This window comes from Anabaena sp. UHCC 0253 (genome assembly GCF_009712085.1).
GTDB lineage: Bacteria > Cyanobacteriota > Cyanobacteriia > Cyanobacteriales > Nostocaceae > Dolichospermum.
On the sequence record NZ_VILD01000004.1, the window covers coordinates 266250 to 347502 of the forward strand.

At 36.3% G+C, this 81253-nt stretch carries 38 protein-coding genes and 1 pseudogene; 11 read left to right on the forward strand and 28 right to left on the reverse strand.

The genetic code is table 11. The features are described 5' to 3' along the window. Nucleotides 1-2070 (forward strand): annotated as a pseudogene (locus FJR38_RS13105) (S-layer family protein); the annotation flags it as partial. Between the two features lie 49 nt (nt 2071-2119). Here the strand turns inward: FJR38_RS13105 and FJR38_RS13110 are convergent. Next, the gene (locus tag FJR38_RS13110; protein ID WP_168537479.1) at nt 2120-3007 is read right to left on the reverse strand and encodes a hypothetical protein; all 888 of its coding nucleotides are present in this window, start codon (nt 3005-3007) and stop codon (nt 2120-2122) included. 37 nt (nt 3008-3044) lie between these two features. Between FJR38_RS13110 and FJR38_RS13115 the strand changes: the two genes are divergently transcribed. Next, a complete protein-coding gene (locus tag FJR38_RS13115) occupies nt 3045-5582 on the forward strand; it encodes a CHAT domain-containing protein (RefSeq protein WP_168537481.1) in 2538 nt (845 codons plus the stop codon). 272 nt (nt 5583-5854) lie between these two features. On the opposite strand, the gene FJR38_RS13120 is transcribed toward FJR38_RS13115, so the two are convergent. After that, on the reverse strand, nt 5855-7411 hold the full coding sequence (locus FJR38_RS13120) for a DEAD/DEAH box helicase (RefSeq protein WP_168498509.1): 1557 nt from the start codon (nt 7409-7411) through the stop codon (nt 5855-5857). A gap of 65 nt (nt 7412-7476) precedes the next feature. Continuing rightward, entirely contained in the window at nt 7477-8832 is a 1356-nt protein-coding gene (rimO, locus tag FJR38_RS13125; protein WP_168537483.1) for a 30S ribosomal protein S12 methylthiotransferase RimO, read from the reverse strand. A 1066-nt stretch (nt 8833-9898) separates the two neighbouring features. Between rimO and btpA the strand changes: the two genes are divergently transcribed. The 8 genes from btpA to FJR38_RS29025 all read left to right on the forward strand — a co-directional run bounded on the left by btpA (nt 9899) and on the right by FJR38_RS29025 (nt 20339). Further along, nucleotides 9899-10771, forward strand: a complete 873-nt coding sequence (btpA, locus tag FJR38_RS13130) for a photosystem I biogenesis protein BtpA (RefSeq protein WP_168498505.1) — start codon at nt 9899-9901, stop codon at nt 10769-10771. A gap of 91 nt (nt 10772-10862) precedes the next feature. After that, complete coding sequence (locus FJR38_RS13135; RefSeq protein WP_168537485.1) at nt 10863-11852, forward strand: vitamin K epoxide reductase family protein; 990 nt, start codon at nt 10863-10865, stop codon at nt 11850-11852. Between the two features lie 354 nt (nt 11853-12206). Then, complete coding sequence (locus FJR38_RS13140) at nt 12207-13175, forward strand: RNA polymerase sigma factor (protein WP_168537487.1); 969 nt, start codon at nt 12207-12209, stop codon at nt 13173-13175. A gap of 336 nt (nt 13176-13511) precedes the next feature. Next, nucleotides 13512-14051: a hypothetical protein gene (locus tag FJR38_RS13145; protein ID WP_168537488.1), complete on the forward strand. Its 540-nt coding sequence runs from the start codon at nt 13512-13514 to the stop codon at nt 14049-14051. Between the two features lie 155 nt (nt 14052-14206). Further along, nucleotides 14207-15034, forward strand: coding sequence for a hypothetical protein (locus FJR38_RS13150; RefSeq protein ID WP_168537489.1), 828 nt, complete (start codon nt 14207-14209; stop codon nt 15032-15034). 82 nt (nt 15035-15116) lie between these two features. Next, nucleotides 15117-17828, forward strand: coding sequence for a carboxypeptidase-like regulatory domain-containing protein (locus FJR38_RS13155; protein ID WP_168537490.1), 2712 nt, complete (start codon nt 15117-15119; stop codon nt 17826-17828). Between the two features lie 235 nt (nt 17829-18063). Then, nucleotides 18064-20145 (forward strand): mechanosensitive ion channel family protein, encoded by a 2082-nt coding sequence (locus FJR38_RS13160; protein ID WP_174764004.1) that lies wholly within the window; start codon nt 18064-18066, stop codon nt 20143-20145. Nucleotides 20146-20207: 62 nt separating this feature from the next. Continuing rightward, nucleotides 20208-20339 (forward strand): hypothetical protein, encoded by a 132-nt coding sequence (locus FJR38_RS29025; RefSeq protein ID WP_256366921.1) that lies wholly within the window; start codon nt 20208-20210, stop codon nt 20337-20339. A gap of 169 nt (nt 20340-20508) precedes the next feature. Here the strand turns inward: FJR38_RS29025 and nadB are convergent, their stop codons facing one another. The 11 genes from nadB to FJR38_RS13215 all read right to left on the reverse strand — a co-directional run bounded on the left by nadB (nt 20509) and on the right by FJR38_RS13215 (nt 35554). Further along, complete coding sequence (nadB, locus tag FJR38_RS13165) at nt 20509-22179, reverse strand: L-aspartate oxidase (RefSeq protein ID WP_168537493.1); 1671 nt, start codon at nt 22177-22179, stop codon at nt 20509-20511. Nucleotides 22180-22341: 162 nt separating this feature from the next. Beyond that, the gene (gene psbU / locus FJR38_RS13170; RefSeq protein WP_168537495.1) at nt 22342-22770 is read right to left on the reverse strand and encodes a photosystem II complex extrinsic protein PsbU; all 429 of its coding nucleotides are present in this window, start codon (nt 22768-22770) and stop codon (nt 22342-22344) included. Nucleotides 22771-23086: 316 nt separating this feature from the next. Beyond that, on the reverse strand, nt 23087-23818 hold the full coding sequence (locus FJR38_RS13175) for a DUF3120 domain-containing protein (protein WP_168498247.1): 732 nt from the start codon (nt 23816-23818) through the stop codon (nt 23087-23089). 134 nt (nt 23819-23952) lie between these two features. Next, a complete protein-coding gene (locus tag FJR38_RS13180; protein ID WP_168537497.1) occupies nt 23953-26814 on the reverse strand; it encodes a zinc-dependent metalloprotease in 2862 nt (953 codons plus the stop codon). A gap of 469 nt (nt 26815-27283) precedes the next feature. After that, a complete protein-coding gene (locus FJR38_RS13185) occupies nt 27284-29050 on the reverse strand; it encodes a bifunctional diguanylate cyclase/phosphodiesterase (RefSeq protein ID WP_168498242.1) in 1767 nt (588 codons plus the stop codon). 10 nt (nt 29051-29060) lie between these two features. Next, nucleotides 29061-29495 (reverse strand): response regulator, encoded by a 435-nt coding sequence (locus FJR38_RS13190; protein WP_168498240.1) that lies wholly within the window; start codon nt 29493-29495, stop codon nt 29061-29063. A 46-nt stretch (nt 29496-29541) separates the two neighbouring features. Further along, nucleotides 29542-32007, reverse strand: a complete 2466-nt coding sequence (locus FJR38_RS13195; RefSeq protein ID WP_168537499.1) for a PAS domain-containing protein — start codon at nt 32005-32007, stop codon at nt 29542-29544. A 214-nt stretch (nt 32008-32221) separates the two neighbouring features. After that, the gene (locus FJR38_RS13200) at nt 32222-34282 is read right to left on the reverse strand and encodes a ribonuclease R family protein (protein WP_168498237.1); all 2061 of its coding nucleotides are present in this window, start codon (nt 34280-34282) and stop codon (nt 32222-32224) included. Between the two features lie 258 nt (nt 34283-34540). Beyond that, entirely contained in the window at nt 34541-34756 is a 216-nt protein-coding gene (rpsR, locus tag FJR38_RS13205; RefSeq protein WP_168498235.1) for a 30S ribosomal protein S18, read from the reverse strand. Nucleotides 34757-34758: 2 nt separating this feature from the next. After that, nucleotides 34759-34953: a 50S ribosomal protein L33 gene (gene rpmG / locus FJR38_RS13210; RefSeq protein ID WP_010998585.1), complete on the reverse strand. Its 195-nt coding sequence runs from the start codon at nt 34951-34953 to the stop codon at nt 34759-34761. A gap of 46 nt (nt 34954-34999) precedes the next feature. Further along, nucleotides 35000-35554, reverse strand: a complete 555-nt coding sequence (locus tag FJR38_RS13215) for an RDD family protein (protein ID WP_168537501.1) — start codon at nt 35552-35554, stop codon at nt 35000-35002. A gap of 282 nt (nt 35555-35836) precedes the next feature. Here FJR38_RS13215 and FJR38_RS13220 point away from each other — a divergent pair, with 282 nt between their 5' ends. Beyond that, a complete protein-coding gene (locus tag FJR38_RS13220; RefSeq protein ID WP_168537726.1) occupies nt 35837-37957 on the forward strand; it encodes an acylase in 2121 nt (706 codons plus the stop codon). Nucleotides 37958-38320: 363 nt separating this feature from the next. Here FJR38_RS13220 and FJR38_RS13225 read toward each other — a convergent pair whose 3' ends face one another. The 14 genes from FJR38_RS13225 to FJR38_RS13285 all read right to left on the reverse strand — a co-directional run bounded on the left by FJR38_RS13225 (nt 38321) and on the right by FJR38_RS13285 (nt 80262). After that, entirely contained in the window at nt 38321-38545 is a 225-nt protein-coding gene (locus FJR38_RS13225) for an MbtH family protein (RefSeq protein WP_168498231.1), read from the reverse strand. An 18-nt stretch (nt 38546-38563) separates the two neighbouring features. Next, a complete protein-coding gene (locus tag FJR38_RS13230) occupies nt 38564-39325 on the reverse strand; it encodes a class I SAM-dependent methyltransferase (RefSeq protein ID WP_168498229.1) in 762 nt (253 codons plus the stop codon). 50 nt (nt 39326-39375) lie between these two features. Beyond that, nucleotides 39376-39888 (reverse strand): hypothetical protein, encoded by a 513-nt coding sequence (locus tag FJR38_RS28510; RefSeq protein WP_254449452.1) that lies wholly within the window; start codon nt 39886-39888, stop codon nt 39376-39378. Continuing rightward, nucleotides 39863-40801: an aminotransferase class III-fold pyridoxal phosphate-dependent enzyme gene (locus tag FJR38_RS13235; RefSeq protein ID WP_254449453.1), complete on the reverse strand. Its 939-nt coding sequence runs from the start codon at nt 40799-40801 to the stop codon at nt 39863-39865. The genes FJR38_RS28510 and FJR38_RS13235 overlap by 26 nt, the downstream gene beginning before the upstream one ends. Nucleotides 40802-40850: 49 nt before the next feature. After that, the gene (locus tag FJR38_RS13240; RefSeq protein ID WP_168537503.1) at nt 40851-45356 is read right to left on the reverse strand and encodes a non-ribosomal peptide synthetase; all 4506 of its coding nucleotides are present in this window, start codon (nt 45354-45356) and stop codon (nt 40851-40853) included. Nucleotides 45357-45363: 7 nt separating this feature from the next. Beyond that, the gene (locus FJR38_RS13245; RefSeq protein WP_168498223.1) at nt 45364-48597 is read right to left on the reverse strand and encodes a non-ribosomal peptide synthetase; all 3234 of its coding nucleotides are present in this window, start codon (nt 48595-48597) and stop codon (nt 45364-45366) included. A 13-nt stretch (nt 48598-48610) separates the two neighbouring features. Further along, nucleotides 48611-49639, reverse strand: coding sequence for a TauD/TfdA family dioxygenase (locus FJR38_RS13250; RefSeq protein WP_168498221.1), 1029 nt, complete (start codon nt 49637-49639; stop codon nt 48611-48613). 16 nt (nt 49640-49655) lie between these two features. Beyond that, nucleotides 49656-51167: a condensation domain-containing protein gene (locus FJR38_RS13255; protein WP_168537505.1), complete on the reverse strand. Its 1512-nt coding sequence runs from the start codon at nt 51165-51167 to the stop codon at nt 49656-49658. Beyond that, a complete protein-coding gene (locus FJR38_RS13260; protein ID WP_168537507.1) occupies nt 51164-55804 on the reverse strand; it encodes a type I polyketide synthase in 4641 nt (1546 codons plus the stop codon). Before FJR38_RS13260 ends, FJR38_RS13255 begins: the two co-directional genes overlap by 4 nt. Nucleotides 55805-55824: 20 nt before the next feature. Continuing rightward, nucleotides 55825-60372: a non-ribosomal peptide synthetase gene (locus FJR38_RS13265; protein ID WP_168537509.1), complete on the reverse strand. Its 4548-nt coding sequence runs from the start codon at nt 60370-60372 to the stop codon at nt 55825-55827. Between the two features lie 18 nt (nt 60373-60390). Continuing rightward, a complete protein-coding gene (locus FJR38_RS13270) occupies nt 60391-66792 on the reverse strand; it encodes a non-ribosomal peptide synthetase (protein WP_168537511.1) in 6402 nt (2133 codons plus the stop codon). Nucleotides 66793-66807: 15 nt separating this feature from the next. Continuing rightward, on the reverse strand, nt 66808-75537 hold the full coding sequence (locus FJR38_RS13275; RefSeq protein ID WP_168537513.1) for a non-ribosomal peptide synthetase: 8730 nt from the start codon (nt 75535-75537) through the stop codon (nt 66808-66810). 165 nt (nt 75538-75702) lie between these two features. After that, entirely contained in the window at nt 75703-76743 is a 1041-nt protein-coding gene (locus FJR38_RS13280; RefSeq protein ID WP_168537515.1) for a TauD/TfdA family dioxygenase, read from the reverse strand. Between the two features lie 69 nt (nt 76744-76812). Further along, nucleotides 76813-80262, reverse strand: coding sequence for a condensation domain-containing protein (locus FJR38_RS13285; protein ID WP_168537517.1), 3450 nt, complete (start codon nt 80260-80262; stop codon nt 76813-76815). Nucleotides 80263-81253: the final 991 nt, after the last annotated feature.

An 81253-nucleotide genomic window follows, 5' to 3' on the forward strand; every position in this document is an offset into this window, starting at 1 on the left:
GTTAGTAGTCAAGTCGCACTAAAAGCAGTAGGAAACGCAGGAGGTGTAGAAATTTCAACCAAATCGCTAGAACTGCTAAATGGTTCTTACTTTTCTGCTAGTACCTTTGGTAAGGGAAATGCAGGTAGTGTGAAGATTACCGCTACTGATACTATCAAGTTTGAGGGAATAAGTGCTGCTGAGAGTCTTGTAGAAGAAAGAGCAGTAGGAAACGCAGGAGGTGTAGAAATCTCTACCAAATCTCTAGAACTGCTGGGTGATTCTAGACTTAATGCCAATACCTTTGGTCAAGGGAATGCAGGTAATGTGAAGATTACTGCTACTGATACCGTTAAATTTGATGGTAAAAGTGGTGTTAGTAGTCAAGTCGCACTAAAAGCAGTAGGAAACGCAGGAGGTGTAGAAATTTCAACCAAATCGCTAGAACTGCTAAATGGTTCTTACTTTTCTGCTAGTACCTTTGGTAAGGGAAATGCAGGTAGTGTGAAGATTACCGCTACTGATACTGTCAAGTTTGAGGGGAACAGTGCTGCTGAGAGTGGCGTAGTAGAAGGAGCAGTAGGAAACGCAGGGGGTTTGGAAATATCCACCAAATCCTTAGAACTACTGGGCGAATCTAGACTTAATGCTAATACCTTTGGTAAAGGTGATGCAGGTATAATTAAAATCACAACTAAAAATTTAAACATCCAAGGACGAGGAGCAGGAATTACCGCTTCTACCACAGATAAAGGTAACGGTGGTAGCATTATTATTAATGCTGATGAAGTCAATATTACTAATGTTAATAGATTCAATATTAGTAACGCTGATGGAATCAATATTGATAATCTTGCAGGAATTGCTGCTTTGACTACCAGTCAAGGGAACAGTGGTAATATTATTATTAATGCTTCAAAAGAGATTAATATTAATGGTAATAGTTTATTGACAGTAGAAACAACAAGTACAGGTAATGCAGGTAATATTGAAATTACTACACCACAATTAAAGATTCAAAATGCTGCTAATGTTTCTGCTGCTACATCTGGTTCTGGTAAAGGTGGAAATATTCAAATTAATGCTAATGACTTCAAAACTGAATCTGGTGGAAAATTAATCACAACAACCTCTGCTGTTGGACAAGCAGGTACGATTATTTTAAAAATTAAAGATAATCTATATTTAACTGGAGAAGATACAGGAATATTTGCGAATACAAAAAAAGGTTCAACTGGAGCAGGTGGTAGTATTGATATTGACCCTATTACTATGCTGATTGAAAATGGAGCAAGTATTAAAGTGGATAGTCAAGGGACAGGAATAGCAGGTAATATAAAAATTGAAGCTGGTAATTTAACTTTAAATAATCGAGGCACAATTAGTGCAGAAACTTTTGGAGGTGAAGGAGGTAATATTACCTTAAATGTTGCTAAAGATATTAGATTAAGAAACAATAGTCTGATTTCTGCGGAAGCAGGAAATGCAGGAAATGGTGGTAATATCAATATCAATGCAGGTGGATTTGTTTTAGCATTTCTTAATGAAAATAGTGATATTGTTGCTAATGCTTTTGCTGGAACAGGGGGTACAGTTACAGGGAAAGCTGTAGGTATATTTGGTTTTCGTCAATTTATCAAAGAACGTACTCCAGAAAGTGATTTTATTGCTAGTTCCAAGTTAGGCATAGATGGTATTGTTAGCATCGAAACAAATCAACAAAACTTACCTCAAGTATCTCCTGACTTTATCAATATAGAAAGTCTCAATAAAAATGTTTGTGCTATCAAAGATGATAAAATTGCTGGTGGTAATTCTTTCACTATTACTGGTAAAGGTGGTTTACCTTTAGATAGTTATGAATTAATTAGCAATTCTCCTGCTTTTGTAGAATGGGAAAATAATTCAGAAGTAGTTACACAAGTTTCTAATTCTCCAGTCAAAGTTACTCAAAAAAATACAAATCATCCTCAAAAAATTCAACAAGCCCAAGGTTGGATAATTGGTGAAAATGGTAAAGTAATTCTCACGGCTGATAGTCAAAAAATAACTTTACAAACTGATAAAAATAATCTACCTGATTGTAAATAATAAATGAAAGGTTGGGATTTATTTTATTCAACCCAACCTACGGCTAAAATTAATTGTTAAATCTCGCTAACAATTCCTCACGGCTTAATTGTAAACACAAACGAGTATATTCTTCCGGTGGTAAATCTACCAGATTATTGATAATCGTAGATAATTCATCATCCAAATTATCAAATCTTATCCTTAATAAACTTTCCAAAACTTGACGACGTTCTTCCTGTAAACCTTCTTGTACAGCCTCAGTCCTAGCTTCTTGATACGCTGCTGTCAACTTCATAATTAACTCCTGGTCATCTTCTGTTAATATGTCTTGAGTTTGTACACTTACACGCCAACTAAAAACCAGTTCTAAAATATTATGACGTAATGGGTTTTCCTGTGGTAGTGCCAGTAATTCTTTTACTGCTTCCTCTTGAACTTTATCCCGTCCTAACAACCTACACAACAGTGTTTCACCAGTGGCAGGTAACTGGTTAATTGCTACTATTGCCGTTTTGAAAGCGTCCGGGAGAAAAAATACTCCTGGTAGCCAATTATCTAAATCTAGTTTACCTCCAAAACTCTCTATTAAACCAGGAGAAGCAGAGGGAGCTAAAACCCACAAACGTGGTAAATTAGTTTCTGCTAAAGAAGTATTTTCTCGTTTAGCTTTCCGTTGAAAATCGCCATAAACAGAAAACAATTTTATGATACAGTTACGTATCTCCGTTTTACTCGGTTGGTTACGAAAAGGTTCTAATAAAGCGGTACTTTGTGCTATTCTACCTAGTAATCCTAAAGATTGAGGATCAACTTTGGGTGATGGAATAGGAGAAAAGAAAATATCCACCTGACGAACTTCATCAGTCACTTCCCGACTGACTTCTACTGTTCCCAACGGTGACAACAGTTCCTCTAAATATTGTTTTGCAAATTGGTCGTGTTGTTGTCGAGTCATGAACCTATTTTAACATTATCATGAGTAAGATATCATTATGTTAAATCGCAATGTATTGGTTTTCAGTTTATTATCATTAAGCTGTGTTTTCACTGCTCCCGTTTTTGCTAATGTTAGTAATATTCAGGTTGATTCTGAAAATTCCTTATCTTTAGAAAATCAAGCTCAGAGATTATATGAAAATGGAGAATTTCAACCAGCTATTACTATTTTAAAAGATGATATTAATAATTATCAAAAACAAGATAATTTTATTGGACAAATCATAACTTGGCGTAATTTAGCTTTAGTCCATCAAAAAATGGGAAACCCTCAAGAAGCTAAACAAGCCGTATCAGAAAGTATCAAATATTTACCCAAGATAGCAGACAATAAAAAACGTCAAGAATTATTTGCCAAAACTCTAGAAGTTCAAGGACAAATCCAGTTATCTATTGGGGAAATTCAAAAATCTCTAGATACTTGGAAACAGGTAATTGATATTTATGAAAAATCAGGAGATAGTAACGCATTAATTAGAACTAAAATTAATGAAGCTCAATCTTTACAAGGTTTAGGTTTATATAATCAAGCTGTTAAAAGTCTGACGACAACGCAATTAATTTTAGATAAACAACCGGATACTTTACTCAAAGCTAAAGCACTCTTAACTTTAGGTGATGTTTTACGAGGAGTAAGAAAATTAGACGATTCTCTAAATGTCTTGAATCAAAGTTTAACTATTGCTGAAAAACTATCATCTAATTCTACTATTGCTGAAGTTCTAATTAGTCTAGGTAAAACCCATAGATTAAAATTAAATTCTGAGCAAGCTATTAATTATTATCAACAAGCTATTGAAAAATCACCAACTTCAGATTTACTTATTCAAGGCTATTTGAATCAAATAGAGTTGTTGCTATCAGATCAAAAAATCGCCGAAATTCAAGTATTAATTCCTAAAATACAAGATACGTTAACTAAATTACCTGCTAGTCGTAGTGGAGTTTATGCTCGGATTACTTTCGCTAAAACTATTCTGAACAATGAAAAAATAGCAAAAATTTATCAAAATTTGATTGTTAATGAATTAGCAATAGCATTAAAATTAGCAAAATCATTAGCAGATAATCGCGCTGAAAGTTATACTTTAGGGGTTTTAGGAAATGTCTATGAAAAAAATCAACGTTATGCAGAAGCACAAAAATTAACAGAAAAAGCTGTTTTAATTGCTCAAAGAATCAAAGCACCAGATATTAATTATCAATGGCAATGGCAATTAGGGAGAATATTAGCAGCCCAAGGAAATAAAAAAGATGCTATATCTGCTTATAAACAAACTGTAGAAACTTTAAAAAATATCAGAACTGATTTAGTGGCTATTAGTTCAGATTTACAATTTTCTTTTCGAGAAGATGTTGAACCAGTTTATCGAGAATTAGCAGGATTATTATTAAAAGAAAAACCCAGTCAAGAGGAGCTAAAAGACGCGAGAAAAGTTATTGAAGATCTACAATTAGCAGAATTAGATAATTACTTCCGCAATGCTTGTTTAAATAGTAAATCCGTAGAAATAGATGAACTTAATGATCCGACAACTGCTGTTTTTTATACTCTGATTTTAAAAGATAGATTAGAATTAATTGTAGCTTTACCTAACAAACCTCTACAACACTATTCACAATCTATATCTGAAGAGAATGTAGAAAAAAGTGTTAAGAGTTTAAAACGCGAATTAACTAATAGTCACACAGGTTCACGCAAAGAAAGATTAAGATTATCCCAGCAAATTTACAGTTGGTTAATTAACAAAGAATTAGCTACTAAACTAGAAACTAGTAAGATTAACAATTTAGTCTTTATTGCTGACGGAGTATTAAGAAATATTCCCTTAGCTGCTCTTTATGATGGTAAACAATATTTAATTGAAAAATATAGTGTTGCTCTTGCTCCTAGTTTACAGCTTGTTGATATCAAACCTTTGCCACGAGAGCAGGTTCAATTATTAGCAGGAGGAGTAAGTGAAACTCGTAGTAATTTTGTGGCATTACCTAATGTATTAGTAGAATTAGAACAGATTAAAGCTAAATTTCCTACGGGAATTTTCTTAAAAAATGAATCTTTTACTAATTTTAATGTAGAAAATAAAATTAAACAATATCCTGCTCAAATTGTCCATTTAGCTACTCATGGTCAATTTAGCTCTAATGTGGAGGAAACATTTATTTTAACTTGGGATAATGTCTTAAATATTGATCAGTTAAAGAATTTACTAAGTTCTGACACTAAACAAATTCGTCCTATTGAATTATTAGTTTTAAGTGCTTGTCAAACTGCAAATGGAGATGAAAAAGCGGCTTTAGGTTTAGCTGGAATAGCGGTTAAAGCTGGAGCGAGGAGTACCATTGCTAGTCTTTGGTCTGTGGATGATGAAGCAACATCTTTACTGATGAATCAATTATATCAGGAATTAGCTAATAGTAAACTTACTAAAGCGGAAGCTTTACGTCGCGCTCAATTAGCGGTTTTAAATAATAATAAGTTTCAACATCCTTATTATTGGTCAGCTTTTGTATTGATAGGTAATTGGTTGTAATGCTGTATGGCAAGGAAATGATGCCTTTATCAAGCGATCGCATTTAAGACAACTTGATCCATTTTATCCTTGCTCATATAAAACAGTGAAGAAGGTGATAGGTAATAGTGTTCGTTCGTACACAGAAGAAGAATTTTCCATTTCCTCTGTCACCTGTCACCTGTCACCTGTCACCTGTCACCTGTCACCTGTCACCTGTCACCTGTCACCTGTCACCTGTCACCTGTCACCTGTCACCTGTCACCTGTCACCTGTCACCTGTCACCTGCTAACTATTCTCTACCCGTAGGTGAACCTAACTTTTGATTGCTAGGACTAGGAGAAGATTCACGGTGGCTTGTTCTTAACTTAGGTTTAGCACTACCACGTCTTTCATCGTTGCCTTTACCTTCTTTTGACCAAGAAGAACGGCCGCGACCACCGCCACCTGAACCACGTTCCCGTTCTCCACCATCACCGGAATCACGGCGTTTGTTAATTCTGGGTTTGGGTGTTGGGCTTTCGTCAACAGGAAGATCCACTCCTGATAATAACCAAGCGGGGCGAGTTTGATCGTAGGCGATTTGTAAAGCAGCAGCAGCGATCGCATGAGCATCGTATTGCTCAATCATTTCGCTGATAATGGGCAAGAAGGAAGCTAACCGTTCACCAGTTAAAGCCTCGGCTACTTGTCCTTTCAACTTCTGGATATGTTGGGCTTCAATCTGTGCCTTGGTAGGAATAGATAGAATTTGCCAGGTTTGGCGGTTATGGCGTTCAAACGCCTGTTGTTTACGGCGCTCAAATGCTTGAACTAAAGAAATTGCCGTTCCTTCTTTTCCAGCCCGACCAGTTCTCCCAATCCGGTGAACATAGGTTTCTACGCTATCGGGTAAATCAAAGTTGATGACATGAGAAAGTTGATCAACGTCTAAACCTCTCGCTGCAATATCGGTTGCTACTACCCAGCGGACTTGACGGTTACGGAAACGAATTAATAAGCGTTCCCGTGCTTGTTGGGACAAGTCACCATGATATTCATCCACACTATGACCAGCAGATTGTAATTGACTAGTTAATTCTGCGGCTGTACGACGGGTACGAACAAAGATTAAAGCTGTTTCTGGATCTTCCATTTCCAAGATTGGCTGTAAAGCTTTAGCTTTTGTCCAATGACGAGGAATCATGTAAGCCACTTGATTGATTTTATTCGGTGCGGCTTTAGGTTGTTCAACAGTAACTGTGACTGGTGAGTTCAAAAATTTATTTACCAACATCCGAATTGATGGTGGCATTGTCGCTGAAAATAATGCTGTTTGGCGTTCGTTAGGCGCTTGGGAAAGAATTCTTTCCACATCATCAATGAAGCCCATGCTCAACATTTCATCAGCTTCATCTAAAACAAACCATTTCACTTGATCCAACTTCAAGTTACCACGATCTAGTAAGTCTATTACCCGTCCTGGTGTACCAACGACGATTTGCGCCCCACGTCTGAGTTGCATAATTTGGCGGTCAATTGATTGACCACCATAAATAGCCGCAGCTTTTAAGTAACTGTTACCAATAAATTGGGAAACAGCCGCATGAACTTGAATTGCTAACTCACGGGTTGGGGTTAAAACTATTGCTTGTACAGCTTTTAAGTTTTCATCTAACCGTTCTAAAATCGGTAGAGAAAAAGCTGCGGTTTTACCTGTTCCTGTTTGTGATTGACCGACTACATCCCGACCATTTAATAGTTGAGGGATTGCCTGGGTTTGGATATTAGTAGGTGCTGTAAAACCCATGTTTTCTAACAGTTCAGCACGTTCTTGGGAAATGCCTAATTCTTGAAATGATAAATTCATTAACGCTCCTAGATTTTATTGTGAATTTTGGACTTGTAAACCGATACTTATTTGTAAATTAAGTCTTATACAACAGTAGATAGTAGTTGGGAAGATAATCTATCACTATTGACAACTTGACCATAAAGGTCATAGGCATCGGCGTTTTGAATCGCTACTTTGACGATGGTTCCTAGCCTAGCCTCTCCTTTAACATAGACTTGACCATCAACTTCGGGAGAAAATCTGCCAGAACGACCGATTAATTCTCCACTTTCAGGATTTTCTTGTTCAATCAGGACATCAACAATTTTGCCGATTTCCTGTTGATTTTTGGCGAGGGAAATTGGCTGTTGTAATTCCATCAGTTGATCACGGCGTGCGGCCATTACTTCTGCGGAAATTTGATTGGGGAGACTGTAAGCAGGAGTTTCTTCTTCTGGTGAGAAGGTAAAGACACCAACATGATCAAATTTATGTCGTTGAGTAAACTCTAATAAATGCTGAAAATGCTCCTGTGTCTCTCCTGGAAAACCAACTATAAATGTGGTTCTTAGCACTGCTGATGGTAGTGCAGTTTTCAGCCGTTCCATAATCCCATCATTTATCTGTCCTTGCCAAGGACGATTCATGGCGCGGAGAATTTCTGGATGGGAATGTTGTAGAGGTAAATCCAAATATGGCAAACAGTTAGGAGTTTCTTGGATGGCCGCAATCACATCCGCTGTCAATCCGGTGGGATAGGCGTAGTGCATCCTAATCCAAGGGATATCTACTTTACCTAATGCCCGCAGCAATTCGGCTAGTTTTGGTTTCCCATAAATATCTAAGCCGTAATTGGTGGTGATTTGGGAAATAAGAATTATTTCTTTGACACCTTGATTTGCCAGTTGTTGGGCTTCGGCAACTATTGATTCAATGGTACGCGATCGCTGGTTTCCTCGCAAATGGGGAATAATACAAAATGCACACCGATAATCACAGCCTTCTGCTACTCGCAGGTAAGCTACTCCTTCGGTTGTTGTTCGATAACGTGGTGTGGTTTCATCAGCAATATATGTGGGTTCAGCAGTAATTTCTTTAACTCTTTCTCCCTGCTCTACTCGCTCGATCACATCAACAATTTTGTGATAATCTCCTGTTCCCACTACCGCTACTGCTTCTGGCAATTCTTCCAATAGTTGCTCTTGAAAGTGTTGCGCCATGCAACCAGTAATCACGATTTTTTTATTGGCTTCTGCCAGTTCTACTAGGGTTTTTACTGATTCTTGTCTAGCTGCTTCGATAAAACTACAGGTATTAACAATTACGTAATCTGCTAATTCTTCGTTACTATCTACACCATAGCCTGCGTTTACTAGCAGCCCTAGCATATGTTCTGTATCAATTCGATTTTTCTCGCAGCCCAGGTGAGAAATGGCAATCGTTGGCTTTTCACCCATATTTTCAATAAATCTTCTGTTTTTTCTTGTCCATTAACTTTCAATTATTGGGTCGAAAATCAACAAATATTAGGAGATTGCAGATCAATGAAGTATAAAACTTCAACAAAAAAATCAAGTATCAAATGAGTTTTACTCTGTTACTCCTGACTTCTGCTGTAATTCCCACCCAACTACCCGCTACTAATTACCAGATTTAATCTATATAACTAATAACTTGAATTAGTAAACACATAACCATAGACCTCATCATTATATTGATGGAGTCTATACTATGATTTTTCTACTAATTTGTTTCCCAGGGTAATTGTAAGTGTCTTTGGGTAAGTCTGACACTCGTAATATTTTTTAACAATTCGCTTATTGGTATTTTATATTACCGCAGCGTGGGCGTTGTTAATTTACCCATCGGGAAGCCGACCAAGAGGTCTGTTGTGAGAAGCCGCTACCCTCAGGGAAATCGCGCTCGCGACTACGCCTATCAAGCAGTAATGCTACTCCGGCATTTAGAATTAAATGACGGGAAGCTGCCTTGCATCTTGTGAGTGGCAAACTCCTCTTCTGATCAGATTTTATCTTAACATATCTTATGGAAGGTTTAAAGTTAATTTCCATCTTGAGGAGGAGGCAGCAAACAGAGGCTCAAAAACTTATCTTATGGATAGATAAGAAGGTGGATATGAGATAAACAAAATGTGTGAAGAAAAGTAAATAGGAATGAAACCCTTTTTTCCCTGCTCCCTGCCCCAACGACTATTTTTAACGCCAACCTACATAAGAGGCTTCTACTTTTTCAGCTAAAACCCAAAATTGTGGGACTTGTTCTCTACTATATCTAGTTTAGACTAGGAATACGTAATTAGCAAAATTACAATTTCTTCTCTGTTAAGAGTTCCCTAAAGCAACTTAATATTAGTACAAGAAGACAGAATACTGTAATACCTGGTAGAGAATCTACATTTTTTGTTTGGTTCTCACTGTCTAATTATTGATGCCATTTGAAGCCCCCTTGTCTGGAGAGTGGGGATAGGCAAGCATTCCAGACTGTGCCAAGTAAATTAAAGACGTGGACTTACATCAGTTATTTAACACCCAAACACCAATTATTGGCGTAGTACATCTGCTACCCCTTCCTACCTCACCCCGTTGGGGCGGTAGCCTAAAAGCAGTGATCGACCGCGCTGAACAAGAAGCCACAGCCCTCGCCAGTGGAGGGGTAGATGGGATTATTGTAGAGAATTTTTTCGATGCCCCATTTACCAAAAATCAAGTTGATCCCGCAGTTGTGAGTGCCATGACTGTGGTTGTCCAACGCATACAAAATTTAGTCACTGTGCCTGTAGGATTAAATGTGTTACGGAATGATGGCAGAAGTGCGATCGCTATTGCTAGTTGCGTAAAGGCACAATTCGTTCGTATCAATGTTCTCATAGGTGTGATGGCAACTGACCAAGGACTAATTGAGGGGGAAGCCCATCAGTTACTGCGGTATCGGCGAGAATTAGGATCTGATGTGAAAATTTTTGCTGATGTTTTGGTAAAACACGCCCGTCCGTTAAGTTCTCCTAATCTAACTGTTGCTGTTAAAGATACTATTGAAAGAGGTTTGGCCGATGCGGTAATTTTATCTGGCTGGGCTACGGGTAGTCCACCAGACCAAGAAGATTTAGAATTAGCTAGTGCGGCGGCGGCTGGCACTCCTGTTTTGATTGGCAGTGGCGCAAGTTGGGAAAATATTGGCACTCTACTACAAGCTGCTAACGGTGTGATTGTATCCAGTTCTCTCAAACGTCATGGTCAAATTCAGCAACCAATAGACCCCATTCGCGTCAGTCAGTTTGTAGAAGCAGCCCATCGCAATTGGAATGTTAAAGGTGATCATCTAGGCGGAGTCAGGAGTTCAGGAGTTCAGGAGTTCAGGAGTTCAGGAGTTAATTAAGGAGTCAAGGGTTAAAGAGAAGGAAGAAGAAAGAGAAAAAGTCACCTGTTAATTACCAATCACCAATCACCAATTACCAATTACCAATATTATGATTCGTCGTCGTTCTACTCCTTGGATTCATAAATGGTCGCGTCCATTGATTGGAGCGATCGCTGGATTTGGTATCCTGAATACAGGTTATCTGACCTATGAAAAGCTCACAGGTAAAATTACAGTTTGCACTACACCAGAAAATGTAAAAAGTTGTGTAGATGTTCTTTCCAGTCCTTGGGCTACGGTTTTGGGTCAACCATTACCTATATTTGGTTTATTAGCATACATAGGTATGTTCATATTTGCATTAGCTCCCTTAGCATTGAACTCAGGAACAAATCCCAAAAATCAGAAACAAATAGAAAATCTGACTTGGTGGTTGCTGTTTATGGGAGCGATCGCTATGACAGTGTTTAGTGCATATTTAATGTATGTCCTGGCGTTTGAACTCCAAGCCGTATGTGTTTACTGTATCGCCTCTGCCTCCTTTGCATTAACTATGTTAGTGCTAACCATTATTGGCAGAGATTGGGAAGATATTGGACAACTTCTATTTACTGCTCTAATTGTGGCGATGGTGACACTAATTGGTACTTTAGGGGTTTATGCTGGTGTCAACCAATCCGCTGAAATTCCTGAATCAACAGATGGTAAACCTACAGCAATTACCTTTACACCTAAAGTAGAACCGAACCCTGCGTTTGGCTGGGAAATTACTACTACTTCTGGAGAGGCAGAAATCGCCCTAGCTCAACATCTTGCCAAAGTTGGTGCTAAAGAATATGTAGCCTATTGGTGTCCGCACTGCCACGAACAAAAGCTACTTTTTGGTAAAGAAGCTTATGCAATTTTGAATGAAAGTTCTGCTGTAGAGTGTGCTGCTGATAGTCCCAAAGGTAAACCAGAATTATGTAAAGCCGCAAAAATTGAAGGTTTCCCAAGTTGGATTATTAATGGTAAAACCTATAGCGGAGTACAGAACCTAGATGAACTAGCGAATATTACTGGTTATACAGGTCCAAAAAACTTTAAATATTTCCGTTAGAGATCAGACTACATCCAGCAAACCAGTAATCAAGCATCGAGAGTAGGAGTTTAGCAATGCTCATAGGTGTCAACTTAGATTCAAACCGCTGATATAACGTCATTACAAGGATTTCACGTTAAGTTGACACCAAAGAGCTTTTACTTTACCCCTACTGGATATTTATATAAAAAATCCACAAAATCTCCTTTTTGTCAACCCGTATTTCAATATATGAAATTTAGATAAAGATTATACATTTAAGTAAATATACGGTTTCTTCATAAGCTAATGATTAATTACTCTGTTATTATCTAGCTAACAGAGCTAAAAATTAGTTTAATATGTACTCGTGTAATTCTTACTTACTATTATATGTATGCTGATCATCAGGATATGGACTCAACCTTTTGGCCATTATGGCAACAACATCAGGACTATTTGTATCTTTGCTGTGTAAAATGGACGGATAATGTCGCTGATGCTGAAGATGCACTCAGTCAGGCAATGTTGAAAGCCTGGGATAAAATCAGTAATTCTCCGGTTGATATTAAAAACTTTAAAGCGTGGTTAAGTCAATTAACTTATAATCTTTGCGTAGATATACATAGAGAACGTCATCGGGGTGGAAGACAAGTTGAGAGTTTGGATGCAATAGGTTTTGAAGAACAAGAAATAGCTAGTCAGGAAGAAACACCAGTTCTTGTTGCTACGCAACAAGAACTAAAAATTTTTTTTTGTCTTGCTATTGATGAGTTACCAATTAGACTGCGAGAAACTTTTATTCTGCACTTTAAAGAGGAAATTTCATATCAAGAAATTGCGGAAAAACTGAATATTTCTTGTGATAATGTCCGCAAGCGGATTTCCCAAGCACGAGTAATTTTAAAAAAAAGATATCATCAAGATTATATTGGTGAACATATTAATCAAAATCCAGTTTATTCTCAGTCGAGAAAAAGTAATATATCTAACAACACTCAACAGCTAGAAATAGCTATTTCTAAGACTGAGGTTTTATACGATGAGTTGGAAATAGTAGAAATTGTAGTTGAAAATGAACAGGAAGAAGAGGTTATTGTTTTGCAGCTTGTCGTGGTAGATAGCCAATCTGATGGAGAATTTGAAGAGGTTATCAAAGAGTCTGATGTAAATGATGATTATCTACCTGTAGTGGATGTTTTGGAGTTTTGGAGAATAGGAAAAAATAGACTATCCAGAACCTTGAAATGGTGCAATTTTCAGGGCAGACAAGATGTTTACCCCACGATAATTAATGCCATATTGTCTTATTTATTTTATTACCAAGTCTTTTGGCAAATGTGGACTGATAGTGGGGGATAAGATCCCCGATTTCTTTTTTTATCATTTCCATCAATAGATCAATAATGTTCAGAAGTCGGGGATCTGGATTATTTTTTGCTGTATTTTAACTTAATACAAATTATTGCTACCCACAAACATCATCAAAAAATTGTGGGGTTGATTTTGCTTTGTCAAGTTACACAGATTCACTCACAATATATATAAAGTAGGCGGTTTGACAAGAAGTTATCATTTACTAATTTGATGATTAGAATTGAAAAAATATATAAATTGATTTAGTTAAATAATTCACAATTGGACTGCTATAAACGTCTAACTAATAGAAAGAGAAAAATAACGTTTGGAGTTATATAAATGAAAATGCGTCGTCTTGCTTTAGTTGCTGGTGTTGCTACTCTCAGTGCTGTTGCTTTTAGCCCCAAAGCCCAAGCCCTAGATGAGAACGTTGATTTCTCAGGTAATATCCCAACGATTTGCAACTTTAATTCCACTCAAAATGGCTTGTTAGAGCCTGACGGGAACTCTGAACGGATGGAAGGTAGTAATGGCAGTGTACCAGGTTTCAATATAGGTATTGCAGGTGAAACGAGTCTTAATTGTAATGGTGCTGCTTTAGTAAGCGTATCAACTCCCGCTCGGTTGTCAGCACCTGCTGGGTTCAATGATCCGAATAGGCAAGCTTTGCTTTACGATACAGGAACCTCTTCCGTAGTCACAAGTGCTAGCGTTGGCACTGACTTATGGACATCAAATCCTACTAGTCCTTTCTCTATTGCTGCTAACACAAATTATACTTTTAGGATACCTATGAATGCTGGGAATGCAGGTAGTTCTGGTAATGTTGTGCCTGGAATCTATCAGTATAGAGTTACTGTTACTGCTGCCCCTAACTAGAACAGAGTCCATAAAAAGCCTAATTCCTGAATAAAAGTAGGCTTTTATGAACTCGCTTTAGTTATCTTGTTGTTTGCAAGGATTGGATGCCTGGGTTTAAGCTCCAATCCTTGTTTTATGATATTTCACATTTTTATCAAAGAGAAAAATTAAGTATGAAAATTCCTTCTAAGCAACTAATTCTATACTCCTTGAGTAGTATGTTCTTATCTACCTTTTTATTATGGGGAAATGCTGCTAAAGCTGATATTGCTATTTCTCCACTGGTAATTGAAGCCAACGAAAAGCGGGGACAAGCACAGGGAACAATTACAGTTACAAATAGAGACGCAAAAGAGTTTCGCGCTCGCGTTTATAGTCTACCTTTTACTTATGATGTAGAAACAGGATTTCAACTTGTTGATTCCAGTCCTTTAGATTTAACTCCCTATTTACAATTTTCACCACGAGAACTGCAAGTTCCTGGTACAGATAATCGTCGGATTCGTTTTATTGCCCGTTTTCCTCCCAGTTTACCCGATGGTGAGTATCGGGCGATGTTGTTCACAGAAAATTTAGAAGCGACAATTCAGGAAGAACAAGGTGCAAATAGTAGTGTCATTTTTAAAACAGCAATTGTTCCCAGAGTCGGAGTAGCTGTTTATGTTCGCAAAGGCAATGTTTCCCATAATTTGAGTGTGGTTAATGCTAGATATAATCCTAAATCACAACAACTTCAACTCTTAGTTAAGAATACTGGCAAAGCTAGTGCAATTCTTCAAGGAGAATGGAATATTAAAAAGGGAGATAAACAAATTTATAGTGGTAGAGGTATGGATACGACGGTAATTACTCAAGGAGAACGTTATCTCGCTGTTGATTATTCTAGTGCTGCTAAAAAAATTCAATTAGAACCGGGAGAATATCAACTTTCTGGTAGTTTAGGATGGGGTGTAAATAGAACTAATAAAATTCCTTTTAGTGTCAAATTTATTGTCCCCTAAAATTTTATTAATAAAGGCGATTTTTAGTTGTGAATATGCAAGCAAAAAACCGTCTTTCTCCTTGATTTGGCATAGTTAAATAGTGCATTCAAACATTAATAATTGTCTAAAAATACTTTGCTTTTTTAATTTATTTAGTTGTAGTTTTTCTGACAAAAATACTTTAATTTTAGCAGCAGAGTTACCTAATAAAATTGCTTTAAATGAGGAAAATAGCCAAAAGCAAATATTCATAGAAACTCCGATTGAAAATATTTCACAACCGGAATATTTTGGAGATGAAAAATTGCCAATTTTTTTAACTCAAACAAATTCAACACCGCCAAAAAATGATAATTTTCCAACTTTTATTATTGGGTTAAATGTCGGGAACCGCAGTGTTAATGATGGGGTGTTAGTGCGGGGTAAGGTTACGGATAAAGACGCGATTAATTTTGAAAATTGGTTAATTCCTTATGATGATGTTTTGGAAGCATTGAAGTTTACTTCTAAAAGAATATCAGAGAATGAAGTTGAGTTACGCTCTTATTTTAAAGTTATTCGTTTTGATACTAATAAACTACATAATGATCCAGAATTAGGATTAGTGCTTTCTCCCAAAGAAATTCAAGATATCTTCGGAATTGCATCTAAATTTGATTGGCGGGAATATGCTATTGTTTTTGATGTTCCTGAAGTAAAATCTACTAATAGTAATAATATAGAAAAAAAGCCTGTACTATTAACAGGATTACCGAAAATCTCTGCTCCCGATGTCACATTGAGTATGGTGGAACAGAGGGTTAATTTGAGTGGTACAACTACCTCAGATTTAAAGAATCAAGGTAATTTATCAGCAGTGGGGACAATCTTTGATAGTAGTTGGTTTGTGCGTGTTAATCAAAGTGATATCACAGATAGTAAAACTTGGCAATTATCAGAACTACAAATCCTCAAACAAACAGATAATAGTGATTATTATTTAGGTTCACAACCCACTTTTTGGCGCAGTCAAAGTGCGGGAGATTTTTGGGGATTTACTACTATTCAACGTCAAGGTTTTTCTCCGTTTCCTAGCTATGGAAGTGGTAGTGTAAATCCTAGTCAAAGATTACAACCAGAGCGTATTTTTGGAACAGTGACAGGCCGTGCTGAACCAGGAACTTTAGCACGTCTTGTTAAAAATTTTTATGGCTCGGATGTGATAGCTGAACAGTTAGTTGACGGCTCAGGAAATTACCGATTTGATAATATTCCTGTGGGTAGACAAATAGGTAGAAATTATCAAATTTTACTATATCCTGGAGGTGTTTTAACTGCTCAACCACGAATTGAAGATGCTCGTTTTAATTTATTACCTGAGAAACTGTCAGTAGGAACATCAGCTTTAATTATTTCTGGAGGATGGAAACGACGTTTAAATAATAATGATTTTCTGGGAGAGTTTACCCAATTCAGTGGAGGAATAAGTCAAAGATGGGGATTAACAAAGGATTTAACTGTAAGTTTAGGTGGTATATATGATTCATCTTTTCAAGGTTTGACAGAGCTTTTTTATCAGCCGCAAAAGTCTCCTTTCAGAATGACTGTTTCTGGTTTAATAGGAGATGATATCAAGATTAATACCAATCTAATTTGGGATGGTTATCCTAATCTTTATGCCACATTAAGTAATGATTTAAAATCTACTCGCTATACTCTTGATTTGAAGATGTCAAATCAATTTAGATTTTATAGTAGTGGAGATTTAGACAAAGAGAAAAATTTTGGTTTGGGCTATTCTTCTAGTAGTGGTAATTCTTCTACTTTTGCTTTAGTGAATGTTGATACAAATGCTCGATTAAGTTGGATTTTAAATCAAAATTTGGGAAAATTGTTCTTTAATCATCGTGGTAATCATACTAGCACTTCTTCCCAACTATTATATTTATTTAATCCTTATCAGTCTTTAATTTTTAACTATGAAACTCTTAGTTCTTCTCAAAATGCTAATTTGCTAACTGCATATTGGCGTTATACTTCTCCAAGTTATACTAGATATAGTGAGAATCTTTGGCAAGGTGAATTAGGTTATAGAATCGGTTCTTTAGGAACAGGAATTTATGGAACGCTGGGAACAACTATTTTACCAGGTATTTTGTTACAGGCACGTTATGAAGGAGTTTCTCTAAATTCTAATCAAAATAGTTTCAGTATTCAACTGGTTTCTAGTTTGGGTTTTCAACAGGGGATAACTCCAGGAGATAGACAAATCCAACGTTTCCGCACTGAAGGAGGTTTATTAGTTATCCCATTTTTAGATCGTAATAGTAATGGAAAACGAGATAATAATGAAGAAATATATAATGATAATTCAGAGTTTTTAATTGTTAATAATGAAGTTGTGAAACCTTCGCAATTTGAGATTAAAAAGGATAGATTTATGATGCGTCTTGCTCCTGGAACTTATCGTGTAGACTTAGAACCTGCTGGTTTTCCTCCTGATTTCCAACCTGCAATTAGTACCTTTGCTGTGAAAGTAGTGGAGGGAAGTTATACACCTATTCTTATTCCCCTGCAACCTTCTTACACTCTCGCTGGAATCGCTACAAATGCAGAAGGAAACCCTATTGCTGGTGCTAAAGTTGAAGCTATTGATCCTAATACTAAATCATCAGTTATATCTATTACAAATAGTGCGGGTGTTTTCTATTTAGAACAGTTACGACAAGGAATTTATCAACTAAAAGTGAATGGTAAACCTGCTGAACCTAATACAATTACGATAAAAGCAGATGATCCAACTTTAAAAGAATTAAATTTGAAGTTACCCTAGAAGCCCTGGCGACTGGAAGTCGCGGCTACACAGACAAAACCCATCTTCATGGGTTTCAAACTCTTAATTTTTCGTCCTTAACGGGTGACAAGGTAGCTAAACAGCTCTATTTTTTTACCCCCTTATTTTCTCAAATTATTGCCACATCTCATCTTCAACCGCCTTGTCACCAATGTCTCGTGTGGTTATATACTGCTATAAGTAAGTTTTTTTGTTAAAAAAGGGTAAAATATTGATGCGCTATCGAGTTCGTGCTATTTTTTTGGCAGGTGTAGTATTTGCATTTGCACTATGGACTACACCAGGAAGAACAGAAGAAAAAGCCACAGAAGAAGCAAAAGTCGAAAAAGTTCAACCTGCTGCTGGAGATCCCAAATTTGCAGTTACAACTCAAGATCCTACTGTTCCTATTGACGAACTGCAACTATTAGTTAAGCCATTAACATTAGAAGAACTGCAAAACGAATCAGCGGCTTGGTTGGTTTTACTAAAAGATAAAGTTCAAAAAATTAGTAATGCAGAAATAGCTATTAAACGGCAAAATCTCAGCATCAACAAACAGAAAGAAGCATCTGAGTCCTTAGATAAGTCACAGGAAGCTCTTAAAGCAGCAGAAGCACAACTCAAGACTGCAACGCCTGGTTCTCCAGAATATGCAGAGGCTACAAAAAAATTAGAAGAAGCCAAACAAAAGCTGAAAGAAGGACAGGAATCTATTAAGGAAGCTAAAGACGCTAAAAAGGATATTCAAAAAGATGATACTTTAAAAGAGGCCATAGACAAGGCTAAAGAAACAGAAGAATTAGATAAAGCTAAAGAAGCATTAGATCAAGCCAAGAAACAGCGAGAAGAATTAACTGCTGGTTCGTTAGCCTACACTGATGCTACAAAGAAGATTGATAAATTAGAGGCAGCAATCAAGGCTTTTGAAGAAGCCCAAACCAAGGAAAAAGAAGCTGTTCCCGATTCACCTGAATTTAAAGAAGCAACTAAAAAGCTAGATACAGCCCAAAAATCTCTCAAGCAAGTGAGAGAAGAAATAGAAGGGATTAAAACCCCAGATGCTACTAAAAAATCTTCCCAAGATTTAAATAAAGCTGCAACGGCTTTAGACAATACTACAATTGAAGGTGATGGGAGTACCAAAGTTGCAGGATCAGTTGAGACTGTTAACGATAAAGACAATCTCAAAACCAAGGGAGATAAACTAGAAAAAGCTGCCGAACAATTAGATAAAAATGCGGATGCAGAAGCAAAATTTAAAAATCAACTCGTAGCTAACGTTACAGAATTACAATCAGAAAGAACAGCCGTAATTGATAGATTCAAGGTTGTGCTTGCAGAGTTAGAAAGCAAAGGCGGAGATCCTAAAGCTTATCAACAATATATCGAAGCCATCAGCATAGTTGCAGTTGACTTACAAGACACGGAAGGTGCGGGAGTGCGCTTGGTAAGTTGGGTGAAATCAGGAGAAGGTGGCTTACGCTGGGCAGCAAACATCGGTAAATTCGTCGGTATTGTTATTGCCTCTACCCTTGTTTCTCAGATTCTAGGAATTATCCTCAATCGCTCCTTAAAACGGATTGGGGGTGCATCTGAATTATTGCGCCAGTTTACAGTCATGGTCATCAAGCGTGGTGGTGTTGTCGTCGGTGTCATGTTGGCACTAACAGCACTAGAAGTCAGCCTTGGTCCAATTTTAGCCTTACTTGGGGGTGCGAGTTTCGTGTTAGCTTTTGCCCTACAAAGCAATTTGGGTAACTTTGCCAGTGGTTTGATGATTATGTTTAACAAACCCTTTGATATTGGTGATGAAGTCAAAGTTGGTGGTATTTGGGGTTATGTAGATTCTATCTCTCTAGCCAGCACTAAAATTAAAGGTTTCGCAGGTCAGATGTACGTGATCCCCAATAATAATGTTTGGGGGGGAATGATAGAAAATCTGACTTATGCAGAAATCCGTAAAGTATCTATTTGGTTGCGAATTGATCTGAATGAAGATTTAGCAAAAGTGCAAAAATTGTTGGTGGAAATCATTAAATCACATCCAAAAATTCTTGCAGATCCCAAACCAGGAAAATTTCTCTGGTCAGTGGAAGAATATTATTTTTCTATTGGTGTCAGTGGTTGGACTACAACCGATGATTTTTGGGGAGTTCATGAAGATGTCATCCAAATGATTCAGGAACGGTTTAAACAAGAAAATATCCAGATGTCAGCAATTCCTGGACATAATCTTTATTTACCACAAACTACGAATCAAATCCCTAAGCCTGTTGCGGAAATGCTGACAGAATCTCTCCCAGAATATTCGTAACCGGATTTCTCAGGCAACACTATTGCCAATTTTCCCAAATAGGTCTGAAACCCAATAAAATCGTGACGATATCAATAGGGTTTCAGGGTTTTGGCAATAGTATTGCTCAGGTGGGAAATATTCCCTCTTTGGCAACTATTATTCGGCAAAAATCTGCTATCAATTCTTTTGGTTCGTCATGGATGACTGAATAACCCTTTTCCCGATATATTGAGGGGATACTTTTATTTAAACTTACTTCTGGCTTTTGTCGTCTTAATTTAGATCCTGCTGGATATCCTCTTGCTAATACGTTGCAAGAATTAAATTTAAAATTACTCTAGCGGGACTTTTTGACTAAAAGGTGTTTAATCGCAGATAATATCACCTATTACCTATCCACCATTCCTGATTTTGCACAAGAGTATGAATTTGCCAATTAGGATCAGTTTCGGGGTAATCTAAACGATAGTGTCCACCCCGGCTTTCGGTTCTAAAAGCAGCACTTTTAAGAATTAATTCCGCAATATCTAATAAATTACGGGTTTCTGCCCAAAGCCTCAATTCCTTTTCAATTTGTGGTTGATGAAAATTAACTGATTGCGTAGATTGCAAAGTTAATAATAATTGACTTAAAGGTAAAGCCGCAAACTCTTGTTGCCAAAATACAACTTGAGAAATGGCATTTTCTAAACTTGATTTTTCTCGACAAATACCCGCACTTTGCCAAACTAGACGGGGTAAATTTTCACGGATTGCTTCCAGTTGTCTTTGTTCATTTTCCCAATCAATTGCAGATGAGCTAAAATCAATAGTCTCAATATTTGGGGGAGAGTCTATTTGTGCAATTTTCAATTTTTCATCATCAACATTAGCCATTTGCGCCCCAAATACAATACATTCCAACAGAGAATTACTAGCCAAACGATTAGCACCATGGACTCCCGTATTAGCAGTTTCCCCAATGGCGTATAAACCGGGAATATTCGTGCGATTCATCACATCTGTACTCACTCCACCCATCCAATAATGAGCAGCCGGAGAAACGGGAATAGGTTGAGTAAAGACATCAATCCCCCAATGTTGACAAACATTGATGATATTCGGAAACCGGTGACGAATTTTGTCAGCCGGAATCGGGCGCATATCTAACCAGACATTCGCTGTAGCCGGGTCAGCAGCCGTTTTTTGTAAATGACTAAAAATAGCTCGACTGACCACATCTCGCGGTGCTAGTTCCCCTGCTGGGTGGTAATCAAAGGCAAAACGTCGCCCAGTGTCATCCACCAAATGCGCTCCTTCACCACGGACAGCTTCACTAATCAGAAAACGTCCTGGTTTACTCAAGGCTGTAGGATGAAACTGGACAAATTCTAAATCCCGGAGAATCGCCCCAGCCCGCCAAGCGATCGCCACACCATCACCTGTACTCACTCCTGGGTTAGTCGTTTGGGCAAATACTTGACCACCACCACCAGTAGCTAAAATCACTGCACTGGCTTTAATCCAGGTAATTTTTCCTTGATAAAATAGGCTAATTCCCAAACAATGACCTGTTTGCTGGTTCTTCCATAAACTCAAAGCCAAAGCTTGCTGAATTACTTGGATATTCTCACGACGCAGAACTTGATCTGTCAGGGTTGTGGTTACTTCCCGCCCTGTGGTATCGGCTGCATGAAGAACGCGAGGACGAGAATGGGCTGCTTCTAAGGTTAAAGCTAAGTGATTATCATGGCGATCAAAAGCTACCCCTAAATTAACGAGGGATTGAATGCAGCTAGGGGCTTGTTCCGCTAGGAATTCTACAGCAGCAAGATCACACAAACCCGCACCCGCTTTAAGTGTGTCTTCAATATGCAGTTTTGGCGAATCTTCTGGATCTACAGCCGCAGCTATGCCACCTTGCGCCCAATCACTGGCAGATAGAGAAACTGTTTCTTTAGTAATTAAGCCGATTTTTAAGGATTCTGGTAGACATAGGGCTGTGTATAGTCCTGCTGCACCAGCACCGACTACTAAAACATCAAATTGGTTAGGAATATCTATATCAGGCAAGATGGGGTAATGGGTAATGGGTAATGGGTAATGGGTAATGGGTAATGGGTAATGGGTAATGGGTGATGGGTAATGGGTAATGGGTAATAGGGATATTTATTAGACATCTTGCCTTTTGCTTCTACCAATCACCAATCACCAATCACCAATTACCAACTAGAGTTATCTGTAGATACCGTTGTTTATGCGGTCATCGCCTTCGTTAAAGTTAGGCTCGTATTCTGTAACTGTGAACTTTTCTAAGTTAGTTTGCAAACGTTGTTTTTGCTTATCACTCAATCCTGGCAGATTTAATACATCTTCTACTTTTTCGTAGGGAGCATTAGCGATAATTTTCTTAGCCAGAGTGGGATACAGTCCTGGATACTGTTGGAAAGCGGCAATATTAGTATTATTCAAATCAATTTTCTTCCCAAACTCTGTTCCCAGCTTCAAATCTGCTTTGTTTTGGCGGGCAATTGCCAAAACTGGGACTTGATTCCCTACAAAGCTATTGAAACTAGCCGCTTGGGCTGTCTGAGTAGTTCCCAGCATTCCCCAGCAACTTAGTAACAATGTGAATACTGTGAATAAACGCACCAATCCTTTCACGATTTTTTACCTCTTTCTATCAAACAGCAATTAAATTGTTGAATATTTGCAGCCAAAAGCTATGAACTGTAAGGCTTTAACCAGAAGTTTGGGGCTGTTAGAACAATTTATTTTCTAACTTATCCTTGTTTTTTCATGGTTTAGCCTCATCGTTTCAGCTTGAGAGCTAACACAACAGTCATCAAAAACTAATATACAGCGTATTAATATCCACAATATTTCCTACTATTTAGTTTGACTTGACTTTTGCCAAAAATCATACTCAATAGCACTTTTGCGCCCATTTTTTGAGGTTTTACCTCAATTTATGGAAATTTTACGCAAGAGCCGCTGCTAATAAGAATAGACTGTCTACTAAGATTGTACTCAAAACTGCGCCCCCAAAGGCATACCAATGATATTGCTTATTTAGTAAAGAGGCTATTCCTACTGTTGTGAGCATCAGGGCAAGAATGATTGCCCAGCCTTCTCCCCAAGGGGTTTGGACTTGTATTAAGGCATTTTGTAAGATTTGTGAAGCTCCTTCGGGATCTGTTCTCATAATTTGTCGCCAATAGGGCATCAAATCTACTAAATAAAAATAAATATCGGTTAAAACCGTACCGAATAAAGAACCTAAGTAAAACCAATTGCCAACTTTACCCCAGTTTTTGGCTAAACACCATAGGGCAATGGGTAATCCTAATGCTTCTACGGGTAAATGCCAGATCGGTTCCCAGCGTAGCCAACCCCAGTAAATTGCTCCTGTTAACCAAGTCCAGCTAAAACCAAAGAGGATATCACCCCAAAGATAGGTTTGGGGACGTGACATTAAGGTGATACTCAAGGCTATCCAAAAGCCTGTCATGACTACACTGAGAGTTGGTAGCGATCGCACTAACGGCGCTTCTATAAACACTGGTACTGTTACTAAAAAAACTGCTGCTACAAATACCAACCAACTTGTTCGGAAAGATATAACACTTGCTAAGGAGGTGTTTTTAATGCTGTCATTAATATCTAATGTCGGGTTGGTTGCTGTATAGGAAGGGAATGTATGATTAATCAAAGTTTTTAATATTTGTTACTAAACTTTACTTATCTACAATATCATAATTGAAAATCCCCCTGGGGGGCATCATAATTGTACATAAAATTTGTTCAGTATGCTATGGAAGCAACAAAGGGGACGATGATCAGAAATTAATTCCCTAGCAATGGTGCATTCAAAGTTTTCTCAATGCGATCGCGCGTTTCTAATAAAAAAGCTTTAGTATATTCATCGTCTGACCTCACCCTGCTTAATCGAGTATTTAATTGTTTGAGTTTATACCAAGCTAAAGTGCGAGCATCTTCAGGAACATATTCTTTTCGCAATACCATCGCTATTAATATTTCTAGGTATTGGCGTTGTAAACCCCGTCGCAGACTAGAAATTTTTAATTTCCCTTTGGGTTGAAAAACTTCCGACCAAATCCCAGTTTGCAAAGTATCAAATAGTTCTGGCAAAGTGAGTGCATTTCCTGATGTGCTTTTTAGTTCTAGATCCTTGAGACGAGTCAAGCGATCGCTGGCTAATAAATCACTCAACACCGCACTCTGAACCAACAACACTAAATCATGAATAGGATAATCTAAGCGTCCTACTTGAATATCACTCCCCCAATGCAGCCAACGAGAAGGTGCTAATTTATTCAATAATTCTGGGGGAAATTTCAAAGCATCTTCCGCAAATACATACTTTTGTATGGTGATTAATGCTTGTCGCTGTTGTTCTACTGGTACTGGTACAAATGGTAATTGTTCCTTACTCTCACTAGGTTTAACTCGATAAAAAGACTGACCACCAATATATTTACTGGTATAATATAAATTCTGGAAATAATTTCCTAAGATAGTATTGAAACGCTCTTCTACATCACTGTAACTTTCCCCAGCAATGGGATAACCCTGATTAAGTCGTTCCCACATCCGGCGGGAATTTGCTAATTGTGACTCAGCGTAAACTAATACATTACTACTATGATCCCAAGCGTCCACAGTCGGATCACTATTAGATACATCCTCATCAGGAGAATAACTCAATTCTCGTTGAGACGATTTTTCAGTAATTGCTGCTAAAAACGACTTTTCCCCGATAGTGGTTGTCGCTTGACTAGGAGTGTAACCATACTGAATTGCCCACTCATCATAAGGACCTACCATCTTCGGAAAATAATCTCCCTGTTTAATACCATCAGGGGCAATATTTGGAGGAATATAATCCATAACAGATGCTGTCAAACCTTTAGTCCGGGTAATTTCGGGATTATTCATCTCTGCTGGTGAGATAAAAGCACTACCACGGAAATTATGCCGTAAACCTAAAGTATGACCCACTTCATGGGCAATAATTAAACGTAAATATTGGTGGATATAATCCTTTAATTGTTCTTGACTTGGTGGACTATTTCCTAACATTGATATTGCTAAAGAACCAAAAGCAAATTGATTAGATGCTTCAATTCCATAGCATAAATCATACTCGGTTGCTAATTTCGATAAATTGCCAAATGACTGTGGGGATTTTTGATTACCTTTCCCGCACAGACGGCCATTTTTGATTAATGCCGATAAAGAAGTTCGAGGTTGTGTTTGCTGAGGTTGAACTATTTGGCGATAATCGTTTTTTAATAACCGGACAAAACTAGCATCAACTAGAATGTCTGCGTCCAAAATTTCTCCTGTTAATGGATTAACACGGGATGGTCCCATTGCAAAAAATCCATCTACAGTATTAATCCACCGAATGGTATTATAGCGAATATCTGCTGGGTCCCAAGTGGCATTATCAGGCATTTGTTGGACTTGAATTGCATCCTTAAATCCAGCTTTCAAAAAGGCTTGATTCCACATTAAAATACCCTCTTTAATAGCTTCTCGGTATTCTAAAGGAACAGCATTATCAATCCAGAAAACAATGGGCTTTTTGGGTGGAGAAATTGCGGCTGTAGGATCTTGTTTTTCTAAATTCCAACGATTAATATAACGAACAAAAGGATCTTTCCGGTCATTTTTAGATAAATCTTGATAAGCTGTAATAAAATAACCTACCCTTTCATCAGCTAACCGGGGTTGATATTTATGTTCTGGTAATTCGGACAGACTATAGTGAACTCTAATAGTGAAGCCACGACTATCAGGTAATACACCAAAATTCTGTCTTGCATTACTATCACTATTAGTAATATTAAAAATAGACTCTATTTCTAAATTTTTGGGAAAAACTTTAGCATTACCAACATAAGCTTGTTCTGGATTAATAGTTACTTCTAAGTTGGTAGATAATCCTGCTAAATCTGTTAGTAATAAATCACCTAAATCAACCAGAATAGTTTTTCTTTGTGCATGGGTACTTTTAATAGGGAGGGTGTAGAGAACAGAATCACTAAATGATCTTGCTACTGATCTTGCTTGGGGATCTCCTGTGCGTGTCCGAAAATTAACATTACGCACAACAAACTGTAATTGATTATCTACTTTTTGGAAATAAAACAAAAAATCTTGTAATGGCATTCCACTATAAATCCCCTTTTCACCAATTCCTGATTCTAAAGTTGAGGTAGCCAGAAAGTTTTTTTGCAGTTGTTCTTGTTTAATTTCTAAATAGATTTTCTTGTTATTTTTGTGGCGATAAATGGTAAATATTCCCTCTGATTTTTGAGTATCTTTAGTAATTTCACCAAAATCACTTAATCCATCTTCTTGAGGTAGAGTAGGAGTAGGAGCAGATTCAGGGGTCTTTTGGGGAGGATCTGGTTTTTTAGTAATTTGTAAAAATGGTTGTTTGCCAACTTGTTGGGGATCTTTAAATACCCACACAAAATTTTGTTTTTCTACGTGATTATTCTGGTCAATTACTGCTATTTTTGAAGATGGTAATTTTAATTGCTGAGAAATTTGATCCACTTCGGTGATTTTTGTTTCTGAATAGCTGTGATTATTTATTAATAATTGAGCGTTGGCAGTTTCTATAGAAACAAATAGACTATTAAATAAAATGATAGATAAAGTAAATTTATTCATTCTCTAAATTCCTGATCATTATGGCTTGAGAAACACAGTAATATTTAAAACTAACGTCAATATAATTATTACTTAAGTATTTAGACGTAATATCAGCATATCACATTCTTTTAATTTAAGTAGAGTGGGTGAGATGCTCATTGCAATATAACTTGTTACTTTTTGTCAAGCACTTAATATCTCTGCTGAGTGTGATTGTACAAGATTTCATATTTTAGCCTAACTACTACACAACGGCATAAATCAATCAACCATTAAGAATTTTGGCGTTGCTGATTAAGGGTATGAATTTTAGTCTCACGCAAAGGCGAGGCAGCGCGGTCTTGGGGGTTTCCCCCATGAGCGACTGCCGTAGCAAAGACGCAAAGGTAAGAGTTTTAAAGGTTCAATTTAGGAATTTTATACCTCAATATGGCTATCAGCAACACCAGAATTTTCAATCAGCTTGTGTTATCTGCTTTTTTAATTGTTAATTTTTAATTCCACCCTGCGGTACTGGGTTATTGATCGAGTATATTTTTTCTAAATATGATACCAGCCAATCTTGCACTAAATCAGCGGTAATAGCTGGAGAAAATAGATAACCTTGTCCATAATCACAACCTAAAGATTGTAAATAATCCATTTGAGTTAATGTTTCCACACCTTCGGCAACAATATCTAAACCTAGTGTATGAGCTAAGGTAATAATCGCTTGAATAATACCCAATCCTTGGGGATTATCTGCTATTTTGCAAACAAAGGAACGATCAATTTTTAAAGTATCAATTGGTAAATTTTGTAAATAAGAAAGAGAAGAATAGCCAGTGCCAAAATCATCAATACTAATTTTGATACCTGCATTTCTAAGTTCTCGTAAACTAGCGATAATTGAATGTGTGTTATTCATTAGTCTAGTTTCTGTAATTTCTAGTTTCAAGTTGACTTTCTGCTGATTTAAAAATTGATGAAGATAAATTATTAATGGCACTAATTCTGGTTCATTTAATTGCACACCAGAAACATTAACTGAAAGACTCAGTGGTAAATGAGCGATTAACTGAGTTTCCCATACTTTCATCTGTTTACAGGCTGTTTCTAAAATCCATTCTCCCAGAGGAATAATTAATCCTGTTTGTTCTGCTATGGGAATAAAATCTGCGGGTGAAATCCAACCTTTTTGGGGATGTTGCCAGCGAATTAAGGCTTCAAAGCCAACTAATTTATGAGACTTGAGGCAAACTATAGGTTGATAAAATAGCCGTAATTCTTGATTAGAGATGGCTTGCCGCAGTTGATTTTCTACATTTAAACGTTCGAGAATTTGAGTTTGCATATTTTTACTGTAGATTACAGTTGAATATGAATTTAAGGCTTTTTGCTTGGCATTATAATTAGCTATTTCTGCTGCTCGTAAAAATTCATTTGCATCGGCAAAATCCATCCTCGATTCTACGATGCCAATGGTAATTGATGCGTAGGTTAAAAAGCCTTCCATTTGAAAAGGAGGATCGAGTAAAAGATGAATTTTATTAGCTTTTATTTCTAGATTATCGGCATTAATAATATTACCAAATAGTAAGACGAATTCATCTTTACCAACTTTTGCCAAGTAGTCATCAGGAGATAAAATACTTTTTAGCCGTTTGGCAATTTCAATTAATAGTTGTTCACTTTTAATATGTCCAAAGCCATATTTTATATTTCGATATTGATCAACATCTAAAAACAAAACTGCGAATTTGTGAGCATCATGATGAGAATTATGAATGTGCATTTGCAAAACTTTTAATAAAGCATTGCGATTAGGTAAACCTGTTAGTTCATCTACAAAGGCTAAAGTTCTAATTTGTTTTAAAGCTTGTTGGCGTTCTGAACGCATTTTTGCTTCTCGTAATTCTCTTTTGACTGCTGGAATTAGCCTTGTTAAATTTTGTTTGAGTAAATAATCATGAGCGCCAAACCTCATTAATTCAACTGCTGTTTCTTCACCAATTGAACCTGATACGACGATAAAAGGAGTATCAAGTTCTAGTTCTTGGACTAAATTTAATGCAGCGATCGCACTAAAATGAGGCATAGAATAGTCGGTTAAAATTATATCCCATACTTCATTTTTTAAAGCATTAGACATAGTTGCAACGCTATCAACTATTTGATAAATTACATGATAATTTGCAGACTCCAACTCTAATACTAATAATTCAGCATCATCTATATTATCTTCCGCAATTAAAACTCTAATTTGATTATTCATAAAAGTTTGGTTAGGTGCTAAAAGGAGGAGGACTATTAAGAACCAACCAGTATATTCCTAGCTGTTTCATAACGTTCACAAATTCGCTATATTCGACAGGTTTACGAATATAACTATTACAACCTAAACCATAGCCTTGTAGCCGATCACTCTCTTCATGAGAGGTCGTCAGAATCACAATAGGTAACAACTTTGTCCGAGGATTAGCTCGAATTTCCCGAATAACTTCTAAACCATTTAGTCGGGGCATTTGTAAGTCTAACAGAATTAAGTCAGGTAGTGGTGCTAATGCCTGATTTGGGGATAAAAAATAGTTAATTGCTTCAACACCGTCTCTGGCAATGATAATATTAGCTTTTAGTTCTGTTTGCTCAAATGCGAGTAGGGTCAATTCTAAATCATCTTGGTTATCCTCAATAATCAGTAGTGTAGGTGATTGAGCCATACTGTGGTCAAAGATATAAATGATTTTGATCTTAATTTAGTCATCTTTATATGCTAAAGTAGAAGGTTGCCCCTTTGCCCACAGATCCTTTTGCCCATATATGTCCACCGTGACGACTAATAATTCTTTGCACAGTCGCTAAACCGATTCCTGTACCGGGAAATTCTTCAGTAGTGTGAAGACGTTGAAAAGGTTGAAATAGTTTTTTAGCATAGGTTTCATCAAAGCCAACACCGTTGTCTCGGACAAAGTAGGTTAAAGAAGAACCATTGTCTTGCTCTACGAACATACTATTTAACTCAATTTGTGGATGTAGTTGAGTAGATGTAAACTTCCAAGCGTTATTAAGTAGGTTTTCCATCATTATTTCTAATAATTGGCGATCGCCACTTACAATCAAATCAGGGGCAATTAACCACTGGATCTGTCTTTCTGGTTGGCTTTCACTCAGTTCTTGGATGATTCCTTGGGCAATTTCACTTAAATTAACTTGAGTGCATCGTATTTCGCTACGAGTCACTTTTGAAAGTTGTAACATATCCTCAATCAGTTTTGCCATCCGTACAGTAGCAGCACGAATGCGAGTTAAATAATGTTTACCTTTATCATCTAGTTGTTCTTGGTAACGATCTAAAAGTATTTGGCTAAATCCATCAATTGCGCGTAGTGGTGAACGGAGATCATGGGAGACAGAGTAAGAAAATGATTCTAATTCTTTGTTGACAATAGTAAGTTCGGTAGTGCGTTGCTGTACACGCTGTTCTAATTCCTCATTGAGTTGGTAAATTTCCAATTCAGCTTGTTTCCGCTTAGTGATATCTTCAGAAATTCCCACATGGCGTAATATTTCTCCAGATTGACTATAAACAGGGTAAACACGCGCAAATATCCAACGAATTTCGCCATGAGGGCGCAAAATCCGATATTCTTCTTGTAAGGATTGACCTTTAGTTAAATTGTTACACGCTGTCATCATCCGCTCATAATCATCAGGATGTGTAGACTCACTCCACGAATGAGGATCTTGATACAGGCTTTCACAACTCCTACCCCATACTTCTTGATAAGCAGGGCTAATATACAATACCTGACTCATGTCAGCAGTGTTAATATGAAATACTTCGTGAATATTTTCGGCTAATTCCCGAAATTTAGTTTCACTCTGACGTAGTGCTGCTTCCGCTTCTTTGAGTGATGTAATATCAATGATAAATCCTTCAATTGGTGGTGTTTGGGAATTAAAAGAAGCTGGAATACCTTTTTCCCACAACCATTTTTCCTGACCATTTTTAGCAAAAATTCGATATTCTATTTCATAAGGTAGCTTTTGGTCAATAGCTTGTTGAATAACTATGTTAATTTTGCTGATGTCTTCTGGAACAATCAAATCTTCAAAAGTAGGATAATTCTCATTGCTGAGGACAGTTTGACTATAACCAGTTACAGGTAAACAGCCATCACTAATGTGATCAATACACCAATTCATATCTTGAGTACGAGAAAAGACAATTCCGGGGAGAGTATTGATTAAATTAGATAATTTACTACGGCTTTTTTCTAACTCATCATTAACAGTGTTTAGTTGGAGAGTACGTTGCTGGACCCGTATTTCTAGATGTTCGTAAGATTGCTGGAGTTGCTGTTGACTTTCTTGATGTTTTTTGGCAATATTATTTAAATATTTGGCATTCCACCATGCTACTCCACCTAAGACCAAGATATTTACCATAGCTCTGATCATAAATCCCACTTCGACTGGTAGGGTATTATTGCGATGAACGGATAAAAAAAATCCTGTACTCAGAATAGGAACACCGATAATGACTGGGAAGAGACGACGAGCAGTAATACCACCAAGGTAAGGACTCATGATGACTTGCATCCAGCCTTGTTTGTGATCAGCTAATAATATCCCTAAACTCAATAATATGAACGCTACACTGGTATGGAGCGCCATGCTAGTGAAAGATGCAAGTTGATATAAAGTATGAATTCCGAAACTATAGCCAACTAACCCAAATAAAGCAATAAAAAAACTAATCAAGGCTAAACCTTGAATAACGTTAAATATTTGTTGCGATCGCCCAACTAAGGCTAAACCGAGCAAAAAAAAGCACAGTGCTGTATTCAGTGCCATTCTACCTGGAGATGAAGTAGCTATAGCATTTTCAGGTTCGGGAATGATGATTTGATCAATACCTAAATTAATATTAAAGCCATACTGAATAATCGTTAGTAGTCCCAACAGCAAAACGATTGCCGCTAAAACTAGGGATATTTGCTTGTACTTGATGGACTTTTTCTCTAAATACAAAGAAGTTCCACCCAGTAAAAAACCTACCGCAGTGTTTACCTTCATTGTTACCAATCCTGGTAAAACACTTTTGAGGATTTCTAGATCAAATATCCATCCTAATAAGACAACTAACCCAATTAAGGCAGTTATTCTTCCTAATATGCTGGATATCATCGGAGCTAAAGAATGAACCCGTCCAGGTAATCTAGCTAACATCCTTCAATATTTTAATGAATCTACTATTCTAAAATACAGCAGATTGCATATTAGTTGTCAGTTGTCAGTTGTCAGTTGTCAGTTGTCAGTTGTCAGTTGTCAGTTGTTAAGAAGTTTTCCCTACTCCTCTGCTCCTCTGCTCCTCTGCTCCCCTGCCCCCCTGCTCCCCTGCCCCCCTGCTCCCCTGCTCCCCTGCCCCCCTGCTCCCCTGCCTCTAATTTGTCACAGATTGGGCTTCCTGATACATAATCTCCTGGAAGTGGATCATGTCTTTTTGAGGATCAGCAAGGCTAACTTTCACTAATAAATGTTCTCCCAGACTGACAGAACGCCGGAAGGACATAGGTAACTGTAAACCTAAATCTTCTAATAAAATCAGTGCTAAATTGCTATCTTCTCGTAACCACATTAATACTGTCACCTGCCAAACTTGTTCAGGATGACGACGTAAATATTCTAAAGCGTAATATCTATTAGTTTGTCGTTCCACCATTGTCACTTCTTGGGTGGTACTCATGACTGTCATCATCACTTCTTTGAGTTGTTCAGCGGAGAATGGTAAACCTTCACCACGTAAATGTGCTTTTAATTGGAAGTGGGTGAGTAAGTCGCTATAACGACGAATGGGGGAAGTAGCTTGAGTGTAAGTATCTAAACCTAACCCAGCATGGCGCACAGGTGTAATGCTCATTTCACTTTTAGGCATACAGCGGCGCATGGCACAGGAACGGACGAAACCGGCTGGTAATAGCAGTAATTCTTCGTCTGGGGGTAATTCTGGTTGAGGTTGACCGCGAAAAGGGAGAGGGATATTATGGGTTTGACCATAACGTGCGGCTACTTCCCCGGCGAGAATCATCATTTCTGCAACTAATTGCCGGGATGAAGAATCATCTAAAATATCAATATTGATGTCATCGTCTTTGACTTTGATCATCGCTTCTGGCATATTGATACTGATAGCTCCTTGAGCATAGCGCCAAGTTTTGCGTGTTTTTGCCCAAGTAGCGATCGCGGCAATTTCTGGTTCTGCCTGTACTCCTAATTCCAACATCTCATCAACATCTTCGTATGTTAGGCGATAGGTAGGCTTAATTAAACCAGTATGTATACAGTAATCTTCAACAGCACCAGTTTGATCTAAAATCACGCCAAAACTGAGGGCGCAACAGACTTTTCCCTGTACCAAACTCATTGGACCTGTAGCCAATACCTCTGGAAACATGGGAATCATCCCTGTGGGTAAATAAACCGTACTTCCCCGTTTTCTAGCTTCTAAATCTAATTCATCTTCTGGTATTAATAATCTGGTGGGATCGGCTATATGTACCCATAACCGTTCTTTGCCATCTGGTAGTATTTCCCAACTCAAACCATCGTCTATTTCTGTCGTGCTTTCATCATCAATGGTATATACCTTGAGATGTGTCAGATCGAGACGGTTTGTATCTAAATCTGTGGGGGGAAAATCCAAACGTTCTTGCGCCACTTCTAATACCTTATGAGGAAATTGAACGGAAATTGATGAACGGCGCAGGAACAGGTTTTCATGGATACTCCACAAACCCAAATCTATCAAGAGTTGAAAGGCTGATTGGGGAGTAGCAGAACGTCCCAGCATATTCATAGTTTCTAATACTGGGGCTGGAGGCGGACAAGCACGAGCTAAAGAGTCATAATTCACTTTTAGCATCACAACATCTGCAAGCAGAGTCGCATATTTTTCTAGTGCGTCTAAACGTTGGCGATCCAGTCGTTGCCATTCTACTACTTCACCCTGAAGCGCCTGTTCTACACGGGCTAAAAATTCCTGCTGTCCCTTTGCTTTTTGTGATTCTACTTCAATCTGGTGTTTGCGTTCTGCTACTTGTGCCGCGCTGCGGGGTTCGTAAGCTTCTGCTTTTTGTTTGAAATAGAGTTTGTCTTCTGATAACAAACAATGGGCTGCATAACACTGGGGAGGTGCTGATTCTGAAAACAGTATGTTCGCCATTTGGCTGGGAGTGACAGTTTCCCCATCTTCAATTAGTAGTTCCCAAGCTACTTCCAAACTCGATGGATCTAGATAAGGCTGGACTTGACTTAGAAACTCAGCAATTTCGCCTGGTTTATAAGTTTGTCCGTTGACTGTGTAGGTAATTTGGCGAGGTGCGAGGCTGTGGGATTGACCACGTTCATCTACCACAAACCAACGAGTTTTACCATCTGGACGATCTACCACTCCCAAACGGCGATCGCTTTGAACCCTAAATTCAACTAACGTCCCCTTATCCACAACTGTCGCGCTTTAGTATTTTTAGATTTTTTTAGACTTGAAACTTGGGATTAAATAACTGGCATTTAATCTTCACTGAGATGACAATTTCATACTCAAATTTAGCAGCATCGTACCATTTTTGAGAATGAATTGATTGCATATTTTTGACAACTTTTTACTGTTATTTTAGATTTTGGACTTCAAGTCAAAGGGCAGTATCTATGCGATCGCTACTTTGATTGGATAATCATCCAAAATCCAAAATCCAAAATCTTCTTAACCTTCTGCGTTAATGAAGGGCAGCAAAGCCACAATCCGCGAGCGTTTAATGGCTAAAGTCAAGACACGTTGTTGCTGACAAGTCAACCCGGTAATTCTCCGAGGTAAAATTTTACCACGTTCAGTCAAAAATTTACGCAACAAATCTACATCTTTGTAATCAATGGGTTCTCCTGGCTTAATAGGAGAAAGACGACGACGATAGTAACTCATTCTTACTTAATTTCCTTGTGAACTGTGTGTTTGTTGCAGTGGGTACAGAACTTTTTCAGTTCTAAGCGGTTGGTTGTGTTCCGACGGTTTTTTGTACTCGTATAGCGAGATACACCAGGGGAACGTTTATCTGGATTTGTCCGACACTCGGTGCATTCTAGTGTCACTATTATGCGCGCACCTTTACTCTTAGCCATAATCTTACAAACTGTAAAGCCTGGAGATGATTAACACAAATGGTCATTATCTCACATTTCGTTGAAATTTTTCAACTAGCCGCTTAATTTTTATATCTAATGAATAGCCACGTCGGGACGAAACTATAATAGTCCTAAAAAAACGGTCATGGAAAGCCTGACGCATCTGAGTATCTGATAAAGCAGCACCCCCGTCAATGATCAGGGGAAGCAATAGCACAATAGCAGCGGGATTAAGGAGAATATTCCCCAAAAAAATGGATAATAACAAGCTAGACAAACAAATAACCCCTTCTCGTAGCAATAGTGTCTGGAATTGGGGAATTCTGTTCACTATTTGCCCATTTATGACTTCTAGGATCTTTAAATCAAATGCCCAACGTCCTAAACTTTGTCCCTGATTGTTGTAAACTACGACTACGCGGAAAATTAGCCAAGCAAAAATAAAAACAAAGATTTGGACAAATTGAATCCCGATTTGACTACTTCCCGCTATGGAACTCAGTAACCATGCACCGCAGAAATCAACAGCTAAGGCCATGACTCGACGGGTAATATCTCCTTTTGGGTAGTGTTGTTGAGTTGCTTTAACAAGAGTCATACCCTTTCCCTCGCTGGTGGTAGGTGAGTGGATTAATTCCCGTATTGATTCAAAAAAGTAGCCAGACTTTAAATTATTCTAATATTTTTTTAAGCCACTCAGATTTCTAACTCACACAGGACTTACGCAAAATCATGAAGAAACAAACCGCAGAGGACGCAGAGGACAGGTCGAAATAAGAGTTTCAGAGAGTTATTGCGTAAGTCCTATCACAGTCAGGGTAAAAGTTAATTAACAGAATTAACTGGAATAATTTTCAGAACTTGATTATAAATGAATACAATGTTTATCGGTGCAAAAACTAAATTTGATTATTCTCTAGACTGGCGACAAAAATCACGAAGATTTTTACCTTTTTTACTTGGCATCATCTTTACTTTGGTGGTGAGTAGTCAAAGTTTTAGTGTAGTTCCTCAATCCACAGAAATTCTTTGGGATACTTACGGCATTCCGCATATTTACAGCAATAGCCATCAGAGTGCTTTTAAAGCATTTGGTTGGGCGCAGATGCAAAGTCACGGTAACTTACTTTTGCGACTCTATGGACAAGCACGAGGAAGGGCGGCTGAATATTGGGGAGAGAAGTATTTAGAATCAGACAAGTGGGTACTGACAATGGGTGTACCCAAACGCGCTAATTCCTGGTATCAAGCACAAAGTTCTCAGTTTCGTAGTAATATAGATGCCTTTGCAGATGGAATAAATACTTATGCTAAAGAACATCCTGATTTAATTGACGAGCAAGTCAAAGTGGTGCTACCTGTTAGACCGCAAGATGTACTCAGTCACCTGCAAAGGGTACTTCTGTATACATTTGTCGTTGATCCGGGAAGAGTGGCAGATATTAATGATACAAAGTCCGCGCCTGGTTCTAATGGTTGGGCGATCGCACCAAAACGTTCTGCTGACGGTAAAGCGATGTTATTAGCGAATCCCCATACCCCTTGGGGCAATGTATTTTTATGGTACGAAGCCCAAATTACTGCACCAGGTATTGATGCTTATGGGGCAACACTCGTAGGTATTCCCGTTTTAGCGATCGCCTTCAATGATAATTTAGGTTGGACTCACACCGTTAACACCCACGATGGCTGGGATGCTTACGAACTGAAATTACAAAAAGATGGCTATATTTTCGATGACAAAGTTCTCCCCTTTGAAACAACAACCTCTTTACTAAAAGTCAAACAAAAAAATGGCTCTTTTAAAGAGCAAATATTGACAGTAAAAAACTCTATTCACGGTCCAGTAATTAGTGAAAAAGATGGAAAAGCCGTGGCTTTACGGGTGGTTGGTCAAGATAGTAGCGGCATATTAAAACAGTGGTGGGATATGGCAACCGCCAAAAATCTTAACGCATTTCAAACAGCAGTACAACGGTTGCAACTTCCCATGTTTACCATCATTTATGCTGACCGAAAAGGACATATTATGCACCTATTTAACGGTTTAGTTCCCGTGCGAAAAGAGGGAGATTTTAAATATTGGCAAGGCATGATTCCTGGGGACACATCCAAAACATTGTGGACTAAATTTCACCCTGATCAAGATTTACCAAAAGTTATTGATCCGCCCAGTGGTTGGTTACAAAATGCTAATGATGCACCTTGGACAACTACTTTTCCCACGGCTATCAAAGCAGATAATTATCCAGCTTATATAGCACCACGGGGTCCAATGGATTTCCGCGCCCAGCGTTCTGCCAGAATGTTAGCTGAAGATGAAAGTATTTCCTTTGAGGAAATGATTAGCTACAAGCATTCTACGCGCATGGAATTAGCCGACCGAATTCTTGATGATTTAATTCCCGCAGCCCGAAAATATGGTAACGAATTAGCAAAACGAGCCGCCGATGTCTTAGCCAAATGGGATAGACAAGCGAATGCAGATAGTAGGGGTGCGGTTTTATTTACCGCTTGGGCAGATAAATTAGATTTTGATACAGCCTTCAGTCAACCTTGGAGTGAAAGCCAACCACGCACTACACCTGATGGTTTAGCTAACCCTAAAGCTGCGGTTGAATTATTAGAAACAGTAGCAACTGAAGTAGAAAAAAACTATGGCAGCTTAGATGTTAATTGGGGAAAAATTTTTCGTCTGCGTGCTGGAAAAATAGATTTACCAGCTAACGGTGCTGAGGGATATTTGGGAACATTTCAGGTTGTTAATTTTGCCCCAGCAGAGGGACGTTTTCAAGCTGTGGGTGGTGATTCCTTTGTCGCAGCAGTTGAGTTTTCTCAGCCAGTCCGCGCAATGGCACTTACCAGCTACGGAAATGCAACTCAAGCAGATTCATCTCATATTAGTGACCAGTTACAACTTTTTGCTGAGAAAAAATTGCGTCCCGTGTGGCGTACACGCAAGGAAATAAAAGCTCATTTGGAAGCAACAAAAGTCTTTTGATGAGTTGAAAATCCTAATAATTCAATCTTGTGGAATGGGCTTATAGCCCGTCCAAGTCTAACAAAGGGAAGCAATATATCTATCCTACAAAAATTAATTGAATATTTTTTATAATTAGGACTTACGCAAGATTGAACTCAAAACCTGATTCTTGCGTAGGGGTAATTCATGAATTACCCCTACTTCCGTTCTGTTTTGCGTAAGTCCTGATAATTACAAACTACCCCAATCAGATGAGCTACATCATAGTCCCCTCCTCGCAAGTGGGGAGGGGGTTGGGGGTGGTTATACGTTACTTAACCGAGAACCGCTATAAATAACCTCTCTATCAATAAATAGGTAGGTGGGAAAACTTATAACTATCTAACTTTTACCAGCAACTTCCTCCATTTGCTTTCTTAAACTCAGTGGTCGCATATCAGTCCACACTTCCTTAATATATTCTAGACATTCTGACTTCAAACCAGTTTTACCTGCATCTTTCCAACCAAGGGCATTATCTCTATCAGCAGGCCAGATAGAATATTGTTCTTCATGGTTAACTACAACTTTGTAAATTGTGGTGTCTTCTGTATTTTCTCTACTCATTGTTAACTCCCGTGTTGACTATTTATTAACAAACTTAAATCCAGCAAAAATAGCAAAGCGATTACATTCTTCACCAGCTAAATTTCCCTGCTGATCATAAACGCTGATATTTGTAAAACCGATATTTTCAAGTATGGAAATAATTTCCAATGGAGCATAAGGTTTTACCAAATTATTAATATCTAAACGCTGCCAAACATTTTCCACTAACTCAAAGATAGTGATTTTAAATTGTGCAATTTTCTCCTCTGCATTATAGCTATCACAACAAGCCCAAGCATAATTATCTTGTACATCTCCATCTGTTAAAGAACCATTCCAAGATTTATAACCTTCCTCCAAATTTAAACCAAACAGAAAAACACCATTATCCAACAGTGCATCATACACCCTCATAAAAACTTCTTTGAGTTCTTCAAGACTCATGAAATGGTTAAGGCTACCACTAGGAGAAATCACCGTATCAAAACTAGATGGCAAATTAAAAAACCTGGCATCATCAAGAATAAAATTAGCATTAGGGGCATTTTTACGAGCATATTGCAACATGGATTCAGAAATATCAAGACCTGTAACTTGATAGCCTTGATTGATTAAATGTTGTGCCATGTGTCCAGTCCCGCAACATAAATCAAGAAGTTTTGCATTGGGTAGAATATTATATTGCTTTAATAGCTTTTCAAAAGGAGGTAAATTGTGTTGGCAATATTCTAAACCCCAATATTGATTGTAAATTTTTGCCCAAGAATCATATTTTGAATCAATTTCTACTTTTACCATGAAAGCATCTCCTAGTTATTATCAACTTAATTATTTGCAGAATAATCAATTTATGGTAAAAACCCACCTCCTCGTAATTCTTTCACACTTTCTTTAATTGCTTGAATGACAAAATCTAAATCTTCATCAGTATGTGCTGTGGATAATAACCCACCACCAGAACGAATGAACACACCTTTATGAATAAGATGATAATAAATCAAATCCTTATTTTCTGATATTACTGATTTAGTAGCATTAGCAGAATTTTCAAAAGGAACAGCATTAAAAATCGAGCCACAATTGGCCATTTTAATGGGTACACCATCCTCTTGAAAATAGGAATTAATTTCTTGAATAAAGTCGAAAGATCGTTGATTTAATTTGTCTTGAAGAGCCGAACCTTGTATTTTCAAATATTGCAAAACTGCCCTAGCTGCTACCATAGATAAAGGATGTTTACAATAAGTCCCAGCAAAAAAAGTTGTAGCTACTTGTGGTGAAGAATTATCTCCAAAATTCCACATTCCCCCATCAATTCTATCCATATATTTAGCTTTACCAGCAATTACACCAATAGGCATTCCCCCCACCTATAATTTTTCCATAGGTAGCAATATCAGCTTGCACACCAAACCATGCTTGCGCTCCACCTGGATGTAAACGAAAACCAGTCAGCATTTCATCAAAAATTAATGCTATTCCTGCATCTTCAGTTAATTTTCTCAACTGATGTAAAAACTCTTTTGGTTGGATATCTGGACGACTATTTTGTACAGGTTCAATAATGACAGCAGCTAATTCTTGTTGATGCTGTTTGATGATTTCTAAAGATTGAGGATCACCATATTTTAAAACTAACACATCTGCCAAAATACTGGGTGAGACTCCAGGAAACATTGGCACTATTTCTGTAATCTCATCTTGAATTTTAGCTTGTACTAAAGTTGCATCAGAATGACCATGATAAGAGCCAGAAAACATAGCTATTTTATAACGCCCTGTTGTCGCTCGCGCTAGTCTTAAAGCTGTTATTACTGCTTCTGTTCCGGTATTACTGAATGTTACTCGCTCCATTCCTGTAACTTCAGAAAATAATTCTGCAACTTCACCAGCTAAATCTGATTGTGGTCCAATATGAATACCTTGCTCTAATCTTTCGCTAATAGCTTCTTTGATAAATTCAGGATTATAGCCAAATAAATTGACACCAAAACCCATCATTAAATCTATATATTCATTACCATCAATATCCGTCATCCGCGCACCAGAGGCATATTTGCCCACGATAGGATAAACAATTTCTTTAATAGGAGAACGAAAACCGGCTGAACCGCGAACATCAGCTAAAACATGACGATAACTTTGAGATTGTTGTTTAGACTTGGGTGTTTTCTGGTTATAGCGAGTAATAAAATCATTGAGATATTGTTGTTGATGATTATTGAGACTAAGTTGATCGGACTGTTGTTGTTTTTTAAATTCTTGTGTTTGCATGATTTTAATTTTTTGGTGTAGTTGTTGTTAGTAAACTTTGTAATTATGTTCAGTGAATAAATCCCTGTTTAGCTAAATAGGAAATGTAAGTATTTAGTAGTTGATCATCAATATCTGGACAGATAATAGAAGAATCAGCAAGTCCAGTAATTACATTTTGAGAATCAAACTGTAAAGTATCTGATTTCTCCGATTTACCTTGAGAAGTTTTAGCTGAGAACAATGGGATGAGTGGATATAAAGGATGTTCTGGCAAATCTCCAACAACATTAATTAATTGCGATCGCCAATCTTGATATGGAACTTGTTTCACTTGATAGCCATAGGAGTGAATTACCCTCAATAAATTATCTGTATGCACAACTTGATTGTTGAATAAATGAAAGGCTTTATCCAAAGATTTCTCCTGTGTTGATAGATAAACTATGGCTTTACTGACATAATCAACAGGCATAATATCTTCTTGAATATCCCGATTGGGGACAGTACCAAGTTGAATACAGCCAATGATTAATTTGTATAGTAAGTCATTAATATTAAAAACTCCTGTTTCGCTATGTCCAGAAACACGACCTATTCTATAAATACTAATAGGAATACCTTTATTTCTAGCAGTTACTAATAGTTTTTCATTTACCCATTTAGTTTGTACATAGCCATTAGTTTTGACTGGATAAGTATCACTGTTATCTGCTTCAGTGATTACCTGAATTCCAGAAATGCTTGATTGAGAAAAAATACTCGTAGTCGAAACAAAATGAACTGGTTTTGTTTTGCCTAAACAAGCTAATTTTAATATTTCTTGTGTACCTAAAACATTAGCAGGTTTGAGAACAGAATAAGGATAAATATGATTTACCCAAGCACCATTATGATAAATGACATCAACTTGATTAGCTAAATCTTGAAACTCATTTTTATTAAGTCCTAAATAGGGTTGAGATAAATCTCCAATTACCGGAATAATTCTCTGGTAAAAACTCTCATTTCCAATTAAATAAGAATCTAGGGTTTTTTGTATTTTCTTTTTAGCTGATACTATATCTCTAGCTCTAACCAAGCAATAAATATCAGCTTGAGTTTGTTGTAAAAGTTCCCACAGTAAAAAAGCACCTAAAAACCCGGTAGCACCTGTTAATAATATAGCTTGAGGTGGTTTTGCAGATTTTTGATAAGTATTTAATGGGTAAATTTGCGAGTCCAAAATAGTTTCTTGATCCCAATCTATCAAATTTTCTGGAATCAATGTATCAATAGATTCGGATTTGATAATTTTATCTAAATAAACTGCTAAACTCGCAATAGTGGGTGATTCAAATAGAAGCCGCAAAGGAAAATCTATTTGCAAAGTTGACTGAATTTTGAGCATTAATTTAGTTGTTAATAAAGAATTTCCTCCTAGTTCAAAAAAGTTATCATTAATACCCACTTTTTCCACTTTCAGAATTTCAGCCCAAATTTGCGCTAATGTTAATTCTGTCTGAGTTTGAGGTGCAACGAAAGCTGTTTGTAGTTCTTGATATTCAGGCTTAGGTAAAGCACGACGATCAATTTTACCGTTAGGTGTCAGGGGAAAAAATTCCAGAATCATAAAAGCAGAAGGTATCATGTAGTTGGGTAACTGCTGTTTTAAAAATTCCTGGAATGTGGTGGAATTGATATGATTAAAATCAGCCAATGCTGACACAATATAAGCAACTAATTGTTGCTGTTTATGGTGATCTTCTCTAACAATAACAACAGCTTCTTTTACTATTGGGTGTTTACTAAGTATGGCTTCAATTTCACCCAATTCAATCCGGAAACCTCTTAATTTAACTTGGTTATCAATTCGACCAATCAATTCAATATTTACATCTTGAAGCCAGCGTCCTAAATCACCTGTTTTATATAAAAAACTTCCTGTTTCTTCACAAAAACGATTCGGTATAAATTTACTGGCTGTTAATTCTGGTTTATGTAAATAACCCCTTGCTAAACCAGCACCACCAATATAGATTTCACCGGAAATACCTACAGGTAAAGGTTGTAAATATTGGTCTAAAATATAAATTTGGGTATTAGTGAAAGGTTTTCCTATAGGTACTAATTTATCTTTAGCTACTGGAGATAAATTAGTTGTTTCTGTTTCAAAATAGGTACTATCAATAGTTGCTTCTGTTAAGCCAAAGGAATTAATTAATCTAGTTTTATCACCGCAATATTGACAGAATTTATCATATTCTTGAATATACCAACTATCAGAACCACAAATTAGTAATTTTAGAAAATCAAGACGTTGTTGAGTTTGTTCTAGATATTGGATTAAGTTTCTTAATACTCCCGGAACAAATTCTGCACATTCTACTTTTTCTTGCAGCATTAATTGATAAAGTTTCTCAGGTTCAAGTAGCAGTTGACGGGGAGAAATTACTAATTTAGCACCGGAACAAAGAGCGCGAACTAAGTCACCTGAGAAAACATCAAAGGAAAAACTAGCCATTTGTAAATGTGCGGTAATGGCTGTTAATTTATAAGCTTCTTCCCAAGCAAAATAAGCATTTACTAAACTGCGATGTTCAATCATGACTCCTTTGGATTTACCTGTAGAACCAGAGGTGTAAATAACATAAGCAAGATGATTTATATTTACCTGACTTAAAGGATTTTCTAGAGATTCGTTAGTAATTTTTTGCCAATCAGAATCAATACAAATAGTTTGTATATTTTCATCTGGTAAAACTGCTAATAGTTGTTTTTGGGTGAGAATAATTGATACTTGAGCATCTGTTAACATATATGTTAACCGCTCTTGGGGATATGCTGGATCAATTGGTAGATATGCTCCACCTGCTTTGAGAATTCCCAGCACTGCTACAACTAATTCTAAAGAACGTTCCAAACAAATTCCTACTAAAACTTCTGGTTTAACTCCTTGTTTTCGTAAGTAATTTGCTAGTTGGTTAGCACGTTGGTTAAGTTCTCGATAAGTTAGTATTTTTTCCTCAAAAACTACTGCTATTGCATCAGGATTTTTAGTTACTTGTGCTTCAAATAGTTGATGAATGCACTGTTGAGGAATAGAAATTTGATGATGATTTCTAGCCAGAAGAATTTGCTGCCGTTCTGATGTTGTTAATAGGGATAATTCAGAAATATTCTGTTGATGATAAAGCACAATCTCCGCTAATAATGTTTGAAAATGTGCCAACATTTGGGTAATTCTATCATCATCAAATAAATCAGTATTATATTCTAATGAACCTCTTAGTCCTGTTTCTGTTTCTAGCATTGAGAGAGTTAAATCAAAGTTTGCTGTTTTCTTTTCTACTTGCAAAGGTTTGAGAGTTAAATCTGGTAAATGTAAAACTTCTGTGGGTGCATTTTGCAGAATAAACATGACCTGAAATAAAGAACTATGACTTAAATCTCTTTCCGGTTGTAGTTCTTCTACTAATTGTTCAAAGGGTAAATCTTGATGATTATAAGCTGCTAAGGTTGTTTTTTTAATTTGGGTTAAGAGTTGTTGAAAAGTAGGATTTCCTTCTAAGTCACTTCTAATAACTAGAGTATTAATAAAAAAACCAATTAATCCTTCTATTTCCGAACGGTTGCGGTTAGCAATAGGAGTACCTACTAAAATATCTTCCTGTTGAGTATAACGATACAATAAAACTTTAAATGCTGCCAGCAAGATCATAAATAAAGTAACTTCTTCCTGCTGGGAAAGATTTTTTAATGCTGCTGTTAAGGATGGAAAAAGGGTAAAAGATTGGCTTGTACCTCTGTCAGTTTGAATTGCTGGACGTGGACGGTCTGTAGGTAATTCTAATATGGGTAAATTACCACTTAACTGTTGTTTCCAGTAGTTTAATTGAGTTTGTAAAATGTCTCCTTGTAAATATTGACGTTGCCAAACTGCAAAATCTATATATTGAATAGGTAATTCAGGTAAATTGCATTTTTGGTTACTATCAAACGCTTTATAAAAAGTTGTCAATTCCCGGATGAGTATTCCTGTTGACCAACCATCAGAAATGATGTGGTGCATGGTGAATAAAATTACATGATCTGTCTCACTCAGGCGTAATAGATTAACCCGCAGAAGTAAATCTTTTTCTAGGTTAAAGGGTTTTTCTGCTTCGAGTTTGGCTAAACGGATAGCTTCTGTTTCTCTTGTATTTTCAGGAATATTTTGTAAGTCAATTATTGGTGTTTGTAGGTTCGTTTCTGCACGAATCATCTGGACTGGTTCACCGTTTATAACTTGAAAGTTAGTGCGTAAAATGTGATGACGATGCACTATTTGATTAATGCTATTTTCTAGTGCTAATACATTGAGGTTTCCTGTTAATTGGATAGCAGCAGGAATATTATAGGCACTGCTTTCTGGTTCTAATTGGCTAAAGAACCATAACCTTTGTTGGGCAAAAGATAAAGGAAATGTCTGAGTATCTCGACTTTGGGGTTGAATTTTAGCAGGTGCAGCTTTTCCTTTTTGTTGATTAAGTTTTTGTAACAGTAGTTGACGTTTTTCGGGAGAAAGTTCTGCAATTTTTTGTAGTAGGTTACTCATCTAATTTTTAACCTTGGTTAATTAATTGGATATCTGCGTTAGATAATTCTTCTAGTTCCGCAAGCGATCGCGCTAAAATGTCTTCATCTATATCTTGGGCTAATTTTTGGGTGACAATCACGGCTAAATCAGCTACAGTGGGATAATTAAAAACATCCTGTATCACTAATTCCACACCAATATCATCACGCATTCGAGATATCAACTGTGTCACTAATAGGGAATGCCCACCTAAGCTAAAAAAGTTATTGTAAATACCAACTTTATCTATTCTCAGCACTTCTGCCCAAATATTTGCTAACTGTTCTTCAAGAGAATTACGAGGAGCAATAAAAGATTCTTTTACTTCCGAATTTAGCTGTTCTGGTGCAGGAAGTATCTTTTTATTTACTTTTCCATTACTTGTTAAAGGTAACTTTTCTAAAGGTATAAAAGCCGTAGGTATCATGTATTCTGGCAGTCTTTCTTGCAAGAAACTCCGCAAATTAGAAATAGATAAAGAATAGTCTGGTTTAACAACCAAATAAGCAATTAAACGTTGATCTCCAGCTACATCTTCTCTTACCATTACCACTGCATCTTGAACAGTGGGATGCAAGGAAAGTAAAGATTCAATTTCTCCTAATTCGATGCGGAAACCCCGCAATTTAACTTGATCATCCAAGCGTCCCAAAAATTCTAAATTTCCATCAATTCGGAAACGCACTTGATCACCCGTTTTATATAAACGCGCTCCCGGTTTATTACTAAAAGGATGGGGAATAAACTTTTGGGCTGTTAATTCTGGTTGGTTGAGATAACCCCGCGCTAGTCCCGCACCACCAATATATAATTCACCTATTACTCCTTTTGGGACTGGTTGTAAATATTGGTCTAAAACATAAAGTTGGGTATTAGCAATGGGATAACCAATAGGAATAGAACCTACTAAATAACTATCTTGTTGTGATACTTGATAAATGCAGCAACCAACAACAGTTTCTGTCGGACCATATTCATTAATTAAAATTGTTTTTGGGGCAAACTTTCGCCAAAAATTAATATGTTGTGTGCTTAGATTTTCCCCACCAATAATAAAAGCATTAGTCCGACTTGCTACTTCCTGATTTGATAATTGTTGACTGAGTAATTCTAAATGAGCAGGAGTAATTTTAACTAAGCTTAAATTATTTCTTTGAATGAGAGTTTGCGCTAGATTTTCTATGTTTTGATTTTCTGGTAATAATTCTATTTGACTACCTACCACCAAAGGAGAAAATAAACTGGTAATAGTTAAGTCAAATCCTAAAGAAGAATGTACCAAAGTTCCAGAACCTTGATCAACTTTATATGTCTTTGTACACCAATGCAAATAATTAACTAAACCCGAATGAGAAATTAACGTTCCCTTGGGTTTACCAGTAGAACCAGAAGTATAAATTACATAAGCAAGATTATGACTATTAGTGTTATGAATTGGGTTGTTTTGCGGTTGTTGGTTGATAATATACCAATCATTATCTAAACAAATAGTTGTAATATTATTTGTCTGTAAATCTGCTGCTAAACTGGCTTGAGTTAGCAATAATGGCATTTGTGTATCTGCCAAAATAAACGCTTTTCTTTCTGGGGGATAATTGGGGTCAATGGGTACATAAGCTGCACCAACTTTGAGAATTCCTAAAACAGCAATCACCATTAAAGGAGAACGTTCTATACATATTCCGATCAGGGTTTCTGTCCCTACTCCTAAACTTTGTAAATAATGTGCTAGTTGATTAGCACTGTTATTTAATTCTTGATAGGTGAGTTTTTGATTTTCATAAATAACTGCAATATTATCTGGTGTCTGCTGACATTGAACTGCAAACCAATCATGAATACAATTATATGGTAATTCTGGCGTTTTGGTATGATTAAATTTAATTAAAAGGTGCTGTTTTTCTGATTGTGAAAGAAGATCGAGACGTGAAATATTTAATTGAGGATTTTCAACTACACTCGCTAACAAAGTTGCAAATTGATCAGCAATATTTTCTATATTGGCTTGTGTGAATAAGCTACTATCATAGTGAAATTCAAGTTTGAGCTTTTCATCAATGCTGCAAACACCAGAAAGTTTAATTTCAAAAGGTTCTAAATAAACACAATGCTGATAAAGTGACAGTGATATTTCCCCAAATATATGCTTTTCTGGTGTTTCTATAAACTCAAAACATAAGGAGAAGAATGGTTTTTCAATTTCTTGCTTCTGGTTATTTACAGCAGTTTCCCAATCAAAACTTTCCTGATGATCTGACATTTCGCTAGTAAGTTCTTTAACTAGATTCAATACATCATAAAAGCATTTTTCATCTTCTAGATTACAAGCTAGAGGTAAATATTTAGCAAACAAACCTAAGCTAGATTTTAATTCATCATAATTGCGTCCATCAAAGTAAGTACCAATAATTAAGTCAGAATTACCAGTTAAACGCCATAGGAGAATTAACCAACAACTTAATAGAAATACAGAAGTTGTAGTTTGATATTTATTAGCAACTTCTTTTATCTGAATCACTAATTTCTCATCAATTATTAATTTGATAAGCTGCGGTTGAAATTTCGCTGTTTCATGTGGGTACTTTTCATGAATAAGTTGGCAGTTTCTATTTGTAGAAATATCTATTTTTTGCCAATACTTTCTCCCTAAATTTGTTTCTTCTGCTGCTAATAATTCATTTAGCCATGCTGCAATATCAGCATATTGTAAAGGTTCATCTAAAAAATCATCACCTTTTAAAATGGCAGTATAGCAACTACTGATTTCTGCAACTAAATTATTTAAAGTCTTGATATCGGCACATAAAGACGGTAAACTCAGGAATAAAATATATTGATTATTGTCGGTTTTGACTAATTTTGTAGAAAATAAGTAGCCTGATTCTAAGTCGCAAGGCTGATTTTTTTCTTCAATTAATAATTCGTCTATTACTTGATCTAAATTGTGATTTTCTAGAAATTCATCCTCTGTAAATAAGAAAGCATTGCTACTATTTATTACCTGACTAGGAATTTTAATTCCTTGGGAACGATAAAAGCGAGTACGGAGTATTTCATTTCTATCTACAACTTTTTGCAGGGCTTGTTTAAATACATCAATTTGTAAATTCCCCTCAATAAGAACTGCACCTAAAGCCCGATAAATAGAACTGTCTTGCTGGAATTTCCACAAATGTTGTTGTTGTGGTGAAAGTTGAAAACCTTGAATTTGACTAAGCATTTTTTAACTATCCTTAATATCCAATTTGTGTATAATTTGTCATTTCACCCATAGCTACTAATAATTTTCTTTCACCCATAAAGGGGTTTCTAGCGTGGGCTGCTAAAATATTATCAAGTAGTAAAACATCTCCTTTCTCCCAAGGAAAAGTTACTTCTAATTGTTGATAAACTCCACAAATTTCTTCCATGATTGAATCTTCAATGGGAGTACCATCACCGTAGTAACAGTTTCTGGGTAAATCTTCTGGTTTAAAAGATGCAAATAGTGTTTCTCTAGTTATCGGATCTAAACAAGCAGGATGCCAATGTTGAGCTTGATTAAACCAAGATAATTCTCTGGTTTGAGGATATTTAATTACAGCCGGACGAATAGAAAGAGTCCGCAGACGATTTTCTGATTTCCATTCAAATTTGATCGCATTTTGCGAGAATCTTTTTTCAACTTCTGCCTGATTTTGGGTTTGAAATACTGTTTGCCAATCTAACCCTAATCCATCACCATAATTGCGAACATACATAACTTGTTTCTCAATAAATATATCACGAATTTTCGGATCTATTAATTGAAAAACTTGACGACTATCAACAATTGGTGTTTCTCCTCCCTGCTGTGCTGGTTGCCGACAACCAAACATAATTTTTAAGGGAAATTGATGATTAAAAGAGTTTTCATTATGCCATAACAGTTTTCTATCAGCCGGATAAAATACTGGAGTGTAAACTTTTCCGCTGACTGTTTCGCGGGGATGTTCGCCATTTTCGTGGAAAAGTTCTTGACAAATAGCTAAACCAAATTTCTCAAATGCAGATGGTGTATCAATATTGAAGCCACGAAAGAGAATAGCACCATATTTGAGTAGTTGCTTATGAATAAAATCCTGATTGACAATTAACCAATCTGGTAAGTCAATGTGATCAACTATTGGTTTAATCACTAAAGGTAGACTTTCACTATGATTAAAAGTTTCCGTCGTGATTAATGCTTGTAATTGTGAATTTACAACTCGACGCTGGAGATTTTTTATTTCTAGTTTTTTCATGGTTTATATATTGGTATTAATTAGTGCTAATTTTTCGTTTGACTATTTTAAGTTTTTGCTGAAATTCTTGTTGGTGCTTGACTTTGTTTTGTTTATCTTGTTGTAAATCGGCTGTTTTTAACTCATTTATTAATGTTGCTAATTTTAAATCAGGTTTGCCAACGACTTGATTTAAAATTTCTTGCCAATTATTCATCATTCTGGTAATAGTAGCTTCAGCAAATAAATCTGTACTGTACTCTAAATTAGTAATGATCCCTTGGGTTGTTTCTTTTATTCTCAACAGTAAATCTAGTTGAGTTTGAATACTAGGATTTGCAATAGGATTAATTGTTAATTCTGGAAAATCCAAAGATGAAGAATGAATAGTCTCTAGAACTACTTTTACTTGAAAAAATGGAGAAGTATTGAGGCTACGTTTGGGGTTAAAAGTATTGACAAGTAAATCAAAAGGTAAATCTTGGTGAGAGAAAGCATCTAAAGTAACTGACTTTACCCGTTGTAATAATTCCTGAAAAGTTGGATTTTCAGCTACAGATATTCGTAATACTAATTGATTGACAAAAAAGCCAATTAATCTTTCAGTTTCGGCTCTATTACGATTGGCTACATCAATGCCCACAACAATTTCTTCTTGATGGCTATAATAATGTAATAAAATTTCAAATGCTGCTAACAGCGTCATAAATATGGTACTGCCTAACTGAAGGCTGACCTTTTTAATTTTTTCAGTAAAATCTTGACTAATTACTAAAGTCTTTTTTGCTCCTTGATAAGTAGGTATTTCTGGACGTGGATAGTCAGTTGGTAGTTTTAATTCTGGTAAATTATTAGCTAGTTGTTTTTGCCAATAATTCAAGTGATTTTCTAATACTTTCCCTGTCAAATGCTTTCTTTGCCAAACAGCAAAGTCTGCATACTGAATTGGTAATTCTGGTAGATTTGCAGGTTGCTGATCAGAAAATCCTTGATAAAGTGTAATTAATTCTTTCACAAATATTTCTATTGACCAAGCATCAGTAATAATATGGTGCATAGTCAAAACTAATACAAATTCTTGAGGATTGAGTTGTAAAATTTTCACTCGCAATAAAGGAATTTGAGTTAAATCAAAAGGTTGTTGTGACTCTTGAAAAACTAAGTTTGTGATTTCTTGTTCTTGTGCTGATGCGGGTAGTTCTTGAATATCGAAAACTACTAATTTTAGCGGTAAATGAGGGTAAATAACTTGCTGAGGTTCACCTTTGACAGCAATAAAGCTAGTTCGTAATATTTCATGACGTGAAATTATTTCTTGAAAACTTTTTTCTAGGTAGGTTACATTTAACGCTCCTTGTAACCGGATAGCTAACAGAATGTTATAACTAGAATTTCCTGGTTGTATTTGTTCTACAAACCACAGTCTTTGTTGAGCAAAGGATAAAGGGAAATACTGAGGTTTAATAGCTTGGTTTTCCAATATTTGGGCTAATATTTCGCGTTTTTCTGCTGGATTAAGTTGGGATATTTCATTAAAGGTTGTGTTCATAACTGCACATAATTTAAGGTTGCTAATTGTTTGAGAAGTAAATCAATTTCTGCATCTGTAAATTTATCAATGGCTACAGAAATATCAGGGGCATTTTCTCTATTTATTTTGGTAATTGTGTCAATTTTCAGGTTAGATATTTGAGATTTGATGCTTTCAATTTCCGCAGCTTGTTCAGCAATGGTAGAACTAGCAAATATTTGTTGTAAGGGAATTTCAATTTGTAATTTTTGGCGCAGGTGGGCAATAAGTTGAGTAGCTAATAGTGAATGTCCACCTAATTCAAAAAAGTTATCATGAATGCCAATTTGATTAATACCTAAAATCTGTTGCCAGATATTAGTGATAATCTGTTCAATTTCAGTTTGAGGCTGAATATAGGCATTAAGTAAGTTTGGTCTAGAGTATTTTCCTAGAGAATTATTTTCTTGAGTTGATTGAGATTTAATATTTTGCAGTTCTAACCATTTATAAATGCGTAGATTTAAGTCGGTGGTAGAAACTAAAATTTGGGGAATATGATTGAGTTTGAAAATTGTATCAAAAGCCTCTTGTCCCTCTGTGGTGGTGATACTATTAGTTGTTTCTGTAGTGGGTGAAAATTGCCAACCATCCCAGTTAATACTACTCCAAGTAACGTTACTAATTTGGTTTTGTTGGTGGACAAAGGCATCTATAAATATATTAGCTGCTGAGTAGGCTGCAAAGTTTAACCCTCCTAAGATAGCAGCTAGAGATGAGGTGAAGATACAAAAATCTAGTTGGTGATTTTGGAAAAGTTTTGTTAATACATAAGTGCCATTTACTTTAGCTTGAAAATGTTTTTGGCATTGGTTAATAGTTGTTGCTTGTATTGGTTGAAAAATGGATTTTTGTAAATCTCCTGCACAATGAATAACACCATTAATTTTTCCAAAATGTTGAGTAGCTTGTGCGATCGCCTGCCGCATTTGCCCTTCATCAGCCACATCAGCACTAATCACCAAAACTTCAGCACCAAGTTTCTCTAATGCTTGTAATTGCCGAATTTTGCAGCTAATACTATCTTCTTGATCATGGTTGTCTAACCATTGTAACCATAAATTTTTGTCTGGTAAACCAGAACGACTGATTAAAATTAGTTTGGCTTTTACTGTCTTCGCTAAATATTCTGCTACAACTAAACCAACTCCACCCAGTCCACCAGTAATTAAATAAATACCTTCTTGTCTTAATGGACTGATTTTATTTTCAGCTTCAGCTATATTCACAGATTCAAAGGTTTTTACCCAGCGATGATGACCACGATAAGCAACTATTAAATCTGTGCTATTACTTGTTATTTCTGCTAGTAATTTATCTATTATTCTAGCATCAATTTGATTATCTGAATCACTAATTAATATATCAATATTTTGACAACTAATATTAATATATTCCTGGGGAATTACTTGAGAGGCAGCTAAAATTGTGGATTTCTCAGGAGCTAATTTTTCATTCCCTGTAACATCATGTAAATTGTTGGTAACAGTGATGAGTTTCAGAGGCTGATTAATAAGCTGTTTATCAAGAGCTTGAGTTAGGAACAACAGACTATAAAAACCTAACTCTTGACATCTGTTAAAAAACTCACTACCTTTTTTCAGGTTAGCATTGGGTGTAATACTCCAACAATGGAAAATACAATCGGGAATTAAATTCTGATATCGAAGATCAACAATTAACGCATGATAATCTTCTGGATTTTGGGGATTAATTGTATAAGCGTTTGTACCGATTTTGGCAAACTGCTCACCTACCAATACACTAATAGGATTTTGATTTTCTAACTCTAGCTGCTTGACTATTGCTGAACCTATTTGACAATCATCAGCAAATACTAAATAACAGGAATTCTTTGTACCCAATTGAGAAATTATAACTGGTAAAGACTGTTTCCAAGTGGGAGTATAAAACCATTTAGAAATATCTAATTTTTCCTCATTATTAACTGGAATTCCAGTCTGTTTATTGAGTGAAATTAAATAGGGTTTGCGTTCAAAAGGATAGGTAGGTAAAGGAATATGAAAACGTTGTTCTTGTCCATAAAAACCAGACCAATTAATTTTAACTCCTAATAGCCAAAGTCTACCTAAAGTAGTGAGAATAAAAGCAACATCTGACTGTGTTTCTTGAGGATGACTGACGGAAGTTAAAGTAACTATTTCCTGGTTTTGATGTTGCTTTACCAAACTACTCAAAGTTCTTCCTGGTCCAACCTCCAATAAAATTCTTTGTGGTTGTTTAATTAACTCAATTATGCCTTCATTAAATAAGACAGTTTGCCGTAAATGTTTAGCCCAATAATGAGGATCTGTGACTTGTTCTGTAGTAATCCATGTGCCAGTAACATTAGAAATAAAAGGAATTTGGGGAGGATTAAAAGTAACTTTTGCTAACAGTTCAATAAATGGATTAATGATAGCTTCCATCATCGAAGAATGGAACGCATGGGAAGTATGCAATAGTCGGCAATTTATTCCTCGTGCTTGTAACTTTGCTTGTAACTCTGCAATTGCTGAATTTGTACCCGCTACTACACAGGCAGAAGGAGCGTTATTCACAGCTAGAGAAAGTCCATCTCCTAATAAATTTTTTACATTGGAAGCTGGTATTGCTACGGAAAGCATCGCCCCTTTCGGTAACTGCTGCATGAGTTTTCCTCGATGTGCTACCAGCATCAAAGCATCGGATAAGGAGAAAACGTCAGCGAGGGTAGCTGCAACGTATTCACCAATACTGTTACCTATCATGGCTTCTGGATGCACGCCCCAACTCATCCATAGTTGCGCTAAGGCGTATTCAATGACAAATAATGCTGGCTGAGTTAAAGCTGTTTCATTTAACCGTGATACTACTTTGCTATCTGTTAGATAAATAACTTCACGTATATCTAAGCCTAAATGGGGTTTTAGCAATTCAGCACATCGGTTAATATGGTTAGCAAATACGGATTCTGTTTGATAAAGTTCCGCGGCCATGTTGACATACTGCGCTCCCTGACCGGGAAACATGAACACTACCGAAGGCTTACAGGACTTTTGATGATGGGTTAATACCCCTTTTTTTGATGTTAATAACTGGACTGCTTGCTCAGAATTTTGGCAAACTAACAGCCGCCGATAGTCAAATATTTTACGTCCTATCTGTAGTGTATAAGCAACATCATTTAGATTTAAATGTGGGTTTTGTTGTAAATGAATTGCTAAATTTGCGGTAGCTGTTTCTAAGGCTGTGGGGGTTTTAGCTGAAAGTATCAAAAGTTGCCAGTTGCGAGCAGATGTAACGGTTTCTACGGGGGGAGCTTCTTCTAAAATTACATGGGCATTAGTGCCACCAATACCAAAGGAACTGACACCGGCGCGACGGGGAATACCGTTAACTTCCCAGTCTTTGAGAACAGTATTGACATAAAAAGGACTATTGTTAAAGTCAATGTGCGGATTTGGTTTTTCAAAGTGCAGACTAGGCGGTATTTGTTTGTGCTTGAGAGCTAAAACAGTTTTGATTAAACCTGCTATTCCTGCGGCTGCGTCTAAATGTCCAATATTGGTTTTGACGGAAGCTACAGCACAAAATTCTTTTTTCTCTGTACTTGCTGGAAAAGCTTGAGTTAAGGCTGCTATTTCAATAGGATCACCTAAAGATGTACCTGTACCGTGTGCTTCTATATAAGTAATTGTTTCCGGTTCTACTTCCGCGACTATTTGGGCGGTTCTAATTACTTTTGCTTGTCCTTCAATTCGCGGTGCAGTGTAACTGACTTTGTTCGCACCATCATTATTAATGGCAGAACCTTTAATAATGGCATGAATAGTATCTTTGTCATTTAAAGCATCTTCCAATCTTTTTAAAACAACAATACCTACACCTTCACCTCCTACAGTTCCCTGGGCTTTAGCATCAAAAGCCCGACAATATCCATCGGGAGAATTAACGCCACCTTCTTTATATAAATAACCTTGTTTACGTTTAGCATTAATAGCAACTCCACCAGCTAAAGCTAAATCACATTCTCCAGATAGTAAACTTTGACAAGCTAAATGAACAGCAACTAATGAGGTGGAACAAGCTGTTTGAATTGTATAACTAGGTCCAGTTAAATTTAATTTATAGGAAACTTTTGTAGTTAAATAATCTTTGTCACTACCGATGGTTATTTGTTGAGAATTTACAGAATTAAGTATTTCGGGATGGGAATAAATATGAAGTAAATACCCATTTAAGTTACTACCAGCATAAACTCCTATTAAACCGGAATAATTCTCAGAACTGTAACCAGAATTTTCTAAGGCTTCCCAAGCACATTCTAAAAAAACGCGATGTTGAATATCAGTAACTTCTGCTTCTTTGGGGTTAAAGCCAAAGAATTCAGCATCAAAGAATTCAGCATCAGCTAATATCCCACCGACTTTTACATAATTGGGATTATTCAATAATTTAGCATCTACACCAGCAGCTAATAATTCTTCTTTGGTGAAAGAGGAAATTGAACAACTGCCATTTTTTAAATTCTGCCAAAATTCATCAACATTTTTAGCTCCGGGAAAACGTCCGCTCATACCAATAATGGCTATTTCTGAACCATGAAAGTTGTAATTTTCTACTGAGTCTGTCATTATGTTACCTCTAAATATCCTTAAATATTGCGAATCTTTTGCATTTTTTGACGACGTTCTTTTTGTTTATTTTTAGTAACTTGATGGTTGTCTATGGTTTTTTGCTCATCGTTAAATATTTGGTTATCAGTATGGTCGCTAGTTATAAATTCTGCTAAATCACTAATGGTTGGATATTTAAACATATCCATTACTGTTAAAGTGTGAGGACAGATTTCTTTTAATTGATTATGTACCTGAATTAACAGTAGGGAATGTCCACCAATTTCAAAAAAGTTATCATAAATACTCACTGCTTCTAAACCCAAAATTTGAGTCCAAATTGTTGCAATTGTTTTTTCAATAGAAGTGCGAGGCGAGGTAAATTTATCTGCTCTTTTGTTAACAGTTTGTTCGGGAGCAGGTAGTACCTGACGATCTATTTTTCCACTAGGATTTAAAGGAAAAGCTGGTAAGGTAACAAAGAATTGCGGAACCATATACTCTGGTAATTTGCTTTGGGCAAAACTCCGCAGTTGTGAAATGAATTCTAATTCCTGCTTTTGCTGTAATGGTTTATTGGCATAAACACCCCAAGATTGAGGATTAACAGGGGTATTTAAAACTATTACCTGATTGTTTTGTCCTGAATTATATGCGGGAATTTGTTGGCAAAAAACTACATTGTAATAACCATCATTACTGTTTTCTGTCCAACTAATTTTGACTTTATAAGCAAGTGCATCAGCCATGACGCAAAAATCTTGAGGATCAATACCAGATTCTGAGGGAATTTGCGTCAAACTTGCTCGTAACTGTTCAACTGTAATAGCTTCATCAGCCGTTGCAAGTAACTCCAAGGTTTTAATTTCAGCAGCTACACGAGCGTTAGGAATGTTGGCAATTTTTAGGGTATTAGGTTGATTAATCAGTAAAGTTTGTTGAATACTTTCTACTGTCAATGCTTGCTGCTGCCAATTTAACCAGGACTGGTTCTCTGTGTTCTCAACCTGATAACCGAGACGAAGAATTACATCATACTTAAACTTTGTCAGTTCGTTATGATAACTACCTCCTTTCAATTCCATCTGCACTTCACCAATTTGCGGCAGATATTGTTGTAGAGTTGTGAAGAAATTAGGAGTAATAACTAGCTCATTTTCTGCTTTTAAAGAATCTTGTATTCGTTTTCTCAACTCACTTACAGTCAGGTCGGCTTCAGCTTGATTTAGTTGTAATCCTGTATGAAAAGCTTCTAAAAGTGGTAAGCTTCTCACACCACCAAGAAAAATACAACCACTAGGTTTCAGGATTTTGACTGCACGTTCTAGAACACTGACTAAATAATCAATGCTGGGGAAATTTTGAATGATTTCATTGAGAATGATTACATCAACAGATTCTGCTTCTATCCCCTCTAATCGGTCTGCTATTCCCTGTATAAGAGTGACTTTAGGTAATAGTTCTGGTTGGCGTTTTGCTAATAGTTGCTGTAAATATTGTAGAGCCGTTTGGGAAATATCTACACCACAGTAATGCTCACAATGAGGCGCAACTCTGGACAAGATTAAACCTGTACCACAACCAATTTCTAGGACGCGTTGAGGTTGAAGTGCGAGAATACGTTCCACTGTATTTTCAACACATTCAATAATTTCTGCTTCTGGTATTGTTTGATTTGTATAACGGCTTGTCCAAACTCTTAAGTTGATTGAAGAGTCTTGTTCGGAAAATTGCCAACTGTAGAATTGGTCATAAAGTAATTGTAAATCTGAGACATACTCAGTTTCAAAATTATCGCTCTTGGAAGTTTGGGGGACTAGGTAAGCGACTAATTGCTTATCATTGGCTATATCTTCTCGTGTAACTACAACTGTATCTTGTACTGATGGATGTTGTTTTAAAACTGACTCGATTTCTCCTAACTCAATGCGAAAACCACGAATTTTGACTTGGTAATCACTGCGACCAATAAATTCTATATTCCCATCTGGTAAATAGCGAGCGATGTCACCAGTTTTATATAAGCGAGTTGATTTTGATTGGTCAAAAGGATTGGAGATAAATTTTTCGCTGGTGAGTTCAGGACGATTTAAGTAGCCTTTTGTTAAACCAATACCACCAATATAAATTTCACCAGGAATTCCGATTGGTACAGGTTGCAAATGCTGATTAAGTAGATAAATTTGGGTATTATTTACAGGTTTACCAATGGGTGTGTATCGCTGATATTCCTGCTGGCTTGGTACAGAATACAGTGTAGTACAGATAGTAGCTTCTGTGGGACCATAGCCGTTGATAATGTGTAATCCAGGAATGCGATCGCTAATTGTTATTAAAGTTTGCTCTAGTATCGGTTCTACCCCTACCAATAACCTTGTTAATTCCAATTTTTCTGATTGTTCTTCTAGCCAATTTGCTAAAACAGGCAGCATAAATGGTGGAATATAAGCACTGGTAATTTTATAAGTATGCAGCCAGTGAATAAAAGCTTGACTATCGGCACGAATTTCTTCCGGTACTATATGCAGAGTTGCCCCAAATAAAAGGGCTGAAAAAATTTCATAAACTGAAACATCAAAACTTAAACTCGTCCATAAACTACAAGCATCTTTAACTGTTAGAGATTGTCTATTTTCAAAGTCTGCTAGTAGGTTAAGAACACCCAGATGGTGACAACAAACTCCTTTGGGTTCTCCTGTTGAACCAGAAGTATAAATCACATAAGCTAAGGATGAATCATGAACAATATATTGACAATTATAAGAATCTATAGTTTCCCAATCTTTATCCAAACAAACAACTTTAGCCTTGTGTTTTGGTAGTTGAGTAACTAAAGATTCTTGAGTTAATAAAATAGGAACTTGTGCATCTTGAAGCATTAACCCCAAACGCTCAACAGGGTAAATAGGATCAAGTGGGACATAAGTTCCCCCAGCTTTTAAAATCCCCAGAATACCAATGATCATTTCTAGGGATCTGTGCATACAAATTCCCACTAAAGTCTCAGCAGTTACTCCTAAGTTTTGTAAATAATTAGCTAGTTGGTTGGCTTTGTGGTTGAGTTTTCTATAAGTCAGTGATTCACCTGCAAAAATAACTGCAATGGCATCTGGTGTTTTTTCTACTTGTGCTTCAAATTTATCATGTAAACTACATGATTCTATCAAGTTATTCTGTGTGTTATTCCACTCAAATAATTTATCTTTTTCCGCCTCACTTAACAACGGTAACTCTGATAACTTGGCTTGGGGATTAGCAACTATACCATAAAGTAAAGTATGGAAATGCTCTACCATCCGAGCAATTGTGCCTGATGCAAACAACTCTGTACTGTACTCGATGCTTCCTGTTAATCCTTGCTCGCCTATACTTATATCTAAGCTTAAATCAAACTGGGATGTACCCTTTTTAACCTTGATGGAAGTGAGGACTAAATCCCCTAATTGCATAATTGGTATTGGGAGATTGTGCAGCGCAAACCATACTTGGAAAAATGGGTTATTGCTTAAATTTCGTTCTGGTTGCAGTTCTTCTACTAATTTCTCGAAGGGTAAATCTTGATGGGAATAAGCACCTAAAGTAATGTCTCGAACCTGATTCAGCAATTCCTCAAAGCTAGGATTACCATTGATTTGAGTCCGCAAGGCCAAAGTGTTGACAAATAAGCCAATAATCCCTTCACTTTCAGCCCAATTACGGTTAGCGATCGCCGAACCAACTACAATATCCTCATGACCTGTATAGCGATAAAGTAAGGTATTAAAAGCAGCCAACAAGGTCATAAACATTGTCACCCCTGCTTTTTTACTCAAACCTTCCAAAGCGTTAGTTAAATCTTGAGGTATCTGCCAAGAGTAAGTATCTCCTTGATATGTTTGCAGTGCTGAACGAGGTTTATCAGTTGGTAATTGTAATGGCGAAATATCAGCCAGTTGTTGTTGCCAATAAGCTAATTGCTGTTCTAAAACTTCTCCTTGCAACCATTCTTGTTGCCACACACTATAGTCAGCATACTGAAGTGGTAATTCTGGTAATGGAGAAAGTTGACCTGCGGAATAGTTGGTGTAAATTGCCGCTAATTCTCTTAATAATATCCCGATAGACCAACCATCAAAAACCGTATGATGGACAGTTAATAATAGTATATGTTCCTGCTCATGAAGTCGCAGAAGTTTTACCCGCATTAAGGGATATTCTGACAAGATAAATGGAGTTTGGGCTTCTTCTGTCGCTATTTTTAATGCCTGAGTTTCTCGCTCTGATTCGGGTAAATATTCTAAATTGACTATTGGTATGGTGAAGGTGATTTCAGGAGCGATCGCTTGTACAGGTTCTTCATCCACTGTTATTAACGCAGTCCTTAAAGCTTCATGGCGTTTTATAATTGCTTGAAAACTTTGCTCTAGTACAGATACATTTAAGTTACCCTGCAATCGCACAGCAAAAGGCAAGTTATAAAAAGGACTTCCCGGTTCTAACTGATCTAAGAACCATAACCGCTTTTGTCCAAAAGATGCCGGAAAAACGTACACTTCTATTTCTGTAGTGTCTATAAAATTTTGGTCTTGGCAAGTTTTTAGTGTCATGGTAATTTAAATATTCCTTTATTTAGACTGCGAGTTATTAGAACCTGACCGAAGAGAGGATAACTTGATGCAACGTGTTTCTCTGGCTATCCGTTGGGGTGTCATAATTGGCTTTTGAGCTTGTTGCTCTTGGGCTTTCAAAATCTCCTGAGAAAATGAATCAATGGTTGGTAACTCAAAGAAACGACGTAGAGATAGTTCAACTTGGAAGGTTTGGCGAATTTTGGAAATTACCTGAGTTGCCAGCAGAGAATGTCCACCCAATTCAAAAAAATTGTCGTCAATACTAATCTGCTGTAAACCGAGAACTTCAGCCCAAATTTTAGCTACTTGTTCTTCAACTGGATTTCTTGGTAATACCTGTTGTTGATTTGCTTCAAAACCTATTTCTGGTGCAGGTAAAGCTTGACGGTCTACTTTTCCATTGGGGCTTAAAGGCAGTTTATCTAATACGACAAACGCCGTTGGTAGCATATAACTGGGTAGTTTATCTTGTAAAAAACTGCGAAGTTCAATAGTATTAATTTCTTGCTGTGATTTGCTCACTATATAAGCTACCAAATGTTGATTACCGGGTTTATCCTCCCGTACTATCACCAGATTCACTTGTACATCTGGATGCTGATTTAAGGTTGATTCAATTTCACCTAATTCGATACGGAAACCCCGAATTTTCACTTGGTAGTCAATACGGTCTAGATATTCAATAATACCATTAGGTAAATAACGGGCTAAATCACCTGTTTTGTATAAAAACTTTCCTGATTCAAATGGACTAGAAATAAATTTTTCTTGAGTGAGTTCAGGTTTATTCCAATAACCACGAGCCAATCCCACGCCACCAATATGTAACTCACCAATTACGCCAATAGGAACAGGTTGTAAATGTTTATCTAAGATATATATCTGTGTATTGGCAATTGGACGACCAATAGGAACTATCTTCTCATTGCTATTGGCTTGACAAGTCCAATAAGTTACATCAATTGAAGCTTCTGTTGGACCATAAAGGTTATGTAACTCGGCATTTAATCGGTTAAAAAAGCGGTTTTTAGTGTTAAGAGATAATGCCTCGCCACTACAAATTATGCGTTTGATATTACCACATTTTTCTAGTTCTGTTTCTTCTAGAAAGACTTGCAACATTGAGGGGACAAAGTGAAGTGTAGTAATTTTTTCTTGAGCAATCAGTTGAACTAAATATCTACTATCTTGATGTCCACCTGGTTTAGCTATAACTAAACTCGCACCTGTTAACAAAGTCCAGAAAAATTCCCAGACTGAAACATCAAAGCTAAAAGGTGTTTTCTGTAAAACATGATCGCTGGCTGTTAGTTGATATGTATCTTGCATCCAGAGTAAACGGTTACACAAGCCTTTGTGAGTGTTCATTGCACCTTTGGGTTTACCTGTAGAACCGGAGGTGTAAATCACATAAACTAAGTTTTCAGATGTAGCATTGCTAATTGGGTTAGCTATGCTTTGGGTGAGGAATAAATTTTCATCTTGGTCTAGATATACCGTTTGGGCGCTATGTGCGGGTAATGTTTCTAATAGATGTTTTTGGGTTAACAGCACTGAAACTTGGGCATCTGCCAACATATAGCTTAACCGTTCTTTGGGATAGGCTGGATCTAGGGGGACATAAGCACCGCCAGCTTTGAGAATTGCTAAAAGTCCAATTACCATTTCGAGCGATCGCTCTACACAAATCCCCACTAATACCTCTGGTTCTACTCCCAGTTTTTGTAGGTAGTGTGCAAGTTGATTTGCTCTATTGTTTAGTTCTCGATAAGTTAATTGCTGATTCTCAAATACCACAGCCACCGCATCAGGCGTTTTCTCCACCTGCGCCTCAAATAATTGATGTAAACACAATTTTGGTTGTAGCTTGATTTCACCCTCGCCCCACTCTAACAACTGTTGTTTTTCAGTAGTGGTTAATAAAGGTAACTCCCCAATTTGCTGCTGAGGATTAGCAACTATTCCTGTGAGTAAAACTTCAAAATTTGCAGCCAACCTCGAAATAGTTAATTCATCAAATAAATCTGTATTGTATTCAAATTTAGTAATTAATTCCTGCTCTACATCTTCTATAACTAAAGTCAGGTCAAACTTCGCTGTTGTACTATTACTTTCTAAAGGCTCTACCCTTAATCCAGGTAACTCTAATTGCCTTATTGGTGCATTTTTCAGCACAAACATTACCTGGAACAAAGGATTATGGCTTAAATTACGTTCTGGTTGTATTTCTTCTACTAATTTCTCAAATGGTAAATCTTGATGAGCATAAGCCCCTAATGATACTTCCCGCACTTGTTTGAGTAAATCATGAAAAGTAGGATTACCAGATAAGTTACTCCGCAATACTAAAGTATTAACAAAGAAGCCAATTAAATTTTCAATTTCTGCTCTGTTTCGGTTAGCAATAGGCGAACCAACTAATATATCAGTCTCACTTGTGTAGCGATATAGTAAAGTTTTAAACCCTGCTAACAGGGTGATAAATAAAGTGACACCTTCTTGCTTTGACAGATTTTTTAATCCTGCACTTAAACTTGCTGGCAGGACAAATGATAGAGTTTTTCCAGCATAAGTTTGAACTGAGGGACGAGGACGATCAGTAGGTAATTGCAATATCGGGAGTTCACCAGATAATTGCTGTTGCCAGTAAGCAAGTTGATTTTTTAATCCTTCTCCTTCTAACCATTGTCTTTGCCAAACTGCAAAGTCAGCATATTGTATAGGTAATTGTGGCAAAGGAGAAGGTTTACCAGCACAGAAAGCTGTATACAGTGCGGCTACTTCTTTAATTAAGATATCTGTTGACCAACCATCAGAAATAATATGATGTAGAGTCAATAAAATTACATAATCTTCTACATCCAATTGCAGCAGTTTCGCTCTTAATAATGGTGCTTGGGTGAGATCAAATCCGGTTTGTGCTTCTTCATTAGCGAGTCGGTATAGTTCCGCCTCTCGCTGTTTTTGGGGAATATTTTGTAAATCTACTATTGGTAATTTTAAGTTTACTGAGGGAGAAATAACTTGGATTGGTTGCCCATCAGATATTGTAAAACTTGTCCGCAAAATTTCATGTCGTCTCATAATTTCGTTGAGACTAGATGAAAGTGCATTGATATTCAGTTTCCCTTGTAAACGAACTGATCTAGGTAGATTATAAGATGGGCTACCTGGTTCAAATTGGTCAAGAAACCACAATCTTTGTTGAGCAAAAGATAGAGGTGAATTTTGATTTCTAGAAACGGAGGTAATAGTTTTAATTTCCTGTTGTTCACCCCGCATTGCTATTTCAATTTGCGCTGCTAATGCTGCTAAATTTGCAGATTCAAACAGTTGTGGTAAGGGAATTTCTATATTAAAAGTGGTACGAATGCGAGAAATTACCTGAGTAGCTAGTAAGGAATGTCCACCCAACTCAAAGAAATTATCATTAATACTTACCTGTGGTACTCTTAACAATTGTCCCCAAATACCTGCTAATACTTCTTCTACAGGAGTACGAGGAGCAATAAAGGTAGTTTCTCTGCTGACTACTTCTTCTGGTGCAGGGAAAGCATTACGGTCTAATTTACCGTTAGCGGTGAGAGGTAATGATTTAAGCATGACAAAGAATGCAGGTATCATGTATTCCGGTAACTTTGCTTTTAAGAAGTCGCGGAATTCATGATTCGATACTGCATGAGATGTAGGAATTATATAAGCAATAAGACGCTTTTCTGTTGATGTTTCTTCCCTAGCAATAACTACATTTTCCTTAACTGCTGGGTGTTGACTTAAAGCTGTGGAAATTTCCCCTAATTCAATGCGATAACCTCTAATTTTCACCTGATCATCAAAACGACCAAGGAATTCTAAATTACCATTGGATAGATAACGGACGCGATCGCCTGTTTTATATAATCTTTGTTTACCATCACTGAAAGGATGATTAATAAACTTTTCATTAGTTAATTCAGGACTATTGAAATAACCTCTGGCTAAAGATTCACCAGCAATATACAGTTCTCCCACTACTCCTAAAGGAACTGGTTTGAGGTGTTTATCTAATACATAAACTTGGGTATTAGCCAGGGGTTTACCGATAGGAACTGTTGCCGCTTCTTGATTTTTTCCACTAACTAAATAGGTGAGTACACCAACTGTAGTTTCTGTGGGACCATAGTGATTAATAATTCGACAATGGGGCGCATTTTTTTCTATTTTCTCAATCAAATTCCAATCAGCAGCTTCACCACCAAGAATTAGTAACTGACGGGGTACAATTTCCCAACACTGGGAACTTAACAAAGCTGATAAATGAGAAGGAACTATTTTCAAGCAGTCAATAGGATGACGGCGGAAATAATCAGCTAATGCAGCCGGATCTGATGCCCGTTCCCAAGATATAATATGCAAACTGCCACCACTACACAAGCAAGGGAAAATGACGGTATTACCTAAATCTGCGGCAAAGGTAGAAACGCTTGCATAACTGGCATTAGTAGGAAGTTTTAGCTTTGGCAATATTCCATATAGGTAATTAAGTAATTGTTGATGTTCAACTGCAACACCTTTAGGTTTACCTGTTGAACCGGAAGTATAAATGATATAAACTAGGTTTCTTGGGTGGACATTGTTAATAGGATTATCTGTACTTTCTTGAGAAATAATTTTCCAATCATTCTCTAAATTTACTTCTAGAATATTTAGAAACTGTTCTCTATTTTCTATTTCCTGTTCCCTAATCAAAACTGATACTTTAGCATTTTTTAAGCGAAATTGTAAGGCTTCTGGGGGAAGATTAGGATCTAATGGCAGGTAAGCACCACCAGCTTTAATAACAGCTAATAAGGAAATAATAAATTTGGGACTTCTCTCTACACAAATTCCTACTATTACTTCTGGTTTTACTCCCAATTTCTGTAAATAATGCGCTAATTGATTAGCTTTACAGTTTAATTCTTGATATGTGATTTCTTCATTTTCAAATACCACAGCAATTTGATCAGGTGTTTTTCCTACCTGTTCTGCAAATAATTCATGAATACATTTATCACGTTGATAATCAGCCTTTGTTTGGTTAAATTCAATTAATAATTGTTGGCGTTCACTGGCGCTGAGTATTCCTAATTGACTGATAGGGATATCAGAATTATTAATAATATTTATCAATAATGTTTGAAAACTTTTCGCTAATCTTTGAATTGTTAATTGAGAAAAACAATTAATATCATAGTAAAACTCTGCCATTAAACTATGATTTTGTTGTGTACAAGATAGTTTAACTTTGAAAGGTTCAATAACGCTGTATATCTCCTGTAAGGTGAATTTAACTTCTGTATCATGAGAGTTTTGAACAGAAATATTATTAAATTCAAAACCGATAGGAAACGCTATCAAACCATCATTTTCCACCGCTTCAGGTACAAAATAATCTTGCCATTCAGTAGCATTTTCTAATGTTTTTTTTACTGCTGCTAATACTTCTATAAAGTTTAAATTGGGGGTAAATTTAGTTTTAATTGGTAGCCAAGTTGCTAATAAGCCAAGTACATCATTAAGTTCTTCATATTCACGGCGACTAGCTGCTGTACCAATAACAATTTCTGATTCTCCTGTAAGTCGCCAAATCAATATTTGCCAACAAGCTAGTAATATAATATCAGGCGTTATATCATACTTTTTGGCAAATTCATCAATTTGAGTAAATAATTCCTGACTAATAACTAATTGATAACGCTCAGTAACAAATTGCTCATTGTTTATTTGTCGTTCATGAGGTAATTTTAATGCTGATAAAGAGTTAATTCTTTGTTGTTGCCAATATGCTCTTCCTTCTTCTGCATCTTCATCTGTAAGTAATTGATTCTGCCATTCAGAAAATTGGACATACTGCACAGAATTTACAGTAAATTCTTTACCTTGATAAAATTGTTCATAACCTTGACTAATTTGATTAACCAAGTTTTTGATTGTTCTATTATCTGCACATAAAGCAGGTAGAGAAATAATTAAAATGTGCTGATTTTCTGATTGTTTTATTAAACATAACCGCAGTGGTAAATCTTGAGATATATTTTGATATTCCTGTCTTGCTTGCCAAAATAATTCTTGAATTTTCTCAGAAATATCTTCCTGAGATAAATCACGGAAATCGAAATATTCCCCATTAAATGAACTCTGATCGACAAATACCATAACTGGGGTTTTCACTCCAGGTAAGGAATAAAAATTTGTTCTTAAAATGTCATGATGATTGACAAGTTGATGAATAGTATTTTCCAGTATTTCTGGTTGGAGATTACCGTCAATTAAAATACTACATTGAGAACAGAACGCAGAACTGTTTTGCTGTAAATGCCACAGTCTTTTTTGTTGAGGAGCAAGTTGAAAGCCACTAATTACTTGAGTTTGCATAGTTTTGAAGAATACTTATTTTTGAATATCTTGAATATTAATCATTTCTGCCATTGCGACAACGATTTTACGCTCTCCCCAATAGGGATTTCTAGCGTGAGCAGTCAGCATATTATCTAGCATGATAATGTCACCTTTTTGCCAAGGGAAGCTAGTTTGTGCTTGTTGATAAACTGCATTAATTTCGGCAATTTCTGCTTCTGTAATTGGTGTACCGTCACCAAAGTAAACGTTCCGGGGTAATTTTGATTCTCCAAAGATAGATAGCAGCGATTTCCTAACATCTGTATCTAAATAGGAGATATGGTGTAATTGAATTTGGTTGAAAAATACAGGTTCGCCAGTTTTGGGATGTACTGCTAAAGCTGGACGAATTTGGCGAGTAACTAAACCATTATCATTATACCATTCAAATTCAATTTTTGCTTGATGGCAATAATTTTCTACTTCTTGTTTATCTGTGGTTTGAAAGAAATTCTGCCAACTCACATCTAAACCTTCAGCATAATTCCTCACGTACATTAACTGTTTAATGGCTAATTTTTCTCGCAGTTGAGGACTAAGTAATTGATAAGCTTTTCTACAGTCAACAATTGGCGTTTCTCCACCTTTATCCGCAGGTTGAACACAGTAGAACCAAATCTTTAAAGGGAAAGAATGTAAATGAGAACTTTCATTGTGAAAAAGTATTGCTTTATCTGCTGGGTAAGGAGTAGAACCATAAACTTTACCACCTTCATCTGTGCGGGGTAAGTCGCCATATTCAGCAAATAAATTAGGGCAAATTGTTTGAGCGAATTTTTCAAACTCTGAAACTGATTTTACATCAAAACCTCTAAATAAAATCGCTCCATGTTTAAATAATTCTGTTTCTAGATATGGGCGGTTATTTTCTATCCAAGATATGATATCAATTTCTGCACTATGAGGCTGAATTACCAAGGGGAATTGTTGCCCTGCTTGCAGATAATCTGTTTTAATTAATTGCTCTACTGATAGATTAACAGCCTTCGGAGCAATGCTCATAAATTTTTGTCTTTTAGCTGCTTTACGCTCCTGTTGTTGCATAGTTTGTTGTTCCTTTTCTGTTGCTGTAAGCATTTCTAATGTATTGATGTGGTTTTGAGGTTGGTTAACAATACTGTTAATTAATGTTTGCCAATGATTGGTTAAGTTAGTGATAGTATCTGAAGCAAATAAATCGGCGTTATATTGCCATTTTCCTTCTATACCTTGCTCGGTTTCTGTGAGGAATAGGGCTAAATCGAATCTGGCTACTTTGCTTTCTACTTCTAATAATTGTAAGGTGAGTCCTGGTAATTCCAAGGCTGAGTTTGGTGTATTTTGCAGAACAAATAGCACTTGGAAGAATGGTACTGTATTAGTTGCCTGACGTTCAGGTTGTAATTCTCTCACTAATTCGTCAAAGGGTAAATCTTGATGAGCGTAAGCTGATAATGTTTGGGTACGAACTCGTTGTAATAATTCCAGGAAAGTGGGATTTCCTGTTAAGTCAGTGCGGAGGACTAATAAGTTAATAAAAAAGCCAATTAAGGATTCAATTTCTGCTTGATTTTTGTTGGCAATATCTGTACCAACAACAATATCATCTTGGTTGCTATAACGTTGCAATAAAATTGTAAAACTCGCCAGCAGTGTCATAAATAAAGTAACACTTTCTTGCCGTGATAACTGTTGTAATTTCTGTGATATTGTAGCAGGTATCAAGAATGTATGACTAGCACCCCGGTTAGTCTTTACTTCTGCACGGGGAAGGGTTGTAGGCAATTGTAAAACGGGTAAATTAGCTAATTGCTGCTGCCAATAAGAGAGTAAAATTTCTCGTCTTTCACCTTGTAAATGTTGAAGTTGCCAAACTGCAAAGTCTGCATATTGAATAGGTAATCTTGGTAAAGGTGAAGTTTGATTTTGACTAAAAGCAGAATATAGTGCTGCCAATTCTTTAATTAATATACCCGTTGACCAACCATCAAAAACAATATGATGAATCGTAAATAATAAGATGTGTTCTTGCTGATTTAGTTGTAAGAGTTTGCATCTTAATAATGGTGCTTGTTTTAAATTAAATGGTAGTTCAAATTCATCTATACTATAACATTTAATTGCTTTTTGTTGCTCAATTTTCGTCAATTCTCCCAAGTTCACTACAGGTATTTTTAACTGTACATCAGCAACAATTACTTGTAAAGGTTGACCATCACCTAAAATAAAGCTAGTGCGTAAAACTTCATGACGGCGAATAATTTCATTGATGCTTTGCTCTAATGCTTGTATATTCAATTCACCCACCAAATTAACTGCTGCGGGCATATTGTAAATACTGCTATTAGGGTTGAGTTGTTCTAGCAACCATAACCTAGTTTGAGCAAAAGATAAAGGTAAATTTCCGTCACGAGAAACAGGTGTAATTGTCGAAATACTTTCACTATTTAGTTGTTGAATTTCCTTCGCTAGTTCGGCAATGGTGGGAAATGCAAATAAATGTTGCAATGATATATCTACTGATAAGATTTTCCGAATCCGAGAAATAACTTGAGTTGCTAATAAAGAATGTCCACCTAATTCAAAAAAATTGTCATAAATACCAACTTGATAAACACCTAAAACTTGAGTCCAAATTGCAGCTAAAACTTCTTCCACTGGATAACGAGGAAGTACAAAATTATTCGTTTCTAATTGAGTATTTTCTGGTGCAGGTAAAGCGCGACGGTTTACTTTACCATTAGGGGTTAAAGGTAAAAATTCTAAAAAGACAAAAGCACTGGGTATCATGTACTCAGGTAATTTTTGCCGTAAATATTGACGTAGTTGATCAATAGTGGTATTTTCAACAACTAAATAAGCAACTAAATGATGATTTTCTGGTACATTTTCCCGCGCCATAACTACACATTGACGCACTGCGGAATGCTGTTCTAAAACTGCTTCAACTTCACCCAATTCAATGCGGAAACCACGAACTTTTAGTTGATAGTCAATGCGTCCTAAATATTCAATTTCTCCATTGGTAAAATAACGGGCTAAGTCACCTGTTTTGTAGAGTAATGTTTCGGGAATAAATGGATTAGAAATGAATTTTTCTTGAGTTAATTCTGGTTGCTTAAAATAACCCCGTGCTAAACCAGCACCACCAATATATAGTTCTCCAGGAACACCGACGGGTAATGGTTGTAGAGATTGATCTAAAATATAAATTTGCGTGTTAGCTAGAGGACGACCAATAGAAACGGTTTTTTGACTATCCTTAATTTGCTGAATTGTAGACCAAATAGTTGTTTCTGTTGGACCGTATAAATTCCAAAGTTGATAACATCTTGAGGATAATTGATCAGCTAAATTTTGAGGTAAGGCTTCGCCTCCACAAAGGATTTTTAGTTGTGAATTTCCTTCCCAACCGGCATCTAATAACATTCGCCAAGTCGCAGGGGTAGCTTGCATAATGGTTGCAGCAGAATTATTCAGTTGTTGTAATAACTGTGTACCGTCTGTTGCTATTTCTCGACTGACTAATATTAATTTAGCTCCTGTTATTAAGGGTAGAAAAATTTCTAAAACCGCAATATCAAAAGATAGGGTAGTGACTGACAGTAAACTATCTGCCTGAGTTAAGTGTAAATACTGGTGCATTGCAGTCAGTAAATTTACCACATTTCTATGAGTAATTTGTACACCTTTAGGTTGGCCTGTAGAACCAGAAGTATAGATGGTGTAAATCAAATTATCCGGCTGAATGTTGCTATCAGGGGTGTTTGTTTCCTGAGAGGCGATGTTTTCCCAGTCCCGATCTAAACAAATAACTTGGGCATTATGGGGGGGGAGATGGGGTAATAAATATTGCTGGGTTAGTAAAATTGGGATTTCTGAGTTTGCTAACATGAATCCTAAACGCTCTTGCGGAAATGTAGGATCTAGTGGGATGTATGCGCCACCTGCTTTGATAGTTGCAATGATGGCGATGATCATGGAGAGGGAGCGATCGCTACAAATACCCACTAGCACTTCCTTACCTACACCCAAGCTGGTTAAATATCGTGCCAGTTGATTCGATTTTGTATCCAATTCTGCATAAGTTAACTGTTGCGAACCAGCTACCACAGCCACAGTATTCGGTGTCTTGGCTACCTGGGTGGTAAACAACTCATGAACGCAGACATGAGGATAATTAGCTTCTGTATAATTCCACTCTCTCAATATTTGCTGCTGTTCTGCTGGTGTCAGTATAGATAATTCTGATATTGACTTATCTGGATGTTTAACGATATCTGTTAACAAAGTTTCTAAATGTCCCAGCATCCAGTTAATGTTATCAACAGCAAATAAATCGCTGTTATACTCCAATTCTCCGACTAAACTTTCACCATTCTCTATAAAAGATAAACTCAAATCAAATCGAGCCGTATTATTTTCTATAGGCAAATATTCTAAATTTAAACCTGACAACTTTAAGCCATCCCCAGGCGCATTTTGTAGGGCAAACATCACCTGAAATAATGGTGTATGAATCAGATTTCTTTCCGGTTGTAGTTCCTCTACTAGTAATTCAAAAGGTAAATCTTGATGGGTATATGCTCCTAATGTTATTTCCCGGACTTGTTTTAAAAAATCACTAAAACTCAGATTATCTTTAAGTTGCGATCGCAATACCAAAGTATTGACAAAAAAGCCAATTAAACCCTCAATTTCCTTACGGTTACGATTAGCAATAGGTGAACCTATTAAAATATCTTCCTGTCCTGTATAACGATAAAGCAGAGTTTTAAATGCTGCTAATAAAGTCATAAACAGCGTTCCACCTTGTTTTTGACTCAAAGATTTTAATTCATTGCTCAAAACAGGAGAAAGTGTAAATATCTGCTTTTTACCAGTAAAAGTTTGTTGTTTTGGACGTGGTTTAGCAAAAGGAAGTTCTAATACTGGTAAATTACCATTTAATTGTTGTTTCCAGTAGTCCATTTGAGCAGAAAAGACTTCTGTTTGTAACTGTGTTCTTTGCCAAACTGCAAAATCAGCATATTGAATATTTAAATTAGGTAATTCATAAGCTTTACCTGTACAGAAAGACTCATAGAGAACAGCTAATTCTTGAATTATTACCCCTGCTGACCAACCATCAGCCACAATATGATGGATTGTGAACAACAAAATATACTCTTGTTTTGCTAATTGTAAAAGTAGGACATTTAATAATGGTGCGGTAGTTAAATCAAAAGCATAATTGGCTTGATTTTTAGTCCAATTTTGAGCTTCTATTTCTCGTTGTTCTGGTGGTAAATTCTGTAAATTTACCACAGGTAAAGAAATACAAATTTCTGCAATAATTACCTGTTTTGGTTCACCATCCACACTTAAAAAAGTAGTACGTAAAGCTTGATGACGGCGGATAATTTCGTTAAAACTTTGTTCTAATGCAGCAATATTTAAGTTTCCTTGTAGTCTTACCGACCTAGAGAGATTATAAGCATAAGTTCCTGGTTGTAATTGGTCTAAAAACCATAATCTTTGTTGAGCAAAAGACAATGGTAAATTATCTGTTTTTGTAACTTTTTTTATGGGTAAAACTGCTAAATTTTGTCCTGTTTTTAATGTTTTTTCTACACGCTGTGCTAGTTCTGCTACAGTTGGTAATTCAAACAAACTGCGGAGAGGTAATTCAACCTTAAAAGCTTCCCGAATTTGAGATATTACTTGTGTCGCTAATAGAGAATGTCCACCTAATTCAAAAAAGTTTTCTGTAATTCCTACTTGTTTAACACCCAAAATTTTGATCCATATTGCCGCTAAAACTTCTTCTATTGGGGTACGTGGTGCAATAATAGTAACTTGTTTGTGCGGGGATAATTCTTCTGGTGCTGGTAATTCTTGACGGTTTACTTTACCATTAGGAGTCAGGGGTAAGGCTTCTAAAATGACAAAGTGAGAGGGTAACATATAATTAGGTAATTTGTCCTGCAAAAATTTATTTAGTTGATCCAAATCTATAACTTCCGAATTTTTGGCAACTAAATAAGCTATTAATTGTTTGTTATTATTCTCATTCTCTCTCGCTATTACTACCGCTTCTCTAACTTGGGAATATTGAGTTAATAGGGCTTCAATCTCTGCCAATTCAATGCGAAAACCCCGAATTTTTACTTGATAGTCACTACGTCCAATAAATTCGATTATGCCATCTGGTAAATAACGTCCTAAATCACCAGTTTTATATAGTCTTGTACCTGGTTCATAGCTAAAAGGATCAGGAATAAATCTTTCCGCAGTTAAATCAGGACGATGTAAATATCCTTGTCCGACACCCCAACCACCTATATATAATTCACCAGTTACACCCATAGGTAATGGTTGTAAATATTGATCTAAAATATAGATTTGGGTATTAGCAATGGGTTGACCTAAAGGGATAATTTTGGTTGGTGTATCTGCTTCTATATTAATAAGATAAGTAGCAACAATACCACAAGTTTCAGTTTGACCAAACATATTAATCAGACGGGACTGATGTTGCAGATCAAATTTCCAAGTAACAGGAATATCCGATAATAGAGGTTCACTCGCAGAAACAATTAACCGTAAATTATTATCTAATAAATGATTTTTTAAATCTGCGGCCAAATTAGTCAGAATGTAATTACAATTGCGCCAATAGGAGGGAACAATATCAATAACTGTTACCTGATCTTTCTTAATTCCTTGGAACAATTCTAAGGGGTCTTGACGTTGTTCTTGGGTGGCAATTTTCACCGTTGCACCCCGCGTCAGAGGAACTAATAATTGTCTAACAGAAGAAGAAAAAGCGAGAGATGCAGTGTGTAAATAAATATCATTAGAGGTGATATCTAGAGCTTTTTGCATTGTTTGGACATAATGGCACAAATTAGCATGAGTGACACGCACACCTTTCGGTTTACCTGTAGAACCAGATGTATAAATCACATAAGCTAAACTTTGAGGATAGCTGGTATTTGTTAAATTGTCTGGAGATTCTTCATTGATAAAATTATCAATTTTATCTATATAAACTACCTGAATTTTATCTGTTGATAGTTCTAGTTTAATATGTGATTGAGTTAATAAAACCTTGGGTTGCGAGTTTTCCAACATGAACACTAAACGCTCTTGTGGATAAGTTGGATCTAGGGGTACATAAGCACCACCAGCTTTCAAAATAGCGAGAATACCCAATACCATTAATGGGGATCTGTCAACACATAAACCCACTAAAATATCAGAACCAACGCCCAATTTTTGTAAGTATCTTGCTATTTGGTTGGCACGGTTATTTAGTTGAGCATAAGTAAATATTTCATTTTCAAAAATGAGTGCTATTCTCTCAGGTGTATTAATTGCTCGTTCACTAAAGAGTTGATGAATACATTGATAGTAATTATAATCAACTTGAGTATTATTAAACTGTCGCAGTAATTTTTGCTTTTCTATTTGATCAAGAATTTGTAATTGTGAAATTGGTAAATCCGAAAAACTTATAGCACTTTCTAATAAAGTACAAAGTTGTTTTAATAGCTGCTGAATATGCTCAGATAAAAATAAATTGCTATCATAACTTAGTTTTAATTCAAGAGAGTTATTTTGATCATAACTAGAAAGTTTGATTTTAAATCTATCAGTATAAACAGCTTGCTGATAAATTGAAAACTCAATTTCATCACTATGATAATTAACTAATTCTGGTTCAAGTTCAAAAGCAAAAGGTAAAAATTCGGTTTCCTTGTCTAATAAAAAATATTCTTCGTAACTAAAAGCCTCTACTAATTTGATTTGGATTTGCTCGCAAATTTCTAAAAAGTTATCTGTTCCTTGGATATAAACAGAAATTGGTAAGGTTTTAGATAATAAACCTAAAGCTAATTCTAATTCTTGATATTTACGACCTTCAGAAACAAAACCAATAATTAAATTATCTTGTCCTGTTAGTTTCCATAATAGTATATTCCAACAAGTCAATAAAAACTCACTGAGAGAAATATCATTCAATTGGAGATAACTATTAATTTTATTAGTCAAATCTACATCTAATTTACAGCTATAACTTTCTGGTTGAAATTCTAAATTTGCAGTTTTTTGACCAGGTAAATGTAATGCTGTTAAAGCTGAAAAATCTAAATTACTCCAATATTCTCTACCAGCTTGTGTTTCTACTCCTGTTAACAGTTCATTTTGCCACGCAGATAAGTCAGCATACTGTAACATTTCATCATCTAATATATCTTCTTGATGGCTGATAGCAGCATAAGATTCACTAATTAATTTAACTAAATTTTGTAATGTTATTTTATCTCCACAAATAGCAGGTAAAGCCATTAATAGAATATATTTGTTAGCTGCAATATTCACCAAAGATAAATTTAAAACAGCACCTGTTTCTAGATTAAAGTTTAAATTGAGAAACCCGTTAAATATTTGTTGTAATTTATCCTTTTGTTCCTGAAAATTACAACTACTTAAATCATATTCTTTATACAAAAACAGACCTTGATTATTAATAACTTGTAGAGGGAAATTCATTTCCGTTACATCTTGATAATTGGTGCGGAGAATTTCATGATTTTTAATAACTTGATTTACAGCCGATTTTAAAACTTCTATCTGCAAATTTCCGTTAATTGATACAGCACCGACAACACAATAATTAAAACTATCATCTTGTTGTAAATGCCATAAATATTTCTGTTGTGGAGACAATTCAAAACCGTTAACTTTCATCAGCATATCTTACTCCCATTTTCTATTTATTTCTGTGTTACTCAATTCTTAAAAAGATTTTTATTACAGCAGTTTTCATATATTTATTTAAACCACACTCTTGATACCTCTCTGAGCCTCTGCGACTCTGCGTGAAACAAAAAATGAGTTTATTCACCTGAAGCTGTAATATTAACTTCTCCAAGGTTCAGACATTCCTACTACAACCTTTCTTTTACCAATAAAAGGATTTCTACCATGTGCTGTCAATAGATTATCTAACATCAAAATATCATTTTGTTGCCAAGGAAAGACTATGGTATGGTGCTGATAAATAGCTCGCAATTTATCTAATACATCTGCTGGAATTGGTGAACCATCACCATAGTAGGTGTTATGGGGTAATTCTGCTTCTGAAAACTCAGATAATAACGCTGTTCTCATCCCCTTTTCTAAAGTTGAAATATGGAAAAATACAGCATGATTAAACCAAACCAAATCACCAGTAGCAGGATGTTTAGAAATTGCTGGACGTATTTGCCGAGTTCTTAATTTATTTCCTGTTTTCCACTCAAATTCTATCCCTTGATTATTACAAAAAGCCTCGACTTCTTCACGGTTATGAGTTTGAAATACAGTTTCCCAAGGTAAACCAAAACCCTCACCAAAATTCCGCACATACATTATTTGCTTTTGAGCAAAAGTCTCTCTAATTTCTGCTGGTATGCTTTGATATAAATTCCTTGTATCTGCTATTGGTGTTTCTCCCCCTTGCTGTGCTGGTGTCACACAGTAAAAGAAGATTTTCAGGGGATAGGTTGCTGCATAGGAATTTTCACTATGGAGAAAAATACTTTGATCAGCAGGATGATCTGTAGATGTGTATATTTTACCATGAACTGTACTACGAGGAGAAGAGCGATCGCGGTATTCTATTAACTTCCCAGATACAGTTTGAATTAACCCTTCAAACTCCTCAACATCAGCAACTTGAAAATTACGAAATAAAATCCCACCATGTTGATACAAATAACTCTTCACCAATTCTACATTACTCGCTACCCAACTGACAAGATTAACACCTGCAACATTAGCTTGAATTAACAATGGTAAAGTTTCATCAACTTTTAAAGGTGCTACTTGTACCAACTGAGTAACAGCTTGTCTTCTGATTTCACCAAAAGTTTTGAGACTAGGCTTTACTGCTACATTAGCATATTTAATATTAGGCATTATTCACACTCCTAAAAACTTTTTTTCCTTCTCTTCTCTGCGTCCTCTGCGTCTGGAGCGGTTCGTTATTCAAAAATTTCCACTTTGTTCAAATCGAGAAACAGCAGCACGCTTTATTGACTTCAACTTTTGTAGACTAATATTTTGTAATTCCTGCTTTTGATCAGACTGTTGTTTCTGAACGATATTAACTAACTTATGAACCTGAATATCAGGACTTTCTATCACAGTCTGTAAAATCAACTCATAATGACTAACCATGAGTTTAATAGTTGTAGCTGCAAACAAATCTGTTTTATACTCAAAAGATCCATTTATTCCCTTATCACTTTCCCAAACACTCAGCTTTAAATCAAACTTAGAAGTACCAACATCTACTTCTTCTGGTTGCCAAGTTAATTCTGAATTTTCAACCGTTGGTATCAGCGCATTTTGCAAAATAAACATCACTTGAAACAAAGGATTATAACTCAAGTTTCGTTCTGGTTTTAACTCCTCTACCAACTTCTCAAAAGGTAAATCCTGATGAGCATAAGCATCTAAAGCAACAGCACGTATTTGTTTAAGTAATTCTCGAAAACTGGGGTTGCTACTAAAGTCACTGCGAAAAACTAAAGTATTAATAAAAAAGCCAATTAAATTTTCAGTCTCTCGCCAGTTTCTACCTACAACAGGCGAACCAACTAAAATATCTTCTTGTTTAGTATAGCAGTAAAGCAAGGTTTTAAACACTGTCAAAAGAGTCATAAATAAAGTTACACCCTCTTGTTGATTTAATTTTTTCACACCTGCTTTTATTTCTGCTGGAATGGTAAAAAATTCCTTTTTACCTGTAAAGGTTTGTATTGCTGGTCTAGGTTTATCTGTGGGAATATTGAGTAATACTGCACTATTACTAAGTTGTTGTTTCCAGTAATTTAGCTGCTGATCAATAATATCAGATTGGTAATAATTTCTTTGCCAATAAGCATAATCTGCATATTGAATACTCAACTCTGGTAAAAGCGCAGGTTTATTAACAGTAAATGCTGCATAAATCGTTGCTAATTCTTGGATAAGTACCCCAATTGACCAACCATCAGCAATGATATGATGTATGGTAATTATCAGCAAATGTTCATCAGTTTTTAGAGTTAGTAATTTTCCTCTTAATAGGGGAAGTTCAGCCAAGTGAAAAGGCTTTTGAGTTTCTTGTAAAATCAAACTTTGAATATCAGCATCACAATTTTCCTGAGTTGTAAAATGTGAAAATTTTACTTCTAAACTCTCATGAATAACCTGAACTGGTTTCCCAGCTACAGCGACAAATGTTGTCCTTAAACTTTCATGACGTTTGATAATTTCATTCAAACTGCTTTCTAAAATTACTCCATCCAGTTTACCACTTAATCTAATAGCGATCGCTACATTATAAAATGGATTACCTGGTTCTAATTGATCAAGAAACCATAAACGCTCTTGGGCTAAACACAAAGGTAATTCACTATTTCTAGAAACACGCTGGATGGTTTGAATATTAGTTTGATTTGTTGACAATATTTGTTTGCCAATTTGAATAATACTCGTTTCAAATAAATCAACTGCTGAAACTGTTACTCCTAAATCTTTCTGAATCCGATTTTTTAAATCAAATGCTTGTAATGAATCAATCCCTAAATTACTTAAAGGCTGTTGTACATTAATTTCATTGAAGGGTATTGATAATACATGGGATACTATTTGTTGTAAATAAGATTCGATATTTTCAGCTTTGACTTCTCCCAAATTTTCATAATTTAAAATACTACTATGCACAACTTGGAGATTACCAGCTAAAAATTCCACTTTGGTAGCACGACGTTGAATTTTACCACTGGAAGTTTTAGGAATAGTCCCACCTTTAATTAAAACGACTGCATAAACTTGAATTTCAAATTGTTGGGAAACAGCTTGACGAATTGCTGCAATAACTTCTAAAAAATCTGGTTTAGCCCGAAATTCTAATTCTTGAACTATAACTAATTTTTCCTCATTTCCCACATCTATAGCAAAAGCTGCCCCACCACTGCGACGTAATGCCGAATGGCTATTTTCTGTTATTAATTCAACATCTTGGGGGTAGAGATTACGCCCGCGAATAATGATTAAATCTTTGCTTCTACCAGTAATGAATAGTTGCCCATTATGGAAAAAACCTAAATCCCCAGTTCTTAAAAAATCACCTTCATTGCTATCTTTAATTTCAGCTTTAAAAGTTTCCTTAGTTTCCTCTGGACGTTGCCAATAACCTTGTCCAACACTGGGACTAAATACCCAAATTTCCCCTACTTCATTTTCATGACAAAGAGTGCAATTTTCAAGATCAACAATGACAATTTTTTGTCCTGGTATGGAAAGATTATAACCTACTAAATTAACAATATTTTCATCTGAATTGGTAGGGATAATTTTGTGCTGTTCTAATGCTGTTTTTTCCACTGAAAGAGTTACAGGTAAGGCTGATTTTACAGTTCCTGAGACCATTAAAGTTGCTTCCGCCATGCCATAACAAGGATAAAAAGCTTGGGGACGAAAACCACAATCTGCAAAGGTTTGACTAAACAGTTCTAAGGTTTGCTGACGGATAGGTTCTGCACCATTAAAAGCCACATCCCAACTACTCAAATCTAAGGTAGCGCGTTGTTCAGGAGTAATTTTCTCCACACATAAATGATAGGCAAAATTAGGCGCACCGCTAGTAGTTCCCTGATAGTCAGAAATTGCTGCTAACCAGCGATAAGGGTTTTGCAAAAAGGATGCTGGCGACATCATAATACAAGGAAAACCACCGTACAAAGGTTGCAATACCCCACCAATTAATCCCATATCATGATAAATCGGCAGCCAGGTTACAAACTTGCTTTGTTGGGAATGTTCCATGCAAGCATAAGTCATGGTTGCGTTATGGATTAAATTACCATGTGTCAACATCACACCTTTGGGTGTACCTGTAGAACCAGAAGTATATTGCAGAAATGCTAGAGTATCTGAATTTATAGGCGGTTCGCGCCAGTCAACAGCGATATCAGGTTGTATATCATCGGTAGTTAAGCAACGCAGATTAGTGTCTGCTTCGGCGACTAATAAAGATTGTATCTGCTGTAAAATCGTGGTCGTTGTTAAAACAATTGCCGCTTCAGCATCTTTGAGAATTGACAGGATTCTGGGTGTGTTGCGATAGTTGCGCGGTGGATAAGCGGGAACAGCTACCACACCTGCATACAAACACCCAAAAAACGCTGCTAAATAATCTAAACCCGGTGGGTACAGCAGTAACGCCCGTTGTTCAGTCAAATTTAATACTTGTAACTGACAGGCGAACTGACAAGTCAGCACTTGCGCTATCGCTCTACTTTGACGGTCTAACTCCTGATATGTCAAAGACTTTGCTTGTGCTTCTCCATCAAGCAAAAAAGTAAAAGCCTCAGTATTTAGTTGTTTTAAACACCTGTAACGTAGTAATTCTACAACGGTAGAAAAATCATTGATAGATTGAGTCATTGTACTTTCACAACCTTGATGCACACAAGAAAATTGAATTGAAGCCAGTTGAAAAACCTTAACAAAGAGCAATATCCCTAATGCTGACCTGTTAGTTTACAGTTATTAGCAGTGTCTCATTTGCGTCTATTTAGTCTGTTACTTACAGTCCGCCAATGTTTATTGCCAGTTATTTTCAATTATAAATTTCACCTTATAGCAATTAGTTGAAAATGACAATCAGTAATCTATCAATAAATTTTATCACTATCTTGATTAAGTATAAGTTTTTTACACCATCATAAATTACTACTGTAGATAGATGACAAATTCTAATATCAAAGATTTATGACTAAAAAGTAACAATTTTTTAGTCTGGACAATGACGATAAAGCCTTGCAATGTAAGGATTTCAGCCCAAAAGCCTAATCCAGCCATTACGTCGCCTTCAGTCAGCCCAGCTAGAGCCGATTTGAAAAAATACTTGCTTTGTAAAAATCTTTATGATAATACTTCTTAATAGTGATACCTATAACTGCAAATTACTTGCAGCTATTTAGTGAGGGATCTTTTATATAAAACCCACATTCCGCAGATGTAACTCAGATTATTGATATTTTTGAAAAATCCCAGCCAGGAAAATTTTATTTACCTAATTTTTCTGGTTGAGTTTAACTTTATCTACCAAAAAATAGAGAATATTACCGAAATTAATTTCGCTAGGTTTTAAAATAGATTCTCTCTCTCAATTAAAATAGTCATTTCGGCTTAAATAAACATGACAATTACAGCAAAAAATATTTTCACTCTTTGCTAAAAATTTCTATTTACTAATTTTATCGATCACTATCTACATCTTTTTTGGTCTAATAAACTCTCATCAAATAATTAGATAATATTTACTACAACTCCTTCCTAAATACCTGACAATCTTTTCACGTTCCTCCGTTAAATTGCTCATTTGTTTTTGTCCATTTATGATTACCAAATGTACAGCCTGAAACATCTGAAA

Bases quoted from the DNA above. Each gene is read 5' to 3' on its own strand.
- FJR38_RS13110 (WP_168537479.1), bottom strand. From the start codon at position 3,007: ATGACTCGACAACAACACGACCAATTTGCAAAACAATATTTAGAGGAA.
- FJR38_RS13115 (WP_168537481.1), top strand. From the start codon at position 3,045: ATGTTAAATCGCAATGTATTGGTTTTCAGTTTATTATCATTAAGCTGT.
- FJR38_RS13120 (WP_168498509.1), bottom strand. From the start codon at position 7,411: ATGAATTTATCATTTCAAGAATTAGGCATTTCCCAAGAACGTGCTGAA.
- rimO (WP_168537483.1), bottom strand. From the start codon at position 8,832: ATGGGTGAAAAGCCAACGATTGCCATTTCTCACCTGGGCTGCGAGAAA.
- FJR38_RS13135 (WP_168537485.1), top strand. From the start codon at position 10,863: ATGATTCGTCGTCGTTCTACTCCTTGGATTCATAAATGGTCGCGTCCA.
- FJR38_RS13140 (WP_168537487.1), top strand. From the start codon at position 12,207: ATGTATGCTGATCATCAGGATATGGACTCAACCTTTTGGCCATTATGG.
- FJR38_RS13145 (WP_168537488.1), top strand. From the start codon at position 13,512: ATGAAAATGCGTCGTCTTGCTTTAGTTGCTGGTGTTGCTACTCTCAGT.
- FJR38_RS13150 (WP_168537489.1), top strand. From the start codon at position 14,207: ATGAAAATTCCTTCTAAGCAACTAATTCTATACTCCTTGAGTAGTATG.
- FJR38_RS13160 (WP_174764004.1), top strand. From the start codon at position 18,064: ATGCGCTATCGAGTTCGTGCTATTTTTTTGGCAGGTGTAGTATTTGCA.
- FJR38_RS13180 (WP_168537497.1), bottom strand. From the start codon at position 26,814: ATGAATAAATTTACTTTATCTATCATTTTATTTAATAGTCTATTTGTT.
- FJR38_RS13185 (WP_168498242.1), bottom strand. From the start codon at position 29,050: ATGAATAATCAAATTAGAGTTTTAATTGCGGAAGATAATATAGATGAT.
- FJR38_RS13190 (WP_168498240.1), bottom strand. From the start codon at position 29,495: ATGGCTCAATCACCTACACTACTGATTATTGAGGATAACCAAGATGAT.
- FJR38_RS13195 (WP_168537499.1), bottom strand. From the start codon at position 32,007: ATGTTAGCTAGATTACCTGGACGGGTTCATTCTTTAGCTCCGATGATA.
- rpsR (WP_168498235.1), bottom strand. From the start codon at position 34,756: ATGAGTTACTATCGTCGTCGTCTTTCTCCTATTAAGCCAGGAGAACCC.
- rpmG (WP_010998585.1), bottom strand. From the start codon at position 34,953: ATGGCTAAGAGTAAAGGTGCGCGCATAATAGTGACACTAGAATGCACC.
- FJR38_RS13215 (WP_168537501.1), bottom strand. From the start codon at position 35,554: ATGACTCTTGTTAAAGCAACTCAACAACACTACCCAAAAGGAGATATT.
- FJR38_RS13220 (WP_168537726.1), top strand. From the start codon at position 35,837: ATGTTTATCGGTGCAAAAACTAAATTTGATTATTCTCTAGACTGGCGA.
- FJR38_RS13225 (WP_168498231.1), bottom strand. From the start codon at position 38,545: ATGAGTAGAGAAAATACAGAAGACACCACAATTTACAAAGTTGTAGTT.
- FJR38_RS13230 (WP_168498229.1), bottom strand. From the start codon at position 39,325: ATGGTAAAAGTAGAAATTGATTCAAAATATGATTCTTGGGCAAAAATT.
- FJR38_RS28510 (WP_254449452.1), bottom strand. From the start codon at position 39,888: ATGCCTATTGGTGTAATTGCTGGTAAAGCTAAATATATGGATAGAATT.
- FJR38_RS13235 (WP_254449453.1), bottom strand. From the start codon at position 40,801: ATGCAAACACAAGAATTTAAAAAACAACAACAGTCCGATCAACTTAGT.
- FJR38_RS13240 (WP_168537503.1), bottom strand. From the start codon at position 45,356: ATGAGTAACCTACTACAAAAAATTGCAGAACTTTCTCCCGAAAAACGT.
- FJR38_RS13245 (WP_168498223.1), bottom strand. From the start codon at position 48,597: ATGCTTAGTCAAATTCAAGGTTTTCAACTTTCACCACAACAACAACAT.
- FJR38_RS13250 (WP_168498221.1), bottom strand. From the start codon at position 49,639: ATGAAAAAACTAGAAATAAAAAATCTCCAGCGTCGAGTTGTAAATTCA.
- FJR38_RS13255 (WP_168537505.1), bottom strand. From the start codon at position 51,167: ATGAACACAACCTTTAATGAAATATCCCAACTTAATCCAGCAGAAAAA.
- FJR38_RS13260 (WP_168537507.1), bottom strand. From the start codon at position 55,804: ATGACAGACTCAGTAGAAAATTACAACTTTCATGGTTCAGAAATAGCC.
- FJR38_RS13265 (WP_168537509.1), bottom strand. From the start codon at position 60,372: ATGACACTAAAAACTTGCCAAGACCAAAATTTTATAGACACTACAGAA.
- FJR38_RS13270 (WP_168537511.1), bottom strand. From the start codon at position 66,792: ATGCAAACTCAAGTAATTAGTGGCTTTCAACTTGCTCCTCAACAAAAA.
- FJR38_RS13275 (WP_168537513.1), bottom strand. From the start codon at position 75,537: ATGCTGATGAAAGTTAACGGTTTTGAATTGTCTCCACAACAGAAATAT.
- FJR38_RS13280 (WP_168537515.1), bottom strand. From the start codon at position 76,743: ATGCCTAATATTAAATATGCTAATGTAGCAGTAAAGCCTAGTCTCAAA.
- FJR38_RS13285 (WP_168537517.1), bottom strand. From the start codon at position 80,262: ATGACTCAATCTATCAATGATTTTTCTACCGTTGTAGAATTACTACGT.